Source organism: Paenibacillus montanisoli, from assembly GCF_003268025.1.
Taxonomy (GTDB): Bacteria; Bacillota; Bacilli; order Paenibacillales; family Paenibacillaceae; genus Paenibacillus_Z; species Paenibacillus_Z montanisoli.
The window spans coordinates 171,584-286,926 of record NZ_QLUW01000001.1; the positions used below are offsets into that span (position 1 = coordinate 171,584).

Here is a 115,343-nt window from a genome sequence, read left to right on the forward strand (position 1 = left end):
CGTACACGCTCGGCGCATCGAAGGCGAGAACCTTCTTCCAAGTGATTTTCCCCTCGATGCTGCCAGGCATTCTGAGCGGGGCCATGCTGGCCTTCTCCCGCGCGCTTGCCGAATTCGGCGCCGTCGTACTGGTAGCGGGCAACATTCCGGGGAAAACGCTAATCGCTTCTGTTTATATTTTCGGAGAGATTGAAAGTGATAACGCGCAAGGCGCCGCGGCCGTTTCCGTACTGCTGCTGACGCTGTCGTTTCTCATTCTGTGGGCTGTCAACCTCGTCCAATCGAGGAGGCATGGCAAATGAGAAGACTTTGGATCACGCTGACCTACGTTGTATTTCTGATTCTATTGATTGCACCGCTCGTGAAAATTTTTACCGGCTCCTGGGGAGACGGCTGGAGCGGCTTTATCGAGGCGCTGACGCGCAAGCAATCGCTGCATGCGCTGATGATGACGGGCATTATCGTCGTGGTCGTGACGCTGCTGAACACGCTCTTCGGCGTCATGCTCGCGCTTTATTTGGTACGGGGCACTTGGCTTAGCAACCGGGTCAAAGGGCTGATGAACAGCATCGTCGACCTGCCGTTCGCGGTTTCGCCGGTCATCGGCGGTCTCATGATCGTCCTGATTCTTGGTCCGAACTCGGTCATCGGCACGTTCTTTGAAGATGTCGGCTTTAAAGTGGTGTATGCTCTGCCTGGAATGATTCTGGCCACGCTATTCGTAACATTCCCTCTTATGGTGCGCGAGGTGATGCCGGTACTGCAGGAAATCGGCTCTCAGCAGGAAGAAGCGGCTTCGACGCTTGGCGCTTACTCCTGGTACACCTTCTGGAAAGTCACGTGGCCGTCCATCCGCTGGGGCGTCATTTACGGGGTCGTCTTGACCGTCGCAAGATCGCTCGGGGAATTCGGCGCGGTATTGGTCGTTTCAGGCAATATTATGAATAAGACGCAAACGGCGACAACGCTCGTTTATCAGGATGTCGAGAATTTCAACGTAATCGCGGCAAGCAGCGTAGCGCTGGTGCTGGCGGCCTTCTCCGTGGGCTTGCTGCTGCTCATGGAATGGGCGAAGAAGAGAAAGGAAGTGCATTAAACGATGCATATCGAGGTGCGCGGTTTAAATAAACAGTTTGGTGATTTTCATGCGGTGCGCGACGTAAGCTTCGAAATCGGCAAGGGCCAGCTGATCGGCTTGCTTGGTCCGAGCGGCGGCGGCAAAACGTCGATCCTCCGCATGCTGGCGGGGCTGGAGACGCCATCGTCCGGCGATATTATTTTCCACGGCAAGCGGGTTAACGACCTGCCGCCGCAGGAGCGCGGCATCGGCTTCGTGTTTCAGAACTATGCGCTGTTCAAGCATATGACCGTGTTTGATAACGTCGCTTTCGGCTTGAAGGTGAAGAAGGTCGCAAAGGATGTCATCCGCGAGCGCGTCATGTCGCTGGTTGAACTGACCGGGTTAAAAGGCTTCGAGCACCGGTACCCGCATCAGCTCTCCGGCGGTCAAAGGCAGCGCGTCGCTTTCGCCAGGGCGCTTGCTCCGGAGCCGCAGCTGCTCCTCCTGGATGAGCCGTTCGCGGCGATCGACGCGAAGATCCGTACCGAGCTTCGGACATGGCTGAAAGACATGATCGAACGTCTTGGCATTACCTCGATCTTCGTGACGCATGACCAGGATGAAGCGATCGAAGTGGCGGACGAAATTATGATCATCAACAAAGGCCGCCTAGAGCAGAAAGGGACGCCTTGGGATATTTATAAGAGCCCGCAAACACAATTCGTGGCCAGCTTTATCGGCGAATCGACGATCGTGGATCAGGTGGAGCAGTTGAAGGGCTTCGAGGAAGCGAAGAGCTGGCCGGGAACGAAAGCGCTCATCCGCCCGGAATATATCGAAATCGGCAAGCGACACGAGTTTCGGCTTGCATCCGCAACGGTGCCGGGCAAAGTAAAGCATCTGCATTTCCGCGGCAGCGAGTGGATGGTGGAGGTTGTCGTCGGCGATATCAAGCTCATTACGTACCGGTCGCTGGAGAAGGATGTGCTGCAGCCGGGCGAAGACATCAGCGTTCTCATTCACCGCGCGTACCTGTTCAATGACAACGACACGTGGATTATGGAGAACAAGCTGAAAGTTGATCCGATGCCGATGCATATTTAACTAACTTGCCTAATAGAAAGCGTTGTGTGCATATATGAAATCGATCCTATCTAAAGGCTGGCGTGTCGCCGCGGCGGCGATCATGGCATCCGCGCTGCTTATCACTTCCGCTTGCGGTAATGGCGGCAATTCCGGTACGGGAGAAAACGGAGGCGATCGGCCTGCAGCTGCCGCTAAAGGCGAACTTACGCTGGTTATCGGCGCCTATTCCGTAGCGAAGGACGCTTTCGATATCCTGTTGCCGAAGTTCGCGTCGAAGTGGAAGGCGGAGACGGGACAGACGATCGTGTTTCAAGAATCGTATGAAGCGTCCGGCACCCAAGCGAGGGCAATCGCAGGCGGCTTCGAGGCGGATATTGCGGCGCTGGCCATGGAGAGCGATATCGAAAAGATTGAGAAGGCGGGCTTCATCACGAGCGACTGGCGCAAGGTTGGCAGCGGCGGCATGATTACGCGCTCGATCGCGGTTATGGGTACAAGGGAAGGGAATCCGAAGGGCATTCGCGATTGGTCAGATCTTACCCGCGAAGGCATCAAGGTGCTGTATCCGAATCCGAAGACCTCCGGAGGCGCGCAGTGGGACATTAACGCGATGTACGGAGCAGGGCTCAAGGAGTCGGAGGCGAAGACGGGCAAGAAGGACCCGGCCTACGCCAAAGCGTTCCTTGAGCGCATTCACGAGAACGTGGAGTCGCTGGACAAGAGCGGACGCGCATCGATGGCGGCCTTCGAATATGGCGTCGGCGACGTCATCGTCACGTACGAGAACGAGCTGCTGGCGCGGATCAAGAAAGGCGTGAAGTATGAGATTGTCACACCGAAGTCGACGATCCTCATTGAGAATCCGGCTGCGATCGTCGATGTCAATGTCGACAAGCACGGCACGCGCAAGGCGGCGGAGGCGCTGCTTGCTTACTTGTTCAGCGAGGAAGCGCAGCGGATATTTGCCGAGAACGGCTTCCGTCCGGTGAACGAGAAGGTCATGGAAGAGTTCAAAGCCGACTTTAAGACGCCGGAGGACTTGTTCGACATCAGCTATCTTGGCGGCTGGGCGGAAGTGCGCAAGCTGCTGTACTCGCCGAAAGGCGTATGGTACCAAGTGCTGGCCGGTCTTTAGCGGTTAATGGTTCATAGGCATAGTAAAAGCTCCCTGGTATAGGGAGCTTTTTTATTATTGAATGAGGACCGAATCCTTTGAGTAGGTGACCGTTGCTTTTAACACCTTGGAGAAAAAGGACAGCGGCACATACAGCGTATTGTATTTGACGACGGGAGCTGCGCCGAGGCTAAGCGATTCTTTGTCAGCGCTATATGTGTCCTTGCCCGTCTGCAGGGTGATGCGCTGCGTCCCTTTATGAAGGCCAACCTGACCGTCTTTCCACTCCAGCCCGTAACCCAGTTTGGCCGAAACTTGGCGAAGCGGCGCCATGGCAATGCCGTCGCGGCCTACATAAAGTTTAACGCCTGTTAACGTTGTACCGTTAACGATGATGGAGAAGCTGGCGAGTTTTCCCGGTACCGGGGCCGTTTTCGATGGAAGGGCGACCGCAATTTCAGGCAATCCGACTGCGTAAGGCGCGATTTCATACTCTTGGAAAATGATAACGGCTTTGCCGTCCTTGAGATAGAAAGGCTGATTGTCCGCAATCGATTTGAAGGCATCCGGAAAATACAACTCTTCATGCGCGGTGATTTCCGCTTGAACCGCCTTATTGATGACGCTCTTATATCCCGCGCCGAACAGCTCCTTTAGCTTAATCGCCGATGCTTTTGCCTCATTGCGGACATTGTAAGCCTCCACGCGAGTGCTGCCGTGTGCGCCTCCCGTATAGAACCAGGTCATGACCTTGAACGAAAGCACATTGCCGTTCTTCGCGCTGCCGTCACCGATCAGCTTGTAATCAAGCTCCATCGAATAAGGCCGGAATTCATAGACGCCTTCCGCAGAAGCAGCATCGGCCTCCGCTTGTTTTTTCAGTGCTTCAAGCTCATTGGCTGCCCGTCTAGCGATGTTCGCATTCAGCGTGGCCTGGTAGGCCGCGTCTTGAAGTCCGCTAATGACGGGGATATGGAGCACGCCTTCGAACACGTCGGTTTTCTCGCTGATGGTCTTTGTGGTTACCTGCACACTGCTTGCCTGCTGTACTTCGGCGCTTATCGGGAAGATTTGGGTATTTCCGTCCGCATGGGCCAGAGGCGCTGAGAGCGAGAGCAATAGCATGCAAGCGGCTCCGGCCGCGGTGATCCGTTTCATCCGCTGTTTTCTTCTATACATGAAGGATCCCTCCATATTGTGGGCTACGCTACAGGCTTTAGTATAGGGGGATAGCCGTCGATAATCGTAACAAATCGGTAACGATGGGCATTAGGTACACTGCACGCAGCCCCTTCTGGAACATAATATTCCTTTATCCATTTCATCATTATGATTGATTTCTCTTATGATCTATTTGCCACGTATAATAAAAACCATGAAAAGGTTGAAGGTGGCGGACTGCTATGGCGATACAACAAACAACGATCAAGCCGCTTGCACCCTATGCGCCGGTGCTAAAGCCTGCCGGCGAAGGCCTGGCGGGCGGAATCGGATTTACATTTTTGCTGGCGGCAGCAGGTTATGGCTTGGCGCAGCTGCCGGGGCTTCATTTTGCAGGGCAGATGGCTTGCGCCATTCTGCTCGCGGTCATCTATCGGCATATTTGGGGATACCCGCAAGCGCTGCGCGCGGGGATCGCGTTTTCCGGCAAAACGCTGCTTCGGCTTGCGATCATCCTGTACGGGCTAAAACTCAATGTGCTGCAAGTGTTTCACGACGGACCGTCGCTGCTTGTGCGCGACTTCGCTGCCGCCTTATTCGCCCTCGGCTGCACCTTGCTGCTGGCCAAATGGATGAAGGCGGACCTGAAGCTGTCTCTGCTGCTCGGCATCGGCACCGCGATTTGCGGCGCCGCGGCCATCGCGGCCGTGTCGCCGATCCTCCGCAGCAAGGAAGAGAACACGGCCGTCAGCGTCGGGCTGATCGCGCTCGTGGGCACGCTGTTCGCGATTGGATACACATTGCTTCGGCCCGTGCTTTCTCTGACAGAGCTGCAATATGGCGTCTGGTCCGGGACGAGCCTGCATGAAATCGCGCATGTCGCGCTGGCGGCTGCCCCCGCTGGAGATGATGCGCTGGCTGCGGCGCTGCTCGCGAAGCTGGGCCGCGTATTCCTTCTGGTTCCGCTGAGTCTCGTGCTGATTCTGGTGCAGCATCGTTTCACTCGGCGGACAGCCGCAACCGGCGGGGAGCCGGATCGCAGCAGCAATAGTGCGAAAAAGCTGCAGCTTCCATGGTTTCTGCTTGGCTTCGCCGCGATGAGCGCGCTCGGCAGCAGCGCGGCCGGGCAATCGTTCCTGCATGCGGCGCCTGCCGCAATGAACGGAATAACGACCGTGACGACGTTTCTGCTCACGATGGCGATGGTCGCGCTGGGGCTGGGCGTCGATTTGCGCGGCAGCGGCAATGCGGTCGCGAAGCCGCTTGCGGCGATGCTGATCGCATCGGTATTGCTCGCGGCGGGCGTATATTTTACCGTCTAGTTGGCGTGCAAATTCTGGAAGACGGTCACGGTATCGGCTGGTATACTGACTGTGAGTGATATCGCAGAAAAGGAGAGCGATTGTGATCATGCCAATACGAACGGTGCTGTTTGATTTTGACGGTACGCTCGCAGATACGCTGCCTCTATCGTTCAAAGCGTTCAAAGCGATTTTTCTCCGTTACGATAACCGCAGCGTATCGGAAGAAGAAATTGTCGCCATGTTCGGTCCGACCGAGGATGACATCATTGCGCGGAATCTGCGGAATACCGAAGCTCGCGCGCAAGCCGTGCAAGATTATTACGAAATCTATGAAAACGGGCACTTCGAGGCGCAGCGGCAGAATAAGGAGATAACGGATCTGCTCCATGCCATAAAATCGCGAGGCATGAAGATCGGCGTCGTCACCGGCAAGAGCAGAAAAGCATTCGAGATTTCGTCGGCAGCCCTGCAGCTGTCCGTTTTTTGGGATGTCGCGATAACCGGCGATGACGTGGAGCGGCCTAAGCCGAATCCGGAAGGGATATGGAAGGCGCTGGAGCTGCTTCAGACCAGCAAGGAAGAGGCCGTGTTTCTAGGCGACAGCAACGCCGACATCAAGGCGGGGAAGGCGGCCGGTCTTCGCACTTACGGCGTTCAATGGCTGTCCACTTATCAGAGCGCCACGTTCGAGACGCCTCCGGACGGTATCTTTACCGGCGTTCGCGAGTTTCTGGAGCTGCTTGAGAAGCCATAAAAAAGAGCTGCGCCGCGACGGTCTAACAGGACCGTAAATCGGGCAGCTCTTTTGTTTCGCTGAGGTTTAGACCGTCTCGAGCACAAATTTCTCGATGACATGGCGTACGCCTTCATCATTGTTCGTCTTCGTCACGTATTGGGCGATGTCCTTCAGCTTCGGGACCGCATTGCCCATCGCTACGCCAAGGCCGGCCACCTCGATCATTTCGTGGTCGTTCCAGGAATCGCCAATGGCGATCACTTCTTCCATGGTGCAGCCGATATGCTTTGCCATAAAGGAGATGGCATGGCCCTTCGTGCCTTCTTTATGCGTCACTTCAAGGAAGTGAGGCTTCGACTTCGTAATATGCGTGTTAGCGCCAATGAGCGTTCTAAGCTCGGCAGCTACTTCATCCAAGCGCGCAGGCTCATCGATCATGAGCATTTTGGCGGTTGGACGCTTGATCAGCGATTTGAAATCCGGCTCCACGACGAACGGCAGATTCGCCAGCTTCGAGTAGTCTCGCGCATGCTGGTTATCTTCTCTGACATAAATGATGTCGTCGGTATACAGCTGCAGATGGATGTTATTTTCCTCGCAGTAGTTCATGAGCAGCTCCGCCGCATCCTGCGGAACGTAGCGTTCGTAAAGTACTTGCTCGTCGAGCAGCGTTTTGACGCTGGAGCCCTGGTACGTAATGATCGGAACGTTCAAGTCGATTTGGTCGGCAATCTTCTTCGCGGACGGGAACATGCGGCCGGTGGCCAGCGTGACGAACACGCCTTGCTCTATCGCCGCGGTGAGCGCCTCCTTCGTTCCCGGCGTTACCGTACACTCATCCGTCAGCAAGGTGTCGTCAATATCAATGGCGATCAATTTATACATAAGTTCTCTCCTGCTCCTTTGTCTCTCTATTGCGTGCGCATTTTCATTGATTGTAGCGGAAATCGGGGGTGGGAACAAGCAACTTGCAATACATTTACATGGAAAATTGCTGGCGGTAAGCGGTCGGCGTCATATTCTCGCTTTCTTGAAATCGCTTGTTGAAATAACTTGGATGCACATAGCCGGACAATCGCGCGATTTCATTCACGCTCAGCTCCTGACGCTCGATGAGCAGCTGCTTCGCGCGCTGGATGCGGCACATCGTCACAAACTCAAGCGGCGTCTGGCCAGCGGCGCGCCGAAACCACCGGCAAAAAGCAAACCGGTTCGTTCCCGCGCGTGCCGCCCACTCGTTAAGGTCGAACGGCTCGGCAGCGGCGGCCTGCATCTCCGGCAGCAGCTTCAGCATGCGCTCGATGGCGGGCGCGCCGGCATTAGGCGCGGAGATTGGCTCGGCTTGCTCGATGAATTCGGCGATGATGCCGTACATAAGCATGGAGACGCGGCTGGGATGAAGCATTTTGTGCCGGTCCATCTCCAGCAGCAGCTCATCGATCAGACTTTCCAGCACGGAGGCCGATCTTACCCGCCAGCCGGTCGAGCGGTGGAAGCCGCGCTCGGTCAAATCGGCGAGGACGCCGCTTCCGTAAAAATGCATCCATTTAATATCCCATGGCTGCTCCTTATCGGCGTAATAGACCTGTTTATCGCCCGGGAAATAAAGAAAGGCATCTCCGGCCTGAAGCTCATAGCGTTGCTGCTCTATCTCGATGTAGCCGGTGCCTGCTGTGACGAGATGCAGATTGAAGGCCTGAAGCATGCCCGCGGCGCGCCTCACATCGTGGCCATGGTGATGCTGATAATAGCCCGCGGACTCGGGAAAGCAATAGAATCGGTCCTTCCGAAGAAGCGGAAGCGTCAAATGCTGCAGCTGGGCCATCGGTAATCTCCTTATGGATGGAATCAATATCGTTGTAGCCAATGCAATATATTTCGATTTTTGAAAGCAAAATCCTTTACTATAATGAGCAATATAACGATAAGAAGGAGTGCAGCAACCAATGAAACGAATTGCCATTGCAGGCATAGAGCAGGGCGTGTCCCAGCTTATACAAGGCTCCATGATGCTGGACAAGGACCGCATGGACTATTCCGGCGGACTGCTGGACGCCTTCGCCGCCGCTGGAGGAAACGCGATCGATACCGGACATATTTACGGCGAAAGCTCCGCGCGTGCGATCGGGCTGTGGATGGAGGCGCGCGGCAACCGCAGCGATATCGTCATTATCGGCAAAGGAGCGCATCCCTACGAGCAGTCGCGGATGACGAAAACGTGCATCCAGAGCGATTTGGCGGAATCGCTGGAACGGCTCATGACCGACTATATGGATATCTACATGCTCCATCGCGATGATCCGAACGTCCATGTCGGCTATATTTTGGAAGGGTTGAATGACCAAATAGCCGCTGGCCGCTGCCTCGCGATCGGCGCATCCAACTGGAGCGTGGCGCGGATTCAGGAAGCGAACGCTTACGCGGCGAAGAATGGCTTGACGGGCTTCGCCTGCAGCAGCCCGAATTTGGCGCTGGCAAGACCGAACGAAGCGCGTTGGGCAGGCTGCGTCTCGACGTCGGCGGAAGACGAGGCTTGGCATGAGAAATCGCAGCTGCCGATTCTCTCCTGGTCGTCGCAATCCGGCGGGTTCTTCACGGACCGCTATTCCCCGGAGAACCGCGAGGATAAAGAAATGGTGCGCGTCAATTACAGCGAAGAGAACTGGGAGCGCAAGCGCAGAGCGACAATACTGGGAGAGAAATATGGCGTAACCGCCAATCATATCGCGCTGGCCTATGTGCTGAACCAGCCGTTCCCTGTCGCCGCCATCATCGGGCCGCAGCGGCCGTCTGAGCTGCAGGATAGTCTTGTTGCGCTGCCCGTCATCCTCTCGGATGCGGAACGCGCGTGGCTGAATCTCCAGACGGAGACCATCGCACTATAGGAATTACATCTCACGAAAGGCGTTCGGTCTCTACCCGGACGCCTTTTTTATTTACGCGGGAATGAACTTGCGGCGGTTGCCCGAATGCGATAGAGTGGGTTACAGGTTCATTTTGGAAGAGGTGTTTGCATGAATTTGCATGGAGAGAAAGCGGTCAAGCAGCGGCGGCGCGTGAAGATGGCTGCCGTGATTCTCGTGGCGGTCGCGGTCGGATTTGCCGGCGGACGTTTCAGTATGCTGTTTCAATATCCGATTATGAAAGAACCGGCTTTCCGCAATTTATCTTTCGCGTATAAAGAAATCATGAGCCGCTATTTGGATGGCGCGGATTCGAAGGCGCTTGTCGACGGGGCCGCGGAAGGGATGGTCAGCTCGCTGGGTGACCCTTATTCCGTGTATTTGGCCGGCGATCGCGGCGAGCAGTACATCAGCTCATACGAGGACCATTTTGTCGGGATCGGCGTTGAAATTCGCGAGGAGGACAGCGAGTTTATCATCGATAAGCTGATTAAAGGGGCGCCGTCGGAGAAGGCCGGCCTTAAGGCGGGCGACATGTTCGTCACGGTTGACGGCACATCGACCAGAGGGCTCGACCTTGAGAAGCTGAAGGAACTCGTACAAGGCAAGGAAGGAACGACGGCCAAGCTGACGGTCCGGCGCGAAGGCTCCAGCAAACCGATCGCCATTTCCGTCGTGCGCGGCGCGGTGCCTGTCCATACGGTTTCCTTCAAAATGCTGGACGGCGGCATCGGCGAAATCACCATCAGCCGGTTCGCGGAGAAGACGGCGGATGAATTTAACGCGGCGCTCTCAGGATTGCAGAAGAAGGGCATGAAATCGCTGCTTCTGGATTTGCGCAGCAACCCTGGCGGCTTGCTGGAGCCGACGATCACGATCGCGAACCGTTTCGTTCCGAAGGGCGAGACGATCGTACAAGTCGTATATAAAGGCGAGTCGCGCGTCATTACGCATAAATCGAGCCAAAAAGAGCCGTGGAAGCTGCCGGTCGCGATTCTGGTGGATGCGCATACGGCAAGCTCCGCCGAAGTGTTGACGGCCGCGCTTAAAGCGACGGCCGGCGCGAAAGTCGTCGGCGAGAAGACGTTCGGCAAAGGCATCGTGCAGAACTTCCGGCAGCTGAAGGACGGCTCCGTACTGAAGCTGACGGAAGCGCAGTGGCGTTCGCCGGACGGCCAATGGATCCACAAGAAAGGGATCGAGCCGAGCTATGTCGTTTCTGCGCCAAGCTATGCGGAGCTGCCGCGGCTTGCGCCGGGCTTGAAGCTGCAAATCGGCGACTACGGCGAGAAAGTGCAGACGGTGCAGAAGATGCTGCAGGTGCTTGGCTATAATGTCGGAGCGGGAACTGGCATCTACGATGCGGATACGGCGGCGGCCGTCCGCGCCTTCCAGCACGGCGAAGCGCTGCCGGTTACGGGCGTCATGAACGACAAGACGGCGTACCGGATTATGGTAAAGCTGTCCGATAAATTCGATGCGGAGGACCCGCAGCGGATCAAAGCCGTATCGCTGCTGCGGGCGGCCAAGTAGCTGGAAATCGCGAAGAAAGCTTCCATTGCGCGTTTTTAACCGCTGTGATATGATTGTTAAAATTTATCCGGAATTTTACACCAGGAGGCGACGTTTTTTGGCTCATTATTACATGGAACCATCCCGCACCTTCAGCGAATTTCTGCTGGTGCCGAATTTGACGACGAAGGAATGCAACCCTTCGAACGTTTCGCTTAAGACCCCGATCGTCAAGTATAAGAAAGGCGATAAGCCGGCATACGCGCTTAACATTCCGTTCTCCTCCGCCGTTATGCAGGCGGTCTCCGATGACCGCATGGCTGTCGCGCTCGCGCGTGCCGGCGGCATTTCGTTCATCTTCGGCTCGCAGTCCGTGGAAGGGCAAGCGGAAATGGTGCGCAAGGCGAAGAGCTACAAAGCCGGCTTCGTCGTGAGCCGCTCGAACTTGACGCCAAGCCATACGCTCAAGGACGTGCTGGAGCTGAAAGAGCGGACAGGCCACTCCACGGTCGCGATTACCAGTGACGGATCGCCGAACGGCAAGCTGCTCGGCATAGTGACCGGCCGCGATTACCGGATCAGCAGGGATTCGCAATCCAAGTCGGTCAGCGATTTTATGACGCCGTTCGAGAAGCTGGTTTACGGCAAATCCGGCATTACGCTTTCCGAGGCGAACGATCTCATCTGGAATCACAAGCTGAACTGTCTCCCGGTCGTTGACGACCAAGGCAACTTGGATACGCTTGTGTTCCGGAAGGACTACGACGAGCATAAGGAAAATCCGCACGAGCTGCTCGACGCGAACAAAAGCTACATCGTTGGCGCCGGGATCAACACGAAGGATTATGAGCAGCGCGTTCCGGCTCTTGTTGAGGCAGGCGTTGACGTGCTGGTCATCGACTCCTCGGACGGCTATTCGGAATGGCAGAAAGACACGATTGAATACGTTAAATCGAACTTCGACGTGAAGATCGGCGCGGGCAACGTCGTCGACCGCGAAGGGTTCCTCTATCTTGTGGAAGCAGGCGCGGATTTCATTAAAATCGGCATCGGCGGCGGCTCGATCTGCATTACGCGGGAGCAGAAAGGGATCGGGCGCGGACAAGCTTCGGCACTGATCGAAGTAGCTGCTGCGCGAGATGAATACTACGAACGGACGGGCATCTATGTTCCGATTTGCTCCGACGGCGGCATCGTGCACGATTATCATATTACGCTAGCGCTTGCGATGGGCGCGGACTTCGTCATGATGGGCCGCTATTTTGCCCGGTTCGACGAGAGCCCGACGCGTAAACTGAAGGTCGGCAACAATTTCGTGAAAGAGTTCTGGGGCGAAGGCTCTAACCGCGCGCGCAACTGGGAGCGTTACGATACCGGAGGCAAAGCGGGGCTTATGTTCGAGGAGGGCGTAGATTCCTACGTGCCTTATGCGGGAAGCCTGCAGGAAAACTTGAACAAGACGCTTCACAAAATCAAATCGACGATGTGCAACTGCGGTTCGCTATCAATCGCGGAGCTGCAGCGCAATGCGCGCATTACGCTGGTTTCGGCGACCAGCATTATCGAGGGCGGCGCACATGACGTCATTCTGAAGGAAAACAGCATTACCGGAGAATAAAAAATAGGGCTGCCTGGCAGAACTCCTAACGCTTGTTTGCGTGGAAGGAGTCGCTGGGCGGCCCTTTTTTGCCGTTTTAGAAAAAATAATCGCGTTCCACCTTGCTGATTCGCACGCCGTAGTTTTCATACCAATCTGACCGGCCTTTGTTCTGCGCTGCAATGTGCAGCGGATTGGCTTTCCAATTCCGGATCGCTTCGAGCGAAGCCCAGTAAGAAACGGTAATGCCTACGCCGTCGCTGCCGCGCGCGCTCTCGACGCCAAGGAAGCCGGGCTGCTCGGAAGCGAGCATCACCATGCTTTCAGCCATATCGCCGTAGCCGTTGTCGCCGGCTGTGCGCTTCGATGTGAAAATGACGGCGTAATAGGGCGGCTCGGGTGTTTTGGCTAGGCCGGTCGGTTCATGGCTTTCATTTGTATTGGTGCTCATGGGCAGAGATCCTCCTTATTGAACGATGTGTGTGCTGAGCTTACGATAACGTTTCCCAGCGCTCCCACATTTCGCGCGGATTTCGCTCATACACTTCCTGCTCGCGGTACAAATAAGCATGCATGATGAACTCGCGGCGAATGGTGGCAAAGTCCTCGTGGAATTGCTTTATGAAGGCATTGAGTTCTTTCTCGGTATAGCTTCTGCCTTCCTCGAGCTTCTCGGCAAGGTGCTGCAATACGATTCGTTTCTTCTTCAGCTGAGCCGGGATATGCTTCAGCTTGCCTTCGGCCGTGAAGAAATTTCGCAGCACGGACTGCTTCAATCGGTCGTTCTTCTCATCCATCGGTTCCAGCTCCTTCGTTTCTGTCGTTGCAGGCCGGGCCAGCAGCGATTGCAGCGAGCTCTCATATTGTTTGAGAAAATAATGATCCAGCGAGAAGAAGATGGCGTTCTTGTCGCGCCGTTCGCGAATCAAGCTGACGGTCCGCAGCTTGGCGGCGTGATGCGTAATGGTAGCGGGGGAGAGGCATAGCTTCTCCGCCAGCAGCTGCCCGGTCATCTCCCCCTCGGCGAGCAAAATCAGCATGCGGATGCGGGTTGGATCCGCGAGCGCTTTATGATAATTAACGATTTTATCAAGCTGCATCATGAGCCTTGGCCTGCCTTCCATTAATATTCGATGATTATCTAATTAGATGATAATCGAATTGGATGGATGTGTCAATCGCATGAACCAAATCTGGCGCAAAAATAATAGGGATTCCGCTTGTCTGTGACAACCGAAATCCCTATCGATACCTAGACTTCCTATTCAATTGTAACCTGCACTCCAATCTACTTCACAAACAACGATCCGTTGCTGCTCACGTTATTTTTTTTCAGATTGAACTTCCGACCGTACCGACAGCATCTTGGACGATTTCCCGTATGCCCCGAAAACAACTAAACCGGATAACTCCTTTCCCGAATCACTGGGGGACATACTTCGCTAACCTTCTTCAATGGACTATCCCCTTTCTAAGAAAGTGGACCCTGCCGATCAACCAGCTTCGTTCAGATTTCCGAACCTCTCGGCTTGGGGGGGGCGAGCTGCTTGTTTGATCTGACTTAAGTGTACAGGCAATTCGCCTATTATGTAAATATTCAGAAAAATCAAAATAATGACACGGGAGCGAAAATTTTAACCATTATCTCCTGTTTGCTCACGCTCCTTTACAATAACTTCAAATATCGAATCTTGTCGTAATTTGATTCGGCATATAAAGGCGGGCAGAAATTGTATTGACAGGAAGGAGACGGCGGCATATATTATAACCAACGGTTAGTAACCAATGGTTATAAGCTACGGAATGAGGAGTGTTGACCGATGAAGATCGAACGGATTTCAGAGCATATTTGGAGCTTGCGGTCGTGGATGATCATCCCGTTTCGCGTGTGGGTCGTGAAGGAAAAGGATGGCGTAACGCTTGTGGATGCCGGTATTCCGGCGATGACCAAAGGCATTTTGCGCTTTATCGGGAAGCTGCAGGCGGGGCCGCTAAAGCGGATCGTGCTGACGCACGGGCATTCCGATCATGTCGGCGCCATCGCGGGACTGCTTGCCAAGTATCCCGATGCTGATGTTTATGCGCATGAAATCGAATTCCCCTACATGGAGGGGAGGGAGCCCTATCCTCGGCGGAAGAAGGCCGGGCAGACGGTGCGGCCCGGGCTTGCGAAGCCTTTGAAAACAAACGAGGATGGCGGCGGCGGTCTCGCGGCAATCGGCAGCTTGTCCGTTTATCATACGCCCGGCCATTCGCCGGGGCATGTCGCCTATTACCACGAGCAGGACGGCGTGCTGCTTGCGGGGGATATGTTTACGTCTTCAAAAGGACGGTTGCGCAGGCCGATGCCGATGTTTACGGCGGATATGGACGAAGCTGTCCGCAGCAGCGAAATTGTACGAAAGCTGCGGCCGGCGCGGCTGGAGATTTGTCATGGCGGTCCGGTGCTGGAGCCGGCAGCGCAGCTGGATGCGTACCAAGCTGCTGCGTCAAGGGCCAACTAGCGCCGATGGTGCCGCATCAGCTCGGCGGCTAATTCGACTAGCCGTTCGCGAAGGCGCGCCGGCTCCGCCACTAGAATGCGGGTGCCGAAGCTGAGCAGGTGATGGGGGACGTAGGTTTCAAGCAAATACGCCTCCATCATGAAGGTGGCGGAATCTGCCGTGCGTTCCGTCAGCGTATCGTTGAACAGCCACATATCGCATAGCGCGTTTATCACCGGCAAGCTGCCTTGGAGCACGACGGTCGTAAGCGGCTCATCGCCGGTGTTTGGCCGCTTGAGGTTCTGCAGGAGAAAGTTGCGGGCGGAGAAATCTGCCGGGCGCTCAAACTGGGCGTTTGTTTCGGAAAGCGAAGTGATTCGATCGACGCGGAAGCTGCGCGTCGACTGGCGGAGATGGCAGTATGCGATGATGTACCATTTGCCGCGCCAATGCACCAGGCCGAACGGGTCGATATCGCGTTCCTGCGCTTCCTGGCCGAAGCCCTTCTGATAGACCATACGCTGCGTCCTGAACCCGGCGACTGCCTGCTCGAGCTGCTTTAAATAACCTTCGACATTCGCTTGTGGCATAGACGGATTGACGACCTCGAATCCGACCATATGCCGCTCGATTTCGCTGCGCTGCTCCTCATTGGTGTAGCGCTTTAATTTTGTAACGGCTTGCTGAAGCACGTCGCCGTAGGGGTAACCGGCTTCTTGCGCGAAATGCGCGGCTTGGATGAGCGCCTTCTGTTCTTCGAGATCGAAGAAGAGCGGAGATTCCTTGAAATGCTCGAGCAGGCTGTAGCCGCCGTTATGGCCGGAGTCGGCCACGATCGGGACGCCGCTGGCGCAGAGCGCATCGATGTAACGGTAAACGGTACGGATGTGCATCTCCAGCGAATCGGCCAGCTGTTTGGCGGTCATTCGCCTGTTTGCTTTGAGCAGCCACAGAATGGCCAGCATGTTGTCTGCTTTTGACATAGGCTGGGCTGCCTCCTTGGTTACTTGGGTTGGAAGCCTTCTTTGAACGGCGCGAGGAAAGGCTTCGGAATACCGGTTTCGAAGCGCATCGGCTCGCCGGTTGCCGGATGCTGGAAAGCGAGGAGCCGGGCATGAAGGCCGAGCCGGTTCAGCGCTTTCGATTTGGAGCCATATTTTTTGTCGCCGACGATCGGGTGTCCGATATCCTCCATATGGACGCGAATTTGGTTTTTGCGGCCCGTTTCCAGCGATACCTCGAGCAGCGAGTAGTTTCGGTTGCTCTGCAGCACTTTGTAGTGTGTTACGGCATGTTGGGCATCGGTAGGATTGGTAGTCGAATACATTTTCAACGTCTTGCTTTCTTTGAGATAGGACGAGATGGTACCCTCCGTTCTCTTGACCATCCCCTCGACGAGCGCGATATAGGTGCGATCCGTCACGGATTCCTGCCAGGTCGATTGAAGCTGCTGCTGCACCTGCTCGCTCTTGGCGAACATCATGACGCCGGAGGTGTCGCGGTCCAGCCGGTGGACGACGAAGATCCGGTTGCTCGGGTTGGCTGCCCTGACGTGAGCGGTCAGCTGCCGGTACGCGGTTAGTTCCGACTCCTGCTCGGAGGCGATTGACAGCAGACCGGACTCCTTCTCCACGACGATCAGGTCGTTATCCTCGTGCAGGATAGTAAGCCCGATAAGCGGCGGCGACTCTACGATGCGCTCCTTGGACACGGTGACCGTTTGCCCGGGCTGCAGCAAGTAGTTGTGCACTTTCTGCGGCGTGCCGTTTACGGCGATTTGTCCGCGGCTTAGCATCGACTTGATCGCGTTGCGGCCTTCGCCTTTCACCTCTGAGAGCAAGAAGGCAAGCAGCTCTGCGCTTTCCTTCACTTGGTAGCTGCGGCTGGGAGCCGGGGAAGCTTGCTTCGATTGCGCGGTGCGCCGCGGCGCAGATGGTTGGACGGCGCCGGCGCTGCCGCGCGGGCTTGCGCTGCGATGCGCGCCGATCTGCCGACCGCCGGCAGCCGGCTTTGATTTATTCGATTTGGCGCGGTGCTTGTGATTCATCTATCTATTACGCTCCTAGATCAAAATTGTACGTTCATTTTACTATACCGAAAGTATGGCGGTCATACAAATGTGGAAGTTCAGCGGTAAGGTAACCGGAAAAAGCAGCAGAGAGCACGAAAACGTGCACTCAGCTCAACCAATCTCCACACGAGGCTCCATTGCACGCGAACAAAAAAAAGCCGAGCGCGCAAACCGTTTGCGCGACTCGGCTCCAAATCTTTTACACCTGTACACCATGCTTCCGGTATACTTCCGGGAAATGATCGCCGACGAGAAGTTCGCCGGGCTGGACGTTGACATACGAGAGCATGACATGCTCGCCGATCGGCTCATAGCGCGTATGGCCGGGCATGTAGTGGACCGCGATGGCGCGGCGTTTCATTTCGGAACGGTTGTGCGGGCTGCCGTGCCAGGTGAGGCAGTGGTGATAACCCACTTGGCCTTTCTTGATTTCGAACGGCACCGCTTCGACGACGGCATTGTTCGGCAGCATCTCCGGCCGCTTATGGAACGGCTTAAATTCCTTCGTGCTGGAGAGGTAGCGCTGATGATTGCCCCATTTATGACTGCCGGGCACCATCCACATGCAGCCGTTCTCGATGACGGCATCGTCGAGCGCCACCCATGCGCTCACCAGGTCCGAAGGCTGAATGATCGGCCAGAGCGGATGGTCTTGATGCCAAGCGGTAGGACCGCCGGTTATCGGCGGCTTATATTGAATTTGGTCATGCCAAATCCGCAGCGAGTTGCTGTGCGTGAGCTGCGCAATCTCCTCGCAAATGACGGGATGAGCCGCATGCTGCAGAAACCGGTCGCTCGCGAGCCAAATATTGACGATCTGCACGACCTTCTCGCTCGCAATCATTTTCATATTGTCGTATGGGGAGTCCGACTCCAGCAAATTGCGGTTCAGCACCGGCTTCTTTACCGATTCGCCGTTCATCACTTTATCCAATTCCTCGCGAAGCTCTTCTACCTCGTCGTCGCTTAGCACGACGCCGCCCTTCAGAAACCCGTTGTTTTCAAATTCCGCGATTTGTGCTTGACTTAACATAAGAAGCATTCCTCCCTGAATCGTTGATTGCATGAACTAAGCATAGCGCAGTTTGAAAGCGGTGTATTTACATATACCGAACAGGGCTTTGCACTTTTCAAACATTGTAAGCGCCAAAAGAGGAGCTGAACCGACATGCCCGCGCCGCCGCAACCGATTTCGCTCGGAGCGATCGAAAACCTGCTGCCAACCGTAAACTTCGCCAGCCATGCCGCCGCGGAAGCGCAGATGGTATGGGGCCCCCGCGCCATTCCGGACTACCAGCTCTTCTATATTCAATCCGGCGAAGCGGTGGTTCAGATCGGCAAAGAACGCTTCGTGCTGAGCCCGGGAGACTGCGCGCTCTACGGACCCCATTGTCCGCATAAGCTGACGATGCGCAGTGAAGGCATGTTTATCGGCATTCATTTTCTGTACAGCAGCCCTTCGCTCGCGCCCGTGCATCCGGCTTTTGGAATCGAGAACCGCAGTGAGGAAGAGCTGTCGAGCAGCGTCCGCAGCAGCTACAAGCTTGCCATTGCCGGCCCGGAAGAGCTGGAGCTGCCGCCGTATTTTACGATTCCGGGGCTTGAACCGATCCTGACGCGCATTGTCAAAGAGTACTTGAACGGCCAGCCCGGTTATACGATCGTCATGAGGGCTCTGATGACGGAGCTGCTGGCCGCAATCGCCCGGAACCAGCTCACAAGGCAGCCGAAATCGGATGACCAGCGCAAGATCGATCCGGCGCTCCTCGCGATCAGCAAAGAGCCGGAGAAGAACTGGAGCGTCGCGGAGCTGGCCGCTTTATGCGGCTATCATGTCATCTACTTCTCGTCGTTGTTCCGCAAATGCACGGGCGAGAGCCCGAAGCAGTATCTCATTTCCGAGCGGATCCGCAAGGCCAAGTTTTATTTGTTAAGCGGGGAGAAGATGGAGGTTATCGCCGAGCGGCTTGGCTATGCGAGCGTGCATTATTTCTCCCGGAATTTCAAAGAGGAAACCGGGCTTACGCCGACGGAATTCAAGCAGCGGTAGACCTGTTTTTCTAGTATCTAGCAAACGATTATTCATAGACAAAATAGAGGACCGATGATACGATAGACGGATGTAAGATTCAGGGAAAATTGGAGGAACAAGCGTGAGTTTTATTCCAGGCATAAAGAAGAAAGTGCTCTTATCCGTCCTATCCGCAGGGCTTGTCCTCGCACCGCTGTCCATCCATGGAACATCAACGGCTGAGGCCGCTTCGGCGCCAACTCAAACGTATGCAGCTAATTCGCAGGCCGGCGCGACCTCCGTTGTAATTGACGGCAAGAAGCTTTCGCTGAGCCCGTCGCCGACTGCGTTGAAGGGGACAACTTTCGTCCCGATGCGGGCGATCTTTACCGCGCTGAAAGCAAGCGTGACGTGGGAGCCGGCGACGAAAACGATCATTGCCGTCAAAGGGCGCACGACGATTACACTGCAGCTTGGCAGTAAGAAAGCGGTCAAGAACGGCAAAGCTATCGCGCTAACTGCTGCGCCTCAGCAATTGAAAGGCGCGACCATGGTTCCGCTTCGCTTCATAGCGGAAGCGCTTGGCGCAGATGTGCAATTCAACCCAACCAAGGGCACGATCGCGATCACATCCGCCGAAGCGCTGCTGAAGAAGCGGCAGGAAGCCGAAGAGAAGGCTGAGCAGGCGAAGAAACCGCAGGTTCTGACCACTTCGCAGATCGTGGCTAAGAACGACGGCAAAGTCGTCATGATTATGACGGACACTGCGCAGGGCAGCGGCGTTGTGATCGGGAAAGACGAAATTCTGACCAACTACCATGTCATTGCCGATGCGGCCGAGGGCAAGGCACTGCTGCTTAGCGGCAAAGAGATCGAACTTCAAGGCATCGTCGGTTATAACGAGCAGCATGATCTAGCGATCGTGAAGACGAAGACGCCTTTGAATATTGCTCCAGTCGAGATCGGAGTCGGGGCGGAGAAAGGCGACCATGTCGTTGCGATCGGCAGCCCCCTAGGCTTCCAAAATACGATTTCGGACGGCGTCATCAGCAACATTACCTACGACGGCGCCCAGTATTATCAAATCAGCGCCCCAATCGACCACGGCAGCTCCGGCGGAGGCCTGTTCAACGATTACGGCGAGCTGATCGGCATTACGGCCGCGGGGATCGAGTCCACGCAAGCTGATTTGAATTTTGCCGTTTCCTCTACGAATATATTAATGTTGAAATATGATTTGGAAGAGTCGCCGCCGAAGAAGATCGAATTTCTGCCAAACCGCCTTCCGGATACGTTGAAGGGCGAATCCTTGGAGACGATCAAGGAGCTCTTCGAGGATGAGTTCTCCGAAATCGAAACCTTGGCCGGCACTACTTTGCTTGGCCAAATCGATATAACGCGGGATGCGCAAGGCTGGCTTGTCATCAGCGCGCAGATCGATCCGACCTTCTACATGGTCTCCGGGCACGAGTCGAGCGAACACATGCGCATGTGGGCGCTGAACACCGGCTATGAGCTGCGCCGCATGCTGCCGGACGATACGATTCAACTGACGGTTTACTATGATCAGGAGTTCAGCTTTGAGCCGCGCGGCTTCGCGCCGGGTGAAGTGACGTCGGCCGGAAACGGCAAGTGGCGCGTGCGCTTCCCGGTCATCTCGTATCAAGGCAAAGACAAAGTGTTCGTGAGCGTCCGGGCGTAACCGGGTCAGGCGAATATGCAGCACATAGAGAGCGGCCTTTGCGGAGCTCGGCGGAATTGCGAAACGCGCAGCCGCTGCCTCCGAGGGGCCGCTCTTCTTTTTTAAGTCGAGATTCGTTACAATAAGAAAGTTAGACGGGCTTTTATTCATGCAAACCAAAGGAATGACGATCGATGAAAGTTGTGCTTTCCACGCTAAACGCTAAATATATTCATACCTCGCTTGCGCTGCGCTGTTTGAAGGCGTACAGCGAGAAGGATTTTGATATCGATATTGCGGAGTTTACGATCAAGGACCCTGCGATGAACATCGTAGCCGACTTGTTCGCCAGGAATCCCGATGTGGTGGGCTTCTCCTGCTATATTTGGAACATCGAAGAAACGATTACGGTCATAGACATGCTTCGGAAAATCAAGCCCGAAATCCGTATCGTCCTAGGCGGTCCGGAAGTAAGCTACGATACGGAGTTTTGGATGGAGCGGCTGTCCCAGGTAGATTACATTGTCGTGGGAGAAGGCGAAGAGACCTTCCACCACTTGCTCACGGAGCTGAAGGACACGCTCAAATTCCATCTGGTGTTCGGACTTGCCTACAGGAAAGAGCATCAGGACGGCCGGCTCGAAGTCATCGTGAATCCGCCGAGACCGAAGCTCGATCTGGCGACTCTGCCTTCGCCGCATCGTTTCGCGGAGGATGTGCCGCGTCTCGCGAGCCGCGTCGTCTATTTCGAGACGAGCCGGGGCTGTCCGTTCAGCTGTCAATTTTGCTTATCGAGCATCGAGGTCGGCGTCCGGTATTTCGATATGGAACGGACGAAATCCGACCTGCTGTACTTGATAGACGCGGGCGCGAAGCTGATCAAGTTCGTCGATCGCACCTTTAACATTAAGAGAGATTATGCGCTGGAAATTTTTCAGTTCCTGATCGAGAATCATAAAGGCTGCGTATTCCAGTTTGAAATTACGGCGGATATCATGCGTCCAGAGGTGCTCGATTATTTGGCGGAGCATGCGCCGCCAGGCATCTTCAGATTCGAAATCGGCGTTCAATCGACGAACGATCTGACGAACGAAGCGGTGCAGCGCCGCCAGAATTTTGCGAAGCTGACCCGTACGGTCAATAAGGTGAAGGAAAGCGGTAAAATCGATCAGCATCTCGATCTGATCGCCGGCCTGCCGCACGAGAACTACGATTCCTTCCGCAAAACGTTCAATGACGTGTTCGACCTTAGACCCGAGGAGCTGCAGCTGGGCTTCCTGAAGATGCTTCGCGGTACAGGCATGCGCCTCGACGCGGACAAGCACGGCTACATTTACATGGACCGCGCGCCTTACGAAATACTCGGCAACGACATTATGCCGTTCTCGGACATTGTGCGGATCAAACGCGTAGAGGATGTTTTGGAAAAATATTGGAATGCGCACCGGATGGATCATGCGCTGCTCTATCTTGTAGAGCGGGCGTTTCCTTCGGCCTTCGACTTCTTCCAGCAGTTCGGTGATTACTGGGAAGGCCGGGGGTGGCAGAAGATCGGACACCAGCTGGAGGATCTATTTTCGCGGCTGTGGGCGTTTCTCTCGGAAACGGATGCGGCGCGGGCGGAGGAAGAACGCAGCGGCTGGCAGCTGGATGTTGCGCTTGGCCTCATGAAGCTGGATTTCTTCCTGAACCACAATTATAAGCCGCGCAAGGTATGGTGGGATTTCACCATGGACAAATCGGAATTGAACGGCTGGATGCAGCGCCTTGCCGAGCGTCCGTCGGATGTGTCGGAGGCTTTCGCGGCACTGGGACTGAGCGAGAAGGAGCTTCATAAGCATGCCGTCATCGAACGGCTGCCGTTTAACCTGAACCGATACTTGCATGAAGGCATCGTCTCGGCGAAGGAAGACACGCTGCTCGTCGTCATCTACAGCGGCGGCGGAAAGAGCGATTCTCGGTCGGCTGATTACTATACGCTCCTGCTCGTACCATCGGCTTCGGGACAAGCTTGAGCGAGATTGGTATATGGTGTAAAATCGAAGAGGTTTTATACAAGCGATTTACTATCTTTTCTTAAGGAGCGATGAACGTGGTCTATTTGGCTAATCAAGAACGTTACGCATCGATGACCTATAACCGCAGCGGACGCTCAGGCTTGAAGCTGCCCGCGATTTCGCTAGGCCTATGGCACAATTTCGGCGGCGTCGACAAGTACGAGAACGGCCGCGCAATGCTGCGCCGCGCGTTTGACTTGGGCATTACCCACTTTGACCTGGCGAACAACTACGGTCCTCCTGCCGGATCGGCCGAAGAGATGTTCGGTCAAATGATGACATCTGATTTCAAGCCGTACCGCGACGAAATGATCATTTCCTCCAAAGCCGGCTACTACATGTGGCCAGGCCCGTACGGGGAATGGGGATCGCGCAAATATTTGATCGCTTCCCTGGAGCAAAGCTTGAAACGAATGAACCTGGACTATGTCGATATTTTCTACTCCCACCGTCCGGATCCGGATACGCCGCTTGAAGAGACGATGGGCGCGCTCGATCACATGGTGCGTTCGGGCAAGGCGCTCTATGTCGGCATTTCGAGCTACAGCGCAGAGCAATCCGCGCGTGCAATCGAGATCATGAAGCAGCTGGGCACGCCGCTTGTCATTCATCAGCCGAGCTATAACATGCTGGACCGCTGGATCGAGAACGGCCTGCAGGACGTGCTGGAAGAGAACGGCGTCGGCAGCATCGCGTTCTGTCCGCTTGCGCAAGGCTTGCTGACGAATAAATACTTAAACGGCATTCCGAGCGATTCGCGCGCGGCAAGCTCAACCGGCTTCCTGAGCGAGAGTGCGGTATCGCCGGAGCGTGTGACCCAGCTGCAGAAGCTGAATGCCATCGCGGCGGAACGCGGCCAGTCGCTGGCGCAAATGTCGCTGGCGTGGGTGCTTCGCGGCGGACGCGTCACCTCCGCGCTGATCGGCGCAAGCCGTGTCAGCCAAATCGAGGACAACGTCGCTGCGCTGAACAATCTCTCGTTTTCGAGCGATGAACTGGCGAGCATCGAAGCTATTTTGCGGAAATAGTAACGAAGAAGCCTTGGAGGGCAGCCTCCAAGGCTTTTTTTAATCCTCAGGGGCAAACATTGTCGAAGCTCGGTTAAAGCGGCTATAATGGGCTTATCAGAAGAAGGAGTGAACATCAGATGAAGGTTGAAATTTGGTCGGACATCGCCTGTCCGTTCTGTTATATCGGCAAGCGTCTCTTTGAGAAAGGGCTTGCGCAATTCGAGCATAAGGACCAGGTAGAGGTCATCTACCGGAGCTTCCAGCTGGACCCGAATGCGGAAAAAAATCCGAAGCACGATGTATACGACCTTGTCGCAGGCAAGTACGGCGTCAGCCGCGAGCGCTCCATCCAGCTGCACGAGAATCTGGTCATGCAAGCCGCTGCGCAAGGGCTTGAGTTTAATTTCGAGCATGCCATTCCGGCTAACTCGCTGGATGCGCACCGTTTGATTCATTATGCGGGCATGCATGGAAAACGGACGGAGGCAGCGGAGCTCTTGTTCAAGGCTTATTTCACCGATTCCAAGCATATCGGCGAATTGGAGACGCTGAAAGGCGTCGCGGCCGATGCCGGACTGAATCCGGCTGAGGTAGAAACTATGCTTGCAAGCGATGCCTTCAAGGCAGAGGTGCAAGCGGAATGTAACGAAGCGGCCGCGCTCGGCGCAAACGGCGTGCCGTTCTTTGTCATTAACCGCAAATATGCGGTAGCAGGGGCGCTGGAAAGCGATGTGTTCCTCGACGTGCTGACGAAGAGCTGGGAAGAGGAGAAACCGCTGATCATTCTGGATCCTTCCTCGAAAGCCGGGCAGTCTGGCCTTTGCACGGACGATTCCTGCGGAATCGACGAAGGCGAACAGAAGTAATACGCAGCCAGCCGGCCTACTAACAATAAAAAGCACGGTAATCATCCTAATGAGCATGTTGCTCCCGGGATTACCGTGCTTTTTTGCGTAAAGGTTTACGCGTATTTGCCGGATAGGCCGATGCATGCGACCCCTGCCAGAATAAGCAGGCAGCCGATAATCTTGAGCGCGGACAGCGACTCTCCGAAAAGGTAATAGGCGCCGATAATCGAGATGATATAAGCCAGGCTTTGAATGGGATAAGCCAAGCTGAGGTCGACCTTGGACACGATAAACAGCCATAGTACAGTCGCGCAGCCGTAGACGAACAGCCCGCCGATTATGTAAGGCGACAGCAGCAGCTCCAGAATGGTCCGTATCGATTCAAAGGGCTTCTCGCGCTGCATAAGGCCGTATTTCCACAAAAATTGGCCGCTGACGAGCATCAGCGTATTCGCCAGAATGAGCAGAAACTGAACCGCGCTCATGAGCGTTCACGCCCTTCCGCAGCTTTCTCGAGCTCGAGGAGCTTCTTCTCCATGACGGCGAATTCCTGGGTCAGCGTTTTGATTTTGTCCGATTGGTTCGATAAGCTCATCGTCTGCCGCACAAGCAGTGCTAGGATAAAAATAATCGTCACCAGAATGACGAAGGTCGGCATGTAGGCGATGCCGATCCATTGCGCGAACCGGTTCAGGAGCGGGATGCAAGCCGCGGCCAGCACGCCCGCGATGGCGGTGACGAGCCAGAGGAACGCATAGCGGTCCTTTAATTTATGGGTAACCGTGAAGGACACGATCAACCCGAGAAAGAACAGGGTGATGAGAATGGCGACTAGCTGGTTCATCTATAGGAATCCTTTCGTTTAAGAGAAGCTTTTGCGAATAAGCGAGAACATGGTCACCTTCATCATGTAGTAGATCGATTTCGACCAGTTGATGGAGGAGGAGCCGCCTTGGCGGTTTCGCATTTCGACGCTGATTTCCTTCAGCTTGTAGCCTCGCTTGGACAAGCTTACGAGCACCTCGACCTCCGGGTAATCCGTCGGATAGGCGCGCGAGAACAGCTCGATCGCTCTGCGTCCGACGATCCGGAAGCCGGAAGTAGGATCATGGACGGGAACCCCGGTAAGCAGCCGTATGAGCCAGTGGAAGTAGAAAATGCCGATTCGCCGCGACAAGCTTCCCTTGTAGCTGCTGCGCTCGACGAACCGCGAGCCGATAACCATATCGTAATCGCCCGCTGTGATCTCATGAACGAGCTTCTCGATGTCGGCAGGCCGGTGCTGTCCGTCGGCATCCAGTTGAATCGCATAGCGGTAACCGCCTTTGTCGGCATATTTATACCCGCTTTGCATGGAGCCTCCGATTCCAAGGTTGACGGCATGGCGAAGCGAAGGAAAACCTTCTCTGCGGATAATGTCCGGCGTGCTGTCCTTGGAGCCGTCGTCAATGACGACGAAGTCGTAATTCGTATGCCGCCTTAGCTCATGAACGGTGCGCGCGAGCGTATCTTCCTCGTTGTAGGCCGGAATAATGATTAATATATCGCTGTTTCGCTGCTGTTTCATTTGCATAATCTTAAAACCTTCTTCCCATTTTGACCTGTTTCCAGGCTTGCTTTCCAACAAATCTTTTATAGTATAATAGAAAACGGTTCTTTATAGAATACCAGTTAACTGGAAAGGGAGTTATGCTTTGTTTTCACTTCGGTCCGAAACCCCGCGCATGCGGCGGTTTGTCTGGATAGTTGTCGCTGCCGTATTTCTGATTCATATGACGGTTGTCCTGTCGCTGGGCGACCATTTCCTGCTCGGCTCTTACGAGAAACGCAATAATGACGACGTGAAATATGTCCATGCCGCACAGGTGCTGCTTGAGCATCATACGCTTGTATATAACAGCGGAATGAACCCAACCAACTATATCATGCCTGTCGTGCCTGTCGTGCTTAGCGGCTTCATGACGCTGCTCGACCGCGATGCCGCCGTGATGGGCTTTCGTATTCTGCAATGCTTGATGCAGGCTGCCTCGGTGTATCTGATCTATATCATCGCCCGCGAAATGCTAGGCAGGAGAGTGGCTGTCGCCGCCGTGCTTCTTGATGCGCTCTATGTACCGAACTTATTCGCCTCCGGTGCGATTCTAACGGAATCGACGTTCAAGCTGCTCTTTTTGTTGCTGATCTGCAGCATTATTTACGCTCTGAAGCGCAAAACCTCGAAAGCGTACGTATTTCTCGGCCTCATGCTGGGCTTGGCGTGCTATGTAAAGCCGCAATGCGCGCTGCTTCCGATCTGCTTGCTTATTATTTGGCTGGTGCAGCGGTACAGCTGGAAGGATATCTTCAAATTTACGGCGATTATCGGCGTGTGCAGCATGCTGCTGCTGTCGCCTTGGTGGGTTCGCAATTACGTCAATTTCCATGAGTTCATCCCGTTCACGAAGTCGACCGGCAATCCGATGCTGCTCGGCGCCTTGATCAAGCGCGCCAATCCGCCGAAAGGCTTTTTCGAGCAATACCCGCAGTATAAGGACCAGAAGCTGTTCTCGGGCAGCGACAGCGGGGAGAAGCTGGCGGCCAAGCGGGTCATCGCCTATGGCTTTAAGCATCATCCGCTGGATTACGCCTACTGGTTTACGGTCGGCAAATCGATCCAGCTGTTCGAAAGTCCGTTCTATTCGAGGCCGGTGCCGGGACTTCCGCGGCCGGCCATTAATGTGGTCCATTGGCTGTACGTGCTAACGGGCTTCGCCGGTCTTATCATGCTTGGCGTAAGCCGCCGGTTGAGAACGATTCTGCCGCTGCTGCTTCCGTTTCTTTATTACTGGTTCATACATCTACCATTTATTACCTTCGGACGCTATGGTTATCCGCTCCTGAGTCTGCTGGCGATTTTTGCTGCCGTGGTTGTCGTGGCTTTGTTGGAGCGAAGCGGGATTTTGAAGAAGGAGGAAAGGGCTGCCGCTTAGCTGGCGGCTCTTTTTTTCTAAATCGGTGTAGTTGTAGCAGCGGGCTGCATAGTACAATGAGAACAGGCATTTGAAGGCGTTTACAGGTTCTATCAGTTTCTATACGAAGAGGAGGGTTCATTGATGATGCAAGTCGTACCGAATGCCGCCATCCCGGCACGTGCCGTCAGGGTTAGCACGGGAAAAGATTATTGGACGATACTCTTCGGCATGTGGCTGATCGGCGGCGTGTTTGTCGACGGGTTTGCCCACAATCATGGCGTAGTCGAAACCTTTTTCACCCCTTGGCACGCGATCTTGTATTCCGGATTTATGGCGTCGGCTATTTGGATGGTTTGGCTGCTGTACGTATCGAAGCGGACGACGGGCGCGCCTTGGACGAAGGCAGCTCCGGTGGGGTATGGGCTAGGCTTGATCGGCGTCTTGATCTTCCTGCTTGGCGGGCTTGGCGATATGTACTGGCATGTTGTCTTCGGCATCGAGCAAAGCATTGCGGCGCTGCTTAGTCCATCGCACCTGATGCTGCTGCTGGGCGCATTATTGATCTTGTCCAGTCCGTTCCGGGCGAGCTGGCATAATGAGAACATGACGAAGCCAGGCTGGCTGGAGTTCGCGCCGGCGTTTCTTTCTCTTGTCCTGACAGTAGGTGCAGTCAGTTTCTTCCTGATGTATGCGTGGATGTTCCGTTACAACCTGCCCGCGGCATCCTCGGTCGATTGGTATGTCAGTCAATTCGGCTACGGAATGGTCGTCGAAAACAACGAGACGCGCGGACTCGCTTTTATTTTGCTAAACACGCTTGTGCTCATGTACCCGGTTTTTCTTCTGATGAAACGCTGGCAGCTGCCGTACGGATCCCTTGCTCTGCTGTTTGCGATCGTCATGGTCATGATGAATGTGCTCGACGGCTTTGAATTCTACCAGTCCATAATCCTGGGCGGCGCTGTCGGACTGCTAGGAGACCTCCTGTATAAGTGGTTAAAAGCGGGCGAAGGCCGTATGTGGGCGCAGCGGATCATTGCCGCCGTGCTGCCGATTGCGCTTTGGGGCGGCTATTTCGGCTATATGCAAGCAGTGGACGGCATCGGATGGTCGGCTGAGTTGTGGTCGGGGGCTATTGTAGAGGCGGCGCTGCTTTCGGTGGGACTCCAATTGCTTGCTGCACCGAGAGCGAAAGGGTAGCAGACTACATATGAAAAAAGCTTCTTTTATGGCGATAAGATGGTTGGCCGCAACAGCCTTGGCGCTTTTGCTGTTGAGCGGGTGTTCTGGACAGCCATTGCGGAATGTTGAAATCCAGCCTCCTTCGCGCGGACTTCTGCATTACTTACAGCAGGACCGGATGGCCAATGTGTCGGATCGGGGCTATAAAGTAACGATAGCAGCCGGGCAAGAGGCGGAGCTCGGACGCGAGGCAGAGCTGGATCTGCAGGTGCTCGATCCGTCGGGCGTGCAAGTGGAACGCTTCACGGAAGATATGACGAAGCTGATGCATATGATCGTGGTGAGCGCGGATTTGTCGTCATTTGATCATGTTCATCCGGAACATGAGGGGAAAGGCTCGTTCAAAACAAAGGTGCGCTTTCCGCATGGCGGGCGGTTCCTGCTGATCTCGGAATTCATGCCGAATGACGAGGGGCTGACGGTCGTCAAGCAGTGGGTTACGGTGGATGGCGCCGAGCCTGAACCGGAGCGGCTTGAGCCGGGCAAATCCATGGTTACGACCGTGGATGGCATGAAAGTCACCCTCTCGCTCATGCCCGAGCTGTCCGAAGTGAAGGCGGGCGAAATGGCGATGCTTGGTTTCGTGCTCCGTGATGCGGCGACGGGCAAAGCGATCAAGCTCGAGCCTTATCTCGGCACATCAGGCCATTGCGTCATCCTGGATGAGAACGCCATGCAGTATTTGCATGTGCATGCCGCCACGGAGATGAGTACGGGTTCGAGCGTCATGTTTCACACCACGTTCCCCAAGCCTGGCGTGTATAAGCTATGGGGGCAGTTCCAGTTCAAAGGGAAAGTTCTGGTCGTTCCGTTTGTGATCGAGGTGAAGGGTTGAATTAGCTGAAAAAGAGAAACCTCCGTTCCGCTTCATGAGAAGCGGTTACGGAGGTTTTCTTGTTGGTTAAGGCGTTACGCTGCGCAGCACCGTCATGCTTCCATCCAGCTCGTAACCGCCGAGGTTGGCGGGAAGCAGGAAGCATTCGCCCGCTTTGACCGCTTGGGAGCCGCCGTCCCAGCTGAGATTGCCCGTTCCTTCGGCAATGACGAGGATCACGAACGAATCCGGCGTCGTGGACAGCTTCCATGGCGCGCGAACGAGCCCTTTCTCGACGACGAAATACGGCGATTCCGCGATGCGGAGCCATTCGTTGCCGCCGATGCCGTCCGTCTTCATGCGGCTCGCCCCGGCACCTTCGTAAGCGGTAACGTTCAGGGAGTCTTCGACGTGCAGCTCGCGAAGCTTGCCGTCAAGGCCCGGCCGGTTGTAATCGAACACCCGGTAGGTCGTGTCGGAGTTTTGCTGAATCTCGGCCACGACGACGCCGGCGCACAGCGCATGAATGGTGCCAGCAGGAATGTAGAACGCATCGCCGGCTTCAACCGGCACCTCCTGCAAGCAGTCCATGACGCGGCCCTCCTCGATTGCGGATGCCAGCGCAGCGCGGTCGACGCCGTCTTTGAGGCCATAGATGATTTTGGCGCCCGGCTTGGCGTCGAGTATGTACCACATTTCGGTCTTGCCCAGCTCGCCTTCAGGCAGGCCTTCATAATCGTCGGTAGGATGCACTTGAATGGACAAATCGTCATTGCAATCCAGCAGCTTGATCAGCAGCGGAAAGCGGCCGTTCTCCGCATAGCCCTTCGTGCCGAAAAATTCGCGTCCATATTTCTCGCGGATTTCATCGAGTCCGAGGCCGGCAAGCGGGCCGTTCATGACTTTGGTCGTCCCGTTCGGGTGATCGCCGATCATCCAGCCCTCGCCGATCTGGCCATCCGGCAGCTCAAGGCCAAATTGCTCAAGCGCGCGGCCGCCCCAAATGCGTTCCTTCATTTCCGGTTTAAATTGCAGCGGGTAAGTCTGTGTCACTGGTATATCTCTCCTCTTCCCGATCGTAAGCGATCGACTAGTTAAGCATTCGTGCCAGGCTGGAACATCTCCAGGAATTCGCCGTCGGGGCCGTAGAAGAAGAAATAACGCGCGCCGTTCGGAAGCGTCGTAATTTCCGTATCCTTCAGCGGAACGCCAAGGCTTTGGATACGCTTGAATTCCGCTTCGACATCGTCAACGGTGAACGCGACATGGTGCGTGCGGCCTTCCTCGGCTAATTGACCGTCATAGCCTTCAATTAATTCGATTTCGGACTCTTGCCCGTCCGAGCCGGCCAAGAAAGCCAATTTGATCACATTGTTCGTGTGCAGCATGGTGTAGAGGTGCTTCAAGCCGACAACCTCCGTGTAAAACGCGATCGATTTTTCAATGTCCTTCACCATAATGCCGACATGCTCGAGTTTGCGTACTGCCATGAATAATTCCTCCTTTTAAATGGACTTACCTTTTCTCGATTGCAACCAAATAAGGCGCTTCCGCTTTCTGCACCATCCGGTACAGCACCGCTTGCGCGGTTGTTTGCGGAAGAGAGGCCGCCCATTGCTGCACGGCCTCCGCTTCCTCGGCGCCGCCGGGGTGACCTGGATAAAGAACGACGGTTACGATACCGCCGGGGCGCACGAGCGCAAGAGCGGCGTCCAGCGCGGCAAGCGTTCCGGCCGGCGTCGTAATGACGGACTGGTCCGCGCCGGGCAAGTAGCCGAGGTTGAACATCGCCGCCGCTGCCCGTCCATGCGCTTCGGGAGCGACATGCTCCGCTATAGCCGCATGGCTGGCATGGACGAGATGAACCGCAGCCTCAGCGCCTGGCTTGTCCGTAACGCCGCCGTCACCGCCGGCCAAGCGGGCTCGCGTCCGCTCCAGCGCTTCCGCTTGGATGTCGAAGGCGTATACCGCCCCGCGCTTCCCAACGAGTTCCGCCAGAAACCGCGTATCCACGCCGTTGCCGCAAGTTGCGTCGATGACGGTGTCGCCCGGCGACACGCGCTCCTTCACCAGCTTATGGGCCATGCTGAGCACGCTGAGAAACCCCATCGCTACTTCGCCTCCCACAAGCGGCCCTGCCAGGTGTTGCGGCCCTCCAGCTCGCGGTCGATGGCATTCAGCACTTCCCACTTTTTCAAACTCCACATCGGACCGATGAGAAGGTCGCGCGGGGCGTCGCCGGTCAGCCGATGAACGATCATCTCCGGCGGCAGCAGCTCCAGCGTGTCCGCGATCAGCTTGACATACTCGTCTTGGTCCAGGAAGCGGAGCAGGCCTGCTTCATATTGCTTGACCATCGGCGTCTTGCGCATGAGATGGAGCAGGTGGATCTTGATGCCCTGCACATCCATTGCGGCGACGGCTTTACCGGTGTCCAGCATCATTTCATGCGTTTCCTGAGGCAGGCCGTAAATAATATGCGCGCAAACGCGGATGCCGCGGGAGCGGAGCCGCTTGACCGCATCCTCGTAGCAAGCCGTGTCATGGGCACGGTTGATGAGCGTCGAGGTCGACTCGTGAATCGTCTGGAGACCCATCTCCACCCACAAGTACGTCCGCTCGTTCAGCTCGGCCAAATAATCGACGACGTCATCCGGCAAGCAATCCGGACGCGTCGCGATCGATAAGCCGATGACGCCGGGCTGCTCCAGAATCGCTTCATAATACTCCCGCAGTTCCTCGACCGGCGCATACGTGTTCGTGTAAGCCTGAAAATAGCCGATATATTGCGCTTCCGGCCATTTCTGATGCTGCAGATCGCGGATTTTATTGAATTGGGTGACGAGATCGTCCCTGCGGCTGCCGGCGAAATCGCCTGAACCCCTCGCGCTGCAGAACGTGCAGCCGCCGGTCGCAATCTTGCCGTCCCGGTTGGGGCACGTGAACCCGGCGTCCAGCATCACTTTGAACACCTTGCCGCCGAACTGCTTGCGCATTTCGTAATTCCATGTATGAAACCGTTTGTCGCTCCACAGCCTGGGCTGAAGGGAGCCGGCATCCGGCCGTGTTTGAACGTTCATGGTTATGCTCCTCTTGCTTGTTGAATTCGTTAAGAACAATCATAACGAAAATCAAGACAAAACGCTACGATTACGCATCAGCGAGGGCTGCAGCCTAACTTAGGAGCCGAAGAAATCCCGCTACGAATCCGGGCTTTGAGCTGTAAAAAAAATCCGAAAAGAGGCTTGCTAAACCTTACATGACCTGTTATATTAAAAGTGCGGCAGATCAACGAAAAATAAAACTTTTACCCTCTTCAAAACACTTGTCATAGCAGGTCGATTTTCTGGAAATTCGATTGAAAAATTCAAGTAGGGGTGACAAGGAATGGACAATCAAGTTAAAATTCCGCACGGTGACGAGAAGGTTACGGTCGAATTAACGAGAAAAGAGCTGATGTTCCTGGCGGGCATTCGTTTCTACGGTAACCATAGCGTTGAAGTGTCTGCCAGGAAGAAATTGCATGACATCCTGGAGTCGCAAGAAACCGCTCACAATCAACTATTTAACTAAACAAAGCAGACCGTTCAGCCGAAGGCGCCCGCGCCCTCGGCTTTTTATTTTGAGTTAGAAACTGGCAGCAAGCGTTTCCGGCGCAGACTTTACAAGTGATGCGCAATTCGGGCACAATAAGGACTATTGAGTCATGAACATTCGTGGAGGAATCAATTCTATGCGTCTTAGAGGAAGAAAAGGAATTTTGGAGAGCTTGGAGGCACAGCCGGAGCTGGTGGTGCTGGATGCGGCGCCGCATAAGGGCCGCTGGCGGGAGTTTTTCGGCAACGACAATCCGATTTACATCGAGCTTGGCATGGGAAAAGGCCGGTTTATCAGCGATATGAGCGTGCGGAATCCGCATATTAATTTCATCGGCGTCGACATGTACGACGAGCTGATCCGCCGCGCAAGCGATAAGGCTCGCCTGGCTTGGGAAGAGCAGGGCGTGAAGCAGCCCCCGAACTTGGCGCTCCTGCGCGCCAACATCGAGGGCATCGAAGACATGTTTGCGCCGGGCGAATTGCAGCGCATCCATCTGAATTTCAGCGATCCGTGGCCGAAGGCGAAGCATGCGCGCAGAAGGCTGACGCATCCGCGCTTCGTAGCGAAATATATCGAGATTCTGAATGAGAACGGCGAAATTCATTTCAAGACGGATTCGCAGTCGCTGTTCGAATTCTCGCTCAACAGCTTCGCGGACATGGAGCTGCACATGCGCAACATCTCCTTGCATCTGCACAAGGAGCAGCTTCGCGACGATCTCGTGCTGACCGAATACGAAGCTAAATTCGTCGAGAAGGGCAACAATATTCACCGCGTGGAAGTGGTAATCGGAGAGAAGGCGATCGCCGCGCACAAAGCGGCGAAGCTGGCCGCTCAGAAGAATGACCAGGCAGAGGCAACGAACAATGAGACTAGCGAGCCGATTGCGGCGCCGATAGCGACGTCGGAAGGATAATGAAGGCCTAGGTACATTCTGGACCATGCAACGGAGCCGCCGAGGAGCAGCGCCGCCGGCAGCATAACCGGAAGCAGGGCGGCATCCGCCGCCAGAAGCCAAGGCAGAAGCCAGGCAAAAATAGCCGTTGTGTGACCCGAGGGAAACGAGGAGTCGCGCAGCGGCTTTTTGCATACGTGGACGCAGGTCAGCGCCTGATAGGGACGAAGCCTGCTGAATTTGCGTTTCATGATCGCCACGGGAATATGGCTGATGATGGTCGCGGCGAAGCCTTGCCAGCCGGCCGTGCTCCATGCGCCTGCGGCCAATAGCCCGCTAAGCAGCGAGGTGAGCAGGGTGAATGTGGCGCCGCCTGCATGCGTAACCGTTCCCAGCCATCCGCTTAACATCCGATTGACGACCCGGTGCGGCGATCTGCGGTTTGCCCATAATAGCAGGCGCTGTTCGTGCGTCAAGACCCAGAATACGACATTAACCATGCCATCCCCTCCAGGCTTCGTGATGGATACCATTCCTTTTTCCACAAGCCCAGTGTAAGGCGGATTTGTTTGTGCGGTGTTATCGAATTGCTAACCCATTATGAATTCTTCACGAACCCTTCATGCGGCCATAATGCGGCGATAATACAACTCCTGTATGCTTGCTCCACTAGCGGGCCGCGCCGATAGAGCGGCTCAGCTCTCATGGAGGCGATGCAATGCGTATTGCTCTGTTTACGGACACCTATGCTCCGGAAATTAACGGAGTCGCACGAACGCTCGAGAAATGGGAGAACTACCTGCGCAGCCGGGACATTCCTTGCTTAGTTTTTGCTCCGCAGCCCGAATCCGCCCTTCAGCAAGAAGCCACCGTCACCCGATTTGCCAGCCTGCCTTTCTTCCTCTACCCGGAATGCCGCCTCGCCTTTCCGAATCCGATTCACATCCATCGCGCCCTGCATTCGTTTCAGCCTACAATCGTCCACGTCGCAACTCCTTTCAATTTAGGCCTTTGCGGCCTTCATTACGCCCGAAAACACCGATTGCCGCTCGTCGCTTCCTACCATACACATTTTGACCGCTATTTGGCGTTTTACAATACCCGCTGGATGGTTAAGATGTTATGGAGGTATATGGAATGGTTTCATCAGGATTGCAGGTTTATTTTCGTGCCTTCCGAATCGACGCTTCAGGAATTGAGGGGACGGGGGTGGGATGAGAATCGGTTAGCGGTATGGACGCGGGGCATTGATACGAAGAGATTTCATCCGGGCGCGGACAAAGATGCGCTGGTGGCCCGGCATCGGCTCTCTCGGCATTCATTCATCGTACTGTACGTAGGCAGACTTGCACCGGAAAAGAACCTGGATTGCGCGATTGCAGCATTCGCAAAGTTTCAGCGGGACATATGCAAAGACGCAATATTCGTTATAGCGGGCGATGGCCCATCCATGCAAACCTTGAAGCAGCAAGCTTCCCGCGAAGGCATTTCGGTTTGTTTTCTCGGATTCACGGCGATGCCGGCACTTCAGCAGTGGTACGCAGCGGCGGATGTCATGCTGTTTCCATCACCGACGGAAACATTCGGCAATGTCGTTTTTGGAAGCGATGGCATGCGGAACGGCCGTCATTTGCGCGGATACGGGTGGAGTCGTGGACACGGTTGAACACGAGTGGAACGGCCTCAGATGCGAACCGGGCAGCGCGGATGCGTTCAGCGCGGCGCTAGAGCGCTTATACCGTCACCCGGAGCTGCGCAAACGATTTGCGGCAAGGGGATTGGCGCACAGCCTGCGGCAATCCTGGGACACGATCTTCAGTGAGCTTCTTGCTAAGTTTCGTGAAGCGGAGGATGCGGAAACGGCCACACGTTCAACAAATCGTCACACAAGGGGATAATTGGCTTGAAACCTTTCCCAGTTCAGGCTCGTTTTATTGAAAAGGGAACATGATTTTTTCGTAAATGGATGAAAATAAGACTGAAACGGAAGAAAACAAGGTCTCCGTTCCGACAAGTCCCGATGCAAGCGCTTTTCTTCGATTTATTGACGTCTAGGCGACGATTTGCGCTTTTGACAAATGGATACTTTGCATGGAAAATCAGTAAGGTTGCGGAACACAAAAAAAGAGAAGCCGCGATTCACTGACAGCGAGATCTGCAAAATTAGAGAGAATATAAAAAATGGGGTCTCAAGGGGGTAGTAAAACGTAATGGTTAACACGATCATTATTTTGTTTCAAATCTTTTTGGCTTTTGTCGGCGTGTACCAATTCAGCATTTCCCTGTTCGGCATTGCAAGAAAACGCAGAGAGCTAAAGCATAAGCCGCAGAAATCCTTTGCCGTTCTCGTAGCCGCGCACAATGAGGCGCAAGTCGTCGGCGCGCTAGTCGAGAACCTAAAAAAACTGGACTATCCGAAAGAACTTTACGATATTTTCGTCATTTGCGATAACTGCACGGACAATACGGCGGATATCGTCCGCAGCTACGGCGTGAACGCATGCGAGCGCAAAAACCCGCATCTGCGCGGCAAAGGCCACGCGATCGAGTGGATGCTGAAGGAATTGTGGGCGATGCCTCGCCAATACGACGCGATCGTCATGTTCGATGCCGACAACCTGGTCGGCAACGACTTCCTGATCCACATGAACAACGATCTGTGCGAAGGCCACAAGGTCATCCAAGGCTACTTGGATACGAAGAACCCGACGGATTCCTGGGTTACGGCCTCATACGCGATCACATATTGGTACTGCAACCGCTTGTGGCAGTTGTCCCGCCGGAACCTCAATATGGCCAACTATCTTGGCGGCACGGGCATGTGCTTTGACTCTGCGCTGCTCAAGGAAATGGGCTGGGGCGCAACAAGCCTCGTCGAGGACTTGGAGTTTTCCATGCGCTGCGTGAAGCGCGGCATTCATCCGGTTCTGAACTACGACGCCAAAGTTTACGACGAGAAGCCGCTGAGCTTCAAAGCGTCCTCCAGACAGCGTCTGCGCTGGATGCAAGGCCACTTTACGGTAGCCCGCAGCTATTTCTTCCCGCTGCTCTGGGCGAGCATCAAGGAGCGCAGCTTCGTGAAGTTCGACGCGGCGCTGTATTCGATCTCGGTCTACAACACGTTCATCGGCTTCCTGGTGACGGCGCTGCTTTGGCTGGATAACATCATTCCGGCGGAAAACGCGTTTTCGTCGATCTATTACTACTTGCCGTACTGGGTGGCAGGCGTTGCGATCTTCGCAACGGTTATTATGTTCCCGCTCGTGATGATGCTCGAAGGCATCCGCTCGGGGAAAATGTACGCTCACCTGTTTTCAATGGTGTTTTTCCAGCTTTCCTGGCTGCCGATTACGTGCTACGCCTTCTTCACGCAAAACAACAAGCAATGGAGCCACACGCAGCATACGCGGGTTCTTCGTTTGGAAGAAGTTCAAAGCAAGCAAGTGTAATTGGCAAATCGTGCGCAGCAGCGAGGCGGTTGACAACCTCAATTGCGCTATGATATAGTATTTCAGTAACATGTCTTGAAGATAGTAATTCACATGTATACGCACAAGAAGGAGCACCCGCTTCTCACCTACTGGCGCAGGCCGGATGGTTCGCGATCATTGATTGGCACAGGCAGCGGCCGCATGGCTGCGTTCAAACAGCCTACAATCTTGGTTATTGGAATGCGGGTCCCTTGCGGATCCGCATTTTTTGATTTTGCTTGCGGGATTCATCAATTTTGGAGGTGGCAGGTTATTAGCAGGGAACATCAAATCAACGATGAAATTCGGGCCAGAGAAGTGCGCGTAGTAGGCGCAGAGGGCGAACAGCTCGGCATTAAGCTTTTCCGCGAAGCACTGCAGATGGCAATCGATTTGAACATGGACCTCGTAAACGTTGCACCGACAGCGAAGCCGCCGGTGTGCCGGATTATGGACTATGGCAAATTCCGTTACGAGCAGCAGAAGAAAGAGAAAGAAGCGCGCAAGAATCAGAAGATCGTTGACACGAAGGAAGTTTGGTTCCGGGCTAACATCGACGAGAACGACTACCAAACGAAATTCCGGAATGTCGTGAAGTTTCTGGGTGAAGGCGATAAAGTGAAATGTTCGGTCCGATTCCGCGGACGTGAAATTACACATGCTTCTGTCGGTCAGAAGATTTTGGACCGGCTGGCAAGCGAGGTTGCTGATTTGTGCGTCATGGAGCGCGTTCCGAAGCTTGAGGGCCGCAGCATGATCATGATTTTGGCGCCGAAGCCGACTAACTAACATTCAATTGAGGAGGATACACCAACATGCCTAAAATGAAAACTCACAGCAGTTTGAAAGACCGTTTCAAAGTTACGGGTACTGGTAAAGTAATTCGTTACAAAGCGTACAAGAACCACCTTCTTTCCGGCAAATCGTCCCGTCAGAAGCGCGTTCTGAACACTCAACCGAACTTGGCTAAAGGCGATTTCAAACGTCTGCAACAAGGCCTGGCAAACATCAAAGGTTAATTTCGATCGTTCGATCTAATTTCGTATAAATAATACTCGGGAGGTTTCTACTCATGGCAAGAGTTAAAGGCGGATTCGTCCGCGCACGTCGTCGTAAAAGAATTTTGAAGCTAGCGAAAGGTTATTTCGGTTCCAAACACCGCCTGTTTAAAACAGCTAAAGAGCAAGTGATGAAATCCTTGCTTTACGCATACCGTGACCGCCGTCAACACAAACGCGACATCCGCAAACTGTGGATCGTTCGTATCAACGCTGCAGCTCGCCAAAACGGCCTGTCCTACAGCAAATTCATGTACGGCTTGAAGCTTGCGGGCGTTGAAGTAAACCGCAAAATGCTTGCTGACCTGGCTGTGAACGATATCAACTCGTTCAACACATTTGCTAGCCTTGCAAAACAAAAAGTTAACGCGTAATATAACGCGTCGCTATAAAGCGCCCTTCTGCTACGGCAGAAGGGCGCTTTTTTACATAGCATTTATATTTTTGTTTGCCGTCATAGGGACATCGGTACAATCGCATTCTGTTACTAGTGAATAGAGTATAGGACAACGCCGTTTATACCTTCGGGACAAATGCCGGATAAGGATGTTTGACCCCGAAGGCTGAGCACAAGCATTGTAAGCTAAGGTGAGGAGGGAAAATCCTTATGCAACGCGTGACCAAAGAACAAGTTCAGAAGATGGTCGGCAAAACGGTCTATGCGGTCCGCAAAGACGGTTCTGTAGTAACCGGAAAGCTCGTTCGCGCTCATCACAACCAATTGCAGATCATGCCGCTGAGCAATGGCAAAGATGCTCAGACAAGAGCAATCATTCCGCTCGTTCTATTCGATCTGCTTGCGATCGGACTGTTCGCAGGCGGCTTTGGTTTTGGCGGCTTCGGCCATGGCGGCTTCGGCCATGGCGGCTTCGGCTGTGGCGGTATCGGCGGCTTTCCAGGAGGTCACCCAGGCTTTGGGGGCGACTTCGGTGGCTGCGGCTGTCAGCAGCCTTTCGACGGCTTCAAAAATACACCGTTTTATTAAGCCGGGAAGCCATTCGGCCATTTCTAAATTATAACCATTTGATCATTTCGTAGCAGCGTACCTCGTGAATGTACCGGATCGTCTGAAAGCCCAGCCGCGTGTAGAGCCGCTGGGCTCTCGGATTTCCCAGGTCGACGAATAAGCGGCCAATCCGGCAGCCCTTCGCCTTAGCTTCCTCCTCCGCCTTGGCCAGCAGCCGCGTGCCGATCTTCTTATCCCGGTGCTGCGGATGGACAACCAGCATATCGTAAAGAAGCGTGTCGCCGCGCAGGTAGTAATGAATGAACCCAAGCGGAATGCTTCGTTTGGTCCGGGAGTATACGAGCGATGTACCGTCGCTTAGCCGTTTGGGGAGCTCGCGGATCGTTTGCGCATCCCTTGGTGAAGCCGAATAGGAGAGCGGTATAAGCTCTTTTTTAATTAAGCGGATAATTTCGTCGTCATCCGTTCGCGCAATCCTTGCTCGAATCATCAGCATCCCGCTTTCTTCGCGCATGATGCTACATACTATGTCGGGTAAAGAAGAGGCGCGAGCCCAATAATTGGTTATACATAACTTTTTATAATTATGCTGAACCTAGTTCTTGACGAATGAATATGCGACGAATATAATAAACGATAAGCTAATAAGTCAACGGCTATGAAGAGGACGAAGTGTTAAGGGCTCTTTTGCTCCAGAGAGTGTTCGGATCTGCTGAAACCGACGCCAAAATCCCTTTCCAACGAGCTCACCTCGGAGCTGTTTCCCTGAAAAGTTCATCATTGATCGTATTAGGGGAAATCGTAAGGCACGCGTTAATGTGCCAAGGTTTGAACGATGGGTTGTCGTTCTTACCTTATGAGGTTATGCACTGTGAGGTGCATAATGCAATTGGGTGGTACCACGGAAGCTAATCCTTTCGTCCCTGGACGTGATGAACGTCTGGCGGCGGAAGGTTTTTTTGTTTTTCTAAGAAGGGAGGACGACTTAATGGTCGCTCAACATGCAACGTTAAGGTCAAAAGAAGAAATCATGGAAAGCCTGAGAAAACCGGAGGTCATTACCGGCTCAGAAATTTTGCTTCGCAGCTTGGTGCTGGAGGATGTGGAGTGCGTATTCGGCTATCCGGGCGGAGCTGTGTTGTACATTTATGATGCCATGCATGGGTTTTCGGACTTTCAGCATCTGCTGACCCGTCACGAGCAAGGCGCCATTCATGCGGCCGACGGCTATGCGCGGGCTAGCGGGAAAGTTGGCGTTTGTATCGCAACATCGGGACCGGGAGCTACGAACCTCGTCACAGGGATCGCAACTGCGTACATGGACTCGGTGCCGCTTGTCGTCATCACCGGTAACGTAGCGACTACTCTGATCGGTACGGATGCCTTCCAAGAAGCGGACATTACCGGCATCACGATGCCGATTACAAAGCATAGCTACCTGGTGCGCAAGGCGGCGGACCTGCCGCGCATCATCCACGAGGCGTTCCATATCGCCAATACCGGCCGCAAAGGTCCGGTGCTCATCGACATTCCTAAGGATGTTTCCGCAGAGCTGGCTCTGTTCGAGCCGGTGACGGAAGTGAACATCCGCGGTTATAACCCGACGGTTACGCCGAAGAAGCTGCAGGTCGACAAGATGCTCAAAGCAATCAGCGAAGCCGAGCGTCCAATCGTCCTTGCGGGCGGGGGCGTCGTTTACTCCGGCGGGCACGAAGAGCTGTACGAGTTCATTAAGAAATCGGGCATTCCGATTACAACGACCTTGCTCGGACTCGGCGCTTTCCCAAGCGGCGAAGAGCTCTGGCTCGGCATGCCGGGCATGCACGGTACGTACACGGCGAATACCGCCATTCAAGACGCGGATCTGCTGATCAATATCGGGGCTCGCTTCGACGACCGCGTAACGGGCAAGCTGTCCGGCTTTGCGCCGAAAGCGAAGATCGTTCATATCGATATCGACCCTGCGGAGATCGGCAAAAACGTACCGACGGATATCCCGATCGTCGGCGACGTGAAGACCGTGCTGCAAATGGCGAATAAAGAAGTGAAATATGCGGAGAAAGCCGATACATGGCGGGCGCAGCTTGCAGCCTCCTGCAAGGAGAAGCCGTATAGATACAACGATTCCGAAGACGAGCTGAAACCGCAGTGGGTTATCGAAATGCTTTATGAGGAATCGAATGGCGATGCGATCGTCACAACGGACGTAGGCCAGCACCAAATGTGGGCGGCGCAGTACTACAAGTTCAATAAGCCGCGCTCGTGGGTTACATCCGGCGGCCTTGGCACGATGGGCTTCGGTTTCCCATCCGCGATCGGCGCGCAAATGGCGAACCCGGATCGTCTCGTTATCTCGATCAACGGTGACGGCGGCATGCAGATGTGCGCGCAGGAGCTTGCGATTTGCGCCATCAACAACATTCCGGTTAAAGTCGTCATCATCAACAACCAAGTGCTCGGCATGGTTCGTCAATGGCAGGAAATCATCTATGACAACCGCTACAGCCACATTGACCTTGCCGGCAGCCCTGATTTCGTGAAATTGGCTGAAGCCTACGGCGTACGCGGATTCCGCGCTACCAATAAAGAAGACGCCCGCGCGGTATGGCAAGAGGCAATGAATCATCCGGGACCGGCAGTGGTGGAGTTCGTCGTTCGCAAGAACGAGAACGTGTATCCGATGGTTACGCAAGGCTCCACGATTGACCAAATGCTAATGGGGGATTCCGAATGATGAAGAGACATACGGTAGCAGTTCTCGTAAACGATCAGCCAGGCGTCCTCCAGCGCGTATCCGGACTATTCGGACGCCGCGGCTTCAATATTGAAAGCATCACCGTCGGGACAAGCGAGGAAGCCGGCTTGTCCCGGATGGTCATCGTCACCACCGGCGACGACAAAACGCTTGAGCAAGTCACCAAGCAGCTGTACAAGCTGATCGACGTCATTAAAGTCGTCGATCTAAGCGCTAATCCGATGGTAGGCCGCGAGCTTGCGCTCATCAAGGTCACTGCGGAGCCGGGGGCGCGTCCGGAAATTATGGGCGTCGTTGAAACGTTCCGTGCGGCCGTCGTCGATATCGGCACGACTTCGCTCATGGTACAAGTCGTAGGCGACACCGACAAGATCGATGCGATGATCGAGCTGATGAAGCCATACGGCATCCGCGAGCTGTCTCGTACGGGCGTTACGGCCATGGTCCGTGGAAGCGCAAGATAAGATAACTAGATCATAGGGTAACAAGAGTAAGTAAGAATCTTCAGGCTTGATTACAGGTCAACACCGCTTTTGAGCGGGGGTTAGAGCGAGGGAAGCGCTTGAGGCATGAAGCTGCGGTTCTCGTTGTCCCTCCTGTAACACCCGCTCAGAAGGGTTAAATTAAAGGAGGCTTCATTTACATGGCAGTTACATTGTACTATGAGAAAGATGCAGACCAAAGCGTTCTGCAAGGCAAAACAATCGCAGTTATCGGTTACGGTTCCCAAGGTCATGCGCAAGCGCAAAACCTTCGCGACAGCGGTCTGAAAGTCATCATCGGTCTTCGTGCCGGCAAATCCGCTGAAAAAGCGAAAAACGACGGCTTCGAAGTATTGTCCGTTGGCGAAGCTGTTAAGCTTGCTGACGTTGTACAAATCCTTATGCCTGACGAAACGCAAGCTCGCGTTTACAAAGAAGAAATCGAGCCGAACCTGAAGCAAGGCGCGGCGCTGATGTTCTCCCACGGCTTCAACGTTCACTTCGGCCAAATCAAGCCTCGTAAAGATACGGATGTATTGCTGGTAGCACCTAAGTCGCCGGGCCACATGGTTCGCCGTACTTACGTTGAAGGCTTCGGCGTACCTGGTCTGATCGCGATCGAGCAAGACGCAACAGGCAACGCAAAAGCAATCGGCCTTGCATACGCAAAAGGCATCGGCTGCACACGCGCAGGGGTTATCGAAACTTCGTTCAAAGAAGAGACGGAAACAGACCTGTTCGGCGAGCAAGCGGTACTTTGCGGCGGCGCTTCCGCGCTTGTTAAAGCGGGCTTCGAAACGCTGGTTGAAGCAGGCTATGCGCCTGAAATGGCATACTTCGAGTGTCTGCATGAGCTGAAGCTCATCGTTGACCTGATGTATGAAGGCGGTCTTGCTTCGATGCGCGATTCCATCTCCAACACGGCTGAATACGGCGACTACGTAACAGGTCCTCGTATCGTAACTGACGAGACGAAGAAAGCGATGAAAGCCGTTCTTTCCGATATCCAACAAGGTAAGTTCGCTCGCGACTTCATCTTGGAAAACCAATCCAACAATGCATTCATGACGGCAACTCGCCGCAACGAAGCTGCTCACCCAATCGAAGTCGTTGGCGGCCAACTTCGCGAATTGATGCACTGGATCAAGAAATAATAAGCGTTTAACCGTGTAACCGGTCATGGGATAGCAATCATGTGTGACCCGGATACAGCGACCGGTCCCTGCGTCTCCCCAAGCGGAGGCGTCAGGGCCGTTTCGCTATCCGGGATTATTCTGGAAGCCCGAGGTGTGACTAATGCGCAAAATTTATATTTTCGATACGACGCTTCGTGACGGCGAGCAATCTCCGGGGGTTAACCTGAACACGAAGGAAAAGCTCGAGATCGCCTATCAGCTGGAGAAGCTGGGCGTGGATCGGATCGAGGCCGGCTTCCCGGCAGCGTCCCCGGGCGACCTTGCAGCGGTAAATGCCGTTGCGCGTGCAGTCAAGAATGCGACCGTCATCGGCCTGTCGCGCTCCCGCGAGCAGGACATCGATGCGGCGCGCGAAGCGCTGAAGGATGCGCAGGATCCGTGCTTGCATTTGTTCCTGGCGACATCGCCGATCCACCGCAAGCACAAGCTGCGCATGGAGAAGGAGCAGGTGCTGGAAACGGCGGAGCGTGCGATCCGTTACGCGAAGCAATATTTTAGCAAAATCGAATTCTCGCCTGAGGATGCGGGCCGTACCGAACTGGACTTCTTGTGCCAAGTGACGGATATGGCGATTCGCGCAGGCGCGACGGTTGTGAACATTCCGGATACGGTCGGTTACATGACGCCGGCTGAGTTCGGCAATATTTTCAAGACCCTCAAGGAGCAAGTGCCGGGCATCGAGAAAATCCAGCTCAGCGCGCACTGCCATGACGATCTTGGCTTGGCGACGGCGAATGCGCTTGCAGCCATTCTGAACGGCGCGGACCAAATCGAAGGCACCATCAACGGCATCGGCGAACGCGCGGGCAACACCGCGATTGAAGAAGTGGCGATGGCGCTTGCGACCCGCGGCGACCTCTTCGGCGCGACGACGACGCTGAACTTGAAGGAAATCGCGAAGACGAGCCGCCTCGTGAGCAAGCTGACCGGCATGGTCGTTCCGGGCAACAAGGCGATCGTGGGCGCGAATGCGTTTGCGCATGAGTCGGGCATCCACCAGGACGGCATGCTCAAGGAGAAAACGACGTACGAAATCATTTCTCCGGAGACGATCGGTCTGCGGGATTCCAAGCTTGTCCTCGGCAAGCATTCCGGACGCGCGGCGTTCAGGGAGAAGCTGATCGACCTTGGCTACGAGCTGGACGATGAAGCGGTGAACGCGGCATTCGCGAAGTTCAAGGACCTGGCGGACAAGAAGAAGAACGTCATGGACGAGGACATCCGCGCGATGCTCGAAGAGAAGCTGACGGACACGCCGGAGGTTTACTCGCTGGAGACGATCCACGTCAGCTATGGCAACAAGTCGGTGCCAAGCGCAACGATCCGCGTCCGTATGGCGGAAGGCGAAGTGAAGGAGCAATCGGCAGAGGGCAACGGTTCCGTCGATGCGATCTACAACGCGATCGACGCGCTGACGGCCGAAGCAGTAGAACTGGAGGATTACTCCATCAAGTCCGTGTCGCACGGCAAGGATGCGCTCGGCGAAGTGCATGTCGTGCTGAAGCAGGATGAAGTATCTGCGCAGGGCCGCGGCCTGAGCACGGATATTCTCGAAGCGAGCGCGCGTGCCTACATCGATGCGTTGAACCGTCTTGTAGAGAAGCGGAAGTCTCCGGGCCGCCGCGACAAAATGAGCTTGATCTAAATCGTTCCTAATAAAACGCTCCGGCGGCCGAATGCGGTTTGCCGGGGCGTTTTTTTAATGGCATTGCTCGCCATGGACCATGCTATAATATAGAAAAATCGACAACCGCTGGCGGCGGCAGCCGACTGGCATCATAAGCGCGGTGCCGATTGGGGGAACGAAGAAAAGCATGATGTTCGTATGGATTGTGCTATGGATTACGGCAGCGCTGCTCGCTGCGACGAACCGGGGGAATGCGGCAGGCCGATGGCTCAGCTTGGTCGCGTTCTGCGGCGGTATGGGGGCGCTTGCTTCCGTGCTGGAGGGCTGGATTGTGGCGCTGTTGGCGCAGCAGGATATCGATGATGAGGGCGAGCAAGTGCTGCGCGTCATTCAGCGCGGCTGCTCTTGGATGAGCTACTACGGCTTGCCTTATGGCTTCCTCTGTTTCGGAGCGGCTTATAATCCGGACAAAGTACCGTCTGTGCTGGTACGGCGATTGCCGGCGATTGCGGCCTTGCTGCCGCTTGCCATGCTTGTGGTGCCGATCGCTGAATCGTATCCCGTGCATTACGACATTCTAGCGGTTTGGGCCATTCCGTATTTTCTCATAGGAGCCTTGCTGCTGCTGAGCAAGCGGCATGTACACCCGGCGGAGAAGCGCTCTCATGCGATATTGCTGATTGCCGTGCTTCCGGCTGTCCTGATTGCATTAACGATGAACTTTATCATGCCGCTATTCGGGCTGTACGGGCTGTGGCGCTACAATGTGTGGCCGATCAGCATCGCTTTCGTTATCTTCCTGTTCGCACTCTTTAATTTCGGGTTTCTCGGCGTCCAGCTGCTCATCGAGCGCCGCCAGCTGAACTATTCGCTGCGCGCCATTACTAGCGGTACGGCGATGCTGAACCACGCGATCAAGAACGATATCGGCAAGATCAAGCTGTTCACCGATAAAATGAGCCGCGAAGCCGGCGCCAACGAGGAGCTGCGGGCAGATCTCAAGGTGATCGGCACGGCGGCGGGGCATATCGAGGCGATGATCCGCAGCGTGCATGAACGGACGCAGGAGCTTCGCCTGCAGCCGCGGGAGATGAGACTGGCTGAGCTGGTGCGCGTTCAGCTTGCGGCGCTAAGGGAGCAGACGGCCGGCTGCGGAATTGACGTAACGGCGCAATACGACGAGGATGCGATCGCATTCGCGGATGCGGAGCAAACGTCGGAAGCGATAAACAACGTACTGCAAAATGCCATCGATGCGATGCCAAGCGGAGGAAGCCTGACGGTTACCGTCATCGCCGGCAAACGGGGCAGCACGATCGAAGTCAGCGACACGGGAAGCGGCATCGAGCGCGCTCACTTGCGGAAGGTAATCGAGCCCTTCTTCACGACGAAGAGCGGCAGGGCGATGAATTTCGGCTTAGGGCTTGCTTATTGCGCGCAGCTGATGAGCCGTCAAGGCGGAGAGCTGCGCATCAGCAGCGAAGCAGGCGCAGGAACGACGGTACGGTTTCATTTTAAAGCGGTCAAACGGACTAAAGGAGCGTAAGAGAATGAGCGGACAGACGATTGCGGTCGTTCTTGTGGAAGACGATCCGGATTGGCGCAGAGGGCTAGCCGCCTATTTGAACAATGAGCCCGATATAACGATCGTCGGCGAAGCGGATCACGCGGAAGCCGCGCTCAGCGTCGTGGCGGACAAGAAGCCGGACGTCATCCTGCTCGATATCATGCTGGCGGACAGCCCGGAAGGGCTGCGGCTCGCCGCGGAGCTGTCGGTCGATTCCGGCGCGCGCATCATCATGCTGACCTCGATGGAGGATCGGGCTTTTGTCGTAGAGGCATTCCGCGCGGGAGCAGTGAATTACCTGGTGAAGTCGGATTTCGCTGCGATTCCCGCGGCGGTCCGCAAAGCCTCGGAAGACAGCTCGGCAATTGACGGCGCGGCGGCCAAGCTGATGCTGGCGGAGTTCCGGCGGCTCAAGCTGCTTGAGCGCGAATATGAAGCCGATAAATTCAAGCGGCTGCTGACGCCAGCCGAGGTGCAGCTGCTATCGATGATTCACGACGGCTACAGCCAAACGCAAATCGCGGAGAAATCGTTTCTCTCGCTTCGCACGGTGAAGAACCATGTAAACAATATTTTGCGGAAGCTCGGCGGCAAGAGCAGCAAGGAAGCGGCTCAACGGGCGAAGGATAACGATTTGTTCTAAGCTGATTGGTTTGCGTGTCCGACAGGACATGCAGCATTCAGTTAATTAGCATGCAGCTGTTTCCAACCGCACTTATTCGCTCAGCCTATAAAAGTCATAGCTTTCATATCTTTGTCAACCTCGTCATGTTGTGGTACAACTATGTGTAGACTGAGAATCATGATCAAAGGGCGGCTTACTGTCCTTCATAAAAGGAGAGGCAATCAGATATGGCAGACGTGAAAAAAATTGCAGTTATCGCCGGTGACGGAATCGGACCGGAGGTTGTTGGCGAAGCGATCAAAGTAATGAAGAAAACCGAGGAGCTATTCGGCTTCCAATTTGAATTCGAACAAGGCCTGTTCGGCGGGATCGCAATCGATGAGAAAGGTACTCCGCTGCCGCAGGAGACGCTGGACATTTGTAAAAATGCAGATGCCGTCCTGCTTGGAGCGGTAGGCGGCCCGAAATGGGACAACAATCCGAAGGAGCTTCGTCCGGAAACCGGCCTGCTCGGCATCCGCAAGGCGCTGGGCTTGTTCTCCAACATTCGTCCGGCTAACGTATTCGATTGCTTGATGGAAGCGTCCACGCTGAAGCCGGAAGTGCTTGCAGGCACAGACCTGATCGTGGTTCGCGAGCTGACAGGCGGCATTTACTTCGGCGAGAAATTCCGCCGCGAAGGCGCTAACGGCCAAGAAGCGGTTGATACTTGCGTATACAACGAAGCCGAAGTAGAGCGCATCGTGCGCCAAGGCTTCGAAATCGCCCGCACGCGCCGCAAGAAGCTGGCATCGGTCGATAAAGCAAACGTATTGGAAACATCTCGCCTATGGCGTGAAGTAGTGAACCGGATCGCTCCGGAGTATCCGGACGTAGAACTCGAGCACGTGCTCGTAGATAACTGCGCCATGCAGCTGCTGCGCCGTCCTGCGAGCTTCGACGTAATCGTAACGGAGAACATGTTCGGAGATATTATCAGTGACGAGGCAGCGATGCTGACAGGTTCGATCGGCATGCTTTCCTCCGCTTCGCTTGGCGAAGGCAGCTTCGGCTTGTACGAGCCGGTACACGGTTCGGCGCCTGACATTGCGGGCCAAGGCATCTCGAACCCAATCGCGACGATCCTTTCCGTTGCGCTGATGTACCGTCTGACGTTCGGTTACGCGGAAGCGGCTCAATGCATCGAAGATGCGGTTAAGTCCGTTCTCGACGCCGGCCACCGTACGGGCGACATCGCCGTCGATAAGAGCAAAGCGATCGGCACAACAGAAATGGGCGATCTGATCATCGCAGCAATGAAAAAGTAATTTTAGGCTATGAATGGAGACCCGGGACCGGTAAGGACCCGGGTTTTTTATTTTCTCTGGAGGTCTGTCGGAACCAGGGAATAGCAGGGAATACTTGAATAAGTTTCATATTGTTCGGCTGGTTGACACTGGAATCGAAAGCAAAGCAGGAATTTTGACACATAGGCGCGAATAAGTTATAAAAAAGTTTCAGATGTGATTGATGAAGGGTAATGGAGGCTAAGGAGGAGACAGGCATGAGCTTTTGCTGTGGAGCAAGCATGATAGGCACGAATGGTACGCTGAAGCATTTTCGTACGCATATTCATAATGTTCCTATTCTGTTCTGTCCAGTTTGTCACCGCGTGGAAATCCATCACATGATTGAAAATGAGTATGAAATTCTTGCCGAATACGCACACGGCGACGGCGCATCGGAAGTCGACTTCATCGAATATGTCGAGCAGGAGGAGCAGGAACTGTTCGAGAATTGCGTGAACAACGAGAATGAGGATCCGATGGATGTCGTGACGAATCAAATCGATATGGCACTAGATCTCCTCAGCTTTGCGAAGCAAATCGCGGACGAAGCCTGGGAAGCGGAATTGAAAAAGCGGCTCGGCGTATTGAACCAGCGGCGTAATAAGCTACTGCAGCGCAGAACCTCTGAAGGATATTGTTGACGACGAACGCCTCCTGATGAAGGAGGCTTTTTCTTTTATATACCAATTTCATGTACCCCCCAAAGCAGAAGGGATATCACGAAAAATGTAAGTGTGAGGTGGATCGGTTGTTACTTGTACTGTTCAAACGGATTTTTGGCGGCAAGCACGATGCGTCCGCGGTCACCCTCGATTCCAAAGTCACTCCGGAAGAGATGGTGGAGCTGATTCGAAACGGCGAAGCTTCACGGGATGATTTCATCGCAACCTATAAGCCGTATATCGCTAAGGTGACTAGCCGATTTTGCAAACGATATGTTGATGCCGCACGTTCGGATGAGTTCAGCATTGCACTTGCTGCCTTCGACGAAGCGATCGGACAATTCTCAAGTCAGGCAGGAAAATCGTTCCTCGGTTTCGCCGAAACGGTCATCCGGCGCAGGCTTATTGACTATGTGCGAAAAGAGCAAAGGCATGCCGGGACGGTTCCGTACAGCGCCTTCGATCAGGACGACGAGGAAGAACTGACCGTTAACCCGGTTGAAATGAAAGAAGCGATGCAGCGATTCGCCGTCTCTCAGGATGTCGAGGCAAGACGTCTTGAGATTATGGAATACGATAGCAGGCTGCGACAATTCGATATCACATTCGGCGAACTGCCGGATTTATCTCCTAAGCATACGGATTCGCGTTTATTGCTTATTTCGATCAGCAAACTGCTGGCCGGTTCGCCGGAGTTATACGAGATCATGGAGACGAAACAGAAGCTGCCCATCAAGGAATTGTGCGAGATGGCGGGCGTCTCCCGAAAGACGATTGAGCGTAACCGCAAGTACATCATTGCGATTGCGTTACTAAATAATGGTGATTACCCTTACCTGCAGGAGTATATAAGCCCGAAAGAGCCACCGCAGCAGGAGTTATCCCAGGTGAAAGGAGTGAGAGCATGAGTCGCGGCATTGTAATGGAAACAGGTCCGAAATACGCCATCGTCATGACGCCGGATGGACAATTTCGCAAAGTACCGACCGGCCGAAAGCTACAAATCGGCGAAGAATTCAGCTTCTCAGAACGGCGGAGATATGCGCATCCGCGTAAATTGCATAGTTTCAGCATCGGCGCGGCAGCGATTTTGCTTCTCCTCTTTGTGCCGTTTCTGCTGGGCCGCATAGGCCAAGGTCCGGAGGTCGTCGCTTACTTGACCATGGACGTAAATCCGAGCATCGAGCTTGGCGTCACGGAAGATGAGCATGTCGTGGAGCTGCGTGCCATCAATGATGACGGCGCGGACGTGACGGAAGGTCTTGCGTATAAGGGACTCCCGCTGGATCAAGTAGCCGAAGAGATCATGGACCGCATCGGCGCAGGGACATATTTGAATAGCGGGGAAGGCGACGTGATTATCACGAGCGTCATGATTGCGGAACCTGATGTCGCTGAGTATGAGAATCTCGTAACGGAACATATGGATGCGGCCGTCCGCAAGTCGCTAAAGAAATTGACGGATGAAGGCCGCAGCTTGAAGGTAGAAGTCACGAAGATCAAGGCGCCGAAAGAAATCAGGGAAGAGGCTGAGCATGACGGTTTGTCCGCGGGCAAGCTAGCCTTCTACTTGATAGCGAAGGAGCTGGGATACAACGTCACCCTACAGGAGCTGAAAACGCAGTCCATTCATCAGACGGCGAAGCCGTGGGGCGGCGTGAAGGCGGTAATCAACGAGCAAACCAAACCGGCAGTATCTTCCGCGAAGGACGATGATTCGAATAAGGCCGAGGATAAGAAAGTATCGCAAACTACGGAGTCTGCGATAAACGCGGAGCAGAAGAAAGAGCTTCGAGAGCAATTGAAGGAGCTGCTCAAGAAGGAGAAAGAGAATCGGTCCAAGGACGATGACAACAATAAGCATCGGGATGACGATGACAAGAAGGGCTCCTCTTCCTCGAAGAAGAACAATGAGAGCGCCGACAACAAGAACATCAAGAAAAGCAGCGGCAGTTCTTCGATACCTGCGCAGAGCAAGCTTCAGAAGGGCAGCGATAACCGCAAAGATGACAGCGTTCGCGAAGGCGACGACGATGACAACGGGGATCGCGGCCGGGGCGATGACAGCGGCGGAGACGATGACAGAAACAAGGACAGAGACGATGACCATAAAGGCGGCCGGGAAGAGGGCAATTCCTCTTCCGATGGTCGCCATAATGGCGTTTTTGATGATGATGACAAGAAACAAGACGATAAAATAAAGAAAAACTCCGATATCAAGAAGGACGACAATCGGAACAAGGATCGAGTACATACGAAACGCGAATAGCTCATGGTTAAATGAAGGCGCAGGCTTTAGTGCTGCGCCTTTTATACTACATTCTTTCGTGATCATTCGACAGGATCTCCTGTTGACAGTGATTGGACGATGTAACTATGATTATTGTAAGCGATCTCGGGCTCGGCACCTGCAGGAAGGCAATATTAGGGCGGAGGCGAGAACTAACGTGGAAATGCTCCATATTCGAGAGAAAGCGGATGCGATTCGCGCACGACAACGAGGAAGGGACATCGCGAAGGCGATCGGCTTCAGTGTTGTTGATCAGACGGTAATTGCGTATGCGATTTCCGAACTTGCGCTGAAGCTCATTGCGTTCCCGGAGAAGGGGCATATGACCGTTCGCCAAATCAGTCCGTGCAAAGGGGAACCCGCCAGCGGCATTGAAATCAGACTTTTCGATCATTTTCGCGGACCCAGTCGAATGAACGTGCAGTGGATGGATAAATTGGCTGACGACGTCGAAATGTCTCACGATCAGCTGCGGGGAACCATGATTACGCTGCGTAAATGGATCCTATCTCCACTGCGTATGGATTCGCCGAATTGTGCGGCAGGGGAGGAGTAATACATGCAAGCCTTTCGAAAGCGATACTTCCCGGCGCTGGCCGAATATATTCGAAGCGGCAGCGAGGCATCGCTTTTTGAAGCGACAGAAATCGGGAAGCTGCTTCACGGCGTTCATCCGGAAGATATAATCGCGATTCATGAAGAATCGATGCAAATGCTTGTCGCCAATGTCGAATCGGAGGAAGCATTACAGCTTTACAGCCGTTCGTTTATTTTCCTGATTGAGCTGATGGTGGCGTTCCGATTCCGCTTACTGCCGGAGCAAACGCCGGAACAGCGGTTCAGCGAAATGCGGGACATGCTTCTTAGCTCGCACCGCTCATTCCGCATGGTGAAGAACAAGTATGAAAATGTGCTCCAGCATATGGACAGCGGCATTGCGATCTTGGACGGCGACGGCATCGTTTCGTTCATCAACGTCCAGATGGCGAAGCTGCTCGATATCCCGCGCAAGACGTTAATCGGCTGCAGCTTGACGGATATTTTATGGCATAATCAGCTCAGCAAAAGCACGAAACGCATCATTTTAAGGCTGTATAAGGAAATGTTTCTGCGCCGAAGCCGTTACCTGGAATTTCAGGATGTGAACGGCCGGTTTCTGCTAGTCACCGTCACCTATGGCGATCAGCTTGACGGCGATTACTTATTCAGCGTGAAAGACGTCACGGAATATAAGCAGATCGAGCAATCGGCTTATCAGAACGATAAGCTGGCGATGCTTGGCAAGATTGCCGCGGCGATCGCTCATGAAATCCGTAACCCGCTCACCTCCATCCGAGGATTCATTCAACTCTTGAAGCCCCATCTCGCGCAGCTCGGGAAAGAAGAATATTCGCGCATTATTTTGACGGAAATCGACCGAGCCAACGACATCATCTATGAATTTCTAAATTCCTCGAAGCCCTCGGCTCCTATGAAACAGAAAGTGCTCATTAATTCGCTGCTGAAGGAAGTCATCCTCCTCTCGGACAGCGAAGCGCTCATGAAAGGCTGCCAAATCCATTTGGAAACCTATGACGAGGAGCTTGCCGTTTCCATCGACGTGAAGCAGGTAAAGCAGGTCATTCTCAACATCGTCCGCAACGCGATGGATGCGATTGACGATCTGGGCGGCGAGCGGAGCGGCAGAATCGACATTATTACGCGGCGGGACGGAAACGACGCGGAAATTACGATTCGAGACAACGGCAAAGGGATGGATGTCGTCACCAAATCGAAGCTGTTTGATCCGTTTTTTACGACCAAGGCGTCTGGAACGGGACTGGGTCTCTCGGTCAGCTACCGGATTATCCGCAACCATGGCGGAAAGATTCGAGTTTCCAGCAACAGCGGCGAAGGAACGGAGTTCAATGTCTATTTGCCATTAGCGGAATAAAGGATTAGAATCGGGGTATAACCCGTGTTCATGTACAGGGGCTGTCCTGCAGGAGGCTGTTGATGGTTGAACATCCTCTTGCGGGAAGGACGAATCGGGAAATCGGGGAAACCCGGTTTTTTTGCGTTGCTTCTATTCTTAGGGGAATAAGCTACTATTCATTGGACGGGAGTTGTTTATCAGGCATGAGTGCACTATTTACATATGGGTTGAAAGAACAAACGAATGCGGCGGATGCGCCGTTCGATGTCGTCGTGTCCTTCATTAGCAAGGAAGAATTGAAGAAGCCGTCGGCGGCGGGATGGGTTCATCCTCAGCTCGATGAAGCGCTGCGGCAGCATGCGGAGAAAGAGCTCTTCAAGGGCGATCCTCGGGAAACACTGGTGCTGCCAACGCTGGGGCTCCTCCCGGAATCGCATGTCCTGTTCGTTGGGATTGCCTCTTCCGATCATCTGACGGTCGACGGGCTGCGTGACGCGGCTGCAGCAGCGGCCAAAGCCGCGAAGCGGTTGAAGGCGGTCGCCATCAAGCAGCTGCTTCCTCAGGCGCTTTCCGTCGGAACGGCCGTGTTCACGGTAAGTCAAGCCGCGCAGGCTATGACGGAGGGCTATGTTATGGGCTTGTATACGCGCAAGACGGCAAAGAAGAACGATGCTAGAAAGCAGTCGCAGACTGTGAGCAGAGTGGCGTTCGCGAGGACGGAAACGATGCCGGAGCCGCTCGCTGCGGCTGCGTCGGAGCAGTGGGCTTGCGGGATCCGCCGCGGAAAGGTGTTTGCGGAATCGGTCCTGTATGCGCGTGATTTGACCAATTTGCCGGGCGATCGCCTGACGCCTGCGAAGCTTGCCGAGGAAGCGGAAACGCTGGCAAAGGGGTACGGCTTGAAGGTTGAGATTTTGGACGAGAAGACTTGCGAGGAGCAGGGGATGGGCGGCCTGATCGGCGTCGGCAAAGGCAGCATACACCCGCCGCGCATGATCGTCATCCATTATGAAGGCGCTCCGGGGCAAGAGGAGAAAATGGGCTTGATCGGCAAAGGCATCACCTTCGATACGGGCGGCATTTCCTTGAAGAAGGGACTCGGCATGGAGGAAATGATCTCCGATATGGGCGGTGCCGCTGCCGTGCTGGGGGTATTGCGCATTCTAGGCGAGTTGCGCCCGCAAATCAATGCCGTGATCGTCATTCCGACAGCGGAAAATATGCCGTCGGATCGGGCGATGAAGCCTGGCGACGTTCTGACGATGATGAACGGCACGACGGTGGAGGTCGTCAATACCGATGCGGAAGGACGGCTCGTCCTCGCGGACGGGCTGACGACGGCCATTCGCCGCGGGGCGACGAAGCTGATTGATGTCGCAACGCTGACGGGCGCGGTCATGGTAACGCTCGGCGACGTGGCGACGGGCGTTCTTACGAATGACGAGGCTCTGCAGCAGCAGGTCATCTTGGCTTCCAAGCGAGCCGGCGAACGCGTCTGGCCGCTGCCGGCGTATCCGGAATTCCGCAGGCAGCTCGACAGCGATGCGGCGGACATGAAGAACGGCGGCAACCGCTTTGGCGGCGCGAGCATCGGAGGCTTGTTTATCGGCGCTTTCGCCGAAGAGAAGCCTTGGGTGCATCTGGATATCGGCGGCACGGCATGGCTGGAGCGGGAACGGTCTTGGGAAGTGAAGGGCGGCACAGGGGTTATGGTGCGTACGCTCGGAGAGCTTCTCGTTTGACCGATAAAGGAGGTTAGAGCTGCTGATGAGTCAAAAGGAGTTCACCATTTCGGCGAGTCCGATTGCCGATCTGCGGCATCTAGTTGATGAGTATATCGTGCAATTATCCTCCCCGATCGATTCGTTTCTGGAGGATCATATTCTCGGTTCTTCTTTCTACATCATCCGCTCCCATGCGGATGACGTCGGCTATTTTGCCATCCATAATAGTCAGCGGCTTACCCAGTTCTATATTCGCCATGCCTGGCGCATGCACGCGCAGTCCTTGTTCGCCAGAGTTATTGACGAATATGCGGTAAAATGTCTATTCGTGCCGACCTGCGATGAAGGTTTGGTGAGCCTGGTCATCGATCAGGATTACGTGATCAAGAAGCAAGCGTATTTCTTTCAAGACAGCCGGCTCGAATTGGCGGGCGGCAGTGATCAGAATGAGTTTCGCCTTGCAGCCGCAAGCGATCTTCCGGTCATCGAGCAAGTCTGCGTCGACTTCATAGGGGATTACGCCAAACGCATCGAGCGCGGCGAAATCTTCGTTTACTGCAAGGGCTCCGAGCTGCTTGGCATCGGGGTGTTCGAGAAGTCCAAGCTTGTTGAAGGACTGGGCAGCATCGGGATGTTCACCAACGAGACTTACCGAAGGCAAGGGATCGGAAAAGCGATTATCGTCGCGTTGCGCGGCTGGTGCAAGGAGCATGGCGTAAACCCTGTCAGCGGCTGCTGGTATTATAACGAAGCATCCAAGAAAACGCTCGAGAGCGCCGGCATGGTGACGAAGACCAGGCTGCTCCACGTGGAGGTCATTAGCGGCACCGCTGATGAGTAAGCGTATAGCTCCGCATTTTTAGGAAATAGTTAAAGTGTTGCAATTGGAATAATGAGGTTCCAACACTATTGTCTACCGAAAATGGTGCTTCGCCAATGTCATTGGAATATACTTCAAATTGGAGCGTGATTCCTATCCAACCTACACAGGATCCTTCAAGAGTACCGCCCGGTCAGCGGGTGACGGCGGGCTTCCCCGTTCTGCATCATGGCGAGGTGCCTTATTACCGTGATATGAGTAAATGGAATTTGCGCTTATTCGGATTGGTTGAGGAAGAGGCGGACATTTCGTATAAGGATTTTATGCAGCTGCCGCGCCGCCAGTTCGCGAACGATATTCATTGCGTCACGACATGGTCGAAGCTCGATAATGTGTGGGAAGGCGTTGCCGTTGCGACCATTATGGAGCGGGTCAAGCTTGCGCCGGAAGCCAAGTTCGTCATGCTGCATGCGGAGCATGGCTGGACGACGAATTTGCCGCTTGAGGATTTCCTGCGGGAAACGTCGTTCCTCGCGATTAAGCATAACGGGGAGCTGCTCTCGCCGGAGCATGGGTATCCGGTTCGGATGGTCGTTCCGCATTTGTACTTCTGGAAGAGCGCGAAGTGGCTGCGCGGCATCGAGTTTATGGCGTCGGATAAGGCCGGCTTCTGGGAGCGGAACGGGTACCATATGTATGGGGATCCCTTTAAAGAGCAGAGATATGATTTTGATTAAAAAAGACCGATCAGAAGTTAAACTCCAGTCGGCCACATAACAGTTTACTCTTTTACCAGGACTACCAATTGCCTTTGTAACATCGGTATTGATGGTTATATGATCAAAGACTTCGTTGATGAAGTTCTTCTTGGCTGCTTCATCATCAATCTGAAACCATATGTCATGAATTTTCTTAAGATGCTGTATGACTTCCATTGGAGTCATGCGGCTCTTTTTATTTTCACCCAGTTTGTCCAGTTCCGACTTAATAAAAGCTTCACGTTGGCGATCAGCTTCAGTATGCTGTCGAAGCTCATCCAACGTAATGAGATCATCTGCGAAAGCGCTCTGCCACTTTTCTTTCGTTTCAACAACTGATCAAGTTCAAATTCTAGTTGATTTCGCAGTGCATGTTCATCAGTTATAGTCTCTTCGCCAGCAGAATAATACTGGCCGATACTGGAGACTTTAGGTTCGAACACCTTCAAGTACCGATACAAGGTTCTCCGATTTAGATTCAATGCAGTTGCAATATCCTTCATCTGTACATGGGGAATTCCCTGTTGAATGAACTGCTTCTCTGCTTTTTCGATTATTCGCTGTCTTGTTGTGTCCTTCTTCATATCGTGATGATCACTCCATGAACGCTTGATAGATACAGGAAGTATACCGCGGGTTTATAAAGTTTGGCACGCTTTTTTTCTTTCGCATTCAGCTACTCCTACATATGTACCTCGTCCCGGAACTCCCGCGGTGATTTGCCGGTCAATTGGCGGAACAGCTTCGAGAAGTAATGCACGGAGGAGAATCTGTGCTTCTCGGCAATTTCCGTGACACTAATCGTCGAATTGCGTAAATCGTCTTTCGCCCTATTGATCCGAAACTGGTTGATATATTGAATAGGAGGCAATCCGGTCGCGTGTTTGAACAACTCGAAGAAGTAGCCGCGGCTTATTCGCAATTCGCGATAGTACGTTTCTAAAGGCAGCAGCTTGCCATGCAGCAAATCCTGATCGAGCTGCCGCAACAGCTTGTATATTCGAGGATCGGGAACGTGGTCATCCTTCAATACGAAGGATAGAAAGAAATCGATAAATTGCAGAAAATGACTTTGCGTCCGGATATTGCTCATGTAGGTCCGCTCGTTAACAAAATTGTTTTCAACATAAAATTTTTCGAAGTGATCAATCCATATATGGAGCTTCTCGACTTTCAAATGCTCCGGGATCGGATAAGGAAACGCAATATCAAGCTGATTGCAAAGCAATAAATCAGCATCGTAGCAAATGTGGCTGGGAGAACTGAAATTGGCATGGCGATCCCTATAGACCCAGTCGAAATAGCAGCAGATATGAACCATGGGATCTTGGCTGTCGGCAATCCAGTCATGCGGCTGTCCGGCCGGAATATAGAGAAGGGAGCCTTGTCCGGTCTCGTACGTACGGCCACAGGTATGAAGAACTCCCTTACCTTCGCTGATTAAGTAGATTGCGGATGAATAGCCATGACGATTGCAGTTCTCCTGACCTTTGGAGAACGCGTACCGTGTAGCGTAATTCACATAGGGACGAAATACGGTAAAGTCCATGTGCCAAACCTACTTTCGAATGAATGATTGATTCCAGTAAAGGAATTTAGAGACAACATTTACCTGACGATTGTACAAAACATTGACGTTTATATAAATACATCAAATGAAAGTGTTGTTACAATTCCGTTAGGAGGAAACGACGTCTCAAGTTATTCATAAACCTCGCCCAGTATAAAATGAATGCGCTTTCTATGATTTCGGCTATTACTGCTAGAATACCAGAATGGGGTGAGAGTTTGAAGGCCGTAACACGTTCGTTAGTGGCGAAAACTTATACGAAGCGTTCGAGTTCGTTATGGGTGAGGGTGTTGAAAGGGTGGCAGTTATATGTGCTTCTGCTGCTGCCGTTAGCTTACATCATCTTATTTCATTACGTCCCGATGTACGGAGCGCAGATTGCGTTCAAAAATTTTAGTCCGGTAAAGGGGATTTCCGAAAGCGACTGGGTGGGACTTAAACATTTCAAGCGCTTTATCGATTCGTACGATTTCTGGAGAATTATGAGGAACACGCTGACGTTAAGCCTGTACGACTTAGCCGTGGGGTTTCCTTTGCCGATCGTGCTCGCGCTCAGTATCAACTATGCCAATCAGAAAGCATTTAAGAAAACGGTGCAAATGGTGACTTACGCGCCCTACTTCATTTCGGTTGTCGTAATGGTCGGCATCGTATTTCTGATGCTCGACCCGAGGATCGGCGCCCTTAATCTGATCATCCAGCAGCTGGGCTTTGATCCCGTCAACTTCTGGGAGAATGCGGGCTATTTCAAATCGATCTATGTATGGTCGGGCGTTTGGCAAAATATCGGAATTTCCTGCATCATCTACTTGGCCGCTCTTTCCGGAATCGACCCCTCCTTGCATGAGGCCGGCGTCATGGACGGCGCTTCCAAATTTCAAAGAATGATTCACATCGACATCCCTGGCATCCTTCCCGTCGCTAGCGTCATTTTGATTTTAGGCATGGGACAAATGCTGAATACGGGCTTCGAGAAGATTTTGCTGATGCAGAACCCGCTGAATATTCGAACCTCCGAGGTTATCGATACTTATGTGTACAAGGTTGGCTTGATCTCGAAGGCGCCAAACTTTTCATATGCAACGGCCATCGGATTTTTCAAGTCGCTGATCAGTTTGGTCCTTCTTCTTACGGTCAATCAAATCGCCAAAAAGCTGGGACAGAACAACCTATGGTAGCGATGACGAAAGGTGAGAAATGACATGTATAATCCATCGATCAAAGAGTCGCGAGGAGATAGGGCATTCACTTTCGTTAACTACACCTTTCTTGTCCTTGTGCTGATTATGGTCGCCTATCCGCTCCTCTATATTGTTAGCGCCTCATTCAGCAACCCGGGTAAAGTGGCTGCGGGCGAAATCTGGCTGTTCCCGAAAGGCTTTAATGTTGCGGGCTATAAAGCGGTATTCGACTACAGCAGGTTCTGGACGGGCTTTACCAATTCCCTGTTTTATACGTCGGCCGGCACGATGCTTAACGTCACGCTCACCGTCATGGCCGGCTATGTCTTATCGCGAAGGGATCTTGTCGGAAGAAATCTTTTTATGCTCCTGTTCATGTTCACAATGCTGTTCTCTGGAGGGCTCATTCCAACCTATCTCTTGGTTCAAGATCTAGGATTGATCAATACAAGGTGGGCTATGATTCTTCCAACCGCGCTATCTGTTTGGAATTTAATAATTGCGAGAACGTTCTTTCAGGTCTCTATTCCCCAGGAATTACTCGAAGCGGCGCAAATTGACGGCTGCAACGATTTCAAATTCGTATGGCGAATTGTCTTGCCTTTATCAGCTCCAATCATTGCGGTGCTCTGTCTGTTCTATGCTGTTGGCCATTGGAACACGTATTTCAACGCTTTGATCTATCTGCGCAATAAGGAGCTGTTTCCGCTGCAGATCATTCTGCGCGAAATTCTCATTCTTAACAGCGTGGATACGGCAATGACGAACGGTTCGGAGGCGCAGGCCAAGCAGGCGCTTAGCCAATTGCTGAAATTTTCGCTGGTGATTATCGCAAGTCTGCCGATCTTGGTTATCTATCCTTTCGTGCAGAAGCATTTTGTCAAAGGCGTCATGATCGGATCCTTAAAAGGTTAGCGGGCCGAGCATGAGAGGCGGTGGTGAGCGGGCTGGATTGGTAAGAGAAAGTACATAAACAATCGGGAGGTCGTCCATGTGTTCATGCATAAGCGCATACTGATCTTGTTCATGATGGTTGCATTGATCGTTATTCCGGTATTGAGCGGCTGCAGCAATAATGCGAATGACACAAACAATACGGCAAACACGAATACGAATACGGGTGCAAACGTGGAATCGAAAACGAATTCGAATGCCTCCACTGGTGACGCAGCGAATGCCGACAATTCACCTGTAACCCCGCCGGGAGAGTTTCCGATCACGAAAGAGAAAGTGACCCTGAAGGTCATGATTCCATCCCAACCGGGCGTGACTTGGGAAACCAACGCTTTCACGAAATGGTACGAGGAAAAAACGAATGTGCATCTGGAATTCGATGAGGTTGCCGCCGACGGCGCTGCCGAAGCGCTTAATCTTCGGTTGGCGAGCGGCGATATCCCGGACATGATTATCGGCTTCGCCGTTTCTCCCGCGCAACAGCAGATCTATGGCGATCAAGGTGTGTTCCTCGATTTGAAACCGTTCATCGAAAAATACGGCCACTATATCAAAGACCTATATGAGTATGACCCGACTGCGGAAGCGACCATTACGACTCCGAACAAGAAGATCTATTCGATGCCCAATACATCGGACTGTTTCCACTGCCAGTTTGCGCAGAAGATGTGGATCTACAAACCGTGGCTGGATGAACTGAACCTCCCGATTCCAACGACAACCGATGAGTTCTACACCACCTTAAAAGCGTTTAAAGAGCATTATCCGGGATCCGTTCCGCTCGTCACGATGCCGAATTCCTGGAACACCGATATCGACGCCTTCCTCATGAATTCGTTTATTTTCAATGACTACATGGTAAATAAACGGATGTGGCTCAATAATGGCAAGGTGGACGTGTCGTTTAATAAACCGGAGTTCAGAGAAGGGCTTGAATATTTGAATAAGCTCTATTCCGAAGGGCTGCTTGCGCCGGAATCGTTTACGAACGATGCAGCGTCCTTGACGGCCATGGTCATGAAGGAAAAGCATATCGTCGGTGCTTCCGCCGGCGGATATGCGGGACTCTTCGCGGATCTGGCCAGCGACAAATGGTATAACTTCGTCGCCGTTCCTCCGTTGAAAGGGCCGAATGGCGTACAGATCGCGGCTTGGAATCCGTTTATTACGACTACGGGCGGTCTGTTGATCAACGCCAACACCAAGTATCCGGAAGTGGCATACAGATGGGCTGACGGTCTTTACCAGGAGGAAGTATTCGAAAGACAGAAATACGGCCAGCCTGAAACCTATTACACGTTCAATGTGGGCGACTTGAAAGGGATTAACGGCGATCAGGCTGTCTGGAAAGAGCTTAAGCCGTGAGGCCTTGAGCAGAATGACCACTGGAATCAGACTGCTCCTCAGCTCGAAACGAGCAATTGGCGGTTGGGCAAAGCCGTGACCATCGATCCGAAGAAAGACCTTGAACCTATTCTGTACGAGGCTTCCAAGATGATGGAACAATACAAGGTGGATAAGAACGAAATTCTGCCTCCGTTGTTCTTTAGCGAAGATCAATCGGCCGAGCTGACGGATCTGAAGAAAACGATTGAAGACTATGTAGCCGAAATGATCGGACGGTTCACGACCGGCACGATCAAGCTTAACGACGAGGAATGGGATAAATATCTCCAAACGCTGGATGGCATGGGCCTGACGCGATTTATCGACATTCAGCAGGAAGCCTATGACGCCAAGTACGGTACTAAATGATATAAAAATATAGAACTACTATTCATTGGCGCAATTCGACTGGTTCCCGTAAGGGAATTCGGATTGCGCCGATTTGTTTTTGAGAGATTCATAGCAAATTTTATCTGACGATCGTACAAAACATTTACGCTTATGTAAATACACGAAGAGAAAGTGTTGTTACCTTATACATAGGACGTAGTTGACCATAGGGGAGTAGATGACGATGTTAGACAGCAAGTATTTATTGACAGATGAACAAATGATGCATTTTATTGCCAAGGGCTATGTTGTGCTGCAGAACGTTTTGCCGGCGCAGCTGCACAAGAGCGTGATGGAAAAGGTTCATCGTGTTTTTCATGAAGAGGGAAATCCCGGAAACAACGTACTGCCTCGTATTCCCGAAATCCAGCAGTTTTTCGACACGCCAATGATCAGGGGGGCACTAACGAGCGTGTTGGGACCGGATTACTACATGCATCCGCATCGACACTGCCATTACAACCAGCCGGGAAATCAGGCGCCCGGAGGCGGGCAGTGGCACAAAGACGGATACTGGTCCTCCATGCGCAGCCATAGGCCATGGTGGGCAATGATTTTTTATTACACGCAGGATGTAACCGAGGAGCTTGGACCGACCGCGATTATGCCGGGCACCCAGTATTACGAAAAGTTCATTGGCGATCGCGGCGAGACGCTGCTGCCGACCGGAAAGGCCGGAACGGCCGTATTGGTGCATTTCGATTTGTGGCATAAAGCATCGCTCAATATTTCGGGGCTTGACCGATATATGCTGAAATTCCAGTTTGTCCGGCTCAGCGCGCCGGATCGTCCGACCTGGAATCATCGAAGCAAAGATATGGTCGTGCCGCAGGGAACGCCTTTCGTTCATAGGAATCTATGGCGGGATGTGTGGGATTGGCTGCGCGGAGAGGAGGCAGAGAGTCGGAGCGGTGCACCGGTAAGCGGGGCGCAATTGCTGAAATTGCAGGGGGAATTGAAGTCCAATGATGAATCCGTTCGAGCTGCTGCCGCAGATGAAGCGGGACTGCTGGGAGAAGCTGCCGCTTCACTGGCACCGGAGCTTGGCCAGCTATTGAACGACGTAGAAACGACGGCCTTGAACGCAGCTTATGCATTAGGACATATCGGACTTAGCGGGATCGAGGAGCTGGTCCAGCATATCCTCGAGGGAACGACGCAGGTGTCGGAAAGGGCGGCATATGGGCTGCAGGCTTCAGGCGTCAAAGCGATTCCGGCGCTGCAGAACGTGCTGGAGCATGCGGATGAGAAACGCAGGGCGCTAGCGGCTTTCGTGCTTGGCATGATCGGATCTACGGACAATGGCGCGGTTTCGTCTTTGATCGCGAGCTCATCGGATGAGAGCGAATGGGTTCGCCGCAATGCCATCGAGGCGCTGGGCATGATCCGAAATGCGGGAGAAGAGGGCTGCTTGGCTTTGTCGAAAGAACTAGTGGACTCGCTTTCCAGCGAAACTAGGGATAGTTCAGAAAGAAATGATATGTATGTAACCAAGCAGAACTACATTGTGAATAAGCTTGGCTATACGGCCGCGATTTCGTTATTGCGTACCGGCAAACAATTCGGAGCAGGCCAAGTCGTCAGCGCCTTGGAACAATCGCTTAATAGCGAGGATCGCTATGTAAGAGCCTATGCGTCCGAGGCGTTGACGCATCTTCGTACGCCTGAGGCGGTCGACGCCCTGATTCGGTTTTACCGCACGGCTAGATGGTGTCCGGATACGCATAAAGCGAGTACTTTTTAGAACCGGGGAGTGGATGACCATGACAAGGGCACCGCATCAGGACATTCCTTTATTCAATACGGAATCGTGGATGTACGAGGAGTTCGTCATCGGCGAGAAGAAACGGTCGATCCGGCGGACGATTTCCGAAGGCGAGAGCATGCAGTTTAACGCGCTCGTGATGGATTTGCACCCTTACGTGGCCGACGAGATTTTCGCCAAGGAAGAGGGCATCTTCGGGAGAAGGCTGGTCGCGGGCGCATTGGTATTCAGCATGGGGCTCGGCTTAATGGCTCACAACAACATCCATACGTTTAGCTACGGCTACGATAAGCTTCGTTTCATAAAGCCCGTCTTTATCGGCGATACGATCTATACGGTGCGAACCCATCTGGAGAAAAAACCGAAGTATGAGGAAATGGGCCTCGTCAAAGTCAGCTATGAAGTCTATAAAAACGAAGGCGAACTGGTTCTGTACGCGGAACATCTGCAAACCGTCAAATACAGAAATCCGGTGGTCTGGCAGGATCAGATCGAAAAAAAACGAGAGTAGCCGATAGTATCGATACTGCCAGTCCGTAGATCAAATGTTTAAGCAATCGCGCTCTCTTAGAGGGCGCGATACGCGTATACAAAATCATCTTGCATTAACGAACCACTTTTGCTTAGGATATCCGATCTACAAATCCCTACGTTGAGTCTGGAGCAGCTGAAGCAGGACATGGATCACTATTCGTTCGATAAAATTATCTATACTATTCAAGGGAGAGATTACAGATGAAAATCACGAAAGTGGAAAGCTTTGTCTTGCATGTACCGATTACACCGCCGATTACCGATGCGATAAACGTCGCCACGCACTGGGGACTGGCGGGCGTCCGAATCTACACGGATGAAGGATTCGTCGGCTACGGCTACACAGGTACCTGCGCGCACGGCGACGATATGATCGTCGATACGATCGACAAATACTACGCGCCTCTGCTCATTGGCAAGGATCCTTTCATGGTCAAAGAGCTGTGGGACGATATGCGTTTCGGCAAGATGCATTGGATCGGCCGAGCGGGCGTTACGCAAATGGCACTCGCTGCGGTAGACATTGCGCTCTGGGACATTATGGCGAAGGCGGCGAACAAGCCGCTTTGGCAGCTGCTAGGCGGGGCGAAATCCAAGCCGATTAAAGCTTACAATACGAACGGCGGCTGGCTCAATTGGTCGAAGGAACGGTTGCTGAAGGACGTAACGGAGATCGTAGAGTCGGGATTTACAGGAGTCAAAATCAAAGTCGGAAAGCCGGACCCGCGCGAAGATTACGACCGCTGCAAGGCAGTTCGCAAAGCGATCGGCGACGAAGTCATCTTCATGATTGATGTGAACCAGCAGTGGAACATCAATACCGCGATGACGTGGGGCAAGAAGCTGGAAGAATTCGATCTGTTCTGGCTGGAGGAGCCGCTGAACCCGGACGATATCATGGGGCACAAAAAGCTGGCTGACGAACTCAACGTACCAATCGCGCTAGGCGAGCACGTTTACAATAAATATGCTTTCCGTGACTATATCCACCAAGGCGCAGTAGAATATTGCCAGGTCGATGTTACCCGAGTCGCCGGCATTACGGAATGGCTGCAAGTCGCGGGTCTTGCCGCGTCATATGACGTGCCCATTTGCCCGCATGTTGGCGATATGGGGCAAATCCACCAACATCTCGTTGCCTCGACGCAGAACGCGATCATGCTGGAGTATATCCCTTGGATACGTCATATTTTCGAAGAGCCGGCTTCCGTGAAGGAAGGTTATTATGTACTGCCCGAGCTGCCAGGAGCGTCAACGACGATTATTCCGAAGTTCTTCGATGAATACCGAGTGAGGTAATGAGCTGTCCACACAAGTGACTTGCTTGTTGACGTACTATTGACGATAAGCGCGTTTCAATCCGCGCCTGCCACGGCATTGATGAGACTAGATGAAGAGAACTTAAGTGTATGACACCATAACATAACACATATTCAATGGAAATAGTACGGCGACGGCACATTCCGTCCGAACCAAGATATCAAACGAGAAGAATATGTGGTCATGATTAACCGTATGTTGGGACGCGGACCTCTTCATGATGTGACAAAAGCAACATGGAAAGATAGGGATCCGTGGAAGGAAGAAAGATACGATTTTGACTAGACCTTTGCTGCTCGTAAAATCAATCCGTAATAACCGTTAGAAAACCCGAACGGACAATCCGTTCGGGTTTTCTCTTGCCCATATTATTTGAAGTAGTTGTCGATCTGCTCTTGAGCGGCTTTCATAATCGTATCCATGCCGGCTGCCTTCAGCTCCGAAATGATCTTCGGAACGGTTTTCTCCGGGTCAGATGCGCCTGTCATCAGCTCGTAGCGGTATTTGTCCCACACGGCTTTCGTGTTGGCTACTTCCGTGCTTAGCTTGCTGATATCAATCGCAAAGCCCAGACTCGTTGAAGAAGTTGCTTGGTCGTTCAGCTTGCGCACTTGATCCCATTGATCGACTGGCGCGCCTTTAGTAACCGCCATATTGAAGAATGTACCTTGCGTATAAGCAGCTAGAGGCCATGTATCGGATGTACGCTCGATCACTTTCTCACCGTCTACATTCTTGTAATCGACGCCAAGCTCACCGAATGCCAGCATGTTGCGCAGCTTCGAATCCGTGTTAACCAATTGCAAATATTTGAGCGCTTCCTTCTTGTACTTAGAGTTCGCGGAAATTGCGTTCAAAGAGCCTTGGATCGTGCTTGTCGTGTAGATCGGCCCGAAAATCGGGAACATGTCGTACTTCGCTACGCCTTCATTGATTTGCCAGCTCGCTTCAGCGCCCGGGAACGCTTGTGCAGCGAAGAATGGACGTCCTTTGTCTGCTTCTGTTTTCGTCGGCGCGTCCGGATTAATAATGCCGTCTTGATACCACTTATGCAGCAGCTTCAGATCGGCCATTATGTCTGGGTTCTCAAGTACGGAAACCACTTTACGGGAAGCATCGTCAACTTTAACGCCGATTGGCGGCAGGCCGAGCGTCATATCGTCATACCTGTTGAAGAAGCCATTAAAGCCATCGCCTTGCGTAAGCGGCAACGGATAGAAGCTCTTGCCCTCGCCTGCTTTCATATCGTGCAGCGGCTTGTCCAGGTCCTGCATCGTCTTGATGCTCGCGGTGTCGATCTTGTATTTCTGTACATACTTGTCATCGAACACCCAATACTGCGTCAACGATGAGTCTTTATATGTTGGTACGGAATAGATTTTACCTCCAACCTTCGTTCCATCCCATACCTTCGGAGGAATGAGCTTGTAAAGATCAGGCGATTCGCTTTGAACCAAATCGGTAATGTCGGCAAAAGCACCGATGTTCACTTGCTGGTTGTACTTGCTGTTATTCGTGAACATGATGTCGAAGGGCTCTCCGGTGTTTACGATCGTGTTAATCTTCGTGTCCCAGTCGCCCCAGCTTGCTACCTTGATATCAACCTTCACGCCGATTTTGTCGGCCGTATATTCGTTCATAGCTGCAATCGCTTTGTCGAAGTTCGCAGGTAATTGACCGCCAATCGTCCACCATACCAGTGTAGGCGCTCCGCCGCCGGCTGACTGGTTGCCCCCCGCGTTATTCGATGTGTCGGTATTGTTCGTGCTCGCCCCGCAGCCCGCCAGAGCTGTTGTCAGGAGTGCTGCCGTACTGAGTACGAGCAGGTGTTTCTTTGTCTTTTTCATATCCACGGACCTCCTTGAATGGTTTCATAATAAACCGGGCAATGCCAGGCTTATTTCGAAATTTGCATTAACCTTTTACGGCGCCGACCGTTAGGCCGGAAATAAAATACTTCTGGAAGAACGGATAAGCTGCGGCTACAGGTACGACAATGATGATCGCTACGGCCATACGAGCGGATTCTTTCGGCATCGTCGCCACCAGCGTTGCATAGCTGATGCCCAGGCTTGCAGCGTTCCTCGCCAGTGCGTCCACGTTGCTCATTAAGCTGTTCAGCAGCGCTTGCATCGAGTACAGGTCCTGATTGTTGATGTACAGCATGGACTGGAACCAGTCGTTCCAGTAAGAGAAGCAGAGAAATAAGCCAATGGTTGCGATAACCGGCAGCGAAATCGGCAGAACGATGGAGAAGAAGATTCTCAGTTGGCTAGCGCCATCCATCTCCGCGGACTCGATTAATCCATCCGGAATGGTGCTTCTGAAGAACGTTTTGCAAATAATAACGTTGAAGGACGAGACGGCCAACGGCAGAATGAGCGCCCACACCGTATCCTTGAGCCCGAGCAGGCTCGAGTTGATGTAGTAGCTGGACACCAGTCCTCCGTTGAATACCATGGGAATGAACACGATCCATGTCAGCAGCCCATTCAACTTGTAGCTCGGTCTGGAAATGACGTAACCCATTGAAGTGGTAAGCAAGATGCCGAGGACGGTGCCGACTACCGTAACGAGCACGGATACGCCGAGGGCACGAGAGATCATCGAACCTTGCTGCATGATATAGCGGTACGCCTCTCCCGAGAGAGACCTTGGAAAAATGTGGTACCCTGTGTGCCGAATGGAGTCTTCGCTGGAGAGCGAGACCGACAATACCACTAAGACGGGCACCAAGCAAACCAGCGCTAACAGAATAAAGATGATATGGAAAACAACGTTCATACCAGTACTAATCCGGTTATATTTATCGAGACCGGACTCGAAGTGTGCTTTCGATGTCATTGTTCCGCTTCTCCTTATATCATGGCGCTCTCCGGATCAACACGGCGGACGATCCAGTTAGCGATTAGAATAGTCGCGCATCCGAGCACGGATTGTAAGAAAGCGGAGGCCGAGGCCATGCCTACCGTAGCGGTCTTGAGCTGCTTATAGACGAGTACGTCAACGGTCGTCGTCACGTTAAACAGCGAATTGGAATCTCGCGGCACTTGGAAGAACAGTCCGAAGTCGGTATAGAAAATACGGCCAATCGACAGGATGAACATCATCACGATAACCAACTTCATGAGCGGCAGCGTAATAAACTTCGTTTGCTGCCACTTCGAAGCGCCGTCAATGACAGCAGCCTCGTAATAGGTGCTATCAATGCCGGTAATCGTCGCCAAGTAGACGACCATGCCGTATCCGAGACCTTTCCACATGTTCATAAATACGAGCAGGTACGGCCAGTATTTGGCCTCCATGTACCAGTTGACCGGATCTTGGCCGAAGTCGGCCAGGAACTGATTGGCAATCCCTTTATCGAAGCTGAGGAACGCCCAGATAACCGCGGATACGACGACCCAAGACAAGAAGTAAGGCAGGAACATCATCGTTTGATACACTTTGCCGGCCTTGCGGCTGTGCAGCTGACCGACCATTAGCGCTAAGGTGACCGGCACTACGATGCCGAGAATAATAAATATGATGTTGTAGCCCAGTGTGTTGCGAATGACGATCCAGGCGTCGTTTGACTTAAACAGAAACTCGAAGTTTTGAAAGCCTGCCCACTCGCTGTTAATGACGTTGCTTAGGAAGCCCCCATGTATTTTGAAATTCTTGAAGGCTATAATGATGCCAAACATCGGTAAGAAGCAGAACAGGATGTACCAGACCGTTGTCGGCAAAGCCAGCAGCGTCAGCTCGGTATCCTGCGTTCGCCAGCGTGTTCGCAAGTGTCTGCGCTTGCTCTTTGTCTCCATGTGAATCACTCCCTTCCATGATCAATCTCCTTGTGTTCTTTAGATAAAATTAACTTTTAAGTTTTTTTCTATTCGTCACTTATATCGCTTACCAAATTCAACGCCAATGCAGTCTATAGGGCTGCAGGCAAATAACGCCGAAGCAAAAAGGCCGTATAACCGAGAGAGAACTGGCTGATGATGAATGAGAATGTATATGGTGGGTGCAGTTAAAAAGTAATGTCATTATTAGAAATAAGAAGGGAATTTAACAAAACATGGAACAATTCAGATTGCCTAAAATCGACATGCCGGCTCTTCGGTTGCCGCAATCCATTCAGGACGTGCTCGCAGAAGCAGAAACAAGACTAGCGCATCGGCCTAAGCTGCTGCAGCTGTTCAAGAACTGTTTTCCGAATACGCTGGAGACGACGACTAAGCTGCTTGAAAATGGAACGACGTTCGTCATCACAGGGGATATTCCTGCGATGTGGCTGCGTGATTCCGTAGAGCAAGTGATGCATTACGTGCCTTTCGCCAAAGAAGATGCCGATTTGCAGCGAATCATCAATGGGCTGATTAAGCTTCATATGCGCAATATCGCAATCGATCCCTATGCGAACGCGTTTAACGAAATGGCGAACGACTGGCATTGGAACACCGATGATAAGACCGATATGTCGCCGTGGGTATGGGAGCGTAAATTCGAGCTTGACTCCATCTGCTTCTCGATGCGTCTTGCTTTTGCCTATTGGAAAGAAACAGGTCGTGCGGATATCTTCGACGCGGACTTCAAGGTCGCTATGCGCGCGACGGTCGATCTCTGGAAACGGGAGCAGTTCCATTTCGAGCAATCCACTTACCGCTTCGAGCGTGACAATGGTATCCAGCACGATACGCTCCAGAACGAAGGCCGCGGAATGCCCGTTAACTATACGGGGATGATCTGGTCAGGCTTCCGTCCGAGCGATGACGCCTGCGATTTTCATTACAACATTCCGGATAATATGTTTGCCGTCGTTACGTTAAGGCAAATGCGGGAAATCGCCGAGTTCGTCTTCCGCGATCTGTCGTTGGAGAAAGAGATGGCGAAGCTTGAGCGGGAAATCGACCGCGGCATTCAGTTGTACGGCATTTACCGTCATCCTGAGTATGGATCGATCTATGCGTACGAGACCGACGGATTTGGGAATCATTGCCTAATGGACGATGCTGGAACGCCTGGCCTTATCTCGATTCCGTATCTTGGTTACGTAAACGGCAATGATCCGATTTATCAGAATACACGCCGGTTTGCCCTCAGCAAAGACAACCCGTTCTATTACGAAGGCGCCGTGGCCCGCGGCATTGGCAGCCCGCATACGCCCCCGAACTATGTCTGGCATATGGCGTTGTCCATGCAAGGGCTGACGGCTTCCTCGGACGAGGAGAAGCTTGCGATGATCGCCATGCTGGAAGCGACGGACGCAGACACCGGTTACATGCACGAAGGCTTCCATTCGGATGATCCGAGCGTATTTACGCGCAAATGGTTCGCTTGGTCCAACAGCTTGTTCTCGCAGTTGGTGTACAAAGCTATGAAAGCGGGGCTGCTCAATGGCTAATTTTGACGCAAATAAAAGTAGAACGGCGCATATCATCTCCCATACCCATTGGGACCGTGAATGGTATTTGCCTTACGAGAAGCATCACGTGCGGTTGATTACGCTCATGGATACGTTGATGGACACGCTGGAGAACAATGCGGAGTACCGGAGCTTCCACCTCGATGGTCAGACGATCATCATCGAGGATTATTTGCAGGTACGTCCCGACCGGCGTGAGCGCCTGGAGAAATGGATTCGCGAAGGCCGTATCCACATCGGGCCTTGGTACGTTCTGCAAGACGCGTTCCTGACGAGCAGCGAAGCGAATGTACGTAATTTGCAGATCGGGCATCAGGATGCTTCGCATTACGGTACGATCGCCAAGATCGGGTATTTTCCCGACACGTTCGGAATTATCGGTCAAGCACCTCAGCTCATGCGGCAGGCAGACATCGACAACGCTGTGTTTGGCCGTGGCGTCAAGCCGACAGGCTTCAATAATATGGTATCGGATGCTGCGTATGAGTCATCCTTCTCGGAGCTCGTTTGGGAAGGGCCGGACGGCTCGCGTGTGCTCGGCATTTTATTTGCCAACTGGTACAGCAACGGGAACGAAGTGCCGGTGAACGAGTCGGAAGCCAAGGAATATTGGGATCGTAAGCTGGCCGACGCCGGGAAATACGCGTCAACGGGACAGCTGCTATTCATGAACGGCTGCGACCATCAACCGATCCAGACGGACTTGTCCGAAGCGATCCGCGTGGCGGGCAAGCTATATCCGGACACGGACTTCGTCCATTCGAATTTCCCGGACTATTTGGCGTCGCTGAAGTCGTCGTTGAACGACACGTCGCTGTCGGTCGTGCGGGGGGAACTGCGAAGCCAGCGGACGGATGGTTGGTCGACACTGGTGAATACGGCTTCGGCTAGGGTGTATTTGAAACAGATGAACCAAGTCGGTCAGACGATGCTGGAGAAAGTCGCCGAGCCGCTCGCCGCATTAGCGCATGCGACGGGACAAGCCAAGTACCCGCATCATTTGTTTACGTATGCTTGGAAGACGCTCATGCAGAACCACCCGCATGACAGCATTTGCGGCTGCAGCGTCGACGAAGTGCACCACGAGATGGTCATCCGGTTCGACAAGAGCCGTCATGTCGCGGAGACGATAGCGGACGACAGCGCTCTTGCACTTGCCGGCGCCGTCTATACGAGCGTGTTCACGATGTTCGGTCAGGAAGCTTTGCCGCTAATCGTGTTCAACACGACGGGCTGGAACCGCAGCGGCGTCGTGAAAGTCGAGCTGGACGTTGCGCGCGTCTATTTCCGAGAAGGTATCGGCCCGAACGAAATGATTCGCATGATGAAGGGCATAGCAATCACGGGGCGTACGCTCGTTGATTCGGAAGGCGTCGCCATTGACTGCACAATGGAGGATCTCGGCCTGCAATTCGGCTACGACCTGCCGGATGACAAGTTCCGCCAGCCGTATTGGGCGCGGCGCGTGAAGCTGACATTCGAAACGACAGAGGTGCCGGCGCTCGGGATAAAAGCCTACGCTTGGGTGCTTAATTCGTCAGATTTGACGCAGGAGCCAACGCTTGTAACCGGATCGCGCTCGATGAGCAACGAAAATCTCGGTGTCGAAATTGCCGAGGACGGCACCTTGACGGTGACGGATTACAGAAGCGGACGAACCTATCGCGACCTGATGATTTATGAAGATGCCGGCGACATTGGGAACGAATACATGTTCAAGCAGCCGGATGGAGAGCCAGCGCTCACGACTAAAGGGCTCGCGGCGGAAATTCGCGTGATCGAGGACAGCACCTACCGCGCGGCGTTCGAAATCGTACACCTTTGGTCAATTCCAGCCTCGGCCGACGAGCTGTTTGAGCAGGAGAAGCAAGAAGCCGTGTACTATCCGGAACGCAAAGCCGGACGGTCGGCCGACTTCGTACCATTCTCCATACGCACCGTCGTCAGTCTGGAGCGTTCAGGCTCCGGTATAGGGATCAGCGTCACTATGGACAACCAGGCGAAGGATCACCGCGTCCGCGCGCTGTTCCCGACAGACCTGATTGCTTCCGTACACCGTGCCGACGCGATCTTTGAAGTGGCGGTTCGAGACAACGAACCGGCGGCCGAGTGGGAGAATCCGAGCAACGCGCAGCATCAGCAGGCTTTTGCCGATGTCAGCGACGGAACGCAAGGACTCACCATTGCGAACAAAGGCTTGAACGAATACGAAGTGTTGAATGATGGCCGCAATACGATTGCCGTCACCTTGCTTCGTTCCGTCGCTGAGCTAGGAGACTGGGGAGTCTTCCCAACGCCGGAAGCACAGTGCCTCGGCATGCAGACAGCCGAGTTGCTGATCCTTCCGCATCAAGGGGACGGCGCGGTATCTGGCGCGTATGCTTCGGCTTATCAATTCCAGACACCTTGGACTGCTGTGCAAACCGGCATACACGATGGAGTGATCGCGCCGATTCATGCATTCATGACTTGGAAGGGGGAAGGCATCGCCTTCTCCTCGGCGAAGATCTCGGAAGCATCCGGCGATCTGATGCTGCGCTGGTTCAATATGCGGCCGGAGGAAGCGACGCTGCAGGTTACTTCGAATGTCGGCGAGACTGCTATGGCGTATAAGAGCGACATACTTGAGCGCGCGGATGAACGTGTGCAGCCTTTGGTGGGCCATACAGACGCTTCGTTCGCGGCGGAGTTGGGACCGTGCGAGATTTATACGGCCGGCATCTCGTCCGCTACGAGCTGATGCTGCTATCTCATCATTGAGATGCACACAACTTGAGAAGACGGAAAGATACTTTGAGGGATGCTTGTTAATGGCATCGCATGTCAGATCAGCAGCATGAAGAACAGCCCCAATCGATGATAAGATTGGGCTTTTTTATGTAAGTGTCGCTAAAAAAGTCGCATTTCGCCTTACTTCCCGGGCATGTTTGGAATGATTGTTCCGTTGTGATTTAGGTCACTGCATGTACATGTAATAATGGGTTTGGTAAACTTGAGACTCATTAATAGCAAACAGAGAGCGGTGAACAAAAAATGCGTGTTAAGAGGCTTTGGTTGACGCTTGCACTCGTATTTTTAGCTTCATTTGCGGTACTTCTCTATTACGGAGGCAGAATATATCAAGAGAAGCCTCCGATTCCGGCCCGTGTTGTTACGGATACTGGCAAGCTTGTCTTGCTCTTTACCTAACAAGGGTTGAACACAACGCCGCTTCACGGGCATACGGCTCTCTTCGGCGTATATGGGATGCTCGGCATCGGGTTAATGCTGTTCTGTTTGCGTGGTTTGTCCGGGCAGAGGCCGTGGAGAACAAAGCTGTTGCGCTTCTCCTTCTGGTCGATGAATATCGGGCTCTTCTTAATGGCCATAACGAGCCTGCTGCCGGTCGGCATTCTCTAAACGATTGCCAGCATCGAGCATGGAATGTGGTACGCGCGTTCGGCTGAATTCTGCATCAACACTATATCCGCTATGGGGATCCTGGGCTGAAGAAAGTTATGATTTTGATTAAAAAAAGACCGATTAGGAGTTAAACTCCCATTCGGTCACATAACAGTTTACTCGTTTACCAGGACCACCAATTGCCATTGTAACATCGGTATTGATGGTTATCATGATTTTGCTTAAGATGCTGTATGACTTCCATTGGAGTCATGCAGCTCTTTTTATTTTCACCTGGTTTGTCCAGTTCCGGCTTAATAAATCTTCATATTGGCGATCAGCTTCAGTATGTTGTCGAAGCTCCCATCGCTGCAATCGTCGAAAAACCTTTCCGATTTGGGGAAATTATGGGGAACTTTTATGTACTGTTTAAAATCAAAGGATTTTCATGCTATCCCGCGAAATTATTACGTTAAGTTACAGATTGCGAGGGGATTTCAACATGCTTCGTAAACCGTTGCCTTTTCAGTATCGACTCATATACGTCGTTATTTTGACTGTCTTGCTGCCCTCTGTTCTATTGAACTGGCTGACTTTTGCGAAAATTAAAAACCACATGCTAGACGATGCAACGGCTTGGCTGACAAGCATGACAAAAAATTCAGGTCAAACAATGGAGAGCTATATTAAATTAGTCAATGGCGTTTCAAAAAATCCGGAGTTCGATTATACGCTCATGGATATTTTTGACAGGCACCGGACGAATACGGAGGGCAGATTCGGATACTCGTACGATGAATTATCGAAGATCAACAACTGGCTCACCATGTTAAATCAAATGGATACCAATATTGTTGCGGTCAATTTTCTTGATGAGTCCGGGACTCAATTTCACGTAGGCGATAGTGTCGCTGTAGACGATAAGGATTGGCTAAAGAAAACGGAGTCGCTAAATGGCGCCAGCGCTGTTTGGTCGCCGGTAACTACGGAAGACGGGACGGTCGCGTTCTCCGTTTCCAGAAAGCTCATAAGCCCCGTCACTTTCCATCGTATCGGAGCGATTCAAATCTTCTTCCGGTTGGATTTTTTGACGCAGAAGGAGAATGAATTATTTTTAAAAGAAGGCAATTTCGTCATTCTGGATAAAGAAAACAAAATTGTCTTCGAAAAAAGCGAGGATCATGGCCGCTTGGACGATTGGAACACGTCCCGTCAGGTGAAAGCCGCGTTTGTTTCTACCCTCACAGGCTGGACGCTCGTAGGCGCCGTACCCAAAAACGTGTTGTTCCAAAAAATCGACCTCATCCAAAAATGGGTTTTCATCGCCAATGGTGTTTTCATTTTCATAACGATGGGCGTTGTGTTCTTAATTAGCTTCCAATTGACGAATCCTCTAAGGAAATTAAGCAAATTAATGCTGAATGCCGTGAAACGGAATTTTGACATCGAAGCCATTCCGATTAAAAGGTACGATGAAATCGGCAACATTTCGATCAGCTTCAATCGGATGATAGGCAAAATCCATAACTTGATCCGTGAAGTGACAGAGACGGAGCAGATGCGCAAACAGTCTGAAATTACAGCGCTTCAAGCCCAAATTAATCCACACTTCTTGTATAACACGCTGGGAACGATTGCCATGCAAGCGGAAATCGATGGTTATTATAAAGTTTCAGACATGGCTTCGAAACTGGGAAGGTTTCTCCGTTATACGATCGGGAATCAACAGGATTGGGTGGAAATCGCGCAAGAATGCGAACATCTCGGTATTTATTTTCGCGTGATGCAGTTCCGTTACCCTTTAATTGAATTTGAGCTGGAAATTGATGAACGGTTGAAAGATTGGCAAGTAACTAGGCTTATATTACAGCCTCTGGTTGAAAATGCCATTCTCCACGGCATTGTGCCGAACGGGACGGAAGGAAAAGTGAAAGTGGCCATCCAACTTTCGCCTGAACCGATTGACGAATTTCCCATTCACATCCGGGTTGAAGATACGGGCGTCGGCATGGGACAAGAAACCGTTGATGAATTGATCGGCTACTTAAAAGGTACAGGCATGGACCGCGAAAGAACGTATGGAATCGGCTTGAAAAACGTCTATGAACGCGTATCCCTGTCTTATGAGGATAAATTTATTTTCGGCTTGCACAGCGAGGAAGGAAAAGGAACGCAGATCCGCATTGCATTAGCAAGGAGGCAAACATATGAGAATCATGGTGGTCGAGGATGAAGTATTGCTGCGTCAAGGGCTGATTAATATGATCAATCGCATGAATTTGCCTTGCACGATCGTTGCTTCCGCAGCGGACGGGGAGGAAGCTTTGAAACAGCTCAGCTGCATTAGCGTTGATTTAATCATGACCGACATTCGAATGCCGAAAAAGGACGGGATGCAGCTGCTCGGAGACGTGTTCCGCCAGTATCCGAAAATCTGGTCCATTGTCATCAGCGGGTATGATGATTTTGTATTCGCCAAGCAAGCGATGAAGTTAAACTGCAAAGACTATATCCTAAAGCCGGTCATTTATAGCGAGTTATTTGAGCTCTTAGAACAAGTTTGCAAAGAATTCGAGCGTGAGCAAGAAATGACGCTGGAGGCTATTAGGCAAAGAGGGGTATTGAATCAAAGCCAATACTTTCTCCAAAATGAATTTTTGAAAAAATTTATTCACGCCAGCAAACTTCCGTTTTTAAATGCTGTCATTGAAGAGGCTAAACAGCTCGGCATCCGATTGGGGGAGGCCGAATATGCTGCGGTTGTCATGCAATTCGATGACAAAAGGCGTCTGGCGGAACGCTATGAGAATTACGATTGGATGCTAATGAAATACGCCGTGCACAATGTAGTGAAGGAAATGACATCGTATTCACCCTGTTTTTATGACGGACAAGAGCTGCTTGTCGCACTCGTTGACGAATGGAAAGATCCGCATCTGCTTCTGCAGAAATGCCTGGAGATGCAGAGCAAAATTACCGAGCTGTTCAAAATGAACGTGTCGGTGGGTATCTCCAATCATTACGAGTTAAAAGGGATTTCCCTCGGGTATAAAGAGGCGAAGCGAGCGCTGAAGTACAGGCTTGTTTCCGATAACAGCGTCATTCTTTTCGCAGAAAATGTAAGCGATTACACTAACAACGAACTCAAGCTGTTTATTGACCCTTTGATGGAGTTGTTCGATTTCGAGCATGTCGACCTCGTACAGCACCGGCTTAAATGCTGGTACGAGAGCCTTAAAAAGGCGGAGCTTTCGTGGGAAGCCATGGATACGCTCGAAAAAGAGCTGAAAGTCATTTTTCCCGCTTTGCTTAGGCACTTTTTCAATGAACTCGGCGATGACTATTCCAACTGCAATTTGGGAGCGGAAATCGACAGAGTCGAATCGTCAGATTCGTTTTATACAAGGATGCATCCTATACTAAACGTGCTGAAAGAAATCAGCTCCCATCATAAAAAAGGAAAGATCGAAAGTTGCACATCTGAGCAGGTTATGAAATATATCAGGGCGCACTATGCGGAAAATATCACGTTAACGACAATCGCGGAGCAAATTTACATGAGTCCGACTTATTTAAGCGTCCTTTTTAAAAGGAAAACAGGCAAGAGCATCATAGAGTTTTTAACGGAAATCCGGATGGAAGAAGCAAAAAGATTGCTGTCGGACACGGACTACAAAACGTACCGGATCGCTGAAATGATCGGATATAACGATGCAGCCTACTTTTCGAACGTATTTAAAAAATACAATGCTGTATCTCCTCAAGAGTTCAGAAACGCTAGTCAACAAATAAAACAATAAATTTTACAAGATGATGCGAAAAATCCTACATGGGGTCCGTACCTATTCTATTTTACAATTTAAAGTGTAGTTAGAATATATCATGTAAAAGCGAGGGGACAAAATGAAAAAACAGTTATGGTCGGCGACTAGTCTGATTGTGCTGCTTAGCTTGGCTGCAGTGGGCTGCGGCAGCAACCAAGCGAATGAATCAGCGGAGAGCGCTGATTCGAACGGCGCGAGCGCAACGAAAGCGATAAAGGCCAAATTTTATTTCGATTTTCCCGGACTTAGCAAGTATGTTACAGACGTCAATCCGATTCTTCAACAAACCGACAATGTAACGTTGGAAAGCGTGCCTTTTACCGATACAACTTCTTACCAAACGGCCGTGCGCGTCGGTTTCACAACGCAAGAAGCGCCTGATTTATTTAAATGGTGGAATGGCTTCAAATTAAAAGAAATCGCGGATAGCGGTAATTTAGCGGATATGACGGAGCAATGGAAAGAGATGGTCACGGACGGCGTTGTGCCTTCCTTGGCGGATCCGCTGACCGTAAACGGGAAAGTATACGGTATTCCTGCCGCCGCGCACTACTGGACTGTTTTCTACAACAAGAAAGTATTTGCTGATAACGGACTGCAGGTTCCGAAAACGTGGGACGATCTCATGATGATTTGCGATACGTTGAAGGCGAAAGGCGTTACTCCTTTTGGCACCTCCATTAAAGATTCCTGGCAAGGATTTATCTGGTTCGAGGATCTATTGGTTCATTCCAACCCTGATTTTTATGATAAATTGGTGCTGGGTCAAGCAAAATACACGGATCCTGAAGTCGTAGACGTCATGAAGCTTTGGAAATCCATGTACGACAAAGGATACTTCTCCAAACCGTTAGTTATGGATAAAGAAGTTGCACCAGCGTTTGCAAAAGGCCAAATCGGCATGTATTTAGTCGGGACATGGTTTGAAAGCTTCTTGACAGGTGCCGGTATGAAACCGGACGCGGACTTCGGTTCCTTCGTTTTGCCGGCGATTAAGCCGGAAGCAGGAAACGTGGTTATTTCTGAAATCACTCCGATTTTAGTATCGCAAAATGCGAAAAATCGCGATGACGCCATTAAAGCGGCAGTTGCGTTGACGAAGAAAGATGCCAGCGCGAAAATGCTTGAAACGTTTGGCGGCCTGCCGACCCGAACGGATGTCGTTGCCAGCGATCCTGTAATCAAATCGCTTTCGGATACGATTGCCCAAGGCAATTTCAAAGTATTGACGCGTTACTGGGAAGCCACGCCTTCGGAATTGTCCGAGTACGGATCCAGCGAATTTATCCGATTTATGCTGAAGCCCGAAGCTTATATGGAAGTTCTCAACAACATTCAGGCGAAAGCCGATAAGTACTGGGCCGATCACAAATAAATAATGGATGGGTTAAAAAGGGTAACCTTCTTAACCCATCTTATTTGAAACATGGTTAGGGGTGAACATAGATGGGCTACTTGAAGAAAAACGGCGAAGCGCTACTGTACGTATTGCCAGCCGCACTATTGATCACCGTTTTTTTCATCTCCTCCGTCCTCTATACGTTCGTGATCAGCTTTACGGATTGGAACGGATTGACGACCGCCCATTGGGTAGGATTAAAAAACTATTTGGAAGTATTCAGCGATGTAACCTATGTCACTTCTTTAAAAAATACGTTTATCTGGGTCGTCATATCTTTGATTTTCCCTGTAGGTTTGGGGCTTCTGCTCAGCATCCTGCTTCAGAAGCTAAAGGGACAGCGGTTTTTCAAAAATATTTTTTACATGCCTTATGCCATATCATTGACAGTCGTAGGCGTCGTCTGGATTTTTCTCTTTTCCGACAGCGGCATCAACTATATTTTAATTCAAATTGGATTGGATTCGTGGACGAAGAGCTGGCTGCTAACGCCCACTTACAATACAATTGCGATGATCATCGCTTCCGTTTGGCAGGGCGCGGGAACGAATATGCTATTATTCCTGGTCGGGTTAGGCTCGTTGCCGAAAGACCCGTTCGAGGCGGCGGCGATCGACGGAGCGAGCAGGTTCCGGATGTTCTGGAGCATTACCTTGCCGTTACTGAATCCGATTACGATTGTTGTACTGGGGTTATCGTTCGTGAACAGTTTTAAAATATTCGATATTATTTGGGTAATGACGCAAGGGGGGCCTTATCGTTCCTCCGAAACGCTGGCGGTCACGATGTATCGGGAATCGTTCATGCTTTTCCATTTTGGTCAAGGGGCGGCCATTTCCATTTTGCTGACGATCTTATCCATCGGCGCTTCTTGGTTCTACTTACGCAAAACCATTGTGGGGGAGGGCTGACATGAACAGAATGATTACAGGGATTACCTATACATTCGTCGTCGTCTTAGCCATTCTTTGGATCTTTCCGATTTTTCTTGTCCTGATGAATTCTACGAAGTCATTAGTTGATTTTACGAACGGAACGATATGGTCATGGCCCAAATCGTTTCATTTTTTCCAAAACGTGAAGGATGCTCTTGTTGTAGGGGGGATTCTTAAGTATTTAAAAAATAGTTTTTCATACGGAGTTATCGGTGCATTTGCCAGCATCTTTATTGCGGCCATCGCAGCCTACGGCTTGGTCTTTTTAAGATTAAAAGGCTCCTTCTATTGGTTTCTGCTCATTTACAGCGGCACGATCTTTCCGTTTCAAATGTACTTAGTGCCTTTGTTTAAAGGATATCAAATATTCGGCATTTACGATTCGTTTGTTGGAATGTGCCTCTTTTATACGGCCATTTGCATCCCATTCTGCGTGTTCTTGTTGCGAAATTTTATGACCACGATTTCTCGGGAATATGTTGAAGCCGCGCAAATGGACGGATTCACCACATTCGACATATTTCTGAAAATTATTGTTCCGTTCATTAAACCGCCGGTTTCCGTGCTTTTCTTATTCCAATTTACATTTATATGGAACGACTTGGTGTTCGGGTTGATCTTAACCCGAAGCGAAAGCATCCGTCCGATTATGACAGGGCTCGCCGCCATGCAGGGGATTTACTTCTCCACAGGCGTTACAACGCTGATGTCGGCCATTGTCATTACTTCGATACCGACAATTTTACTCTTTATTTTTCTGCAGAAAAACTTCATTAAAGGGATGCAAGTTACAGTCAAAGCATAATGCTGAACGAACATTTGATCGGAGGAGATCCTGTTGGGCAAAATCAAAACTTTCTATTTCGTAAACCATTCCCATACCGATATCGGGTTTACGGACTATCAGGACGTGGCATACCGCCAGCATATGTCTTTTATCGACCGGGCGCTGGATATGTGCGAAAGCACGCTGTCTTATCCGAAAGAGGCAAGGGCCAAATGGGTTTGCGAAGTCACCGGCATGACCGAGAGATATTTGCGGACAAGTCCGAAGTCGCAGGTAGACCGCTTTCTTAAGTATCATCATGAGGGACTGATCGATGTTGCCGGCATGCAATACAATCTCACTCCGCTGCTGAACGTAGAACAAATGCACCGGACGTTATACCCCGTTAAACGGATGAAGGACGAGTTCGGCATCAATGTGCGCGTAGCGATGAATGGCGACGTGAACGGAGCAAGCTGGCTGTTTGCCGATTTATTGCCTGCGATCGGCATTGAATTTTTTACAATGGCTGTGAATCCGCTGCGCGGTGGCGTACCTAAACCGCGTCCGAATGCTTTTTGGTGGGAAGGGCCGGCCGGCGGCAAATTGCTTGCGTGGAACGGCTACCACTATTTATTCGGGGGCTTGGCAGGACTCGGCCATCCGGAATTAGCCGCAAAATTCGTTCCGGGAATCGCGGAAAAATTGGAGCAAGACGACAACTATCCTTACGATTTTGTTTACGGTCAAGCCACGAATCCCATCCGCGTCGACAACGGTCCGCCGGACACAAGACTCTATGACTTCATCAAGGAATGGAACGAAGCCGGCCATACTCCGAGGATGGAGCTGATCACTGTCTCTCAATTGAATCGCATCCTCAGAGAGCGTTATTCCGATCAACTTGCGACGATGCGCGGCGATTGGCTTGATTGGTGGTGCGACGGGGTAGCATCCAGCGCCTTTGAAACGGGCTTAAACCGAGCTACTCACGAAGTGCTTCACAGTGCCGAAATGATAGGTGGCTGGCTGAGGACGCTAGGCAAAAAAGGGTGGGACGTTCAGCGGCTTATCGATACTTATGAATCCGCTACGTTGTACGACGAGCATACATGGGGGGCTTTCTCCAGCGTAGAAGCGCCGGACGGGTTGTTCTCACGCTCGCAATGGAACCGAAAATCGGGCTATGCCTATCATGCATCTGCCGAAGCCCATGACATATTGGCCGTATCCGCTCGGAGCTTGGCTTCTGATTACAGCAAACAAGAAGATGAGGTCCGCTTCGATTTAGGCCATCTCCCTCCTGAGATCGCTAAACCTGAACCGCAATATAAAGAATTGATGGTCATCAATACACTGCCGTTTGACCGGAACATAATTATTGAGGAACCGATCCGCCGCGGCGGCCAAGCGCCAAACGGTATGCTTGAAATGTTCATGCCCAGAGGGCTGACTTGGGGATTGAAACCGGACGACATTGGACGGAAAGTTCAAGGAACGGTTCAGGGATTCGGATATGCGTTCCTGCCTTTATCGGACGTTCCTAAAGGAAGTGATTTAAAGGCCGGGGGTTTAACTATCGAAAATGAATATTATCGGGTAACTGTAAATCCGGAATCCGGCGGTTTAAGCGAATGGTACGATAAGCGGCTGAATCACGATTTCGCCGGCAAATATCGGGGTTGGCAGCCCGGACAATTCGTATATGAATGGGTTGATAGTTCAAGAGGCCGCGATGCGTTATTCGATGCGGATTGGTCGCATGAATATTTTGGATCCGGCCGCAAAGACACGCCTTTCGTGCAAGAAACGGCTCATCGCGTTGAAGCGGCGAGCCCGACGATTTCCAATCACGAAGCAAGTATTACGGTGACCATTTGGGCAAGAGGCATACGTAAAGCGACATGTACCTATGTACTGACTTCTTCCCAGAGGGCGCTTGATATTCGATGGATGCTGGACAAAGAGCATATCACCGATCCTGAAGCGGTATTTGTTGCATTCCCTTTCCGCATGGGCACGCCTGAATTTAGAGCGGATATTAACGGAATCCCGCTAACACCGGAAAAAGAGCAGCTAAACGGGACGGTGAAAGATTGGTATCCGATCCAGCGGTGGGTCGACGTTAGCGATGGGGAGCGCGGGGTAACGATCGTGCCTCTGGATGCGCCATTAGTTCACTTAGGCGGCATAACCACGGGGAAATGGGCGGATCACTTAGAGCCGGAAGGGCCTACGATTATGTCGTGGGCGCTGAATAATCATTGGATGGTAAACTTTAAAGCCAGCCAAGGCGGAAACATTCCGCTGCGATACCGCCTTACAACGCATGCCGGTTCAGCCGATGATGCAGATTGCGCCCGTTTCGGTGCGGAATCGTTCATACCTCCGATCGTTCTTCGAGATTTTGTGCGCTTTCCGGATGCTCAGAAAGAAGGAAAGTTCATGGAAGTCGTCGGTGCCGAAAAGACGTCCGTATACCTGAAACCTGCGGAAAACGGAGACGGCATCATTGTTAGAATCCAGAATGTAACGGAAGAACCGTGTGCTTGCACGCTTCGCTTCCTGTTAGCTTCACCTGCGGCGGCGTTCACTGTAAGTCCGATTGAAGAAAATATCGCAGAGCTGGCGCTTGAAGACGGCAGTGTGAATTGCCGGATCCCGGGCCGAGCGATTGTCTCTATTAGGCTGACGTTTTAGTTGAGGTTGTTGTCAACCTGCGATTGTACATTTATTCCTGTGGTCAAGACCCAATGTGCTGGCGCCGATATTCGATCGGCGTCAGTTTTTTAGCTTTTCCTGTGTCGGAGAAACGTGACAGTGCGGCTCTTTTTGTTTTCACCCCAGTTTGTCCCGTTCCGACAAAAAGCTTCACGTTGGCGATCAGCTTCGGCATGCTGCCGAATACGAGCACTATGGATTATTAGGATTAGAGATTCGTACAACCAATAACAGTTACATGAAACACTGTCATGCTGCCGCTATCCGTTTCGGTTAAATTGCCTATCGTAGGCAGGCGTGGATGACGCTGACCACCGCCGCAATGAACAATAAAAGAGCCTGCGCGGTGACAGACTCTCTTGGTATGAAGTCAGATTAACTAATGCGAACCAGCTTGGTTACCCGGCCATATTGGGTCCATTCCGCTACCAGCACGTTGCCGTCGGCATCTACGCAGAGGCCGTGAGGAGAGCTGAAGCGGTTAGGACGGAAATAGTCAAGCGGCAGGTTCGGCCAGTTTTCTTGCTTGTAAGCTTGCTGATCTTCGCCCAGGTGGGTGATAAGCTTGTCATTGCGGTCGAAAATCGTAACGCGGCTGTGCAAGTCAGGGAAGTAGACTTCATCGCCGTAATAGAAGAAGTTGTCGGGCATATCCATGTTCTCATCGATAATTCGCGTAAATTGGCCGTCAAGCGTAAACACTTGGATGCGGTGGTTTCCGCGATCCGCCACGTATATTTCAGGCTCGTCGTGACGCAGGTCGATGGAAACGCCGTGAGGGCAGCTCAGCTTGCCGATCTCCTTGCCATTGCCGCCCCAAGAACGGATGTATTCTCCGCTAGATGTATACTGATGAATGTAGCTTTGGCCATAGCCGTCCGCGACATAGATATCGCCATTCGGCGCAACCGCTACATCGGTCGGAACGAATTTACGCTCATCGTCGTAAATGTCAGGCAAATTCGGCGTGCCGATCGTCAGCAATACTTCGCCGTCCAGCGTCGTCTTGACCACGCGTCCGTTGCAGTCGGTCAAATAGAAGAACTCTTCGCCGTTCTCGGAGTTCAAGAGGAAGCCATGAGCGCCGCCAGCATATTCGTCGCCCCAGGAAGACACGTAGTTGCCTTCCTGGTCGAACTTCACGCATGTCGGGGCATTCGTGTGAAATACGTAAACGTTACCTTGAGAGTCTACTTCGATGCCGTGCGTATAACCAAATTTGATATTCTCCGGAAGTTTGAGCCAATCTTGGACTACCTCGTATAAATGTGTACCGCTTCCTACTATAACTTTGTCGTTACCTACCGTTACTGACATCCCCTCATTACCTCCGACTATTATTTTGAATGATTACATCCTTCTTAATACTATCAAAAGATTCCTTGTGCTACCATTTCGATCTACCGACAGACGAGTATGAAAATGGTTCTAATGAGGTGGAAACTTGATTATTTCGGGAAGGTCAGTAAGAAAGGGTTATGTTCAAACAGAGAAGTCGCTTCGGTAGGTTTATCGATGAGCAGTTAGGATATGGCGGCCAGGAACGCATCAAAGAGGAAACGGGATTGACCCGGGAGACAGTTTCGAAGGCATGTAACAAACAGGAGTACACCCCTAAAGGTGGAATATTGAAGCTGCTCCTTCAAGCAACCAAGCACTTAACCGGCAAGAACGTAAAGAAAGACGATTTCTGGGCATGAAGGACGAGAGGAAGAACACAGAATGAACAACAAGTCGCTATCAAAATACAACGTAGAGCAGTGGCAGGAATTAAGTGCACGGACTAACGAGGTTCGCAACGAGCTATCGCAAATAATGGCTGATTTCCGCCACCTATTAACACAAAAGAAATTACAGCATTTAGAGAAGGCGTACAGGGCGGCCGACATATTCAGAGACGCGGCAAATGGAAGAATGTATGATGTGATCGGAGACGAGGCGGCCTTTAGCGTGGTATATGGCGGTCATTATAAGCCGCAAGAGGTCATCTGTTCTCGCTGCCATTGTTTTTACGCTTTGTAGTTGCTCCGTCGAAAATGACATAGCTACTTAAGGGGAGGGGGTTAACCTGCCAACAGCGCCAATGCGGCCACTCCCCACATCCATGCAGCACATACGCCACTTCCGACAAGAAACCAATTGAAAACCGCTAATCCAGTACATTGGTTGGCGGTTTTTGTTTTGCACATAAAACGAACCGTTTAGACGGCTGCTGATAGCATTTATTATAAAAAATAGGTCCATAATACAAATAATAGAATTTTTACAAATATGAACCAAATGTACAAGCTTTTCATAGAATAAAGCAACTCTCTAGAAAGGAAGTGATGTAAAGATGCCTCATAAAAGCAAAGGCAGCAATGGCAGCAATGGAAGCAAAGGCGAAAGCAGTGGTGTTATAACACTACTGAACAATCTTGCAATTGGTCAGTTTATTAATAGGATCGAATTGGACAATGGAAATGTTCTAGTATTCGTTAAATGGGCTAGTTTTGAAAACGGTAACGCAACGTTTGTTACTAGTGGTATATTTGGAGGTCAAATAGTAGAGGTACCAGTAGGCAAAATCACCGCTATTCTCCTTGAATCACTTGAAAAAAATAAGAACGTAAGCAAAGACGAAAAAACCGTCACGGTGGAAGAACCAACTGTGATGGCTTTTTTGTTTTGCCCGCGAACCGCGAACCGTTCCTTTATGTGTTGTGAATCGGACTGGTCTATCCGCGAATGCTTAATCCGCATCGCTATGATCCTGCAATCATTGATTATATGATCCATCCGCCGATTATGGATGTGCTTGCCGAGCTGTTCGAGGAAGAGCCGCTTGCATCGCAAAGTATGTTTTATTTCAAGCCGCCGGGTGCGAAAGGCCAGGCGCTGCATCAGGACAATTATTATTTGAAGGTGTCGCCTGGCAATTGTATGGCAGCTTGGGTGGCCATTGACCCAGCGGATCAAGAGAATGGCGGGATGCTCGTGGTGCCTGGCACAAGCAATCTGGAAATCCTTTGTCCGCATGAAGCCGACCCGGAGCAATCCTTTACGAATGAAGAAGTCGATGTCCCGGAGGGGCTGATTGCTGTTCCCATGAATATGCAAGCAGGGGATACGCTGTTCTTTAATGGAAGCGTCATTCACGGCTCCTATCCTAACAACTCATCAAGTCGATTCCGGCGGGCTTTTATCGCTCACTATGCCGGGATCTCTTCCGTCAAGGTGATGGAAGACACGCTGTACGATAGACAAGGAAATGTTATTTTACGAGAAGTCGATGAGAGTTCTATACCATGTGGCACTGAGTTCGCTTCGTACACATCTAAAGATTATTATTGATAAAACGAGTACGAAGAGGATTCTTATCTTACGCTTCTACGGCATTATATGGAGGTGAGCGCTTCTTATGCGCTACAGTGTCGGGAATTCCATCTTCGGTATGAGTGATTACCCTGCCCGTGGTGGAGAATGGTCGATTGTACGGAAAATCGAGGAGCTGCACAACAGAGGATACGACCATCTGGAAGGGGATTTTGGCGGTTTGGACAGAAGCCTCGTGCGGCGACTGGCTGCCGATGCCGGCCTGGAACTCGGATATATCCGTTTCGGTGTTCGTTCTGATGCCGATATGGAAGGACTGCTACGCGAGGCTGGTGAAGCGGGGGGCTCCTACGTGGTGGCGATCGTAGGGCACGCGTTTGATTCGGTGGATAAGACCGTGGACACGGTCGGACGCTACAGGGAAATGGCGCGCAAGGCGGGATTGCCCTTCCTGCTCGAGACGCACCGCGATTCGGCAACGCAAGATTTACTAAGATTGAACGAGGTGCTTCGGCAATTGCCGGATCTCGATCTGATGGTCGATCTTTCGCATATGCTCGTGGCGGGCGAAATAACGGATGATTTGTACGAGCCGTACGCGGAACGGCTGCAGCCGATACTGGAACGGGCTTGCGGTTATCACGGACGGATCTCGAATGGCAATCAAATTCAGATCGGATTACTGGGCGGAAATGATCCGGCGGCGGAGCGATTCGGCAGCTTGTGGGCAAAGGGGCTTGCGGCATGGAAGAAACGGACTGAAGCGGAGGAGAAGTTTTTTCGCTTTACAGTCGAACTGGGGCCGCCACCCTACGCGCTGACAATCCGACGCAGTGATGGGACAGAGGCCGAGCTGCATGACCGATTGGAGCAGGGGGAGCTGCTGAGACGGCTTTTCTCTGACGTATGGGAGCGTGTGATCGGACAAGATGATCGCAATGTCGGAGCGGGGGAAAAGCAGACATGAAGAGCGGTACGAAAGTTCAATAAATGTAACACGATTGAAATCCGATCTTCATCTCGGTTTAATGAAGTGCGTCTATAATAAATCTCGACCCCCTTTATATAACCTAGACCCGCAGCCCGTTGCTGTGGGTCTCTTTTTTAGGTGAAGTAACGGACAGTAATCAATCAAGAACTCAAGAGGGATTCAATCAAGCGTCGTTATGGACCCCAAAATATATAAATTTTCATCGAGCACAACCTCCATGTGATCGGGTAAATACATGAGGTAATGCATTTACGTACGCTCAATCAGGGCTGCCGCAAAAAATCGGCAGCCTTTCGTGTGTTTTAAGTGGGAGGAGGCAACCTCCGGAATAGATATTGCAGCGACTTAGGTGTTAGTTAGCTGAGACTCAATCAGAATCATCGCCCCATTATAAAAATTATCGCTGTCAAATGCCGGCTTATGGATATAGGCATCCACGAAAGCACCACCGTATAGCATTTCCAGTTGTGCAGCTAAAGCTTCAGGATTCCTAACCTTAGCTTGGCGGGCGATGTTCGCGAGCTCGCCCTCACGAACCACGCGGCATTTCAAAGCTGCCTGGTGGCCGGGATGCGTGGAATCGGGGAACTCAAGCAGCGTATTCGTAAAGGGACACCCGCGAAAATTAGGTAGCCGCATGCCTTCCGATAAGAAGCGAATGAAATGATGCAGCTGCTTAACCGGTTCATCCGGGTACAACTTTTTTGCTTCTTCAATCTTGGAAAGACTGCGAAGTTGACGAAGTTCCAGAAAAGCAACCACGAGATCATCCTTTGTTGCGAAATTTCGGTAAAAGCTGGCTTTGGCAACCCCTGACTCGGCTATAATCCGGTCAATTCCCACAGCACGTATCCCATCTGAATAGAATAATTCGGAGGCTACTCGTAAAATACGCTCCTTAGCAGATTCTTTTTTCATAATATATGCTCACTTCCTTATTTTTTAGTTGACATGAGACAGAATTGTCTGTACCATGTCGTTATAAATGATACAGACCTGTCTCCATCATATTAGCTAAGAGACTCGATACTGTCAATTTTTATAATGATTACGAGGGATAGGGGGACTATACACTACGGGAATAAACAAAAGTGTAGCTAATGAAGCTTTCAAAACAGTTTTAGACCGAGCCATTCTACAAGCAACTAAAAAGCATCTGAATCGGCTTTGCGAAATGGAGGCAATATAATGAAAAGCTTTTCATCTAAAGCGGCATTTTGGATTGTCGCCTGGTTACTCGTAATGTGTTTATGGTCCAGCGCAGCCACTTCCATTGTGTTTCCGGAATATGCATCGCAGTGGCACCTTCCCAAATCAATTACTACAGGCATCTTTGCTATATATCCGATTGTTATTATAGTTGTACTCTTGATATTTGGTAATATTTCTGATTACATCGGACGACGGAACACTTTGATTACTGGACTCCTATTTCTCCTGCTCGGAGCTTTGGATTTGGCTTTAGCTCCAAACATGTACTGGCTGTTTGTTGCTCGAGCGCTGCAAGGCATAGGAGTCGGATTTATGGCGGGGGCGGGAGCGGCAGCTCTTGTAGAATTTAATCCTACCTCTAATCAGAAGTTTCCTGGATCAATAAACACGATTACTCAGTCTGTAGGTGTGTGTCTTGTAACAATTATCGGTGCAGCCCTAATTAAATATGCGCCATTTCCGCTGCATTTAAGTTATTGGGTATTAGCATTGCTTTTATTGGTTAGCATCATTCTTTGTATCTTTCTTCCGCAGAAAAAAACACATCCATCTACTGGTAAAACTAATTGGAAACCAGCGGGGATTAAAGTACCGCAAGGATTATGGGGCATTTATCTCTTGGCAGCATTAGCCGCAGGAATCGGCTTTGCCCAAGGCGGCACGTTCTTATCGCTTGGGGCTCAAATTGCGCGTGATGTCGTGGGGACAAAAGACATTCTTGTGATCGGTACGGTTTTGTCGATTTCGTACTTGCTGATTGCGGTGGCTGGAATTATTGCCGGACGTCTGGGTCCCCTAACTTCAGTTCGTGCAGGAGGGGTTTCGATACTCTTGACTATGGTTTTTCTCGTCATGGCGTCGGAGTTTCATTCATTCGTAATATTTGTTATTTCTGCGATTCTCGGCGGACTTGGCTATGGATTCTCTGTAGCGGGAGGAATCGGCCTTGCTTCGATCAACGCGCCTTCCCAATACCGTTCGCAGTTTTTATCTGCAGTTTTTGTCGTCTCCTATGTAATGCAAGGGGCCAGCGCATATGGCGGCGGCGTAGCTTCCACCGTTTATGGCTTTAGCTCCGCAATATGGATTCTTGCAATTATAATCAGCATAATTACTTTCATAACGTTAATGCTTACCATGATAAGCAGCAAGAAAATGGTTTCTGCAATTGCTGTACCGAAAAGTACCAGATGAAATTCGTTAGAATGAAAAGTGAACCAGGGACAGAGAGACTAAGTTTGAAAAACGATCTTCCACGGCGCAGCCAAACAATTTGCTAACCTATAAAAAACACGAGGTGCCGTAACAGGCATCTTTTTTTGCGCTCAATGAGCGTCTTTTTGTTTCTTTTCATACAAAAGAAAAACCGGTCTTGCGGATAGAAGTAAATGGGATTACTTCGTTTGACCAAAGTTCGCCACCTTCCGTTTTTAAACAGATTATTCACCCGACTACCGCCTGCTTGGATGTATGACAGGGATATATGTCTCTTACCTGCTCGGCTGCACTGTTCTAAACATAGAAGCTTACACATCTCCTATAAAAGAACGCATTATTTATACATAGAAGGAGGACGTGTATGGCGAAACTGAAGCAATTTTTCGCAAAGTATTCGCTCGTAAAAGGTGTTCTCATTGGTGTGCTAGTGATGTCTACATTCTTTGGAGTGACAACCGCTTTGGGAGACGGCCAAAACTTGACCTACTATGCTTGCGTGAATAACAGCTCTGGCACAATTAAAATGGTAGATTCAGGAAAGACCTGTGGTACTAACGAGCTGTGGATTGTTTGGAATCAAAAAGGCGATCCAGGACCAAAAGGCGATCCAGGGCCTGCGGGTGCTGATGGAGCTATCGGACCGCAGGGACCTGCAGGACCACAAGGACCGCCAGGATCACAAAATGATCAAAAGATTATTTTTGGATACTATGGTGGTAGTGGTACTTCTTTAACTAAAGGGAATGCCAATGCTACCGTAACAGCCCTTGATATGGGTGGTCCAGGATTTGCAATTGTATTTCCACCGAACAGTTTCGACTCAAATGTTCTAGTTACGGGAGATACGTTACTTCAAGACGTGGAGATGGTAGTTCATAAACTCACTCTTTCACCTGTAGATCATAAATTATCTTTTACTGATACAAGTATTAGTGGAACAACCATTTGTACTCCAGAACCTGATGGTAGTCTAAAACTTTATGTACACCATCCTAATAATACTATCACTCTTTCCGCCTTCACTATCTCTTTAGTAGAAGCTCAGTAAGTAAGAATCTATCGTATTACAGAAGGACTGTGTTTGGAAGGCTGCCTATTTCTGGCAGTCTTTTTTCGTTCTCAATTTGCCGCTCACCTTAATTCTTGGCAAAGGTAGGAGGGCCACCGCTCGTACTGGAATTAGACATGCCCGCGCTCGAAGAAAAGTTTGAGTGGTACATTCAAGAAACTGAGATTCCAATTATCGCGGAGTCCGCTTATCAGTAACGGATTCTGAAAGCAATATTTTCAAGATCGCGAAGAAGATCGATCCAAAATGTGATCGGCAGAAACAAACCGCTAATCCAGTAACATGGGTCAGCGGTTTTTGTTTTAATGAAGGATTACGCCTCAAGATGCCGAATGTTGTCCATGACGGACTAATGACGGAGCGGAATGTCAACGCATGTTGCCGATGACAGACGAGTGGGATGTCGGCTTAAGATGATGAAGGAGTGACGGATGATGAGGGTATATACGGTCAAATGGGATTGAACACATACGCCCGATCCGTGGGCATGAAAAAAACCGCTAATCCAGTAATGGGTTGGCGGTTTTTTTTCGCTGCATGTATGGCTAACGTTTCGGCGCTGCGTGCTAATTATGGCCTCCTGGGCGTACATTCGAAAACAGTAATCGAGAGAATGCGGGAATGCCACCCTAGAAAGATGGACTCAAATATGTTCAACGCGAATCTCCTCCTGTCAGGTATAGAGCCTATTAATAAGTAATGCGATTTAAAACGAAAGAATGTCCATTAATTTCTCCAATGTACGTTTTTGATTATCATCGTACATTCATTTCGGCTTGTTTATTGACAACTGCTATATCCTGCTATATCAAGGGGATAGTGCGATAACACCGACACAAGCTTATAGGCAGCTAAGTAAAGCGGCCGACATGGTCGAGGTTAAATCCGTTGGTAACCATACGTGCCGCAAGACATTCGGCTACTGGTTCTATAAGCAGACTAAGGATGTGGCGAAGCTCCAAAGCATTTTGAACCATAGCAAGCCGGACGTAACGCTTCGATACATCGGCATCACCGCTGAAGAAATTGAATCCGATTTAGCTGATTTTAAGCTATAGCTACCGGGGTTCCTTGTTAAGCTAACAGGCAGTATTGTTTCGTACCATTATCTACCCTAAATTGCCAGCAACATTTTATATTGTTTGATTCGTCAATACTATAACTCAGTACAGTGGGGGTAATGATTTGAAGAGAACTACAGTGTTTCTTGTTTTTATTTTGGCGATAATGGGCGTTGTCGGGTGCACGAAATCTGTTGTCATCAATGACGAATCGCAAAAAGAATCTTCGACCGTTGGTACAGGCAGCGACCAAGCGGAAGAAAAAGTCGCCGAGCCAGCCGAGTGCATGGCGATAATCGAATGGGTCGACTTCTTAATGAACAACGACATCAAGTATTATCAAAACTACGAAGCGACCGAGGCTTTAGAAACGAAACAACTTGGGGGCAAGGTCGGAGAGGTCGCTTACAAATTGGACGGAAACGCCTGCACAGGTCATGTGTCAATAAACGGCGACGCGGCGTATCTTCCTGTCGGAACGCCTATATATGAACTAAAAGGATACAAACCAGAGTTCCGAGTCGTCGCGGACAACAAAATCTACGAAGTGAATCATAATCCGAACGCAGAGACGATTGGTGAACTTATGGACATAGAAGGCAGAGTTTTGAAGATCGCTTTAGAAAGCGGCTATGACGGAAGCCATATCGGCGACTTCGAAGAAGTAGTGTCCGCTGAATTCGTTCGGGAATTGCTGCCTCTTAAGTATGTCGGCTTCGAAAAGGTTTACGAGAAAACAAAACACGAATCAGGAGTTTTCCTGCGCGTGTACCTTCAAGATGGCACATCATTCCGCATGGTCTATTATCCCCAGGCGAACGCCTTCACTGCGGGAGCTTTTGGAACGGAAAAGTTGAAAGAGTTGATCATGGAGCAAAGGAAACGGATCAAAGGAGCGGCGGGATTGTAGAGGCGATAGTGCGCATGAGTTATATATGAAACGTAAAGTAATTTAAATAATGGTTGTTTTATATCCACCACTGGGATCCCTTTAAAGAGCAGAGATATGATTTTGATTAAAACCTTTGGTAACATCGGTATTAATGGCAGCTTCATCGTTAATCTGAACCATATATTGTGAATTTGCTTAAGATAAGATGCTGTATGACTTCCGATGGAGTCATGCGGCTCTTTTTTTGTTCTTCAAGGCTTCCAGTTCTGACTCGATATACCATTTTAATTATTGATGAAACCGCTTTCTGCTGATAGACTGATGCTATCTGCCGGAGTGGGGGCGAGTCATGCTGAAATTATCCATAAAGACACAGCTTATCATCAGTTTTTTTGTCGTCATGCTGCCGGTCGTCTTGTTTCTTGTTGCGAATACGCTATATGCGAAGAACGTCGTCCGCGATAAGGTTTCCGAGACCTATCGAAATACGCTGGATATATTTGCGGAGAAGACGGATCGTTCGCTGAGCGAGGTCAGCAATTATTTGAACAAGATGGGCGTTCTCGACTTTGACGTCGGCCTGCTTTCTTCTTTTCCCTATGGCAGCGACAATTACGTGCTTACGAAGATCCGCATCCAAAATAAGCTGCAGCGCGACATCGTGTTCTATAACCCAGTCGACACGCTCTTCGTTTATAGCGGACAAGATATATTTTTCAGTACGACCGGCTCGTATGCGGTGATGAATCACGTTCTTAACGACAATTTGGACGGCATCATCAAGTCGAATAAAGCGTCCGCACAGGGGCGCTGGCTGCTCTGGTACGACGCACGCGTGCCGGGAGGCGATTTTCTCGTCAAGGTCACCCAGGTGCCGGACAGCAACGTGTACGTCGGCTCGATCATCCGGATCTCCGAGCTGCTTAATCAGCTCGCCATACAATGGAAAGACGGCAAGATCGGCGAGTCGGCGATCTACCGCAAGGATGGCATGCGGCTTGGCGTTCCGACCAAATGGGATCATTTTGCGGCAGCGGACAACGAGACGCCGCCTCAGAATGCGGAGCTGTACCAATTCGTCAAGGACAAGCAGACCGGCAAACGGTTCCTGCGCGTCGATCGCCCGAGCGGACAAGCGGATTTCACGATCAACATTCTCGTACCCGAAAGTTATATGCTGCAGGGGCTGCCCTATTTTCAGAAAGCGACTTATATCTTGAATTTTGGGCTGCTCTTTATCTTTGCTCTGTATTTGTTCTTTATCCGGCATATGCTCTTCAAGCCGCTCCAACTGCTGATCGCCGGAATGAAGAAGCTGTCGCTCGGCATGCTGGATGTACGTCTGCAGACCAACGAGACGCTCGAATTCGTCTTCCTGGCCAACACCTTCAACAACATGGCCGAGCAAATCAAGAGTTTGCGCATCGGCGTGTACGAAGAGCAGCTGCGGGTGCAGAAGATCGAGCTCAAGCAGCTTCAGGCCCAGATCAACCCGCACTTCTATATGAATAGCCTGAACATCATCTACAATTTCGCGGCTTTAAAGGATACGGATTCGGTGAAGAAGATGTCGCTCCATCTCGCGGATTATTTCCGCTTCATTATGAGGGTCAATCGCGATCTCATTACGCTGGACGAGGAGCTCAGGCATATTCGCAACTACATGGACATCCAGAAGTTCAGGTTTCCAAACAAGCTCGACTGTGTCTGCGATATGCCGAACAAGCTCAAATCCATTCCATTGCCCGCGCTCACTATTCAGCCTTTTGTGGAAAATGCCATTATTCATGGATTCGTCAATCACAGACAGCCGTTTAAGATCACCGTGCGCGGCTCTCTCCTGCATGAGCAGGGCGACGCCTTCCTCCTTATTGCGATAGAAGATACGGGCATCGGCTTCACCGAGGATGTGATGCGCCGTCTCAATGAAGGCGAGGGGCTCATGAGCGTGGAAACGAGCCGTCTCGGCATTCTGAATGTGATACAGCGTCTGAAGCTCCGCTATGACGGGCGCGCGGATATCCGTTTCTACAATGTGACGGAGAACGGCGGCGCGGGCGTACGAATCCAGCTGCCGTTAGCCGAGGAACACGGACAAATCGAAGAGGAGATCGTCTGAATATGGCTATGGAAGAAGCAACCTATAATTTGCTGGTCGTAGATGATGAGGAGATTGCCATTCGCGGCATCGAGCATGGCATCGACTGGTCGACGCTGCCGGTGGCGAACATTTTCACGGCCTACGATGCGGAGGAAGCCCGGCAGGTATTCAAGGATCATAAAGTACATGTCCTCATCTCCGATATCGATATGCCTAAGGAGAACGGCATCCAGCTGCTCGCCTGGGTGAACGAGCATTCGCCGGAGACGGAAACGATTATATTGACGGGGCATGCGGATTTTATTTTTGCGCAGCAGGCCGTGCAGCTCGACAGCTTCGACTATCTGCTCAAGCCGATCGATCATGATGTGCTGAAGGGCAGCGTCGAGAAGGCCATCAACACGATCGCCGAGCGTGAACGGGACGATTCCTTCCGTAAGACCTATGAATACTACTATGACCAATGGAACCGTCAGCTCCCTCTGCTCGTCGAGCGGTTCTGGCAGGACGTGCTGAACCAGCGGATACAAACATCCGCGCCGCAGTTGGCACCTATGTACAGCTTGTACGATATCCAGCTCGATGCGGACAAGAAGGTGCTGCCGGTGCTGATCAGCGTCGAGGAGTGGAAGAAGGATTGGAGCACGCATGATGAAGAGATCATGACCTACGCGCTGAAGAACGCCGCTGCGGAGATGCTGCTGAAGGATCGGGCCGGTCATATTATTCAGGATACGAACGGGATGCTTTTCGCCCTGCTCTATAGTCCTGACGAAGGGCAGGAGGAGCTGCTTGCCGGCCTCGCGGCAGAATATGTCGATAAATGCGCGCAGTACCTGTACGCTGTGGTCTCCTGCTACATCGGCGAGGCGGTTCACGTCCCATCGCTTCGGGCTTGCGTCCAGCAGCTGGCGGAGATGGAGCGGTCGACCTTGGGTCAGACCGGAAGCGTATTTCGGCTTAACCCTCCTATGCAGCCTGGGAACAGCCCCGCCCGGCATAACGCCAACAAGCAGCACGGAAGATTCGCTGCGCCGGTGCCGAACTACCAAGAGTGGTCGACGCTCGTCGAACAAGGCAAAGCTTCCGAGCTCCAGCTGCGCATTGAGGAGCTGTTCGATCGGCTCTCGGCCTCGCAGATCGACCATGCCTATATCGTCAATTACTATTTCAGCGTCGTGCATATGATTTTCCAACTGTTTCAGCGACGTACTGTCTCTGCGCATGAGCTGTACAAGGGAGAGGAATGGAAGGCCGGCGAGTCCGCAATGAAGTCGCTCAGCGCGATGAAGGGTTGGACCATCCGCTTTATCGGAACAGCGGCCGAATTTCTCGGGGCGCAGGAGAAGGAAGTCTCGCATACGATTGCCCGAGTGCAGCAGTATATCAACGCGAACCTGCACCAGGAAATGAGCCGGGAAGATATCGCCGAGCATGTCTATTTGAATCCGGCCTATCTCTCCCGTTTGTTCCGCAAGGAAACCGGACTCTCTTTGACCGATTACACGGCATCGCTGCGCATCCAGAAGGCGAAGCTCGAGCTTTCGGACACGAACCATAGAGTCTGCGACGTGGCACTGTCCGTCGGCTACAGCAATTTCTCCCACTTTACGAAGCTGTTCAAGAAAACGACGGGCCTGACACCGCAAGAATACCGCAAAAAGCATCAGCGAATTCTCGAATAGAGCCTGCAGAAAGCGCATCAGGTCACAAAAGCGCTAAACAGGTCACGACGCCGATAGAGGACGGCGTCGTTTTTTTTATAAGATAGTCCTATAGAGCCAACTACGAAGGAGGAACGACGATGGCGCAATTGAAAACGGTTGCACCTACGATGCCGCAGGCGATTCCGAAAACGCGCAAATTTTCGCTCGCAGCTAATTTTCGCAAATACTGGATCTTCTACCTTATGATGCTCCCAGGCATCTTGCTGCTCGTATTCAACAACTACTTGCCGATGTTCGGCATTATCATCGCGTTCAAGACGGTCAACTACACCGATGGCATTCTCGGAAGCCCTTGGTCGGGCTTATCCAACTTCTCCTATCTGTTCAAGACGTCGGATGCCTGGATTATTACGCGCAATACGCTGGCGTATAACTCGCTGTTTATCGTACTGAACCTGGTGATTCCGCTTGCTTTTGCCCTCATGCTTAACGAGATGAAGAGCCGCTTCATGTCGAAGCTGCACCAGACGGTCATGTTCCTGCCGTACTTCCTGTCCATGGTCGTCATTTCGTACCTGGTGTTCGGCTTCCTGAGCGACGAGCACGGTTTCATGAACGGGTCGCTTCTTCCCGCGCTGAATATCGAGCCGATTCGCTGGTATTTCACGAAAGAAGTGTGGCCGTACATCCTGCCGCTCGTCAACACTTGGCGGGGGATGGGCTACTACACGGTCATGTACATGGCGGCCATCATCGGCATCGACGACGAATACTACGAGGCTGCGACGATTGACGGGGCATCCAAATGGCAGCAGATGACGAGCATTACGATCCCGCTCATCACCCCTGTCCTTACCATTATTACGCTGCTGCAAATCGGACGGATTTTCAATGCCGACTTCGGACTGTTCTTCCAGGTTCCCCGTGAATCCGGCGTGCTGTTCCCGGTAACGAACGTTATCGATACGTATGTATACCGTACCTTCCTGACCGTAGGCGATATCGGATTGTCCTCTGCGGCCGGACTTCTGCAGTCCATAGTCGGGTTCGTCCTGGTCTTCTTCTCCAACTGGATCGTCCGCCGCTTTAACAGAGATAATGCACTATTCTAGGAGGGAGCCGCAATGGCTGATGTATTGAATACCGGCACGACCCTAACAGTCGCTGCATCCAACCCGAAAAACAAACTCGGACTTACGGCGTCGCTCAGCATTAATATCTTCTTTGTCATCTATTCACTGCTGTGCATTATCCCGCTGCTGCTGCTCGTCATGGTATCGTTCTCGGACGAAGCGTCGATCGTGCGCGGCGGCTACAAGTTCTGGCCCGATCATTTCAGCCTGGCGGCATACCGCTTTCTCGGCCAGGATATCGGTCAAATCTTGCATTCCTACGGCATCTCGATCATTGTGACCGTGGCAGGCACAGCGCTGAGCATGATCATCATTGCGCTGTATGCCTATCCGATCTCGCGGCCGAATTTTCCGCAAGCCAAATTCTTTACCTTCTTCGCCTTCTTCACGATGCTGTTCTCGGGCGGCCTTGTACCGTGGTATCTGGTCTATGTGCAAGTCCTTGATCTCAAGGATACGTTAGGTGCGTTAATTGTCCCGCAAATTATGTCCGCATTCTGGGTGCTCGTCACCAGGACGTTCTTCCAGACAACGATTCCGGGACAGGTGCTCGAATCTGCCAAAATCGACGGCGCAGGCGAACTGCGGATATTCTTCCAGATCGTCATGCCGCTCTCGCTTCCGGTACTCGCGACGGTCGCCTTGTTCCAAACGCTCTCGTATTGGAATGACTGGTTCCTAAGCCTGGTGTTTATTACCGGAGAGCACAATATATCCGTTCAATATCTGATGTACAAACTGATGGCGAACATTCAATTCCTCGCGAACAACACAACAGCCGCGAACGCCATCGCTTCAGCCGGCGGGATGATGAACTTCCCGAGCGAAACCGTTCGGATGGCGATGGTTATCGTCGGCATCGGACCGATCATACTGGCTTACCCGTTCTTCCAGAAATATTTTATCAAAGGTCTTACGGTAGGCGCCGTAAAAGGCTAATCATCAGCTGCAACCGGACTTCCGGTTTGGCATAGCACCACATTTTCTTGGGAGGTCGACTTAAACCATGCAAACAAAGAAGAGAACCGTATCGGCTGCACTGGCACTCTTATGTACGACTGCAATGATTCTGTCCGCTTGCGGAAGCGGCGGGAACAATAACTCAGGGAATTCTAGCAACTCGGGCAATGCGAAGAACAGCGGCAGCGAAGCAAGCACCAACAATCAGGCAGCAGGGGATTCCACTGCGGCATCTGATCTGGAGCCTTACAAGCTCAAGCTCGTTTATGAAGGCCCGCCTCAACCGGACGAAGCGAAAATCGAAGAAGCGATGAACAAAATTTTGACGGCAAAAATCAACGCGACGATCGACCTGTCTCCGATTGACTGGGGCGCATGGGACGATAAAGTCAACCTGATGATCGCTTCCCGCGAGCCGGTTGACGTCCTATTCACCGCACAATGGAACGGTTACTCGAAGAACGTGGCTAAAGGCGCTTATATCGACCTCGGCGACCTGCTGAAGAAGTACGGCCAAGGCATTACAAGCTCGCTGGATCCAATCTTCCTGGAAGGCTCGAAAATTAACGGCAAAAACTACGGCATTCCGACCAACAAAGAGCTTGCGACCTCTGCCGGCGTCGTGTATCGCAAAGATATCGCCGACGAGCTTGGCCTTGATATGAGCACGGTCAAAACGGCTGAAGACCTGGACGCGATCTATAAGATCGTTCAAGAGAAGAAGCCGGATATGATTCCGCTGTACACGTCGGGCGGTATCTTCGCGAACTTCCTGAACGAATTCGACTTCCTTGGCGACGGCACGATCCCAGGCGTTATCTCCAAGAACGGCAACGACACGAAGGTGAAAATGGCGGAAGAATCGGAGGTCTACGTTCGCTACTTGAAGCTGGCGCATGATTACTTCCAGAAGGGCTACATCAACAAAGACGCGGCGACAACGCAATTGTCCAGCGGCGACGCCTATAAAGGCGGCAACGTGTTCTCCACGATCGAGCCGCTGAAACCGGGTAAAGACGCGGAGATTGCCAATGCTGCCGGCCTTGGCGGCAAACTGGCTCAAATTTACTTGATCGGCAAAACGGTATCGACAGGTGAAACTGCAGGCGCAATGCTAGCGGTCTCCTCGACGTCCAAAGATCCGGATCGCGCCATGATGTTCATCAACCTGCTGCACACGGACAAAGAACTCGTTAACCTGTTGAACTTCGGAGTGGAAGGCGTTCACTTCACTCGCAGCGGCGAAATCATGACACCGACAGACCAAACGTCGAAATACGCGCCGGGCGTTGCATGGGAGCTTGGCAACCAGTTCCTGAACTATGTCTGGAATACGGAAGATCCGCAGAAATGGGAGAAATTCAAAGAATTCAACGAAGGTGCAGTGCCATCCCCAGCGCTTGGCTTCGTCTTCAACGGCGACAACGTCAAAGCCGAAGTCGGCGCACTGGCAAACGTGATCAAGCAGTACGCGAAGGCGCTTGAAACGGGTTCGGTTGATCCGGATAAAGTGTTGCCGGAGTATATCAGCGCACTGAAAGCTGCCGGCGTAGACAAAGTCATCGCTGAGAAGCAGAAGCAGTTCGATGAGTTCCTGGCAAGCAAGAAGTAGTGCTGCGCAAGAAGCAGCAATAAGTGGTAAAAGCCTGAGAGCTGGGTGCTCTCAGGCTTTTTGTTTCGCCCTGTGGGACTGCAGAACCCCCAGTCTATATCGCTGGCAGCGAAGAGGTCCAAGCTGTATGACTTCCACCGGAGTCATGCGGCTCATTTTATTTTTACCCAGGCTGTCTAGCCAAAATGTACATTTGTTTTAGATAAATGCCGTTTCGAAAAACCTACTATTGAATTTAATAGAAATAAATTAATAGAAAGGAAGAGCCGCTATGACTTTTATACCTATAGATCGTATTGTCAGTTTGGGTAATGATGGCATTTATACAAGTACAAATAGTGCTAATTCAGCAATAATAAATCTTTTTAACGATACGGTTTCTCAAGTAGCCGTAGAAGTTACTAATCCGCATCCGTCGTGGCCGAGTCTGGATAATTTTGGGGAGGACGACAATCCAAGCATAGAATTCAGAGATACAACAAATCCGCGCTATATTTGGAATAAATCAAAAGCGCAACCAGGAGATACTGTTTATTTTGCTGCAGCGTCCACCCCTATGGCAGCAACAAATATTATTGATTTATTTGTGTGTATAACAGCCTTTGCCGATGATGCTTTTGAAGTGAATCAAATAAGTTTATGCAGAGTAACGGATTCAGGCGATTTAATAGAAATTGAAATTGAAGATTTACTGAGTACTCCTTTGCAGGATGGACCGATGACCCTACCTGTCTCTGATTTAGAGTCTCCTCCTGGATGGCAAACAGTTCGTTATTTCTCTAATATATATCGACGAGGCGGTCTTTCTCCAAATCCAAATCATTATTCGCTAGTAGTAATCTTCAAAGCTGTTAATTACCCTGCTCCTGCAAATCCTGACGATAATCCAGGAGCGATAGCCTTTAATATTGACATCTATAAACTAACATAGACCCTTTTACGATTGCTTTATATATCGATCATGGAAGAAACAGGTCATCGCCACCATTACAGCGGAGTGACCTGTTTTGTTTTTCTAAATAATAGTAATTGAGGATGTTGTTCGAAATGTGTTTAATCGGCCCCGGCAATTTCGTAGGTAATAATTTCAAGAAAAACGCACCATACTACAGGAATAATGTTCGCATAATCAATTCGGAGGATATAAATGAAAAACAATTCAATATCGTTGTTGCAAACAAGCATGATATTCATGCTTTCCGTTGGATTGCTAAACCATGTCATTATCATTCCGATGCTGTTAGATAAAGCGCAACGCGATAGCTGGATCTCCGTTCTGCTTGCAGGCGGATTATTTATGATTTGGGTCGTCTTGCTGTATTCCGCTCTTGGCAAAAATCGGGATAAGCATCTTTTTCAATGGCTTAAGCTTACATACGGTGCAACGGTATCCTACTTTCTGGCAGGGCTTGCGTGCATTTACGTCTTTACATTATCAACGATTACCTTAAAGGATACCGTTACTTGGATTCATCTCTCGTTCTCGACTCGCACCCCAACGATCGTTTTAGCGGCTGCTTTATTAGTTGTCTGTGCTTACAATGCTTATAAAGGAATCCAGTCAATAGCCAATACAGCGGCAATATTTTTACCGTTTGTCGTCCTATTCGGCTTTTATGTGATGACGGCCAATTATCCGAATAAGGATTACTCTTTGTTAAAGCCTTATCTGGAGTTTGGCATGAATCCCGTCTGGCATGGGACCATATATGTCATGTCAGGACTACTCGAATTATCGCTGTTGCTATTTATTAGGCAATACATTCGTAAGCGCATATCGTTCATGTCGCTTGTGCTGCTGACCTTGATCCTTATCGGGCTAACATTTGGTCCATTAGTCGGCGCGCTCATCGAGTTTGGTCCTAAACATGCCTCCCATTTAAGGTTCCCCGCCTATGAAGAGTGGAGACTCGTGACGATAGGCCACTTTATTGAGCACATGGATTTTTTAAGTATTTATCAGTGGTTCAGCGGGGCTTTCCTGAGGATTTCGCTGACACTTTTTTTGATCAACGATATTCTGAACATTAAGACAAAAAGGAAAAAGACGTTATTCCTGTTTCTTATTTGTTCGATCCAATTAATCGTAATCAATCTGCCGTTTAGCGATCCCAAATTTGTCAGCTTGGTCTCAAATATTTTGTTGCCAGGTATATTTTGGGGAATGTCCGGCTACTTCCTGGTTATCATTGGATTAATTCATTTCGGATACAGGTGGAGAAGAATAGAATCATGAGTAAATCAATGAAATCAGCGAATGTTAAGCCCTATGATTCATTTCGGCAACTGTTCAAAGACTGCAGCGATGTACAGGTAAACAAACTGATGGTTACGCAGAAGGATGGATCTTCGTCTGAGATACTCCTCGTATATTGCGATGGGCTGTGCGATGTAAATACGATCAATCAAGTATTTATTCCTTTTTTGATTGAAATGTTTAAAGAACATACCATATCCAACAACGCTGAATTAAAGCAGTACCTGCCATTTCAGCTTAGTCCCCTCCCGCAGGACTGGGATGCCGGATTCATCATTAGCAAGATTTTCAATGGCGAACTGCTGGTATATTTTCAAGACGCAGCCTCCCTGTATACCTGGAATCTAGCCAATGCGCCGCAGAGGAAAACAGAGGAGTCGAATGCCGAGCTTTCGGTAAGAGGACCTCGCGACGGTTTTACTGAAGATACGAGAGTCAATGTAGCCTTAATAAGAAAAAGATTAAAAACAAATGCTTTGGCAGTTGAAGAATATACGCTCGGAACGCAGACGCAAACCAAGACGGTGCTTCTTTATATGAAGGATGCCATAAATCCGGCCATTGTTAAGGAGATCACATCCAAATTGGCCAGCGTGAAGGTCAAAGGTTTGATCAGCAGTACGCAACTGGAGGAGGCACTGGTCGATTACGCTTTTTTTTCAAAGTTCGTCTATACCGGCCGGCCGGATTTTGCGGTGAATTCTCTCATGCACGGCAGGTTTGTCATTATTGTCGAAGGTTCGCCAACGGTGATCATTGGGCCGATTAACCTTACATTTATGTTCAATACTTCGGAAGATGCTTATACGCTTAATTGGTTTGTCATGTTTACCCGTTTGTTAAGGCTGTGCGGTATTTTTCTTTCCGTGTTTCTTCCCGGGTTTTGGATCGCGCTGCTTACCTACCATCAGGATCAGCTCCCGTTCACGCTGCTAGGGACACTTGTTTTTTCAAGGCAAGGCGTCCCGCTGCCGGCTCCGCTCGAGGCTGTTATGATGATTCTACTGTTTGAATTGTTTCGTGAAGCGGGCATGCGCTTGCCATCTTCGATCGGACAGACGATTTCCGTTGTTGGCGGATTGATAGTCGGACAGGCGGCCATCAGTGCGGGTATGACGGCACCAGGCATTCTTGTCGTCGTAGCCATCTCGGTATTGGCTTCGTTCACTATGGTGAATCAAAATATGGTTGGCTTCGTTAGTCTGCTGAGATTAATCGTACTGGTGATCAGCGGCGTGCTCGGCTTGTTCGGATTATTGATTTGTATCTTAGCCCTCGCTGTATATATCGTTAATCTGGAATCCTTCGGCGTCAAATATTTAAGTCCGGTGAGTCCCATCAGCTACAGAGACATGTTCAAAATTTTATTCCGTATGCCTTGGGGGAAGAAGGAGGGAACTCCCCGCTTTTTCAAAAAAAACGGAGATGATCAAACTTGAGGTGGGTACGACTAGTATTGGTTATTGGAATGGTCTCGCTTTTGCTCACCGGCTGCTGGGGGGCAAGGGAAATTGAGCATCTGGCCTATGTCAATTCGATCGGTATCGATTATGCCAAAGGCAAAGTGGTGTTTTATATCCAATTGATCAGTTTTAATAATATTGCCAAGAAAGAAGCCGGAGCCGGAATGACTAAGGAATTGGTCACCATTGGCAAAGGTGAAGGAAGGACCGTGGATGAGGCCATTTTTGACCTATATAAGACGGCGCAGCAAAGATTGTCCTGGAGCCATGTAAAAACGTTGGTGTTTACGGAAGCGGCGCTGCGCGAGAATGTCATTCATGGCGTTTTGGACCAAATGGACCGATATTACGAGTTTCGGTATACCATTTGGACGATGGCAACCCGAGGCTCGATCGAGAAGCTGTTAAGCGCATCCCCGACCCAAAACATGTCAACGCTGTACTCGCAATTAAATAACCCTAAGGACCGTTATTCCCAAAGCTCGATTGTTGCTCCATTATTTTTGTACAAATTCTTATGGAAATGGGAGGAAAGCGGTCAAACCCTGCTGCTTCCCGCGTTAAGCGTCAATGAAAAGAACTGGGTTGAGAACAAAAAGCCGTCGCCTCAACTTCAGCAAGATGGGGTATGCGCCATGCAAAGCAAGCAATTGATGGGCTGTTTTAAGCTTGACGAAATTATGGGACTGCGATGGTTGGAGAAAAAAACCGCTCGTACCCCTTTGGTGCTTCAAATCAATCATAAACCGGTTGCGATGATGGTTGTTCAAAAAATCAAACCCTCCATCGAACCCAAGCTTTCAAACGGCGAACTTCTGTTTCACATTAAAGTCAATGCGCAAGGTTCGGTAACGGAGCAAGAAAAACCAGTCACGGAAACGGAAATGACAAAGCTTGCCGAGAAGGAAATAAGAAGGCAGATTCAGAATACGTATTTGGTTGGATTAAAATCAGGTGCAGATCTTCTAGGGCTCTCCAACTCGCTCTATCGAACCAACCCGAGGGAATGGCACCGTTTGGAGAAAGATGGCGCTTTGCCGTTAAAGCCTGAATCCTTAGGGGAAATCGATGTGAATATAGGATTATCGGATGTGGGGATCGCTAAAATAATGAAAAAATGATTGGAGAAATTATTGAGATAAGATAGAACATGTTAGATGCTGCATGACTTCTAGCAGAGTCATGCGGCTTTTTTGGCGTACTCAGATGGAAGATTATTGGCGCTGGGGGTTAGGATTCATTTCATCGTACATAAACTTGTCGCAATACCTCCTGCAGTTATTGTAAGGATAGATAAGAGAAAGGTTTCAGCCGAAAGCAACAATCCTCCAAGACAAATGATAATTCCATCAATAACAAAAATAAGCACACCGACATTAACGGGAATTAATTTAGAAAGCAATTGAGCAAGTAAATCGGTACCTCCGGTGCTTGTTTCATAGCGCAACATGATTCCAATTCCTGTACCAATGATAAATCCCCCGATAATTGCACTGCTGAACGGAGTTAATACCACATTTTTTAATAAACGGTGGAGGGATTCCTCCGACAAATCGATCACTAACGAGGAAATTACCAATCCGTATACGCTGTTATACAGCATGTTACGGTAGTAAAGCCATGCCAACAATAAAATAGGAGTGCTGCACAAGAACATGACTGCTCCTATTTTAACTCCAAATAAATAATGGATGATAAGGGCAATGCCAATAACTCCTCCATCCAGAATGCTATACGGTGTCAGAAAAACATTAATTCCAATTGCAATCAATATGCTTCCTATTATAATTACTATTATTTTATTGTTTAACATATAATAATAGATCAACTCCGGGAATGGCCTGTCTTATATTATGCAGGTGATAGTCAGAATAAGATAAAAGATGGTATGATCGTGAGTTAAGACGGAAAAAATCCCCAGGCCGTGAATATCGCCTGGGGATCATTTATTATTTGATGACGCTCACGTAAATCGGATTGGAGTAGAACCACAAGTCACTGTAGTTCCGTTTATTGATCGCTTCGAAACGCGCCTCGTTGTCCGCGATATCCGTTTTTACGTCCATCAGAGGCTCGCCGTTTTGCGTTTCGCCCGGAATGTCGGTACCGAGGTTCGTGCCTCTTAGGCGGAAGTATTGATCTTTGGTCGCTTTAAGCTTGTACGTAATAACATTGTAGCCGTCCTTCGTCGTCTTCCAGTCTTTGCTGGTGAATCGCTTGAGTACTACAGTCGAATCATTGGTATCTTTGGCGTATTCAGGCGTGCCCGGCATCTTCTTGCCGGTGATGTCGCCGGTAATCAAGTCGACGTGGTCGACTTTTACTTGGTCGCCGTTATTGTTCTTTTCCGAGCTTTTGAACTTGATCGTGATCGTGAGTTGCTTGCCGTCTCTTGCAACGATCGTTTCGCCCATTCCCGCATCGGATCTGTTTTCGGAATTATCCTGCGTGACGTTAAAATCGAGCGCGTTTATCAAATCGCCGAATACGGAGAATGATTTGCCGGAACGCATGCCGTTCAGCACAGCCAGGGCGTCGTTGCCTTTAATCCACGTATAGTTTTTGGAATATTGGCCCGGGTCGTAGCCGCTGGAATACAAGCGGTTATCGCTAATATAGAAATGGGCGTCCGAGTTGGAGAAATTGAAAAACTTGCGTCCTTCTCCAAGCAATGCATCCCACGCGCCGCCCAGGTGAGCCAACATGTAATCCGAACCGCCGTAAGTACGGTTTTTCGGATTATCCAGGTTTTCTCCGCCGCGATCCGGCTCCATTTGGTTGCCGACCATGCCTTCGAATCCGAACGCTACCGTAGGCGCAATATTGTTGAAATCACGGAAGTCCTCGATTGTGTAAACCATCTTTCTGTTGGGGTGGTTAAAGAGCGCGAAGCTCGTATCTTTATAATTCGTTTCCAGCCATTTCAAAGCCGTGCGGGCATCTTCTTTGGTCGAGAACGCGCGGGCATCCTTCGCCGACCAAGCGGCTACGTCTGCCGGATCGAAAAGCTTCTCGTCGCGGTTCGTGAACAAGTACTCGAAGTGGCTGGCGGCTTTAAGGCTCTCGTCCGAGCCCGGATTGTCCGTCAAAAGGCCTACGCCGACATGCTCGTAAGTCGGCATGTCCCACTCAAAGCCCGAGAAGATGATCTTGCCTTTGTATTTGCCTTCCGCTTGCAATTGTTTGATTTTCGGAACTTGATATTGCAGCATTCCTTGAGATAAAGGAATCGGTCCGCCCGGGATCGGATTTCCCTCGTCGTCGCGGGATTCCATGCGCAAATGATCGGCCGTGCCCATCCAGTCCAATCCGTATTTCTCCAACCCTGCATCGAGCATGCTGGTCAAAGAGTGCTGAGCGTCATCGGATTGAAACGTATGCACGTGATATTCGCCCGCGAGCCATTTTCCGTCATTCTCATCTTCGTTTCTGACACCAGTCGCATGTGCGCTCTGCGTCAGCAAGGCTGCGGTCAAGGTGACGCTGCCCAAAAGCATAGCGGTAGACTTCTGTTTGAACATGGAAATTCCTCCTAAAATGATGTAGCCTCACTGGTGCTGCCTGCTCAGTATAGAAGAAAATGTAAGCCCTTTCAATAAATCGAATGTACTAACTGCGATATGTTCAAGACCTCAATCCCTCCGTGAAGGATCAGGACTCCGGCGCTATCCGCATTATTACAAAACAGCTCGTTCATTAGTTACATTTAGGTTACTGAGTAATCTTTTTTTCACTTCTTATGTTCAGTCAATTCCATTGCTATAATAGTAAGCATTTAAAGCCCATATGCGAATCTACCTTGGTAAGGGATGTGAGAAGCATGACGAATCTATCCAAACTCGGACTCGGAGGACACTCGTTCATCGAGGAATTGGGCAACGATCCGCTGGCTTCGTTCGAAGAGCAGTGCGCGATTGTCGACGCGTGCCTCGATAACGGGATTCAGTTGATCGATACGACCTATTATCAAGAACGAGTGGCGCTCGGGAACGTATTGCAAGCTCTGGGCAGGCGTAAAGAAGCGGAAATCATGGCGTGGAATTTCTTCAACCTGCCGGGCCAGTCTGATAAGCTGGTTGGTTTTAGCTGCTATGAGCCGCATCATATCGATATGATGCTGAAAGAATTGCAAACCGATTATATTGATGTTCTGGTTATTCACGCTCATGAGGATGAACGAAAACTCCGGCAGGAGATGGATCTTGCGAAGCGATGGGTGGATGAAGGAAAGGTGAGAAGGGTCGGGCTCGGCATGGTTGGACCGGACCATCTAGCCGGCCTTCCTGCTGATCATCCGGTTACGCATGTTCTTGCTCCTTACAATCTGTTTCATCAGGGGGCAAAGGATACGTTCGGCATGGCAAAGGAGATGGGACTGACAACGGTTGCCTTATCGCCTTTCATTCGCGGTTGGAAGCTTAACGAAATCGCGGCAGACAAAAATCAAACTGCGGATCTTTTACTGCGGTGGGTGACCGGACAGCAACTGGTCGACCGTGTCATCGTTTCGATGAGGAAAAGAGAGTGGGTCCAATCGAATCTGCAAGCTGTTAAACGGGGCCTGTTAACCGAGAAGGAGATTAAGCTGGTTGATGAATGGGTTTGATATGATAATTAGACCGCGTCCTATGTCAGAGGACGGTCTATTTTCGTTTCGGATCTGTAAGCAGATCCATATACTTCTCCAGTTTCTTGAACCTCCGATCGTAGCTTTGCTTTTCTAGTAATTGACGGAGCCAGTAAAGCGCCCTTTCCTTGTCTCCGTATTGAATGAAGGCTTCCATGATTTTACTAATATTGCTCGAGTAATTGAAGGGCTCCTCCAGAACCATTTCCAATGCCTGGTCAAAATAATCCAGGGCCTGCCGGTGGCTCTTCAGCTTGAGCGACAGCATGCCTAAGTAAACAAGACCGCTGGCGATTTCCTTCTCCGCGAAGGGCTGAAGCACGGCTCGCTTCATGGTTTCCATCGCTTTGCGCCTCATGAAGAGCGACTCATACAGCGCGGCACGTTCCACATAGTGATTGTATTTCTTTAATGGCCTTAGGAGAGAGAACACCTGCATCACCCATTCAAAAAGTTATGTTACGTTCATTATGGCCCAATTGTGGGGAATCATCCGGTAGATGGTATGCTGAGGTGGAGAGGGGGGCGACGGATTTGAGTGATGGGCAAATCCTTATGCTCTGTATACTAGTGACGGCGGTAATTGGCATAGGAGGGTACTTTGCCGCACGATATGGCGGCGGCCGCTCTTATGAGATTGAGCTTACTTTGGATGAGGTCAAAGATTATTTTTTCAAAAGGCATCGGTGTAGGGATTGCGATACCAAGTTAAAACGCATTGCGAATGATGAGTATCTAGGTGAAGGCTGGACGAATAACATGGGGACGCATTCCTATAGCAAGCAGTATAAACGGAGCTACCACTTGCAATGCCCGAAATGCTTGAGAAGGTACAGCGCTGAGGACTACTAGGGCAGGGTATGTTGCTGCAATCTTTCAATCTATTAGTGGAGGCGATTGGTTCATGACACAAACAGAGCTTAGGCTGCCGAGAATTCGGCCGGAAGAAGCGGGGATTCATCCGCGCGCCATTACGGCGCTGCTAGACGAATGGAAGGAGCGTCAGATCGAAATCCACAGCATGATGGTGCTGAGGCACGGACAAGTAGCGGCAGAAGGGTGGTGGGCACCTTATGCGAAGGGGCTGCCCCACATGCTGTTCTCGCTCAGCAAGAGCTTTACTTCTACGGCGATTGGGCTCGCTGCTGCGGAAGGACTGCTTACCGTAGACGAGAAGGTACTCTCGTACTTCCCGAATGATGCACCGGCATCGCCCTCGATTAACCTGCAAGCGATGCGGATCCGTCATTTGCTCATGATGGGGACAGGCCATGAGACCGATACGCTCGAGGACATTAAGCGGTGTACCGACGGCAACTGGGTGCGGGCATTCCTCCATGCGCCGGTGGAGCGGGAGCCGGGTACGCATTTCGTTTATAACAGCGGGGCGACTTACTTGCTTTCGGCAATCTTGCAGAAGGTAACCGGACAGAAGCTGCTTGATTATTTACGGCCTCGGCTGCTCGAGCCGCTAGGCATTGCCGAAGCGACTTGGGAGGAATGTCCGCGCGGGATCCATACCGGCGGATGGGGGCTTGCGCTGACGACCGAGGGAATAGCGAAGTTTGGACAGCTATACTTGCAGAAGGGGCATTGGGAAGGCAAGCGAATCATCACCGAAGCGTGGATTAATGAAGCGACTTCGAAGCAGATTAGCAATGGCGACGGCGGAGAAAACGAATGGGCGCACGGCTACGGGTATCAGTTCTGGAGATGCAGACACGGCGCTTACCGCGGCGACGGCGCTTTCGGACAGTTCTGCATCGTCATGCCGGAGCAGGATATGGTCATTGCGATAACGGCAGCGACGAATGACATGCAGGCGGTGATGAACGCGGTCTGGACGCAGCTGCTGCCGGCCGTGGAAGCAGGCCCGATTCCGTTCCAGGAGCAGGACGCAGAGCGGTTGACCGCGCAGCTTGCAGCGCTGAAGCTTGAGCCGCCGGCCGTCAGCTTGCGATCGGAGCTTGAAGAGACTGTAACCGGCCATCGGTACGCGCTCGAAGCCAATGGTCAGCAATGGCAAGCCATTACGTTCCGCTTCGGGACGATTGAAGCTGCCATTACGATCGAGAGGGAAGGCGGAGAGATGGAGGAGACGTTCATCTTCGGCCGCGGCGTGTGGCGAGCTGGCAAGGGGCAGCTCCCTCAGGCGGAGCCCCTTAAACGGAGCGGCAATCAGCCGATGGTAGCTGCGTTCACCTGGAGCGAGCCGGATACGCTGGCCGCGACGCTTCGCTTTATCGAAACGCCGTTCGCCGTTACGGTCGAGGCGAGTTTCGCGGATACGAACGAGCTGGAGCTGAGCTGCAGGCTCAACGTCTCGTTCCAATCAACAGATCTATTAACGGCCCGCGGCATCAAATAGATGGAATTGGCCAATCGGCCCTTGTTCGCTTATCCACAAAGCTGCAAGGGCTTTTTTGTTAGTTAAAAACGATCATATTCTCCATGCGTTCAGAATAAGATGAAGACTATTCTAGTACGATGCAGTCTCTAAAGATAACAGAGTAGGAGGAATACGATGAATCGGGACGCGAAAATATTCGTAGCCGGACACAAGGGATTCGTAGGCTCCGCGATCGTTCGAACACTCCATCAGCGCGGTTACAACCGGCTCATTTTAAAAACGAAGCCGGAGCTGGATTTGCGAGACTCGCTGCAGGTGCAGTATCTGTTTAGGAAGGAACAGCCGGATTACGTCTTTTTGGCTGCAGCCAAGGTCGGGGGCATTGCCGCGAACCGGGATGTTCCTGCCGATTTCATTCGCGATAATCTCATGATTCAGCAAAATGTCATCGATGCCAGCTACCAGTCGGACGTGAAGAAGCTGCTTTTCCTCGGCTCGGCCTGCATTTATCCGAAACTCGCACCGCAGCCGCTGAAGGAGCAATATCTGCTGACCGGCGCGCTTGATGAAACCAACGAACCGTATGCGATCGCCAAGATCGCAGGCATCAAAATGTGCCAAGCCTATAACAAGCAGTACAATACACGGTACATTACCGCAATTCCGACGAGTCTATATGGACCGACCAACCATTTCGATATGCAGACCTCGCATGTGATGCCTGCGCTCATCCGGAAGTTTCATGAAGCCGCGCAGCGGAATTTGCCTCAGGTTGAGATCGGGGAGAGAGGGACGGCAAGGCACGAGTTTCTGCATGTGGACGATTTGGCGAATGCCTGTCTGTATCTGATGGAGCATTATGAGGACTGCGATATCGTGAATGTCGGCGCAGGCGAGGATATCTCCATTCGCGAGCTTGCGGAGAAGATAAAGACGATTACGGGCTACAACGGGGAGATCGTGTATACTGCCGCGCAGCCGGACGGAACGTCTGGAAAACTAGTCGATGCAACTAAAATCAACGGGCTTGGTTGGCAGGCCAAGATCGGATTGAACGAAGGCATTCGCTCGGCATATGCCTGGTTCATCCAAAACGAGAGCTTGCTTTCCAAGTAGCTCGAAATTGGATGCTGGCAACGCTTGCTTTCCAAGTAGCTCGAAATTGGATGCTGGCAACGTCTCCTTGTTTCAAATTAGCCGGTGATGTCCTAAAATGAGAGAAACCGGCTATTTTGGAAACGGGGTGGGGATGACAGGTGAATCAATACTTAATCAAGCTGCTTCAGCAGGCGGAGCTGAACGTATCGGAGTTTGAGATTCATACGCGCAGGGAAATGAGCTTCCGGGATCGGGCATTCACGAACGAATATATGATGTCCTACCATAAATCAGGCACGGCGAAGCTGAGGATCGGCGATGAGGTGTACGACATTGTTCCGGGCAGCGTCATCTTCATCCCTCCGCACCTGGTCCATGATCAATACAAGGATACGGATGACGAAGCGGTCATTCTGTGGTGGCACTTTACCTATAAAGTGGAGCGGGTGCTCGACGTGCTGCCGATCTTTCAAATCCCGTATATTTATCAGCTGAAGCAGACGGAGCGCTTCGAGACGGTGTTCGAGCAGCTGATGGAATCCAGGCGGAATGCGTCTTCGCTTCCTGCGGCCATTCTGCAGAAGGCGAAGTCGCTCGAGCTCTTGTATCTGCTGTTCGACGAAGCGATCGGGAAACGGCATGGATCGGAAGCTGCGGCGGCGCAGCAAAGCTTTCTCGGCATGCTCTGTCAAATCGTACAGCAGCCGGAGAAGCCGCTCTCGCTCAAGGACATGGCGCGGCAGCTGCATCTGAACACGGCTTATGTCAGCAGCCGATTCAAGGAGCTGTACGGGATGTCGCCGATCGGCCTGCAGCGCAGGCTGCGCATCGAGAAAGCGAAGTCGCTTCTTATAACAGATCACGATATGAGCGTCTCGCAGATCGCCGAAGCGCTGCATTTCTCGGAAGTGACGAACTTTACGCGCTTGTTCAAGAAATACACCGGCATGGCGCCTCTGCAGTACCGCCGTTTGCAGCATCAGGGGACAACCTAAAGAAATGATCATTATAGCGAAAAAACTGCACTATTGTAAGCGTACTCTTTTTCCTACAATGTCCGTATAGACGTTTGGGAGGGAATTGTAGATGCAATCCATGAACATTGTGTTTTCAGCGGCGCAGCAGGTTGAAGTCCGCGTAGAAGAATTACCGGCGCTTAAACCCGGCGAAGTGCGCTGCAAAGCGAGAAAATCATTGATCAGCACGGGCACGGAGACGCTCTGCTTGCGCGGGATTTTCGATTCGAATACGAACTGGGAGTCCTGGGTGCAATATCCGTTCAACCCCGGCTATTCCATGGCGGCCGAGGTCATCGAAGTCGGCGAAGGCGTGGAGCATCTCAAGGCGGGCGATCGGGTGACATCGAACATGTCGCATAAGCAATATTTCAACACGGATGCGAAC

Annotated in this window: 106 protein-coding genes and 2 pseudogenes (2 of these 108 running past the window's edge); 81 read left to right on the forward strand and 27 right to left on the reverse strand. The window is 51.6% G+C overall.

Features of this window, described 5'->3' with window-relative positions:
- The 4 genes in view from cysT to DL346_RS00815 are tightly spaced (at most 34 nt apart) and all read left to right on the forward strand, a layout consistent with a single transcriptional unit that may run on beyond the window.
- Positions 1 to 302, forward strand: the 3' end of a protein-coding gene (gene cysT, locus DL346_RS00800) for a sulfate ABC transporter permease subunit CysT (RefSeq protein WP_112880106.1). The gene continues 514 nt to the left of window position 1, outside the view; only the last 302 of its 816 coding nucleotides appear in the window; the start codon falls outside the window, past its left edge; it ends in the stop codon at positions 300 to 302.
- Entirely contained in the window at positions 299 to 1,096 is a 798-nt protein-coding gene (locus DL346_RS00805; RefSeq protein WP_112880107.1) for a sulfate ABC transporter permease subunit, read from the forward strand. Before cysT ends, DL346_RS00805 begins: the two co-directional genes overlap by 4 nt.
- 3 nt (positions 1,097 to 1,099) lie before the next feature.
- Positions 1,100 to 2,164, forward strand: coding sequence for a sulfate/molybdate ABC transporter ATP-binding protein (locus DL346_RS00810; RefSeq protein ID WP_112880108.1), 1,065 nt, complete (start codon positions 1,100 to 1,102; stop codon positions 2,162 to 2,164).
- A 34-nt stretch (positions 2,165 to 2,198) separates the two neighbouring features.
- A complete protein-coding gene (locus DL346_RS00815; RefSeq protein WP_420849494.1) occupies positions 2,199 to 3,281 on the forward strand; it encodes a sulfate ABC transporter substrate-binding protein in 1,083 nt (360 codons plus the stop codon).
- A 54-nt stretch (positions 3,282 to 3,335) separates the two neighbouring features.
- Here the strand turns inward: DL346_RS00815 and DL346_RS00820 are convergent, their stop codons facing one another.
- The gene (locus DL346_RS00820; protein WP_165822321.1) at positions 3,336 to 4,439 is read right to left on the reverse strand and encodes a PdaC/SigV domain-containing protein; all 1,104 of its coding nucleotides are present in this window, start codon (positions 4,437 to 4,439) and stop codon (positions 3,336 to 3,338) included.
- Positions 4,440 to 4,663: 224 nt separating this feature from the next.
- Between DL346_RS00820 and DL346_RS00825 the strand changes: the two genes are divergently transcribed.
- Together DL346_RS00825 and DL346_RS00830 are read left to right on the forward strand one after the other, a co-directional pair.
- Positions 4,664 to 5,743, forward strand: coding sequence for a YeiH family protein (locus DL346_RS00825; protein WP_112880110.1), 1,080 nt, complete (start codon positions 4,664 to 4,666; stop codon positions 5,741 to 5,743).
- 88 nt (positions 5,744 to 5,831) lie between these two features.
- The gene (locus DL346_RS00830; RefSeq protein ID WP_112880111.1) at positions 5,832 to 6,479 is read left to right on the forward strand and encodes an HAD family hydrolase; all 648 of its coding nucleotides are present in this window, start codon (positions 5,832 to 5,834) and stop codon (positions 6,477 to 6,479) included.
- A gap of 66 nt (positions 6,480 to 6,545) precedes the next feature.
- On the opposite strand, the gene DL346_RS00835 is transcribed toward DL346_RS00830, so the two are convergent.
- Both DL346_RS00835 and DL346_RS28735 read right to left on the reverse strand, forming a co-directional pair.
- Positions 6,546 to 7,346 (reverse strand): Cof-type HAD-IIB family hydrolase, encoded by an 801-nt coding sequence (locus DL346_RS00835; protein ID WP_112880112.1) that lies wholly within the window; start codon positions 7,344 to 7,346, stop codon positions 6,546 to 6,548.
- 94 nt (positions 7,347 to 7,440) lie between these two features.
- Positions 7,441 to 8,286 carry a helix-turn-helix transcriptional regulator gene (locus tag DL346_RS28735; protein WP_165822322.1) on the reverse strand — a complete coding sequence of 282 codons (846 nt, stop codon included), beginning with the start codon at positions 8,284 to 8,286 and terminating at the stop codon, positions 7,441 to 7,443.
- A gap of 121 nt (positions 8,287 to 8,407) precedes the next feature.
- Here DL346_RS28735 and DL346_RS00845 point away from each other — a divergent pair, with 121 nt between their 5' ends.
- The 3 genes from DL346_RS00845 (at position 8,408) to DL346_RS00855 (ending at position 12,494) form a co-directional block, all read left to right on the forward strand.
- The gene (locus DL346_RS00845) at positions 8,408 to 9,346 is read left to right on the forward strand and encodes an aldo/keto reductase (RefSeq protein ID WP_112880114.1); all 939 of its coding nucleotides are present in this window, start codon (positions 8,408 to 8,410) and stop codon (positions 9,344 to 9,346) included.
- A 129-nt stretch (positions 9,347 to 9,475) separates the two neighbouring features.
- On the forward strand, positions 9,476 to 10,897 hold the full coding sequence (locus tag DL346_RS00850) for a S41 family peptidase (RefSeq protein WP_112880116.1): 1,422 nt from the start codon (positions 9,476 to 9,478) through the stop codon (positions 10,895 to 10,897).
- Between the two features lie 97 nt (positions 10,898 to 10,994).
- Positions 10,995 to 12,494, forward strand: coding sequence for an IMP dehydrogenase (locus DL346_RS00855; RefSeq protein ID WP_112880118.1), 1,500 nt, complete (start codon positions 10,995 to 10,997; stop codon positions 12,492 to 12,494).
- Positions 12,495 to 12,570: 76 nt separating this feature from the next.
- Here DL346_RS00855 and DL346_RS00860 read toward each other — a convergent pair whose 3' ends face one another.
- Together DL346_RS00860 and DL346_RS00865 are read right to left on the reverse strand one after the other, a co-directional pair.
- On the reverse strand, positions 12,571 to 12,924 hold the full coding sequence (locus DL346_RS00860; protein ID WP_112880120.1) for an antibiotic biosynthesis monooxygenase family protein: 354 nt from the start codon (positions 12,922 to 12,924) through the stop codon (positions 12,571 to 12,573).
- 40 nt (positions 12,925 to 12,964) lie between these two features.
- A complete protein-coding gene (locus DL346_RS00865; protein ID WP_112881711.1) occupies positions 12,965 to 13,573 on the reverse strand; it encodes a DUF2087 domain-containing protein in 609 nt (202 codons plus the stop codon).
- A 720-nt stretch (positions 13,574 to 14,293) separates the two neighbouring features.
- Between DL346_RS00865 and DL346_RS00870 the strand changes: the two genes are divergently transcribed.
- Positions 14,294 to 14,977 (forward strand): MBL fold metallo-hydrolase, encoded by a 684-nt coding sequence (locus DL346_RS00870; RefSeq protein WP_112880121.1) that lies wholly within the window; start codon positions 14,294 to 14,296, stop codon positions 14,975 to 14,977.
- Here DL346_RS00870 and DL346_RS00875 read toward each other — a convergent pair.
- From DL346_RS00875 to DL346_RS00885, 3 genes are all read right to left on the reverse strand, one after another.
- A complete protein-coding gene (locus DL346_RS00875; protein ID WP_112880123.1) occupies positions 14,974 to 15,939 on the reverse strand; it encodes a helix-turn-helix transcriptional regulator in 966 nt (321 codons plus the stop codon). The two genes, DL346_RS00870 and DL346_RS00875, sit on opposite strands and share 4 nt — an antisense overlap.
- A gap of 20 nt (positions 15,940 to 15,959) precedes the next feature.
- Positions 15,960 to 17,003 carry an RluA family pseudouridine synthase gene (locus DL346_RS00880; RefSeq protein ID WP_112880125.1) on the reverse strand — a complete coding sequence of 348 codons (1,044 nt, stop codon included), beginning with the start codon at positions 17,001 to 17,003 and terminating at the stop codon, positions 15,960 to 15,962.
- A 223-nt stretch (positions 17,004 to 17,226) separates the two neighbouring features.
- Positions 17,227 to 18,060 (reverse strand): phytanoyl-CoA dioxygenase family protein, encoded by an 834-nt coding sequence (locus tag DL346_RS00885; protein ID WP_112880127.1) that lies wholly within the window; start codon positions 18,058 to 18,060, stop codon positions 17,227 to 17,229.
- Positions 18,061 to 18,195: 135 nt separating this feature from the next.
- Between DL346_RS00885 and DL346_RS00890 the strand changes: the two genes are divergently transcribed.
- The 5 genes from DL346_RS00890 to DL346_RS00910 all read left to right on the forward strand — a co-directional run bounded on the left by DL346_RS00890 (position 18,196) and on the right by DL346_RS00910 (position 24,652).
- The gene (locus tag DL346_RS00890; RefSeq protein ID WP_112880129.1) at positions 18,196 to 19,077 is read left to right on the forward strand and encodes a helix-turn-helix transcriptional regulator; all 882 of its coding nucleotides are present in this window, start codon (positions 18,196 to 18,198) and stop codon (positions 19,075 to 19,077) included.
- Positions 19,078 to 19,180: 103 nt separating this feature from the next.
- Positions 19,181 to 20,740, forward strand: coding sequence for a stalk domain-containing protein (locus DL346_RS00895; protein WP_112880131.1), 1,560 nt, complete (start codon positions 19,181 to 19,183; stop codon positions 20,738 to 20,740).
- Between the two features lie 173 nt (positions 20,741 to 20,913).
- Positions 20,914 to 22,734, forward strand: a complete 1,821-nt coding sequence (locus DL346_RS00900; RefSeq protein ID WP_112880132.1) for a B12-binding domain-containing radical SAM protein — start codon at positions 20,914 to 20,916, stop codon at positions 22,732 to 22,734.
- A 77-nt stretch (positions 22,735 to 22,811) separates the two neighbouring features.
- Positions 22,812 to 23,804, forward strand: coding sequence for an L-glyceraldehyde 3-phosphate reductase (gene mgrA, locus DL346_RS00905; protein ID WP_112880134.1), 993 nt, complete (start codon positions 22,812 to 22,814; stop codon positions 23,802 to 23,804).
- Between the two features lie 119 nt (positions 23,805 to 23,923).
- Complete coding sequence (locus DL346_RS00910) at positions 23,924 to 24,652, forward strand: DsbA family oxidoreductase (RefSeq protein ID WP_112880136.1); 729 nt, start codon at positions 23,924 to 23,926, stop codon at positions 24,650 to 24,652.
- A gap of 95 nt (positions 24,653 to 24,747) precedes the next feature.
- On the opposite strand, the gene DL346_RS00915 is transcribed toward DL346_RS00910, so the two are convergent.
- Genes DL346_RS00915 through DL346_RS00925 form a run of 3 tightly spaced genes read right to left on the reverse strand, consistent with a single transcriptional unit; the run spans position 24,748 to position 26,207 of the window.
- The gene (locus DL346_RS00915) at positions 24,748 to 25,119 is read right to left on the reverse strand and encodes an EamA family transporter (protein WP_112880138.1); all 372 of its coding nucleotides are present in this window, start codon (positions 25,117 to 25,119) and stop codon (positions 24,748 to 24,750) included.
- Complete coding sequence (locus DL346_RS00920) at positions 25,116 to 25,478, reverse strand: DUF2304 domain-containing protein (RefSeq protein ID WP_112880139.1); 363 nt, start codon at positions 25,476 to 25,478, stop codon at positions 25,116 to 25,118. Before DL346_RS00920 ends, DL346_RS00915 begins: the two co-directional genes overlap by 4 nt.
- A gap of 18 nt (positions 25,479 to 25,496) precedes the next feature.
- Positions 25,497 to 26,207, reverse strand: a complete 711-nt coding sequence (locus tag DL346_RS00925; RefSeq protein ID WP_112880141.1) for a glycosyltransferase family 2 protein — start codon at positions 26,205 to 26,207, stop codon at positions 25,497 to 25,499.
- A 121-nt stretch (positions 26,208 to 26,328) separates the two neighbouring features.
- Between DL346_RS00925 and DL346_RS00930 the strand changes: the two genes are divergently transcribed.
- The 3 genes from DL346_RS00930 to DL346_RS00940 all read left to right on the forward strand — a co-directional run bounded on the left by DL346_RS00930 (position 26,329) and on the right by DL346_RS00940 (position 29,662).
- Complete coding sequence (locus DL346_RS00930; RefSeq protein ID WP_112880143.1) at positions 26,329 to 27,603, forward strand: glycosyltransferase family 39 protein; 1,275 nt, start codon at positions 26,329 to 26,331, stop codon at positions 27,601 to 27,603.
- 123 nt (positions 27,604 to 27,726) lie between these two features.
- Positions 27,727 to 28,785, forward strand: a complete 1,059-nt coding sequence (locus DL346_RS00935) for a hypothetical protein (RefSeq protein ID WP_112880144.1) — start codon at positions 27,727 to 27,729, stop codon at positions 28,783 to 28,785.
- Between the two features lie 97 nt (positions 28,786 to 28,882).
- Positions 28,883 to 29,662 carry a hypothetical protein gene (locus DL346_RS00940; RefSeq protein ID WP_133257462.1) on the forward strand — a complete coding sequence of 260 codons (780 nt, stop codon included), beginning with the start codon at positions 28,883 to 28,885 and terminating at the stop codon, positions 29,660 to 29,662.
- A gap of 66 nt (positions 29,663 to 29,728) precedes the next feature.
- Here DL346_RS00940 and DL346_RS00945 read toward each other — a convergent pair whose 3' ends face one another.
- From DL346_RS00945 to mnmL, 4 genes are read right to left on the reverse strand one after another with little or no spacing between them, the layout of a single operon-like run.
- The gene (locus DL346_RS00945) at positions 29,729 to 30,694 is read right to left on the reverse strand and encodes a type I phosphomannose isomerase catalytic subunit (protein ID WP_112880147.1); all 966 of its coding nucleotides are present in this window, start codon (positions 30,692 to 30,694) and stop codon (positions 29,729 to 29,731) included.
- Positions 30,695 to 30,735: 41 nt separating this feature from the next.
- Positions 30,736 to 31,131: a VOC family protein gene (locus DL346_RS00950; RefSeq protein ID WP_112880148.1), complete on the reverse strand. Its 396-nt coding sequence runs from the start codon at positions 31,129 to 31,131 to the stop codon at positions 30,736 to 30,738.
- A gap of 25 nt (positions 31,132 to 31,156) precedes the next feature.
- Positions 31,157 to 31,750: a tRNA 5-(aminomethyl)-2-thiouridylate-methyltransferase MnmM gene (gene mnmM / locus DL346_RS00955; RefSeq protein ID WP_112880150.1), complete on the reverse strand. Its 594-nt coding sequence runs from the start codon at positions 31,748 to 31,750 to the stop codon at positions 31,157 to 31,159.
- 2 nt (positions 31,751 to 31,752) lie between these two features.
- Entirely contained in the window at positions 31,753 to 32,721 is a 969-nt protein-coding gene (mnmL, locus tag DL346_RS00960) for a tRNA modification radical SAM protein MnmL/YtqA (protein ID WP_112880152.1), read from the reverse strand.
- A gap of 307 nt (positions 32,722 to 33,028) precedes the next feature.
- Between mnmL and DL346_RS00965 the strand changes: the two genes are divergently transcribed.
- Together DL346_RS00965 and trmB are read left to right on the forward strand one after the other, a co-directional pair.
- Positions 33,029 to 33,214: a hypothetical protein gene (locus tag DL346_RS00965; protein ID WP_112880154.1), complete on the forward strand. Its 186-nt coding sequence runs from the start codon at positions 33,029 to 33,031 to the stop codon at positions 33,212 to 33,214.
- Positions 33,215 to 33,374: 160 nt separating this feature from the next.
- Positions 33,375 to 34,157: a tRNA (guanosine(46)-N7)-methyltransferase TrmB gene (gene trmB, locus DL346_RS00970; protein WP_112880156.1), complete on the forward strand. Its 783-nt coding sequence runs from the start codon at positions 33,375 to 33,377 to the stop codon at positions 34,155 to 34,157.
- Here the strand turns inward: trmB and DL346_RS00975 are convergent.
- Positions 34,076 to 34,636 carry a phosphatase PAP2 family protein gene (locus DL346_RS00975; protein ID WP_112880158.1) on the reverse strand — a complete coding sequence of 187 codons (561 nt, stop codon included), beginning with the start codon at positions 34,634 to 34,636 and terminating at the stop codon, positions 34,076 to 34,078. The two genes, trmB and DL346_RS00975, sit on opposite strands and share 82 nt — an antisense overlap.
- Positions 34,637 to 34,854: 218 nt before the next feature.
- Between DL346_RS00975 and DL346_RS00980 the strand changes: the two genes are divergently transcribed.
- From DL346_RS00980 to DL346_RS01005, 7 genes are all read left to right on the forward strand, one after another.
- Entirely contained in the window at positions 34,855 to 35,802 is a 948-nt protein-coding gene (locus DL346_RS00980; protein ID WP_338066281.1) for a glycosyltransferase family 4 protein, read from the forward strand.
- Positions 35,744 to 36,034: a glycosyltransferase gene (locus tag DL346_RS29800; RefSeq protein ID WP_338066297.1), complete on the forward strand. Its 291-nt coding sequence runs from the start codon at positions 35,744 to 35,746 to the stop codon at positions 36,032 to 36,034. Before DL346_RS00980 ends, DL346_RS29800 begins: the two co-directional genes overlap by 59 nt.
- 312 nt (positions 36,035 to 36,346) lie before the next feature.
- Entirely contained in the window at positions 36,347 to 37,585 is a 1,239-nt protein-coding gene (locus DL346_RS00985; RefSeq protein WP_112880160.1) for a glycosyltransferase family 2 protein, read from the forward strand.
- A 222-nt stretch (positions 37,586 to 37,807) separates the two neighbouring features.
- Positions 37,808 to 38,395, forward strand: a complete 588-nt coding sequence (gene infC, locus DL346_RS00990; protein ID WP_112881712.1) for a translation initiation factor IF-3 — start codon at positions 37,808 to 37,810, stop codon at positions 38,393 to 38,395.
- 26 nt (positions 38,396 to 38,421) lie between these two features.
- Positions 38,422 to 38,625 (forward strand): 50S ribosomal protein L35, encoded by a 204-nt coding sequence (gene rpmI, locus DL346_RS00995; protein WP_112880162.1) that lies wholly within the window; start codon positions 38,422 to 38,424, stop codon positions 38,623 to 38,625.
- Positions 38,626 to 38,678: 53 nt separating this feature from the next.
- On the forward strand, positions 38,679 to 39,038 hold the full coding sequence (rplT, locus tag DL346_RS01000; RefSeq protein WP_112880164.1) for a 50S ribosomal protein L20: 360 nt from the start codon (positions 38,679 to 38,681) through the stop codon (positions 39,036 to 39,038).
- A 233-nt stretch (positions 39,039 to 39,271) separates the two neighbouring features.
- Positions 39,272 to 39,649, forward strand: a complete 378-nt coding sequence (locus tag DL346_RS01005; RefSeq protein WP_112880166.1) for a hypothetical protein — start codon at positions 39,272 to 39,274, stop codon at positions 39,647 to 39,649.
- A gap of 28 nt (positions 39,650 to 39,677) precedes the next feature.
- On the opposite strand, the gene DL346_RS01010 is transcribed toward DL346_RS01005, so the two are convergent.
- A complete protein-coding gene (locus DL346_RS01010) occupies positions 39,678 to 40,121 on the reverse strand; it encodes a GNAT family N-acetyltransferase (protein WP_165822323.1) in 444 nt (147 codons plus the stop codon).
- A 498-nt stretch (positions 40,122 to 40,619) separates the two neighbouring features.
- On the opposite strand from DL346_RS01010, the gene ilvB reads away from it, so the two are divergent.
- The 15 genes from ilvB (at position 40,620) to DL346_RS01085 (ending at position 57,359) form a co-directional block, all read left to right on the forward strand.
- Complete coding sequence (ilvB, locus tag DL346_RS01015; protein WP_112880170.1) at positions 40,620 to 42,365, forward strand: biosynthetic-type acetolactate synthase large subunit; 1,746 nt, start codon at positions 40,620 to 40,622, stop codon at positions 42,363 to 42,365.
- A complete protein-coding gene (gene ilvN, locus DL346_RS01020; RefSeq protein ID WP_112880172.1) occupies positions 42,362 to 42,850 on the forward strand; it encodes an acetolactate synthase small subunit in 489 nt (162 codons plus the stop codon). Before ilvB ends, ilvN begins: the two co-directional genes overlap by 4 nt.
- A gap of 179 nt (positions 42,851 to 43,029) precedes the next feature.
- The gene (ilvC, locus tag DL346_RS01025) at positions 43,030 to 44,022 is read left to right on the forward strand and encodes a ketol-acid reductoisomerase (RefSeq protein WP_112880174.1); all 993 of its coding nucleotides are present in this window, start codon (positions 43,030 to 43,032) and stop codon (positions 44,020 to 44,022) included.
- Between the two features lie 142 nt (positions 44,023 to 44,164).
- Positions 44,165 to 45,709, forward strand: a complete 1,545-nt coding sequence (locus DL346_RS01030) for a 2-isopropylmalate synthase (RefSeq protein WP_112880176.1) — start codon at positions 44,165 to 44,167, stop codon at positions 45,707 to 45,709.
- Positions 45,710 to 45,878: 169 nt separating this feature from the next.
- The gene (locus tag DL346_RS01035) at positions 45,879 to 47,237 is read left to right on the forward strand and encodes a sensor histidine kinase (RefSeq protein ID WP_112880177.1); all 1,359 of its coding nucleotides are present in this window, start codon (positions 45,879 to 45,881) and stop codon (positions 47,235 to 47,237) included.
- Between the two features lie 4 nt (positions 47,238 to 47,241).
- The gene (locus DL346_RS01040; protein ID WP_112880179.1) at positions 47,242 to 47,901 is read left to right on the forward strand and encodes a response regulator; all 660 of its coding nucleotides are present in this window, start codon (positions 47,242 to 47,244) and stop codon (positions 47,899 to 47,901) included.
- A gap of 209 nt (positions 47,902 to 48,110) precedes the next feature.
- Positions 48,111 to 49,190 carry a 3-isopropylmalate dehydrogenase gene (leuB, locus tag DL346_RS01045; RefSeq protein WP_112880181.1) on the forward strand — a complete coding sequence of 360 codons (1,080 nt, stop codon included), beginning with the start codon at positions 48,111 to 48,113 and terminating at the stop codon, positions 49,188 to 49,190.
- 236 nt (positions 49,191 to 49,426) lie between these two features.
- The gene (locus DL346_RS01050) at positions 49,427 to 49,852 is read left to right on the forward strand and encodes a hypothetical protein (protein ID WP_112880183.1); all 426 of its coding nucleotides are present in this window, start codon (positions 49,427 to 49,429) and stop codon (positions 49,850 to 49,852) included.
- Positions 49,853 to 49,959: 107 nt separating this feature from the next.
- Positions 49,960 to 50,781: an RNA polymerase sigma factor SigI gene (gene sigI, locus DL346_RS01055; protein ID WP_112880185.1), complete on the forward strand. Its 822-nt coding sequence runs from the start codon at positions 49,960 to 49,962 to the stop codon at positions 50,779 to 50,781.
- Entirely contained in the window at positions 50,778 to 52,142 is a 1,365-nt protein-coding gene (locus DL346_RS01060; protein WP_112880186.1) for an anti-sigma factor domain-containing protein, read from the forward strand. The genes sigI and DL346_RS01060 overlap by 4 nt, the downstream gene beginning before the upstream one ends.
- 178 nt (positions 52,143 to 52,320) lie before the next feature.
- On the forward strand, positions 52,321 to 52,719 hold the full coding sequence (locus DL346_RS01065) for an ATP-binding protein (protein ID WP_112880187.1): 399 nt from the start codon (positions 52,321 to 52,323) through the stop codon (positions 52,717 to 52,719).
- 3 nt (positions 52,720 to 52,722) lie between these two features.
- A complete protein-coding gene (locus tag DL346_RS01070; RefSeq protein ID WP_112880189.1) occupies positions 52,723 to 54,096 on the forward strand; it encodes an ATP-binding protein in 1,374 nt (457 codons plus the stop codon).
- 185 nt (positions 54,097 to 54,281) lie between these two features.
- A complete protein-coding gene (locus DL346_RS01075; RefSeq protein WP_112880190.1) occupies positions 54,282 to 55,820 on the forward strand; it encodes a leucyl aminopeptidase in 1,539 nt (512 codons plus the stop codon).
- 25 nt (positions 55,821 to 55,845) lie between these two features.
- On the forward strand, positions 55,846 to 56,643 hold the full coding sequence (locus tag DL346_RS01080) for a GNAT family N-acetyltransferase (RefSeq protein ID WP_112880192.1): 798 nt from the start codon (positions 55,846 to 55,848) through the stop codon (positions 56,641 to 56,643).
- A gap of 125 nt (positions 56,644 to 56,768) precedes the next feature.
- Positions 56,769 to 57,359, forward strand: coding sequence for a sulfite oxidase-like oxidoreductase (locus tag DL346_RS01085; protein WP_240632982.1), 591 nt, complete (start codon positions 56,769 to 56,771; stop codon positions 57,357 to 57,359).
- 203 nt (positions 57,360 to 57,562) lie between these two features.
- Here DL346_RS01085 and DL346_RS01090 read toward each other — a convergent pair whose 3' ends face one another.
- Positions 57,563 to 57,964: a TetR/AcrR family transcriptional regulator gene (locus DL346_RS01090; protein WP_112880196.1), complete on the reverse strand. Its 402-nt coding sequence runs from the start codon at positions 57,962 to 57,964 to the stop codon at positions 57,563 to 57,565.
- Between the two features lie 98 nt (positions 57,965 to 58,062).
- Positions 58,063 to 58,929, reverse strand: a complete 867-nt coding sequence (locus tag DL346_RS01095; RefSeq protein WP_112880198.1) for an AraC family transcriptional regulator — start codon at positions 58,927 to 58,929, stop codon at positions 58,063 to 58,065.
- Positions 58,930 to 59,168: 239 nt separating this feature from the next.
- Between DL346_RS01095 and DL346_RS01100 the strand changes: the two genes are divergently transcribed.
- The 8 genes and pseudogenes from DL346_RS01100 to DL346_RS29835 form a co-directional block, all read left to right on the forward strand.
- Complete coding sequence (locus tag DL346_RS01100; RefSeq protein ID WP_240632983.1) at positions 59,169 to 60,128, forward strand: ABC transporter permease; 960 nt, start codon at positions 59,169 to 59,171, stop codon at positions 60,126 to 60,128.
- A 24-nt stretch (positions 60,129 to 60,152) separates the two neighbouring features.
- On the forward strand, positions 60,153 to 61,046 hold the full coding sequence (locus DL346_RS01105; RefSeq protein ID WP_112880200.1) for a carbohydrate ABC transporter permease: 894 nt from the start codon (positions 60,153 to 60,155) through the stop codon (positions 61,044 to 61,046).
- Positions 61,047 to 61,130: 84 nt separating this feature from the next.
- Complete coding sequence (locus DL346_RS01110; RefSeq protein WP_240633078.1) at positions 61,131 to 62,450, forward strand: extracellular solute-binding protein; 1,320 nt, start codon at positions 61,131 to 61,133, stop codon at positions 62,448 to 62,450.
- Positions 62,451 to 62,513: 63 nt separating this feature from the next.
- The gene (locus tag DL346_RS01115) at positions 62,514 to 62,840 is read left to right on the forward strand and encodes a hypothetical protein (protein WP_112880203.1); all 327 of its coding nucleotides are present in this window, start codon (positions 62,514 to 62,516) and stop codon (positions 62,838 to 62,840) included.
- Between the two features lie 205 nt (positions 62,841 to 63,045).
- A complete protein-coding gene (locus DL346_RS01120) occupies positions 63,046 to 64,605 on the forward strand; it encodes a HEAT repeat domain-containing protein (RefSeq protein ID WP_112880205.1) in 1,560 nt (519 codons plus the stop codon).
- 19 nt (positions 64,606 to 64,624) lie between these two features.
- Entirely contained in the window at positions 64,625 to 65,137 is a 513-nt protein-coding gene (locus DL346_RS01125) for a MaoC family dehydratase (protein WP_206098456.1), read from the forward strand.
- A gap of 224 nt (positions 65,138 to 65,361) precedes the next feature.
- On the forward strand, positions 65,362 to 66,459 hold the full coding sequence (locus DL346_RS01130) for a mandelate racemase/muconate lactonizing enzyme family protein (RefSeq protein WP_112880209.1): 1,098 nt from the start codon (positions 65,362 to 65,364) through the stop codon (positions 66,457 to 66,459).
- Positions 66,460 to 66,606: 147 nt separating this feature from the next.
- Positions 66,607 to 66,765, forward strand: a pseudogene (locus DL346_RS29835) (S-layer homology domain-containing protein); the annotation flags it as partial.
- 83 nt (positions 66,766 to 66,848) lie between these two features.
- Here DL346_RS29835 and DL346_RS01135 read toward each other — a convergent pair.
- From DL346_RS01135 to DL346_RS01145, 3 genes are all read right to left on the reverse strand, one after another.
- Positions 66,849 to 68,327, reverse strand: coding sequence for an ABC transporter substrate-binding protein (locus DL346_RS01135; protein ID WP_112880210.1), 1,479 nt, complete (start codon positions 68,325 to 68,327; stop codon positions 66,849 to 66,851).
- A gap of 67 nt (positions 68,328 to 68,394) precedes the next feature.
- Positions 68,395 to 69,324, reverse strand: a complete 930-nt coding sequence (locus DL346_RS01140; protein WP_112880212.1) for a carbohydrate ABC transporter permease — start codon at positions 69,322 to 69,324, stop codon at positions 68,395 to 68,397.
- A 14-nt stretch (positions 69,325 to 69,338) separates the two neighbouring features.
- Positions 69,339 to 70,283 (reverse strand): ABC transporter permease, encoded by a 945-nt coding sequence (locus DL346_RS01145; protein ID WP_112880213.1) that lies wholly within the window; start codon positions 70,281 to 70,283, stop codon positions 69,339 to 69,341.
- A gap of 257 nt (positions 70,284 to 70,540) precedes the next feature.
- On the opposite strand from DL346_RS01145, the gene DL346_RS01150 reads away from it, so the two are divergent.
- The 9 genes from DL346_RS01150 (at position 70,541) to DL346_RS01190 (ending at position 84,892) form a co-directional block, all read left to right on the forward strand.
- Positions 70,541 to 71,866: a glycoside hydrolase family 125 protein gene (locus DL346_RS01150; RefSeq protein ID WP_112880214.1), complete on the forward strand. Its 1,326-nt coding sequence runs from the start codon at positions 70,541 to 70,543 to the stop codon at positions 71,864 to 71,866.
- Positions 71,859 to 74,627 carry an alpha-mannosidase gene (locus DL346_RS01155; RefSeq protein WP_112880215.1) on the forward strand — a complete coding sequence of 923 codons (2,769 nt, stop codon included), beginning with the start codon at positions 71,859 to 71,861 and terminating at the stop codon, positions 74,625 to 74,627. Before DL346_RS01150 ends, DL346_RS01155 begins: the two co-directional genes overlap by 8 nt.
- A gap of 506 nt (positions 74,628 to 75,133) precedes the next feature.
- A complete protein-coding gene (locus DL346_RS01160; protein WP_240633079.1) occupies positions 75,134 to 75,286 on the forward strand; it encodes a hypothetical protein in 153 nt (50 codons plus the stop codon).
- A gap of 484 nt (positions 75,287 to 75,770) precedes the next feature.
- The gene (locus tag DL346_RS01165; protein WP_165822325.1) at positions 75,771 to 77,501 is read left to right on the forward strand and encodes a sensor histidine kinase; all 1,731 of its coding nucleotides are present in this window, start codon (positions 75,771 to 75,773) and stop codon (positions 77,499 to 77,501) included.
- Entirely contained in the window at positions 77,476 to 79,068 is a 1,593-nt protein-coding gene (locus DL346_RS01170; RefSeq protein ID WP_112880218.1) for a response regulator, read from the forward strand. The genes DL346_RS01165 and DL346_RS01170 overlap by 26 nt, the downstream gene beginning before the upstream one ends.
- A gap of 103 nt (positions 79,069 to 79,171) precedes the next feature.
- Positions 79,172 to 80,467, forward strand: a complete 1,296-nt coding sequence (locus tag DL346_RS01175; protein ID WP_112880220.1) for an ABC transporter substrate-binding protein — start codon at positions 79,172 to 79,174, stop codon at positions 80,465 to 80,467.
- Positions 80,468 to 80,538: 71 nt separating this feature from the next.
- Positions 80,539 to 81,402, forward strand: coding sequence for a carbohydrate ABC transporter permease (locus tag DL346_RS01180; protein WP_112880221.1), 864 nt, complete (start codon positions 80,539 to 80,541; stop codon positions 81,400 to 81,402).
- A gap of 1 nt (position 81,403) precedes the next feature.
- Positions 81,404 to 82,231, forward strand: a complete 828-nt coding sequence (locus DL346_RS01185; protein ID WP_112880223.1) for a carbohydrate ABC transporter permease — start codon at positions 81,404 to 81,406, stop codon at positions 82,229 to 82,231.
- A 33-nt stretch (positions 82,232 to 82,264) separates the two neighbouring features.
- Positions 82,265 to 84,892 (forward strand): glycoside hydrolase family 38 N-terminal domain-containing protein, encoded by a 2,628-nt coding sequence (locus tag DL346_RS01190; RefSeq protein WP_112880225.1) that lies wholly within the window; start codon positions 82,265 to 82,267, stop codon positions 84,890 to 84,892.
- 396 nt (positions 84,893 to 85,288) lie between these two features.
- Here the strand turns inward: DL346_RS01190 and DL346_RS01195 are convergent, their stop codons facing one another.
- A complete protein-coding gene (locus DL346_RS01195; RefSeq protein WP_112881714.1) occupies positions 85,289 to 86,230 on the reverse strand; it encodes an NHL repeat-containing protein in 942 nt (313 codons plus the stop codon).
- A 405-nt stretch (positions 86,231 to 86,635) separates the two neighbouring features.
- Here DL346_RS01195 and DL346_RS01205 point away from each other — a divergent pair, with 405 nt between their 5' ends.
- The 4 genes from DL346_RS01205 to DL346_RS01220 all read left to right on the forward strand — a co-directional run bounded on the left by DL346_RS01205 (position 86,636) and on the right by DL346_RS01220 (position 89,195).
- A complete protein-coding gene (locus DL346_RS01205) occupies positions 86,636 to 86,935 on the forward strand; it encodes a hypothetical protein (RefSeq protein WP_112880229.1) in 300 nt (99 codons plus the stop codon).
- Between the two features lie 313 nt (positions 86,936 to 87,248).
- Positions 87,249 to 87,686, forward strand: a complete 438-nt coding sequence (locus DL346_RS01210; RefSeq protein WP_112880231.1) for a hypothetical protein — start codon at positions 87,249 to 87,251, stop codon at positions 87,684 to 87,686.
- Positions 87,641 to 88,246 (forward strand): phytanoyl-CoA dioxygenase family protein, encoded by a 606-nt coding sequence (locus DL346_RS01215; protein WP_112880233.1) that lies wholly within the window; start codon positions 87,641 to 87,643, stop codon positions 88,244 to 88,246. Before DL346_RS01210 ends, DL346_RS01215 begins: the two co-directional genes overlap by 46 nt.
- A 67-nt stretch (positions 88,247 to 88,313) precedes the next feature.
- The gene (locus DL346_RS01220) at positions 88,314 to 89,195 is read left to right on the forward strand and encodes a sugar phosphate isomerase/epimerase family protein (RefSeq protein ID WP_112880235.1); all 882 of its coding nucleotides are present in this window, start codon (positions 88,314 to 88,316) and stop codon (positions 89,193 to 89,195) included.
- Positions 89,196 to 89,564: 369 nt separating this feature from the next.
- Here DL346_RS01220 and DL346_RS01225 read toward each other — a convergent pair whose 3' ends face one another.
- Complete coding sequence (locus DL346_RS01225; protein WP_112880237.1) at positions 89,565 to 90,137, reverse strand: TetR/AcrR family transcriptional regulator; 573 nt, start codon at positions 90,135 to 90,137, stop codon at positions 89,565 to 89,567.
- 270 nt (positions 90,138 to 90,407) lie between these two features.
- Here DL346_RS01225 and DL346_RS01230 point away from each other — a divergent pair, with 270 nt between their 5' ends.
- From DL346_RS01230 to DL346_RS01290, 13 genes and pseudogenes are all read left to right on the forward strand, one after another.
- On the forward strand, positions 90,408 to 91,625 hold the full coding sequence (locus DL346_RS01230; protein ID WP_112880238.1) for an MFS transporter: 1,218 nt from the start codon (positions 90,408 to 90,410) through the stop codon (positions 91,623 to 91,625).
- A gap of 385 nt (positions 91,626 to 92,010) precedes the next feature.
- Positions 92,011 to 92,697 carry a collagen-like protein gene (locus DL346_RS29245; RefSeq protein ID WP_112880239.1) on the forward strand — a complete coding sequence of 229 codons (687 nt, stop codon included), beginning with the start codon at positions 92,011 to 92,013 and terminating at the stop codon, positions 92,695 to 92,697.
- A gap of 830 nt (positions 92,698 to 93,527) precedes the next feature.
- A pseudogene (locus DL346_RS01245) lies at positions 93,528 to 93,776 on the forward strand (tyrosine-type recombinase/integrase); the annotation flags it as partial.
- A gap of 127 nt (positions 93,777 to 93,903) precedes the next feature.
- Positions 93,904 to 94,689, forward strand: coding sequence for a hypothetical protein (locus tag DL346_RS01250; RefSeq protein ID WP_240632984.1), 786 nt, complete (start codon positions 93,904 to 93,906; stop codon positions 94,687 to 94,689).
- A 331-nt stretch (positions 94,690 to 95,020) separates the two neighbouring features.
- On the forward strand, positions 95,021 to 96,790 hold the full coding sequence (locus tag DL346_RS01255) for a sensor histidine kinase (RefSeq protein ID WP_112880242.1): 1,770 nt from the start codon (positions 95,021 to 95,023) through the stop codon (positions 96,788 to 96,790).
- 2 nt (positions 96,791 to 96,792) lie between these two features.
- The gene (locus DL346_RS01260; protein WP_240632985.1) at positions 96,793 to 98,457 is read left to right on the forward strand and encodes a helix-turn-helix domain-containing protein; all 1,665 of its coding nucleotides are present in this window, start codon (positions 96,793 to 96,795) and stop codon (positions 98,455 to 98,457) included.
- A 119-nt stretch (positions 98,458 to 98,576) separates the two neighbouring features.
- Entirely contained in the window at positions 98,577 to 99,551 is a 975-nt protein-coding gene (locus DL346_RS01265) for an ABC transporter permease (RefSeq protein WP_112880244.1), read from the forward strand.
- Between the two features lie 12 nt (positions 99,552 to 99,563).
- Positions 99,564 to 100,511 carry a carbohydrate ABC transporter permease gene (locus DL346_RS01270; RefSeq protein WP_112880246.1) on the forward strand — a complete coding sequence of 316 codons (948 nt, stop codon included), beginning with the start codon at positions 99,564 to 99,566 and terminating at the stop codon, positions 100,509 to 100,511.
- A 67-nt stretch (positions 100,512 to 100,578) separates the two neighbouring features.
- On the forward strand, positions 100,579 to 102,144 hold the full coding sequence (locus DL346_RS01275) for an ABC transporter substrate-binding protein (RefSeq protein WP_112880248.1): 1,566 nt from the start codon (positions 100,579 to 100,581) through the stop codon (positions 102,142 to 102,144).
- 271 nt (positions 102,145 to 102,415) lie between these two features.
- Positions 102,416 to 103,075: a hypothetical protein gene (locus DL346_RS28740; protein ID WP_133257463.1), complete on the forward strand. Its 660-nt coding sequence runs from the start codon at positions 102,416 to 102,418 to the stop codon at positions 103,073 to 103,075.
- 216 nt (positions 103,076 to 103,291) lie between these two features.
- Positions 103,292 to 104,380 carry an endospore germination permease gene (locus DL346_RS01280; protein WP_112880249.1) on the forward strand — a complete coding sequence of 363 codons (1,089 nt, stop codon included), beginning with the start codon at positions 103,292 to 103,294 and terminating at the stop codon, positions 104,378 to 104,380.
- Entirely contained in the window at positions 104,359 to 105,840 is a 1,482-nt protein-coding gene (locus tag DL346_RS01285) for a spore germination protein (protein ID WP_240632986.1), read from the forward strand. The genes DL346_RS01280 and DL346_RS01285 overlap by 22 nt, the downstream gene beginning before the upstream one ends.
- Before the next feature lie 17 nt (positions 105,841 to 105,857).
- Positions 105,858 to 106,985, forward strand: a complete 1,128-nt coding sequence (locus DL346_RS01290) for a Ger(x)C family spore germination protein (RefSeq protein WP_240632987.1) — start codon at positions 105,858 to 105,860, stop codon at positions 106,983 to 106,985.
- A gap of 116 nt (positions 106,986 to 107,101) precedes the next feature.
- Here the strand turns inward: DL346_RS01290 and DL346_RS01295 are convergent, their stop codons facing one another.
- Both DL346_RS01295 and DL346_RS01300 read right to left on the reverse strand, forming a co-directional pair.
- On the reverse strand, positions 107,102 to 107,677 hold the full coding sequence (locus DL346_RS01295; RefSeq protein WP_112880251.1) for a YitT family protein: 576 nt from the start codon (positions 107,675 to 107,677) through the stop codon (positions 107,102 to 107,104).
- Positions 107,678 to 107,813: 136 nt separating this feature from the next.
- A complete protein-coding gene (locus DL346_RS01300; RefSeq protein WP_112880252.1) occupies positions 107,814 to 109,385 on the reverse strand; it encodes a PHP domain-containing protein in 1,572 nt (523 codons plus the stop codon).
- A gap of 299 nt (positions 109,386 to 109,684) precedes the next feature.
- Here DL346_RS01300 and DL346_RS01305 point away from each other — a divergent pair, with 299 nt between their 5' ends.
- On the forward strand, positions 109,685 to 110,470 hold the full coding sequence (locus DL346_RS01305) for an aldo/keto reductase (RefSeq protein WP_112880253.1): 786 nt from the start codon (positions 109,685 to 109,687) through the stop codon (positions 110,468 to 110,470).
- A 37-nt stretch (positions 110,471 to 110,507) separates the two neighbouring features.
- Here the strand turns inward: DL346_RS01305 and DL346_RS01310 are convergent, their stop codons facing one another.
- The gene (locus DL346_RS01310; protein ID WP_112880255.1) at positions 110,508 to 110,834 is read right to left on the reverse strand and encodes a tetratricopeptide repeat protein; all 327 of its coding nucleotides are present in this window, start codon (positions 110,832 to 110,834) and stop codon (positions 110,508 to 110,510) included.
- Between the two features lie 561 nt (positions 110,835 to 111,395).
- On the opposite strand from DL346_RS01310, the gene DL346_RS01320 reads away from it, so the two are divergent.
- From DL346_RS01320 to DL346_RS01335, 4 genes are all read left to right on the forward strand, one after another.
- Positions 111,396 to 112,859 (forward strand): serine hydrolase domain-containing protein, encoded by a 1,464-nt coding sequence (locus tag DL346_RS01320; RefSeq protein WP_112880259.1) that lies wholly within the window; start codon positions 111,396 to 111,398, stop codon positions 112,857 to 112,859.
- 156 nt (positions 112,860 to 113,015) lie between these two features.
- The gene (locus DL346_RS01325; protein WP_112880261.1) at positions 113,016 to 113,957 is read left to right on the forward strand and encodes a GDP-L-fucose synthase family protein; all 942 of its coding nucleotides are present in this window, start codon (positions 113,016 to 113,018) and stop codon (positions 113,955 to 113,957) included.
- A 140-nt stretch (positions 113,958 to 114,097) separates the two neighbouring features.
- Complete coding sequence (locus tag DL346_RS01330; RefSeq protein WP_112880263.1) at positions 114,098 to 114,934, forward strand: helix-turn-helix transcriptional regulator; 837 nt, start codon at positions 114,098 to 114,100, stop codon at positions 114,932 to 114,934.
- 91 nt (positions 114,935 to 115,025) lie between these two features.
- Positions 115,026 to 115,343 carry the beginning of a zinc-dependent alcohol dehydrogenase gene (locus DL346_RS01335; protein ID WP_112880264.1) on the forward strand. The gene runs 681 nt beyond the window's last position, so 318 of the gene's 999 nt are visible here — the first part of the coding sequence; the start codon lies at positions 115,026 to 115,028; the stop codon falls past the right edge of the window.

Coding starts and splice junctions, on each gene's coding strand:
- DL346_RS00870 (WP_112880121.1), top strand. CDS start 14,294: ATGAAGATCGAACGGATTTCAGAGCATATTTGGAGCTTGCGGTCGTGG.
- DL346_RS00950 (WP_112880148.1), bottom strand. CDS start 31,131: ATGGCAGTACGCAAACTCGAGCATGTCGGCATTATGGTGAAGGACATT.
- DL346_RS01210 (WP_112880231.1), top strand. CDS start 87,249: ATGCCTCATAAAAGCAAAGGCAGCAATGGCAGCAATGGAAGCAAAGGC.
- leuB (WP_112880181.1), top strand. CDS start 48,111: ATGGCAGACGTGAAAAAAATTGCAGTTATCGCCGGTGACGGAATCGGA.
- DL346_RS01305 (WP_112880253.1), top strand. CDS start 109,685: ATGACGAATCTATCCAAACTCGGACTCGGAGGACACTCGTTCATCGAG.
- DL346_RS00900 (WP_112880132.1), top strand. CDS start 20,914: ATGAAAGTTGTGCTTTCCACGCTAAACGCTAAATATATTCATACCTCG.
- DL346_RS01150 (WP_112880214.1), top strand. CDS start 70,541: ATGGAACAATTCAGATTGCCTAAAATCGACATGCCGGCTCTTCGGTTG.
- DL346_RS01145 (WP_112880213.1), bottom strand. CDS start 70,283: ATGGAGACAAAGAGCAAGCGCAGACACTTGCGAACACGCTGGCGAACG.
- DL346_RS01160 (WP_240633079.1), top strand. CDS start 75,134: ATGCTCGGCATCGGGTTAATGCTGTTCTGTTTGCGTGGTTTGTCCGGG.
- DL346_RS00850 (WP_112880116.1), top strand. CDS start 9,476: ATGAATTTGCATGGAGAGAAAGCGGTCAAGCAGCGGCGGCGCGTGAAG.
- DL346_RS01230 (WP_112880238.1), top strand. CDS start 90,408: ATGAAAAGCTTTTCATCTAAAGCGGCATTTTGGATTGTCGCCTGGTTA.
- DL346_RS00915 (WP_112880138.1), bottom strand. CDS start 25,119: ATGAGCGCGGTTCAGTTTCTGCTCATTCTGGCGAATACGCTGATGCTC.
- DL346_RS01195 (WP_112881714.1), bottom strand. CDS start 86,230: ATGTCAGTAACGGTAGGTAACGACAAAGTTATAGTAGGAAGCGGTACA.
- DL346_RS01180 (WP_112880221.1), top strand. CDS start 80,539: ATGGGCTACTTGAAGAAAAACGGCGAAGCGCTACTGTACGTATTGCCA.
- DL346_RS01070 (WP_112880189.1), top strand. CDS start 52,723: ATGCAAGCCTTTCGAAAGCGATACTTCCCGGCGCTGGCCGAATATATT.
- ilvB (WP_112880170.1), top strand. CDS start 40,620: ATGGTCGCTCAACATGCAACGTTAAGGTCAAAAGAAGAAATCATGGAA.
- DL346_RS00965 (WP_112880154.1), top strand. CDS start 33,029: ATGGACAATCAAGTTAAAATTCCGCACGGTGACGAGAAGGTTACGGTC.
- DL346_RS00830 (WP_112880111.1), top strand. CDS start 5,832: ATGCCAATACGAACGGTGCTGTTTGATTTTGACGGTACGCTCGCAGAT.
- DL346_RS01270 (WP_112880246.1), top strand. CDS start 99,564: ATGGCTGATGTATTGAATACCGGCACGACCCTAACAGTCGCTGCATCC.
- DL346_RS01010 (WP_165822323.1), bottom strand. CDS start 40,121: ATGATTCGAGCAAGGATTGCGCGAACGGATGACGACGAAATTATCCGC.
- DL346_RS00925 (WP_112880141.1), bottom strand. CDS start 26,207: ATGCAAATGAAACAGCAGCGAAACAGCGATATATTAATCATTATTCCG.
- DL346_RS00860 (WP_112880120.1), bottom strand. CDS start 12,924: ATGAGCACCAATACAAATGAAAGCCATGAACCGACCGGCCTAGCCAAA.
- DL346_RS01060 (WP_112880186.1), top strand. CDS start 50,778: ATGAGTCGCGGCATTGTAATGGAAACAGGTCCGAAATACGCCATCGTC.
- DL346_RS01185 (WP_112880223.1), top strand. CDS start 81,404: ATGAACAGAATGATTACAGGGATTACCTATACATTCGTCGTCGTCTTA.
- DL346_RS01110 (WP_240633078.1), top strand. CDS start 61,131: ATGCATAAGCGCATACTGATCTTGTTCATGATGGTTGCATTGATCGTT.
- DL346_RS28735 (WP_165822322.1), bottom strand. CDS start 8,286: ATGGCCCAGCTGCAGCATTTGACGCTTCCGCTTCTTCGGAAGGACCGA.
- DL346_RS00815 (WP_420849494.1), top strand. CDS start 2,199: ATGAAATCGATCCTATCTAAAGGCTGGCGTGTCGCCGCGGCGGCGATC.
- DL346_RS00985 (WP_112880160.1), top strand. CDS start 36,347: ATGGTTAACACGATCATTATTTTGTTTCAAATCTTTTTGGCTTTTGTC.
- DL346_RS00845 (WP_112880114.1), top strand. CDS start 8,408: ATGAAACGAATTGCCATTGCAGGCATAGAGCAGGGCGTGTCCCAGCTT.
- DL346_RS00825 (WP_112880110.1), top strand. CDS start 4,664: ATGGCGATACAACAAACAACGATCAAGCCGCTTGCACCCTATGCGCCG.
- DL346_RS00980 (WP_338066281.1), top strand. CDS start 34,855: ATGCGTATTGCTCTGTTTACGGACACCTATGCTCCGGAAATTAACGGA.
- DL346_RS01220 (WP_112880235.1), top strand. CDS start 88,314: ATGCGCTACAGTGTCGGGAATTCCATCTTCGGTATGAGTGATTACCCT.
- DL346_RS00935 (WP_112880144.1), top strand. CDS start 27,727: ATGATGCAAGTCGTACCGAATGCCGCCATCCCGGCACGTGCCGTCAGG.
- DL346_RS01170 (WP_112880218.1), top strand. CDS start 77,476: ATGAGAATCATGGTGGTCGAGGATGAAGTATTGCTGCGTCAAGGGCTG.
- DL346_RS01135 (WP_112880210.1), bottom strand. CDS start 68,327: ATGAAAAAGACAAAGAAACACCTGCTCGTACTCAGTACGGCAGCACTC.
- DL346_RS01030 (WP_112880176.1), top strand. CDS start 44,165: ATGCGCAAAATTTATATTTTCGATACGACGCTTCGTGACGGCGAGCAA.
- DL346_RS00835 (WP_112880112.1), bottom strand. CDS start 7,346: ATGTATAAATTGATCGCCATTGATATTGACGACACCTTGCTGACGGAT.
- ilvC (WP_112880174.1), top strand. CDS start 43,030: ATGGCAGTTACATTGTACTATGAGAAAGATGCAGACCAAAGCGTTCTG.
- DL346_RS00875 (WP_112880123.1), bottom strand. CDS start 15,939: ATGTCAAAAGCAGACAACATGCTGGCCATTCTGTGGCTGCTCAAAGCA.
- DL346_RS01275 (WP_112880248.1), top strand. CDS start 100,579: ATGCAAACAAAGAAGAGAACCGTATCGGCTGCACTGGCACTCTTATGT.
- DL346_RS01225 (WP_112880237.1), bottom strand. CDS start 90,137: ATGAAAAAAGAATCTGCTAAGGAGCGTATTTTACGAGTAGCCTCCGAA.
- DL346_RS01005 (WP_112880166.1), top strand. CDS start 39,272: ATGCAACGCGTGACCAAAGAACAAGTTCAGAAGATGGTCGGCAAAACG.
- trmB (WP_112880156.1), top strand. CDS start 33,375: ATGCGTCTTAGAGGAAGAAAAGGAATTTTGGAGAGCTTGGAGGCACAG.
- DL346_RS01175 (WP_112880220.1), top strand. CDS start 79,172: ATGAAAAAACAGTTATGGTCGGCGACTAGTCTGATTGTGCTGCTTAGC.
- DL346_RS29245 (WP_112880239.1), top strand. CDS start 92,011: ATGGCGAAACTGAAGCAATTTTTCGCAAAGTATTCGCTCGTAAAAGGT.
- DL346_RS00820 (WP_165822321.1), bottom strand. CDS start 4,439: ATGTATAGAAGAAAACAGCGGATGAAACGGATCACCGCGGCCGGAGCC.
- DL346_RS01165 (WP_165822325.1), top strand. CDS start 75,771: ATGCTTCGTAAACCGTTGCCTTTTCAGTATCGACTCATATACGTCGTT.
- infC (WP_112881712.1), top strand. CDS start 37,808: ATGCGGGTCCCTTGCGGATCCGCATTTTTTGATTTTGCTTGCGGGATT.
- DL346_RS01105 (WP_112880200.1), top strand. CDS start 60,153: ATGTATAATCCATCGATCAAAGAGTCGCGAGGAGATAGGGCATTCACT.
- mnmL (WP_112880152.1), bottom strand. CDS start 32,721: ATGAACGTTCAAACACGGCCGGATGCCGGCTCCCTTCAGCCCAGGCTG.
- DL346_RS01255 (WP_112880242.1), top strand. CDS start 95,021: ATGCTGAAATTATCCATAAAGACACAGCTTATCATCAGTTTTTTTGTC.
- rplT (WP_112880164.1), top strand. CDS start 38,679: ATGGCAAGAGTTAAAGGCGGATTCGTCCGCGCACGTCGTCGTAAAAGA.
- DL346_RS00805 (WP_112880107.1), top strand. CDS start 299: ATGAGAAGACTTTGGATCACGCTGACCTACGTTGTATTTCTGATTCTA.
- DL346_RS01295 (WP_112880251.1), bottom strand. CDS start 107,677: ATGTTAAACAATAAAATAATAGTAATTATAATAGGAAGCATATTGATT.
- DL346_RS28740 (WP_133257463.1), top strand. CDS start 102,416: ATGACTTTTATACCTATAGATCGTATTGTCAGTTTGGGTAATGATGGC.
- DL346_RS01090 (WP_112880196.1), bottom strand. CDS start 57,964: ATGAAGAAGGACACAACAAGACAGCGAATAATCGAAAAAGCAGAGAAG.
- DL346_RS01140 (WP_112880212.1), bottom strand. CDS start 69,324: ATGACATCGAAAGCACACTTCGAGTCCGGTCTCGATAAATATAACCGG.
- mnmM (WP_112880150.1), bottom strand. CDS start 31,750: ATGGGGTTTCTCAGCGTGCTCAGCATGGCCCATAAGCTGGTGAAGGAG.
- DL346_RS00865 (WP_112881711.1), bottom strand. CDS start 13,573: ATGCAGCTTGATAAAATCGTTAATTATCATAAAGCGCTCGCGGATCCA.
- DL346_RS01280 (WP_112880249.1), top strand. CDS start 103,292: ATGAAAAACAATTCAATATCGTTGTTGCAAACAAGCATGATATTCATG.
- DL346_RS01050 (WP_112880183.1), top strand. CDS start 49,427: ATGAGCTTTTGCTGTGGAGCAAGCATGATAGGCACGAATGGTACGCTG.
- DL346_RS00920 (WP_112880139.1), bottom strand. CDS start 25,478: ATGAACCAGCTAGTCGCCATTCTCATCACCCTGTTCTTTCTCGGGTTG.
- DL346_RS01130 (WP_112880209.1), top strand. CDS start 65,362: ATGAAAATCACGAAAGTGGAAAGCTTTGTCTTGCATGTACCGATTACA.
- DL346_RS01325 (WP_112880261.1), top strand. CDS start 113,016: ATGAATCGGGACGCGAAAATATTCGTAGCCGGACACAAGGGATTCGTA.
- DL346_RS01205 (WP_112880229.1), top strand. CDS start 86,636: ATGAACAACAAGTCGCTATCAAAATACAACGTAGAGCAGTGGCAGGAA.
- DL346_RS01265 (WP_112880244.1), top strand. CDS start 98,577: ATGGCGCAATTGAAAACGGTTGCACCTACGATGCCGCAGGCGATTCCG.
- DL346_RS01075 (WP_112880190.1), top strand. CDS start 54,282: ATGAGTGCACTATTTACATATGGGTTGAAAGAACAAACGAATGCGGCG.
- DL346_RS00975 (WP_112880158.1), bottom strand. CDS start 34,636: ATGGTTAATGTCGTATTCTGGGTCTTGACGCACGAACAGCGCCTGCTA.
- DL346_RS01080 (WP_112880192.1), top strand. CDS start 55,846: ATGAGTCAAAAGGAGTTCACCATTTCGGCGAGTCCGATTGCCGATCTG.
- DL346_RS00910 (WP_112880136.1), top strand. CDS start 23,924: ATGAAGGTTGAAATTTGGTCGGACATCGCCTGTCCGTTCTGTTATATC.
- DL346_RS01040 (WP_112880179.1), top strand. CDS start 47,242: ATGAGCGGACAGACGATTGCGGTCGTTCTTGTGGAAGACGATCCGGAT.
- DL346_RS01125 (WP_206098456.1), top strand. CDS start 64,625: ATGACAAGGGCACCGCATCAGGACATTCCTTTATTCAATACGGAATCG.
- DL346_RS00810 (WP_112880108.1), top strand. CDS start 1,100: ATGCATATCGAGGTGCGCGGTTTAAATAAACAGTTTGGTGATTTTCAT.
- ilvN (WP_112880172.1), top strand. CDS start 42,362: ATGATGAAGAGACATACGGTAGCAGTTCTCGTAAACGATCAGCCAGGC.
- DL346_RS01260 (WP_240632985.1), top strand. CDS start 96,793: ATGGCTATGGAAGAAGCAACCTATAATTTGCTGGTCGTAGATGATGAG.
- DL346_RS01310 (WP_112880255.1), bottom strand. CDS start 110,834: ATGGAAACCATGAAGCGAGCCGTGCTTCAGCCCTTCGCGGAGAAGGAA.
- DL346_RS01300 (WP_112880252.1), bottom strand. CDS start 109,385: ATGTTCAAACAGAAGTCTACCGCTATGCTTTTGGGCAGCGTCACCTTG.
- DL346_RS01215 (WP_112880233.1), top strand. CDS start 87,641: ATGCTTAATCCGCATCGCTATGATCCTGCAATCATTGATTATATGATC.
- DL346_RS01095 (WP_112880198.1), bottom strand. CDS start 58,929: ATGGACTTTACCGTATTTCGTCCCTATGTGAATTACGCTACACGGTAC.
- DL346_RS01035 (WP_112880177.1), top strand. CDS start 45,879: ATGATGTTCGTATGGATTGTGCTATGGATTACGGCAGCGCTGCTCGCT.
- DL346_RS01120 (WP_112880205.1), top strand. CDS start 63,046: ATGTTAGACAGCAAGTATTTATTGACAGATGAACAAATGATGCATTTT.
- DL346_RS00885 (WP_112880127.1), bottom strand. CDS start 18,060: ATGTTAAGTCAAGCACAAATCGCGGAATTTGAAAACAACGGGTTTCTG.
- DL346_RS01155 (WP_112880215.1), top strand. CDS start 71,859: ATGGCTAATTTTGACGCAAATAAAAGTAGAACGGCGCATATCATCTCC.
- DL346_RS29800 (WP_338066297.1), top strand. CDS start 35,744: ATGGCATGCGGAACGGCCGTCATTTGCGCGGATACGGGTGGAGTCGTG.
- rpmI (WP_112880162.1), top strand. CDS start 38,422: ATGCCTAAAATGAAAACTCACAGCAGTTTGAAAGACCGTTTCAAAGTT.
- DL346_RS00890 (WP_112880129.1), top strand. CDS start 18,196: ATGCCCGCGCCGCCGCAACCGATTTCGCTCGGAGCGATCGAAAACCTG.
- DL346_RS01320 (WP_112880259.1), top strand. CDS start 111,396: ATGACACAAACAGAGCTTAGGCTGCCGAGAATTCGGCCGGAAGAAGCG.
- DL346_RS00880 (WP_112880125.1), bottom strand. CDS start 17,003: ATGAATCACAAGCACCGCGCCAAATCGAATAAATCAAAGCCGGCTGCC.